Below are 112,832 nucleotides of genomic sequence, written 5' to 3' on the forward strand. Positions count from 1 at the left end.
CAGGCGGCCGTCCAGGGGGAGCTGGTCCATCTTGAAGTCGCCGGTGTGCAGGACCGTGCCCGCACCGGTGGTGATCGCGACCGCGAGCCCGTCCGGGATCGAGTGGTTCACCGCGTAGAACCGGCAGTCGAAAGGCCCGATGGTCTCGGTGCCGCCTTCGCCGACCTCCACGGTCCGCGGGCGCAGGCGGTGCTCGACGAGTTTCGCCTCGATCAGCGCCAGGGTGAGGCGGGAGCCGATGAGGGGGATGTCGGGCCGCTCGCGCAGCAGGTAGGGCACACCGCCGATGTGGTCCTCGTGGCCGTGCGTGAGCACCACGGCGACGACGTCGTCCAGCCGGTCGGTGATGGCGGTGAAGTCCGGCAGGATCAGGTCGACGCCCGGCTGATCCAGATCGGGGAACAGCACTCCGCAGTCGACGATCAGCAGCTTGCCGCCGTATTCGAAGACCGTCATGTTGCGGCCGATCTCACCGAGCCCGCCGAGCGCCACAATGCGCAGTCCGCGGGCCGGCAGCACCGGCGGTGGGCCGAGTTCCGGGTGCGGGCGGCTCATCCGATCATCGGGCTAAGCTCAGCTGACACGGGGGCTCCTCTTGTCCGCGCTGCTTCGGCGCAGCGATCTGGTCCTACTATGTCGTGAAGGAAGATTTGATCGCCGATGGTCACAGCGGCATGCGCCGCACGTGCTCGGTCACCCAGATCCAGGAGCCGTCGGCCTCGTTGAGGCGGCGCTGGACCTGCTCCACCTCGTCGAGGTGGAGTTCGAGCACGGGCCGCCACCGGCCATGCACACGATCTTCGAAGTAGACCTGTTCGTCGTCGGCCCGCAGGCGCAGCGCCCGCACCGTCTGCGGTGCGCCCTCGTGCGGCTGGATTCGGTAGGTCGGCATGATCCCTCTCGTGTCGGTCGGCCCCGCCTGCCGCCGCACGGTGGGGCGGGGCGGCACCGGCCACTCCGAGGGCACTCTACTCTTACGTGAGGAGAGAGTGCGACCGCGGGAGTCGAACGCCGGCGCGGGTGACCGGCATGAGGAGCGAATCTGAGCGAGGCGATCGACGCGCGAAGTCCGGCGCCGCACCGGCAGGCGGAGCCGGGCCGCCGAACCCGGACGCGGATCCTGCTTAGCGCCACCGTCGTCCTCGCCCTGACCGGTCCCGGGCAGACGGCGGGGCTGTCGGTCTTCACCGAGCCGCTGATCGAGGACCTGGACATCTCCCGTACCCAGCTCAGCGGCGCCTACCTGATCGCGACGCTGACCGGGGCCGCGTTCCTGCCGCTGGTAGGACGGGCCCTGGACCGCTACGGGGTGCGTGTCCTGGTCACGGGCGCCGCCGTGCTGTTCGGCGCGGTCCTGGCCGGATCTGCGCTGGTGGGTTCGATCTGGGGACTCACGGCCGGCCTGGCGGGGCTGCGGCTGTCCGGGCAGGGCGCCCTCAGCCTGCTCGCCACCACCACGGTCGCGCTGTGGTTCACCCGCAACCGCGGCACGTCCCTGGGACTGGTGACCTCGGTCGGCGCCGCCGGGATCTCGGTGACGCCCGTCCTCACCGAACGCCTGATCGCAGCGACCGACTGGCGGACGGCCTGGCTGATCCAGGGCCTGGTCATCTGGACCGTCCTCATCCCGGTCGGCGTGTACGGGCTGCGGGGCCGCCCCCCGGCGGCCGTCCGCGACACCTCGCGTCCGGGCCCGGCCGGGGGATGGACGGTGGGCCGGTCGATGCGCACGGCCGCCTTCTGGACGATCATCGCGGCCGTCTGCTGCCAGGGCATGCTGACCACCGCCGTCGCCTTCCACCAGGTGTCCCTGCTCGGCGAGCACGGCCTGTCACCGACCGAAGCCGCCGCGAACTTCCTGCCCCAGACCATGGCCGGTCTCGCCGCGGCGTTCCTCGTCGGCGCGCTGGCCGACCGCTTCCCGCCGCGCCTCGTGCTCGCCGCGAGCCTGGCCGTGCTGGCCGCCGGGCTGCTCTGGACGCCTCTCCTGGCTCCGGGGCTCAGCGGGATCACGTTCGGGCTGCTGCTCGGCGCCGCGGGGAACGGAGTCCGGACCCTGGAAGCCTCGATCGTCCCGGCCTACTTCGGCACCGCCCACATCGGCGCGCTTCGCGGCATCGTCCACGCCGCCACGGTCGCCTCCACCGCGTTCGGCCCGGTCCTGCTGTCGCTGGGACACGACCTGGTGGGCTCGTACACGCCCGCGCTGATGCTCTCGGCCGCCGTCCCCGCCCTGATCGCCGTCATCGTGATCCTCGTGCCGCCGCCGAACCGTCCCACGGCCGACGGCCATGAAGGGAAGAGCGGATGAGGCGGTGAAGCCCCGGGTCACCGCTCGTCCCCGGGCGGCAGCCGTCCTGTTCCGAACCGCACGTTGGGCAGGTATTTCAACCCGGACGCGCTCTCCACGGGCGGGTCCAGCCAGGCATGGCCGCCGCCGGAGACCTCCAGGCGCCGGTGGACGTCCACGATCTCCGACAGGGGCAACCGCAGGACGACCACCCAGGGCGGAGACGCTCCCATGCGGCAGCTCTCGGCATAGACCGAGAACTCGTCCATCCGGAGGCGATGGGCATCCACCAGATGCTCCTCGCCGTCACCCGTCCGGAAGCGATACAGGGGCATCTGACCTCCGCCTACGTGCACCCTACTCTTACGTTAATGTAGAGTGTGATCGTCACAGTACCCCGGGACGCCGGGCTTGGCCAGCCGGGCCGGGGAACAGGCAGAGGAGGGGTCAATGGCGGGCTACCGCATCCACCTCGTCGACGGCGCGCGGCGGGAACTCTCGGCGGACCGGTGCAGGCAGACCGGCTCCCGTTACGTCTTCGAGCGGGAGAGCGCGCCGGGAGACTGGCGGATCGTCCACGAAGTGGCCGTGGCCGATGTCGTCCAGCTCCAGGACGGCGTGGATGTCACGGACCACCGCTCGAACTCATAGCGCCGTCCAGCGCCTTCGCTCTCACCTCACGTAAAGATAGATTGGAAGGCGCTGGGCACCCCGAGTGGAAGAGACGGACACGTGTCGCGAAACATCGCCTGCCCACACTGCGGTGAGGAGGAGAACCTCGCCGGCCGCCCCGGGCCGGACGGCATCCTGATCATCTGCGAGGCATGCGGTGCCTCGTTCCCCCGCGACGCCGCGGTGAGCTGCGCCACCTGCGGCGGCACCGACCTGGTCCAGCGGCCCCGCGCACTCACCCAGTTCTCGCGAGGCACCCAGCTGTCCATCACCAGCTGGAACCAGGCACTGCTCTGCAGCTCCTGCGACGCCGCCATGGTGGCCCGCTCCAGCGAGGGCAAGCCCATCCCGCCGCACTACCAGCCGGCCGCCGCCTTCAAACGCGACCCCGAATCACCGGACGATACCCAGATCATCCCCCGCTGACCCGGGGGCCACTGACACAGAGCCGGCCGCCTGACACAGGGCCGCCTCGCCCCCGCCGCAGAACGAATTTCCCGGCCCGATACGTCGTTCACTGCAACGGCCACCGGCCGCACCGCAGCCCGCAGGCGCGATGGCCTCCCAACGCAGAGCCCTAATCCGCCGTGCGGGCGTGGTCGTGGTGGTGCTCGGTGATCCAGCGGGCGGCGAGCAGGCCGGAGGCGGCGGTGAGGGCGGCGGCGGCGATGACGGTGGCGTTGAGGCCGAGGGTGTCGGCGAGGATGCCGGCGATCAGGGCTCCGGCGGCGTAGCCGATGTCGCGCCAGAACCGGTACGTGCCGAGCGCGTTGGCGCGCCAGGTGGGGTGGGCGTGGTCGGACACCGAGGCGATCAGGGCGGGGTAGACCATGGCGGTGCCGATCCCGAGGGCGATGGCCGACAGGACGCCCGCGAGCAGCGGCCGGTCCAGGAGCGCCAGGGCGAGGACGAACCCGGCGGCCTGGACGAACATGCCGGTCACGATGAGGGGTTTGCGGCCGATGCGGTCGGCGAGATGGCCGGTGGGGATCTGGCCGATGCCCCACAGCAGCGGGTAGAGGCCCTTGATGAGGCCGACGGCGGCGATGCCTAGCCCGTGCTCGGTGAACAGCAGGGGGAACACACCCCAGGTGAGGCCGTCGTTGAGGTTGTTGACCAGCCCGGCCTGGCTGGCGCCGCGCAGGGAGCGGTTCCGCCAGGAGGTGCGGGCGAAGGTCGTGGCCAGGCCGCTCGCCTCGCCGGCCGGTGCGGGCTTGGGGTGCTGGGCGAGTTCGAGGGCGACGTGGGCGGCGGTGTCGCGGACGATCAGCGACAGCATGAGCCCGGCGGCGACGAAGACGACGCCGATGAGTTCGGGGATGGGGCGCAGCCCGTAGGCGGTGGCGAGGTAGCCGGTGGCCAGGGCGGTGGCGCCGACGGCGACGTACCCGGCGGCCTCGTTCAGGCCGGTGGCCAGGCCGCGGCGGGCCGGGCCGACCAGGTCGATCTTCATGTTGACGGTCATGGACCAGGTCAGGCCCTGGTTGACGCCCAGCAGCACGTTGGCCGCGACGATCCAGCCCCAGGAGGGTGCCCAGGCGAGGACGAAGGGGACGGGGGTGCCGGCGAGCCATCCGGCGAGCAGGAGCTGCTTGCGGTGGAAGCGGGCGGTCAGCGCCCCGGCGGCCAGGTTGGTCAGCGCCTTGGTGAGGCCGAAGGCGATGATGAACGAGAAGACGGCCAGGTCGCTGGTGAGGCCGAAGACGTCGGTGCCGATGAGCGGAACCGTGGTGCGCTCCAGACCGACCAGGGCGCCCACGCAGACGTTGACGATGACGAGGAACGTGAACTGCAGCCAGTTCTCGCGCAACCCCAGCCGTACCGGCCGTCCGGCCGGCGCTGCGCCGGTGGGGGTGGTGCTCACCGGGCGTCTCCCGGGATGCCGCGGTCCAGCCGCCGGCCGTGGGCGGCGGCGTAGTCGGCGGGTCCGCCGTTCAGGACGGTGACATCGGTGTGGCCGGCGCGTTCCAGGATGCCGGCCGCGGTCATGGCGCGTTCGCCGTGCCCGCAGGCCACGACCGCGCCGGCCAGGTCGCCGGCCGGGGCGCCGGAGGCGGTGGCGGCCAGGTCGCCGAGTTCGATGTTGAGCGCGCCGGGCACGTGCCCGGCGGCGTACTCGGCCTGCTGGCGCACGTCGAGGTAGGGGCCTGCCGGTGCCTGGCCGGCGGTGACGAACGCGATGGTGGTCTGGGGGTGGCCGTCGGCGAGCCAGGCGGGCATGCCGCCGGCCAGGCGTCCGGCAGGCCGCTCGTAGCCGATCTTGTACGCCTGCCAGATGATCTCGTCCGGATCCTGGTCCTCGCCCATGACGAAGACCAGAGGAGTGGTGTCGGGCAGGAGCCAGCCCAGCCAGGTGGCGAACTGGCCGCGCAGCGGGATGGACAGGGCGCCGGGAATGTGGCCGGCCGCGTAGTCGGCCGCCGGGCGGACGTCGACCACCTCGCCGCCGTCGGCGAGCAGCGCCTCGACCTGCCCCGTGCCGAGCGCGGGCAGCGGCGGTGTGCCGGTCAGGACGGCGGGGCCGCGCCGGTTGCGTTCGGTGAGCCGGTCGAAGTAGGCGGGGTAGGACCCCAGGCTCGCCACCAGCCGGCGCACGAAGGTGTCCTCGTCCGGTGCGGCCAGCAGCGGGTTGGCCTGCTTCTGGGCGCCGATGGTGGTGGTGCGTTCGGTGCCGGGCGGGGCCGAGCAGAACGACCCGGCTCCGTGGGTGGGCCAGACCGCCAGCCGGTCGGGCAGCGTGGCCAGGTATCGCAGAGACCGGTACTGCGCGCGGGCCAGCGCCTCGGTGCGGTCGGCGCCGAGCAGGTCGGTGCGGGCGGCGGAGTTCACGATCAACGAGCCTCCCGTGAACACCCCCAGCTCCCGGCCGCCGTCCAGCAGCAGGAAGGCCAGGTGCTCGTCGGTGTGGCCGGGCGTGGCCAGCGCTCGCAGGGTCAGCCCGCCGAGGTCGACCTCGTCGCCGTCGGCCAGACCCCGATGGGGGAAGGCGCGGTGCCCTGCGGCGGAGGCCAGCACCGTGGCACCGGTGTCGTGGCCGAGCTGGACGGCGCCGGAGAGGAAGTCGGCGTGCAGGTGCGTGTCCGCCGCGAAAGCGACGGTCAGGCCGAGCCGCTGAGCGGCGGTGTGCAGGGCGCGCAGGTCGCGGCCGGCGTCCACGGCCAGGGCGCGGCCGTCGCCCAGGTCGACGAGGTAGGCGCTGTTGCCCAGTCCTTCGTCCACCAGTGGTGTCAGATGGTCGTCGGCGAAGCCCATGACGGTCCCTCCAAGATCGAGTGCACAGGCGGGTGCGCGGACGTGTGGCCTCGGCATCCGTCTTCAACTACAATATTCCATGGATGATTGGAGTATGTCATGGCGGAGACCACCGCAGTGCAGACCAAGGCGGAGCTGTACGCCGCGTTCGCGGCCGGCGGCAAGGCGCTGGCCAGCGGGAAACGCCTGGAGCTGCTCGACCTGCTCGCCCAGGGAGAACGCACCGTCGACGCCCTGGCCGCGGCCGCCGGGCTGAACCTGACGACGGCCTCGGCCCACCTGCAAACACTCAAGCAGGCAGGATTCGTCGCCACCCGCCGCGAGGGAGTGCGCATCCACTACCGGCTCGCGGGCGACGACGTGGCGCGGCTGTTCGCGCTGCTGCGCAAGGTGGCCGAGAACCACCAGGCCGCCGTCCCCCCGGCACGGGACGCCTACCTCGGCGAGGACGGCGCGGTGGAGGTCACCCGCGAGGAGCTGCGCACCCGCGCGGAGACCGGGGACGCGCTGGTACTGGACGTGCGGCCGGTCGAGGAGTACCGGGCCGGCCACATCCCCGGCGCGGTCAGCATCCCGGTGACCGAGCTGGCCGACCGGATCGACGAGCTGCCCGCCGACACCGAGATCGTGGTGTACTGCCGAGGCGAATACTGCGTGCTCGCCTACGACGCGGTACGGCTGCTGACCGGCCGCGGCAGGCGGGCCGTCCGCCTGAACGACGGCATGCTGGAGTGGCGACTGGCCGACCTGCCCGTCCAGCACGGGGAGCCGGCATGACCAGCGGCCTTACACCCGGGCTCCCACCGCATCCGGGCCTGGCCGGCGGACCGGTCTACCTGGACTACAACGCGACCACCCCCGTCGACCCCCGGGTGGCCGAGGCGATGGCGCCCCACCTGACCGGCCTGTTCGGCAACCCGTCCAGCGGCCACCCCTACGGCGCCGGGCCACGCGCCGCCCTGGCGGACGCCCGCGCACAGGTCGCCGCCATGATCGGCGCCCGCCCCCACGACATCGTGTTCACCGCATCCGGCTCCGAGGCCGACCTGCTCGCCCTGCGCGGCGCGGTGCTGGCCTCCGGGCAACCGCACCCGCACGTGATCACGCAGGCCACCGAACATCCGGCCGTCCTGGAAACGTGCCGCGCCCTGGAGCGCCTGCACCGCGTCCGCATGACGGTGCTGCCGGTGGACGGCGAAGGCCTGGTCGACCCGGCCGCGCTGGCCGCCGCGCTGACCGGCGAGACGGTGCTGGTCTCGGTGATGGCCGCCAACAACGAAACCGGCGCCCTCCAGCCGATCGCCGGGCTGGCCGACCTCGCCCACCGGAACGGGGCGCTGTTCCACTGTGACGCGGCGCAGGCCACGGGGAAGATCCCCGTCGATGCCCGTGATATGGGCGCCGACCTGCTCACGGTGGTCGGGCACAAGATGTATGCACCCAGAGGCGCGGCGGCACTGTACGTGCGCGACGGCGTGGACCTGGAACCGGTCGTCTACGGAGGCGGCCAGGAACTCGGACTGCGAGCCGGCACCGAGAACGTCGCCCTCGCCGTCGCGCTCGGCACCGCCGCCCGGCTCGCCGCCGACGAGCTCGCCGACGGCGGCGCCGCCCGGATCGCGGCGCTGCGTGACGACCTCCACCAGAGGCTCGCCACCGCGCTGCCCGGCCGCGTTCATCTCAACGGGCCGGAAGGGCGGCGGCTGCCGAACACGCTGAACATCAGCGTCGACGGCATCTCCGGCCATGACCTTCTCGATGCGGCTCCCCAGATCGCCGCCGCGACCGGCTCGGCCTGCCACAGCGGCACCCACACCCCCTCCCCGGTCCTGACCGCGATGGGCCTCGACACCGATCGCGCACTGGGAGCGCTGCGGCTGTCACTGGGCCGCTGGAGCACCCGAACCGACATTGACGTGGCGGCGACCGCGCTGATCGAGGCGGCGACCGGAAACGGATCGGGGGATCGGCGGGTCTTCTGATCGATTCCACCCGATCGCCGCGGCCGGCGCCTGCCGACACAATGCACTTCATTCATTGTGAAGTGAGTTCACTATGTTGTATGTTCCCTTGACGGTGGCATTCACCGGCCCACCACGAAGGGACCGCAACCATGACGTACACGTCCGGGCCGACAGGCCCGTCCGCCAACACCGGCCGTCCCGCTCCTGCCGCCCCGCAGATCCTCGGTGCCGCCCTTCCACCCGCCCGCCCGCGGACGGGGAGCAACCGATGAACGAGCAACCGATCGAACGGCCCGGCCGGATCGAGGCCCGCAACCTGACCAAGCGCTTCGGCTCCGTCACGGCGGTCGACGACGTGAGCTTCACCGTGGAGGCGGGCTCGATCACCGGCTTCCTGGGCCCCAACGGCGCCGGCAAGACCACCACCCTGCGCGTGCTGCTCGGCCTGGTCGCCCCCGACTCCGGCCGCGTGAGCATCAGCGGCCGGCACTACGCCGACCTTCCCCGCCCCGGCGACGAGGTGGGAGCCGCGCTGGAGGCCACCGGCTTTCACCCGGCCCGCAGCGGCCGCGACCACCTGCGCGTGTACTGCACCGTCAACCGCTACCCGCAGGCCCGAGCCGACCAGGTGCTGGAAGAGGTCGGGCTGACCGGCGCGGCCCGGCGCGCGGTCGGCGGCTACTCCCTGGGGATGCGGCAACGCCTCGCCCTGGCCACCGCCCTGCTGGGGCACCCCAGGGTCCTGATCCTGGACGAGCCCGCCAACGGCCTGGACCCCGAAGGCATCGCCTGGATGCGGCGCTTCCTCAAACGGCAGGCCGCCGACGGCCGGACCGTCCTGGTCTCCAGCCACCTGCTAGCCGAGGTGCAGCAACTGGTCGACCACGTGATCATCATCGACGGGGGACGGCTGGTCCGGCAGGGCCCCTTGACGGAACTGGCCGGGGCGCTGGCCGCCACCATGGTCCGCAGCCCGCAGGCCGGCGCCCTGGCCGACGCGCTGGCCGCGGACGTGAACGGCGCCGGGCCGGGCACCGCGCGCATCGACCGCACCGGGCCCGACGAGCTGACCGTCACCGGGATGCGGCCCGAGGAGATCGGGCGCCTGGCCCACCGCCGCAGCATCGAACTGCACGAGCTCACCAGCACCGGCGGCGACCTGGAACAGATCTTCTTCACCCTGACCGCCGCACACCAGGAGCCGACCTGACATGCGCCACCTGATCGCGGGAGAGTTCCGCAAGCTGCTCACCACCCGCCTCTGGCTGTGGCTGCTGCTGGCGTCCATGGCGCTGACCGCCCTGTACTCCAGCCTGCTCATCGCCTTCTCCGGCGACGGGGACACCTGGACACCGGCCCTGTCCACCGCGGCCGGTCAGCAGACGCTGTTCGGGGTCGCAGCCGGCGGCGCCAACACCCTGGTCGCCGTCCTGGGCGCCATCGCCATCACCGGGGAGTTCCGGCACAAGACGGCCACCGCCACCTTCCTGGCCACCCCGCACCGCGGCCGCGTCGTGGCCGCCAAACTCGTCACCTGCGGCCTCGCCGGCATCGGCTACGCGCTGACCTGCCTGGTCGTCGTCGCCGCCATCGCGGTGCCATGGCTGGCGACCCAGAACATCAGCGTGCCCCTCACCGGCAACGGGCTCCCCGCCACCATGCTCGGCGTCGTCGCCGACATCGCCATCTTCGCCCTCATCGGCGTCGGCGTGGGCGCGCTCGTCCGCAACCAGGTCGCCGCCGTGGTCGGCCTGCTGGTCTACCGGTTCGTCGCCGAGCCGATCCTCACCGGCGTCCCCGCCCTCGCCGACTGGACGCTGTACCTGCCGGGCTCGGCCTCGGCCTCACTCACCCAGATCTCCCTGACCACCCAGCATTTCCTGGAGCCCTGGCAGGGCGGGCTGGTCCTGGCCGGCTACGGCATCGCCTTCGCACTCGCCGGAACACTGACCTCGATCCGCCGCGACATCACCTGAGAGCCCGCTCGCCATCTGGGAGCCGCGCCGCGGAGCGGCCGGCCGCCTCGCGGCTCGCGGTCTCTCCACCACTGAGATCCCGACGGTGTCCATCGCGACGGACACCCCGCGAGACGTGCCCGGCGCGCCGCTCGGCCGTCACAGCGGGACCTCTCACGGTTGTCTCTCGTCTTCATGAAGCCTTCATCCAGGCAACCGCACAAGCCGCATGTGACCGCGCTGGACTGCAGCACGAGCACAGAACGTACCAGCGTCAGGTCCGGCGGATGCGGGAGGAAAGACATGCGACATCAGGTACGGCTTTCGGCGGTGGCGGCCTCAGTCGCTGTAGTGACGTTGGCCGTCGCGGGCTGCGCGGAAGGCGGGGCGGATCCCTCGGCCGGCGCCTCTAGTTCGGCCACCTCCGGCACATCGTTCGCGATCGATGAGGAGAAGTGGTTCCGCGAGGTCCGTCTGGAGGACTGGCCTCATCCGCCGACGGCGAGGTCAAGATCACCGGGGGTCATGGACACTGCCCGCCGGTCAAGGAGCGCGACCGGGTGACCCGGGCCTGGTTGAAACGACACCTGTGACACGGCACGTGTCCGGGGCGATGACGACCACCACGGACCCAGGAGCCCCGTGGACCGGCGGCAGGCAGGCCCGTAACGTCGGAGAGCCCGGTGACGCCGGTGTCGAAGTCGAGCGCGGTGAGTTCGATGACGCGTCCGTCCTCGACAGCGACCGTGCGACGGGCGGGGTCGATCAGCAGCCCGTCGAAGCGCAGGATGGCGTCGTCCGGGCCGGCCGCGCCACCGGACGCGGCGGAACGGCGCAGGATCGCGCGGACGCGCAAGGCGAGCTCGCGGGCACTGAACGGCTTGGTCACGTAGTCGTCGCCACCCGCGTTGAATCCGACGATCCGGTCGAGCTCCTCGTCTCGCGCGGTCAGCAGGATCACCGGGACATCGCTCGTCTTCCGGAGGCGCCTCAGCACCTCGAAGCCGTCCAGTCCGGGCATCATCACGTCGAGGATCACCAGCGACCACATCGAGAACGAGGTCGGACGCATGCGCCTGCTCGTCGAGGACCTCACGCTGCTCGCCCGCCTGGACGCCGGACGCCCCATGGACCAGGGCGACGTCGACCTCACCGCCCTGGCGGCCGGCGTCGTCGAGGACGCCCAGATCATCTATCCCGACCGCGGCATCACCCTGGCCCCGGCCCGGCCGTCACATGTCCGCGGCGACGCCGCCCGGCTGCAGCAAGCCCTGCGCAACCTCGTCGGCAACGCCGTCCAGCACACCCCGGCCCGGACGTCCGTCCGGGTCGAGATCACCGACGTCGGCGGCGCCGTCCAGGTCGACGTCATCGACAACGGACCGGGCATCTCCCGCCAGGACCTCCCTCGCGTCTTCGAACGCTTCTGGCGCGCCGAGGCCAGCCGGAGCCGCGCCTACGGCGGCTCCGGCCTCGGACTCGCCATCGTCGAAGTCATCGTTCACGCTCACCACGGGCAGGTGGCCGTACGGTCCGAAGCCGGCATGGGCACCATCGTCACCGTCTGGCTACCGCACGCCCGAAGGAAGGCCGCGGCCGGTGACCGGTAGACCCACCGTGGCCTCCGGGCGGGCCGCTCAACCTTGATCATTCATGGCGGGCGTGGCGTTCGAGGCCGCCGATGAGGAGTTCCAGGCCAAAGCGGAACTCCTCGGGTAGCGGAACTGAGGTGAGGGTGCGGGTGGTCTGGGTGATGGCCGGGTACACGGCGGGGTCCAGGCGGCGGTAGAAGGCGGCGAGTTCGGGGACTGCATCGGGAGACGCGGCCGCGGGTCCGTGCTGCTGGGCGGTGAAGCCGATGACGTAGTGGCCGATGGCGGTGAACGCGCGTGCCGCGAGGTCGGCGGAGAGACCGCGGTCCAGGAGGGCGCGCAGAACGCGTTCGCGCTGGGCCGGCCCGTTGGGTCCGACGGGGACCTGGGCCATGAGCGGGGCCACGATGTCGGGGTGGCGGCACAGGGTGTCGTAGAGGCGGTGGCCGACGGCGGTGAGGGTCTCCTGCCAGGTGGCGAGGGCGCCGAGGTCGCTCAGGTCGGGTTCCCCGAGGACGCGGTCGACCGTGTGGGCCAGGATCTCGTCCTTGCTCGCGAAGTGGCGGTAGAGGGTGGCGGTGCCGGAGCCCAGGGTGTCAGCGAGCATCCGCAGGGAGAAGGCGTGGACGCCGTGTTCGTCGACGAGCCGCAGGGCGGTCCCGATGATGTGGTCGGTGTCCAGGGCGGGACGGCCACGGCGGGGGGTGGTGCGGGCGACGGGGCGGGCGGCCCACCAGGCCGGGCTGCCCGGCACGTTCGCGCCGTCGGGTGAGTTCGGCGCGGCGGCGGTCATCTGCGAGTGCCTTCCCTGTCGCCCGTGCGTGGTTGCTGAGTCCAGCCCGGACGGTTTCCGATCGTAGCAACGGTAGCGGGCGCGGGGTCGCTCACCGGGGGAGCGCGCGACCGCAGTGCGGCCGTCGCGCTCCCCACAGTCGGGTCAGGCGGGCTGGGGTGCGCGGGCGGCCATTACCGCGTCGCGCAGGTGCCGCTCGTCTTCGGTGGACAGCGATGTGCGGATGAGCCTCCCGCCCAAGGGCGCCATCTCCGGGATCACCTTGTCCGGGTTGCGTTTGTCGACCAGGGTGATGGGGCGGTGATCCCGCGTTGTGCACGCATCGTTTCGATCGGGCAGGGAGTCACCGGATTCGGCGAGGTGCTCGCCGCGTGCGGTGGAACTCCCTCGCCATCCGCGTCAACGGCCCGCGCGCCTGGGACACCCGCCTGACCATCGACTGGAACTTCACCGACCTCAAGGAAGAGATCAGGCTCAGCCTCGCCAACGGCGTCCTCACCCAGACCCACGCCCACGACGGAAACCCGGCCGACCTCACCCTGACCCTGACCAAGCCGCAACTGCTGCACACGGTGACCGCCCAGAGCCTCGACGGCGTCCAGGCCGACGGCGACCGCCGGGCATTCGCCACGCTGATCGGCCTGCTCGACGACGTCGATCGCGACTTCGACATCGTCACCCCCTGACGGAGATGCCGGCGCGGGTACGGGATCGGCTGGTCCCCGCAACGCAGCGGCGAACGCCCGAGGAGCTCACCGCCGACCTGGACCTGCGGTCCGGGAAGGACACGCCGAAGCTCTCGGCCTTCTGGACGATGCTGATCCGGTCCGCGTTGATCACCGCCGCCGGAGTGATGGCCGACTCGACGGCGACGGTCATCGGCGCCATGGTCATCGCGCCGCTGTCCACGCCCATCATGGGCGTCGCACTCGGCCTGGTGAAACGGACCCGCACCGGCGCCGGCCGGTTCGTCCTCGGCGTCGCGGCCGCGGTCGTCGCCGTCGGGCTGCTGGCGTCGCTGGCCGTGCCGCGCTCCTACGACCTGCTGTCCAACACGCAGATCTCCGGCCGCACCTCCCCGGGCCTGGCCGACCTCCTCGCCGCGATGGCGACCGGACTGGTCGGCGCCGTCGCCCTCGCCCGCCGGGACGTCGCCGCGGTCATGCCCGGTGTCGCGATCGCCATCTCACTCGTCCCGCCGCTGGTCGTGGCCGGCGTCTGCCTCGGGGACGGCGCGCCCGTCCTCGCGTGCGGCGCGCTGGTGCTGTTCCTGTCCAACTTCCTGTGCCTCGTCCTGGCCGGGACCTTCGTCTTCGCCGCCCTCGGATACCGCGACACCGCACCGGCCGCCCGCACCCCCACCCGCGCCGCGCTCGCCCTACGGTCGACGCCGGAAAGGTCGGGTCCTGACCCCGGCCGGGACGGGCCGACCCTGACCGTGTTCCTGAGGGCCCGCCAGTTCACAACGCGATCGTGGGAAGGGCCCGGAGCGTTCCTCCTCGCTTTGCGGATCCCGGTGCGCCGGCAGACCGGACGCCTTGAGAGCGTTGAGCGCGGCGATTCGGCATTTCCCCGAGCTGGCGGCCCGGACGGAGTCCGACGCCAGATCTCCCTGCTCGTGGAGGTCCGAACCACCGTCCCTCCGCGGCATGGGCCCGCAGGGCCGTCGGCGCCCAGGTGCTCGGGGCTCGCGTCCGGTGGCCGGGGCGTATTTCCGGCAAGCGCAGTGTTGCCTTCGGCAGGGGTGCGTGGACGGTGAACATTGTGAGGTCACAGAAGAGAAGCGGAACGCTCGCCGTCGAGGCTTCTGAATCGTCCGTGCTGCCCGCCGCCGACCAAGAGGCGCTGTACATCCTGGCTCATGCCCCCGGACCCGCGGCGGTTCTGGCGGCCCGGGGGCTGCTCCGCGCGGCCCTCGTCGAATGGGACCTCAACTCTCGCAATGTCGCCTCCGCCGCGACCGCGGGCCTTGGATGGCTCGTGGACAACGTGGTACGCGACGTGCAGGCCGCGGGACTGCCCGATGCCCTGGAGATCTCCGTCCGTCTCGTCCAGAGGGAAGGGCGGAGGTACGTCCGCATCGAGGTCCTCGACTTCCTGTTGGTGCGGCCGGAGGAACTGGGGTGGCCGCCCCAGCTCACCGGCCTCGACGTGACCGGGGCCAAGTTCGGCTGCCACGTGGAGAAGACCGCACGGCGCACATGGCTGGACATCTCCACCGCCGGCTGACCATTCTCTCCCTCACCCGGACGCCGTCAGGCGGGGGAGCCGGTTCGCGGCGGCCCGCAGCCTTGCGATTTCCGGCTCTCCGAGGTCGCCCAGCACGATGTCGTAGGTCATGGCTCGGATCGCGTCGCCAAGGGAGGAGCGGAGCGCCTTGACGATGGACTCCGTGAGGACCCGCTCATAGGTCTCGAACCGTACTGAGCCGATCAGCGTCGGGTTCCAAGCCAGGCGGTCGCTTCCGCTCAGGCGCACCCGCAGCCCGCCGGTCACCGGATCCACGTGTTCGAGGTCGATCTCCCCGGCCAGCCGGCCCGATGCGGCCTGGGTCCCGTCGCCGGTGCACAGCAGCACCGGGACCGTGAAGGCCACACGACCGGACTCCCCGCGCTGCCGGATCGCGGCGCCTGGACGCGGAGGGACTTCAACATGGTGGAGCCCGGACAGCAACCGGAACGTCGCAAGGCCGAGGAGGCTGTTCAAGGCCAGAGCGGTCGCGCGGACCACCGTCTCCACCTCGCCGGGCCTGCGGGCGAGGTACCCGCCGAATCCGTAGGCGATGACGCGGCCCCGGACCGGGGAGCGCAGGAAGATGCGAAGACGAAGCCCCCGGATCGGCAGGGTGAACTCGCCGTCGGCCGCCACGGTCTCGGACCGGACGTACGCGTCCCCAACTCCGGCCTTGACGATTCTGCCGGCCGGTCTCAATTCGGCCGTGCCGCCCATGCGGGTCAGCGCCAGAACGTGGAGTTCGCCGTCCAGTTCGACGATCACATCGTCACCGATGACGGGCGACAACTCGCGCGCGGCCTCATTGAGGTCCTGCAGGGTCTTGCGGGGCATCCTCGGCCGCAGCACGTTCTGGTAGGTGATCACATGGGCTCCGATGCCGGACTCGAGGTGCTCGACCTCCCGTTCGGTCTGCTGTGCGGTGTAGTGACGAAGGCTGAACGCGACGACCTTGTCGTCCGTCCAGACGGCGCAGGTGGCCTTCAACGCCTTCTTCGCGCTGAGGGGATAAGGGAGTCCCTGCCTGGCATACCTGGTCGCGTCCACGAACACCGGTGCGTCGCCGTCGAACGCGCGCCGGAGATAGAACTCTTCCTTGACCCGTGCGGCGAACGCCACGGTGCACCTCTCCCACGTCCGGTTGCCATTCCCAATCGGGGACCGTCTGGCGGCAGGCCGGATCGGCAACCGCCGGTTGCCGCCGGCGCCGGAGGCCGGACTGTCACCCCAGAAGCGTCACCGAACCTGGAGGGGGACACGCGATGGCTGGGGCGGCGCGCGCACGGATCGGTGGCTGGGTCACGGCCGCGCTGGTCACCCTCGCGCTATCGGCCACCCTGCTGGGCGGCGGCCGGATCGGACACGCCACCGCGGCCACCGACGGCAGCGCGTGGCTGTGGAGCCGGACTGCGGGCGAGGTGGGACGGGTCAACCCCGACAACGGCCGGGTCGAGCGGCGTCGTGAGGTGACCGACGCCCGTGGTCACCGGGTACGGGTGACCCAGAACGATCGGCACCTCCTCGTCCACGACCTGGACACCGGCCGGGTGTCCTCGCTCGACCTGTCCGGTCTCGGGTTCTCGGGACGGCTGGACGTCGGCACCCGCGGTGACCCGCACCTGGTGATGGGCGCCACCTCCGCCGCCGTGATCGAGCGCACCTCCGGCGCGGTACGCGCCCTGGACCCGGCGACGCTGCGTCCGGTGGGTGAGGTTCTCCGGCTGCCGGGCCCGCTGACCGGCGGCGAGTTCGACGGTGCCGGCCGGCTATGGGTGGCTCTGCCCCGGCAGGGCACGGTCGCCGCGGTGCGGGTCACCGCCCAGGGCGCCGCCGTCGCACGGACCTCCGAGGTCGCCGAGCCGGACCGCGACCTCGTCCTGACCGTCCTGGACGAGGGCGCGCTCGTGGTCGACCGCGGCGGCCGCGACCTGGTGCTCGCGACCGGCGACGGCACCCGCCGGATCACGGCACCGGTCCCGCTGGCGGGCGCGATGGTGCCCGACCGCACTCACGGCGCCCTGGCCGCGATCACCGTCCCGGCCGCCGGTTCGGTGGTCACGCTCGGAGACGTGCGCACGGGCGGCCCGGTCCTGACGTTCCCTCTGCGCGAGCCCGTCCAGGAACCCGCCGTCCCGTTCGCGGGCAAGGTGTACGTGCCCGTGCAGGAGACCGGGGATCTTCGGGTGTACGACCCGGCCGGACGGCAGACCGGCCTGGTGTCCATGCCGTCCGGCCGCGGCGATATGGAGTTGACGGTCCGTGAGGGCGACCTGTTCGTCAACGCGCCGGGAAGTGCGGACGCCCAGGTGGTCGGCGCGGACGGCCGGGTCCGCACGATCGGCAAGTATCCGGACGGGCCCGGTCAGGGCGGCGATCGTCCGGTCGCGCCGGGCGGCGGAGGGAACGGCCCGCCCCCGCTCCCCGTATCGCGCCACGACCCGGTCTTCCCGGACCCGCCCGAGACCCCCTCCCCGAGCAAGGAGCCCCCGGCCGAGGTCGTTCGGCCCGCTCCGAGCGTGTCCGAGGAGCCTCGGGCGCGGGGAGGCGCCGCCCCCGTGACGTCCCGGCCGGCGGCCGGGCGTACGACGGCACCGGCTCCGGAACCCTCCCCGGCACCCGCGGTGCCCGGTGCTTCGCCCACGGCGGCCCCGACCACGAGGACGCCCACCGCCTCGCCCACGAAGAGGTCACCGACACCGACACCGACCAAGTCAAAGCCGAAGCCGAAGCCGAAACCCACGCCCACCAAGAACCCGTACACGCCGGCGCAGGTCTGCAACGTCGGCTCGGGCGGCAACTACCAGGTGCAGCGGTCGTCGTCGTTCAGTGGCGGGCGGACCTACCAGCTGTACAGCGCCACGACGCGGAAGAACTGCGCGGTCACGATGAAGACCGCGAACATCGGCACGGGCACCAACGTCTGGGTCCGCCTGGAGGAGCAGACCGGCGGCGAGGTCGCGTCCGCCCGCGGCACGTACAAGTACTACGCCGGTCCGGTGTACGTGCACGCGCCCGGTGTCTGCGTCCGCTATTCGGGCGGCGGGTCCGGCGCGAGCGCCTCGGTCGGCTGGGCCAACTGCAGCTAGGAAGGAACCGAGTGAGCAACACCACGGCCGAGTCCCCCGTCGTCACCGGCGAGGAGGCGATGCTGGCGGCCGGTGTCTTCGAGCGGATGGCGGCGGGTGTGGAGACCGCGGCCCGCTGTGACCCCGCGACCGTGCGGCTGATCCTCACCGCGTTCGCGACGGGCGGGCACGTCCTGCTGGAGGGCCTGCCCGGTATGGGCAAGACCACCCTGGCCCGCGCGGTGGCGGCGGTGACCGGCGGGAAGGCCCGCCGCGTGCAGTGCACCCCGGACCTGCTGCCCTCCGACATCACCGGGGTGACGATCTTCAATGAGCGGACCCGGGAGTTCGAGTTCCATCCCGGCCCCGTGTTCACCGGCGTCCTCATCGTGGACGAGATCAACCGGACCTCGCCCAAGACGCAGTCGGCGCTGCTGGAGGTGATGCAGGAGGGGCAGGTCACCGTGGACGGGACGGCGTATCCGGTGCCGCACCCGTTCCTGGTGGTGGCCACGCAGAACCCGGTCGACCTGGAGGGCACGTTCCCCCTGCCCGAGGCCCAGCTCGACCGGTTCCTGATGCGGCTGTCGCCGGGATATCCGGGTGAGGAGGCGGAGCTGTCGCTGATGCGCGGCTCGGCCCTGACCGATCCCGATGACCTGGTTCCCGTCCTGGACGCCGACGAGATGGCGTGGCTGGCGGCGGCCGCCGAACGGGTCGCGTTCGCCGAGCCCGTGTACGAGTACGTGCTGCGGCTGGTCCAGCGGACCCGCCGGCATCCGCGGCTGCGGGCCGGGGTGTCGATGCGGGCGTCCATCGTGCTGTGCCGGGCGGCGCGCATGTACGCGCTGGCCGACGGCCGCGGGTACGTCACCCCCGACGATGTCACGGCCCTGGCGAGGCCGATCTGGGCGCACCGGCTCGTACCGCTGTCGGGCGCCGCCACCGCGGAGGGGACCGCCGAGCTGCTGGACGGCGTCCTGGCCGAGGTCCCGGTCCCGGCGCCGCACGAGAACCGGCGGTAGGACGTGGCGGGCGGCATGCCGCGTCCCACCGCACGCGGTTGGGGGCTGCTCGCGTCCGGAACCGTGCTGTGCGGCGGCGGCCTCGGCCTGGGCTACCTGGCACCGGGCGCCCTGGGCGCGCTGGCGTTCCCCACTCTCGCGCTGGCCATGGCCCTCGCCGGGCGCCCCCCGGCCGCCCGGGTCCGCCGCCGTGCCGCGTCCTCGCGCGTCGCCGCCGGCGACACCGTCACCGTCGTCCTGGACATCGAGCCGGGCGATGCCGCCGGGCGCGCCGTCGCGACCGACCGCGTCACCGGCCCTGGGGGATCGGCCGTCGTGCCGCTGGGCCCCGCCCGCCCCCGGATCCGGTACGAGTTGTCCTCCCCGCGGCGCGGCGTGGTCGAGGCCGGGCCGGTCACACTGGTCCGGACGGACCCGCTGGGGCTGGTGCGCAGCGTCCGTCCGGCCGATGACGCGCCGGTCCGGGTGCTGATGCATCCGCGCTTCCACGCCCTCGCCGCCGTGCCCGCGGCCGGTGGCGGCGGCCGCGACGCGTCGGCGGCGGCGGTTCTGGCCACCGAGGGCGCCTTCGCGGGCCTGCGCGAGCACGCACCCGGCGACGACGTCCGCCAGATCCACTGGCGCACCTCGGCGCGCCGCGGGCGCCTGATGGTCCGCGAGCACGCCGACACCGCCCGCCCGGGGCTGACCGTGCTGGTCGACGACCGGTACGGTCCGGACGAACTGGACGCCCTCGCCGAGGTCGCGGCCTCGATCGCGCGGTCGGGGACGGACGTCCCGGTGGAGCTGCGGCTGGCCGGCGGCCTGCGCTCGACCGCGACGGCGAGCACGACCGCACACCTCGACCTGCTCGCCGAGGCGGAAGCACGGCCCGACGCGGACCTCCCGGCCGCCTGCGCCGCGCTGAGCTCCGCCCCGTCCGGACGCGCGGTGGTCCTGTTGCCGGGCAGGGCGACGAACGGGGACACGGCCACGGCCATGCGTGCGCTGGCCACATGCCGCGCGATCTCGCTGGTCGGCCTCATCGGCCCCCGAGACGACACCGTGGGAATCCCCACACCGCCCGCCGGCGTAAGGCTTCTGCACGCCCCCGACGCGGCGGCCTTCAGCGCGCGATGGAATGAGAGCCGCTGGTGGACCCGATGACCCGGGCCCCCCGTGCGAACGAGGTGAGCGGGGACGGCGTCCGCGTCGGGCGTGTGCGTGCCGCGCTTTCGTTCGGTGCGGTCGCGCTGGGCGCTGCCGCGTCGGCGCCGTTGGCGGCGGCGGGGTATGACCGGCCGGCACCGGTGATGGCCGTCCTGGCCGTTACCGCGATCGGCGTCGTGGCGGTCACGTCGGTGGCGCATCGGCTGCTGCGGGGGCTGGGGCCCGCCGCGGTTCCGGCGGGAGTGCCCGTGGCGGGGGCCTGGCTGGTCGCGCTGGCCGCCTGGACCCCCGGTCCGGTCGGGGACCCGGTGCCGGCGGCGGTGGACGCGGCGCTGCACTCCGGCGCGCGCATCCTGACCACCGCGCCGCAGGTGCCGGTGACCGTGGACATGCTCGCGTTCCCGGTGCTCGTCGTATGGCTGGCGGGAGCGATCGGGACGGTGCTGCACCGGGACGGCGGCGTCCTGCTCGCGTTGCTGCCGGGTGCGCTGCTGTTGTGCGGGGCCGCCACGCTCAATCCGCAGGCCGCCGGGCACGGCTACTGGTCGGCCGCCCTGCTGGCCGTCGCCGTCACGGTGCTGCTGGCCGCCGCTCCGCCGCCCCCTCCGGACACCGCCCGCGCAGGGATTACCGTCCGGATACCGGGCCCGGGGCCCGCGTCCACCGCGTCCCGTCCGCGTTCCCGCACCGGTGCGGCGGTCGTGGCCGTGGCCTGCGCGGTGATCCTGCCCGGCACCGGCGCCGCGGTCGCCGCGCCCGGCGTGCTGGAGGGCTGGCCGGTACGGGCGGCCGATCCGCGCAGGGCCGCCGACACCCCGGAAGTCCCACGCGACGTACGCAACCCTCTCGCCTACCTGTCGGCATGGGCCGCCGAACCCCAGGTGCCCCTGATGACCGTGTCGGGTCCGAGGACGGGGCTGCGGTGGGTCGCGCTCGCCGAGTTCACCGGGCCGGTCTGGCTGCCCGACAGCACCTACCGTCCCGCCGGACCTGGGCTGCCGCCTCCCGAGGTGGTGCCGCCGCGGACGGTGCGGACCACGGTGCGCCTGTCCGTCGGGAACCTGCCCGGCGACTGGGTACCGGTACCCGGGATCCCCACCCGGGTGGACGGCATCCCGGTCGGCCACGATGAGACCTCCGGCACGCTGCTGTCTTCGGACGGCCCGGTGGCGGGCCGGACGTACAGCGCGACCGGGATCGTCCCCGACTGGAACGGCCGGCAGGACTACCGAGCCCGGGCCTCCACCGCAACCGGGTATGACCGCTACCTCCGGTTGCCGCCGGGCGCACCTCCGCGGTTGCACGAGATCGCGCGTACGGCCGCCGGTGACGGCACCGCGCGCCGGCGCGCGTCACGCCTCGCCGAGTATCTGCGCGACTCCTACACCTTCGAGCCGGGAGCCCCGGGCGGGCATGGTTACGCGGAACTCGCGGAGCTGCTGGTACCCCCTGGACGCAAGGGCGGCGGCGCGACGTCGGAGCAGTTCGCCAGCGCGTTCGCGGTGCTCGCCCGGGCCGCCGGGCTGCCGAGCCGGGTGGTCGTCGGATTCGGGCCGGGCGGCGGCGACCGCGTGATCCGCACCGGCGACGCGGTGGCCTGGGGCGAGGTCCATTTCGAGGGCCTGGGGTGGGTGCCCTTCGATCCCAACCCGCAGAACCGTTCGAAGGCATCCCCGCGTCCGCGCGGGGGCGACCGGGCGGATCGCGAGGGGAGCCACCGCGATGACGACGCTGACGATCTCGCCGGCGGCGGTGCGGGCGACACGGGCACGCCGCCGTCGGACGGAAACCGGATGGGGAGGCTCCTTGTCGTCCCGCCGCTGCTCGTCCTCGCGTTCTTCCTGGCCGGCGTGCCGCTGCTGCGGCTGGTGCGGTCCCGTCGAGCGGGCCGCGGCGATGCGGCCGATCGGATCCTGGCGGCGTGGCGGGAACTGCTGGCGGCGATGCGGCTGGCGGGCCGGCCCGCCGCCGTGTCCGCCACGGTCGCCGACGTGTCGGCGCGTCTCGCGCGGGAACTGCCGGAGGCCGATCCGGCCCTGCTGCGCCGGTTGGACCGGCTGGTGAACGCCGCGGGTTTCGGCGGCCCGGTCACGCCGGACGATGCCGTGTTCGCGGCCGGGCAGGTCCGTTCCCTGGTCGCGGGGGTACGGCGCTCACGGGCCCTCCCGCACCGCCTGGTCTGGTGGTGGGACCCGCGCCCGCTGCTGTGGACGGCTCAGTCGTCCCGCTTCACCCGCCGGGTGCAGACGGGCTCGGCATGGGCGACCCGGTCGACGTCCACCACGGCGACGACGGTCAGGCAGTAGTCGACGCTCGGGTTCAGCGCGGTGACCACGACCTTCGTGGTTCCAGGGGGTGTACTGGCCAGGGTGGACGGTGTGCGCCCCGACGGTCCGCCGACCACGTAGTGGGCGGCCCGGCCGCCGCTGCCGTCCTTCCAGCTGACCTCGATCGAGACCCGGCCGTCGGCGATCCGTACCTGGCCGGGCACGTACTCCTTCACCGGCCGCACCGCCGTCGGTGTGGAGGTGGGTGCCGGCGGGCGCTCCGCCTGCGAGGGCGAACCCTCCGGTCGCGGGGACCGGCCGCCGCTCCCCGAGATCTCCCCGGAGTCCCCGGACCCGCCCAGCCCGATCACACCGCCGAGCGCCCCGGCGAGCACGAGCACCGCCACGAGCGCCGCCACCGGACCGCGGCGGCGCCGAGCCCGCCTCGCGGGAGGTCCCGTCACCTGGCTCGGGATGTCGTGCGGGAGGGCGTCCTGCGGAGGGCCGCCGTGCCAGATCGGTTCATGCCGAGGTCCCGGCGCGGCCGTGTCCTCCCGCGGTTCGTGCGCCCAGGGGGCTGGTAGCGGTTCGTGCGTCGAGGGGGCCGGTGGTGGTTCGTGCGTCCAGGGGGCCGGTGGCGGTTCGTGCGTCCAGGGGTCCGGTGGCGGCTCGGGGTGGAGGTCGGGCTCGACGATGTCAAGGGCGACCACACCGAGCAATGTCAGCAGATCCGACATGTTCCTCGGATCGGCGGCCACGACCACACCCGGATCGAAGACGTCGCCGCGTCCGGTGAAGAAGGGGTGGACGAGCACGGTGAACCCGCTCGCCGCCAGTCCGTTGGCCAGTGGCGCGACCGTCGCCTCGGGGAGGTCCTCGTCGAACTCCGGTGCGAACATGAACGCAGCCGGTGAGCCGACCACACCGCTCTTGGACAGATCCTGAAGCTCCGTCGCGGACGCGACAGAGAACACGGCCGGAAACCGCCCGGTGCTCTCGACCCTCCGCCCGAGGCCCGGGTCTCCTGCCACGATGACGTTCGGCGCAGTGGCCATCACATGTTCCCTCAGTGCTTCTCGCAGGCGGTCGACCGGCGATCGGCCGGTGCTACTAGAAAGACAGTCCGGAGAACGGCCTTGCCGCCAACCTCCCGCTGCCAACCCGGTGAAGAAGCACACTCCACGCGGCCACCGATGGATTCTCTGTTGCCGTTTCCCGCTCGTCCTTGACTGTCTTCAGTGGCCGCTTCGTGCGGAAACGGACCAGGACCGGCAAGCGATGGCACGCGAAGGGCGCATCATGGGGGACGAGCTCGAGATCGAGCTACTGGTGATCGCGACGATCGGTCGCAGGGGCGAGAGCGCCAAAGAAACGTACGAGTTCACCATCTGGCACCGCGATAACGGCCCGGACGCCGTGCAGGCCTCCGTGGAGGAGCTCGAAAGGTTGCATGGCCGGCCCATGGGGGACCGGGAATGGCTGAATTTTCTCAATGTCCATCAAAATCAGGTGGAGAACGTAGAGCACACCATCATGATCTCCATTGGAATCCAGAATGGGGAGACCTACCAGGCGTCCCTGCAACTGGAGGGATACAAGACTCGTCAGGAACTCCTCAGGGCGGCCTTGGAGCGCCTCCCGGCATCCGTGCGAACCGGCGCCGTGGAGTACTTCTGTGTGGATCCCACAGAGATCGACGTTTCTGACTGAGAGGGGTCCGGTGTACGGCGAGCCCCGGGCTCCGAAGCCCGGGCCTCACCGTCCTACCACCAGGGGAAGCGGTCGGCGAAGGCCGGTTCCAGGTCGTCCAGCCACACCGCGTCGGGGTCGTACTTGGCGAAGAAGGGCTTGCCGACCAGGTCGGGGTCGCGGCACTGGATGAGGCGCAGCGCGAAGACCTTCTCACCGAACAGGTCGAGCACGCCGTCGACGCAGACCTTGCCGGGCGTGGCCGACATGGAGGGGCCGCGGACGGTACGGGCGAGCCCGGAGACGTCCCGGTACGCGTCGCGGAAGATCTCGTACGCCCGGGCCAGCGGGACCGCGAAGTAGTCCTGCGGGCCCGTGTCACGCTCCACGAACATGTAGTACGGGATCATGCCCATCCGGGTCTGGGTGCGCCACATCGCGTTCCACGCCGCGGGGTCGTCGTTGATCGTGCGGATCAGCGGGGCCTGGGTGCGTATGACGGCGCCGGTGCCGCGGATGCGGCGGACCGCCTCGGTGACGACCGGCGGCTCCAGTTCGCGCGGGTGGGTGAAGTGGGCCATGAAGGCCAGGTTCTTGCCTGCCGCGACGACCTGCTCGAACAGTCGCAGCATGGCGTCGGCGCCGGGGTCGGTGACGAACTTCTGCGGCCAGTAGGCCAGCGACTTGGTGCCGATCCGGATCGACTCCAGCTGCTCCAGTTCCAGGAGCGGCTCGATGTAGCGGCGCAGGACCGGCTCGCCCATGACCATGGCGTCGCCGCCGGTGAACAGGACGCTGGTCACCTCGGGCTGGGCGACCACGTAGTCGCGCAGCTGGAGGGTGTCGTCCCCGGCCATCTTCAGGTCGGGCTCGCCGATGAACTGGGCCCACCGGAAGCAGTACGTGCAGTACGCGTGGCATGTCTGCCCCTGCTTGGGGAAGTACAGAACGGTCTCGTCGTACTTGTGCTGGAGCCCGGGGATCTTGCCGTCGCCGAAGCTCGGGATGTTGAGCTCCATCTGGCCGCCCGGATGGGGGTTCAGCCTCGCCCGGACGGCGCGCGCGGCGGCTTCGACCTCGGCATTGGGGGCCCCGCGGGCCAGCAGCCCCGACAGGTGCGCGACGTCCTCGGCCGGGAGCATGTCCGCCATCGGGAAGACCAGCCGGTAGATCGGATCGTCGGGCGCCGCCGACCAGTCGATGAGCTCCTCGAGCACGTAGCCGTTGGTCCGGAACGGCAGGACCGTGGCCACCGCGCGGGTGGCGAGCCGCTCCTCGGGGCCCAGCCCGGCCCGGAGCGTCAGTTCGTCGAGGTGCCTCGCCGTGAAGGCGCGGAACCTGCGACCGGAGGATTGCAGAGTCGAAATCACGTCGTGCCGGCCTTCCGGATCAGTCCTTCGATCGCGTGCTTGCTCCTCGCGATCCGCTCGCTGTCCCTGCGCTTCCACCAGGGGGTGAGCCACATCTCGACGGGACGGGCCGTGCCCGCCACAACGGCCGCGCGGCCGAAACGCATGGTCCTGAGTTCCTCGGGATGCAGCACCTGCCTTCCGTGCTCCTTGCCCACGAGGTCAGAGAGATCGCTCAGGTCCTTGGCGGTACCGGCACCACCCGAGATGATCCGGATCGCTGAGTTGTCCCAGAGGCGTGCGGCGCCGTCCGATCCCCACCTGGCTCGCGCTTCCGCCAACGAGGTCAGGTAGACGTGAACCGCTATGGAATAGCCACCGGATTCGCCCATGTACACAGGGAGTCCGCCGATGGGGCAGATATCGGCCACCTGGTTCAACTCGAAGGTCAGGGGCGGGTCGAGGCGACCGGCCGGCTCCTTCATCGCCATACCGCGAGCCGTTCTGAAGAACTGCTCGACCATCGTGGTGACGATCGGCGCGATACCCCCGTAATCGGCCTGCTGCTTGCCGATGAAGTAGAGGGTGTTGCGGCCCTTGACGAACTTCCGGAAGTCGAATTCCTCACCAGGGGGCGGTGAGCAGTCCTCCAGTACGGCCGGGTGCGAGAAACAACTCATGACCTGGATCACAATGCCCCAGGCACGCTGGTTTCCCCGGTTGAGATCGAGTTGCGCCGCATAGCCCGCGGCGACCCGGCCATCAAGTTCGCCCCGGCGCAGGATGTTCAACGGTTCGTCGGAGTCGGCGTGGTACACCCAGCCCATCACGGTCCGAATGCTGACTCCGCCGATCGCGCCCGCGTGCAACAGGCAGCGGATGATGGTGGTGGCCGCGCCGACCCCCTGGGAGCCCTCCGACCCGATATCGAAACCGCTGGACTCGACGAGCGTCCCCGATCTGACGGCGCAGACGTTCGGATCCTCGCACCCCTGCAACGGTGACCAGCGCAGCCGATTCGGCCACGCGGTGAAGTTGAACGGATCGAACACATAAACTTCGCCGAACTGCGCCCGCACCATGGCGGTGTGGACGAAGGTCTCCCGCCGGGTGGAGGTGACGACGCACGCCCCGGGCGCGTCGATGGTGAAAGGCGTGACGAAGTGCACGTCCTTTCCCTGCCTTGGTGGTGCGATGATGATCGCCGCGTCCTCCACCGACGCGTACAGTTTCCGCCTGGACCTGATGTCCCTTCCGATGAAGAAGCCGACCTCCTCCGGCTTCACATCGCGCGCGGCCCGGTTCCCGGTGGACGGCCGGACCTGTTGTGCCTTGCGCAGGACGGTCCGGGCGCTCAGGAGATTGCGGACCTCCCAGCCGGACGCGAAGCCCAGGCGCAACCGCCTGACCGGCCGATGACGCCGCGCGTTCAGGAACAACCGCGCCGCGAAGTAGATCAAGACCGAGGCCAGGGCGAGGAGCACGATCAGTACCCCGAAGAACACCGAGGCCGATCCCATCGCCGCTGCGGCGGCCGGCGGCCAGGCAGCGTGCGGATCACCGGGGTCGCGCACGAAGTTGTAGGCGATGCCCAAGAAGTCCCGCGGACTCGAATCGGGCCAGCCGGCACCCGCGAACAGGCCGGACAATTGACCCGCCAGCCAGATCAAGAAACTGAACGTCGTGCCCAGCAGGGTGCCGACGACCCCGATACCGAAGAAGAATGCGTAAACCTCGTCATCGTCGTTACCGCTCACGAATGCTCCTAATATCTCAACTCTCTCCGGCCTACGCGTTCTCGGTCCGGTTCTAGCCGTCGTCGGCGCGGACATCGGAGATCTTCCAGGGGGCGCGGTCGGACGACCTGGTGAGCGCCATGTAGATAACCGACGTGGCGGCTGTTCCGCGCCAACCGTCCCGTCCGGTGGAGATCGTGGTCATTTCCCATTGCCGGTATGCGGTGGCCGGTCCATCCGGTGGTGCCCCCGCCTCCCGGCGGAGTGCTCGAAGCCGCACCGTGAGATAGGCCCGATGCCTCCGCCATTCATGAGGGACGTACTGCCTGGGCTCTGCCTTGATCTCGGACGTGAAGCCCGGGGTGAGGTAGCGCCCCGCACGTAGCTTCGCGTCCCGCAGCCCCGTATCGATGGTGCTGTCGACGGTGTACATGATGGTCAAGGCCGCCTTCGCCACTGCCGTGGCGTCTTGCTGGTCGATCTCGCCCGGGTCCGGCAGACCGCCGGGTATGTCGGGAGTTCGGGATGGCGAGGGAGCCGGGGTGGCGAAACTGATCGTGGGAATGACTCTCTCCACACCCGGACTGGACGGCGTAACACGAGGCTGCGACTGCTCCCCGCTGCTACAGCCGGCCACGAACGCGGCGGCCGACACCGTGCACAAGGCGGAACGCAGTCCGGCTGCGAGGGCCCCGTTCACATCGGACCCTCGTCGCCGACGTCTCCGGAAGGAGACGGTGTGCGCACCGGATCCGGAGAGGTGCTCTCCATGCCGGGCGGCGGCTTGACTCGGCGGGCTCCCGAAAATCCCTTCCTGGCATCGAAGTCACTGAATATCACGGGCGCGCCGGGCTGCAGGGCCTCGACCATCCAACGCTTTCCATTGAACTCGCCATAATAGACGCCCATATGTGCCCGATCGGAGAAGAAGACCAGATCCCCGGGGGCCAACTGCTCCCGGGATACTTCGACCACCTTGGCGCTTCCCCACATGCCCCAGGTTGTCCGAGGTAGCGTGATCTTTTCGTTCGATGCCTTGTAGACGGCGTGCCGGGCCAGGCCCGAACAGTCGAACCCCCAGATCTCCCTCCCGTCCTGCTTGGCCTCCGGGGAGCAGCAGATTCCATAGCCGGGACCCTCAAGGCGTCCACCACCCCATGAATAGAAGATCTCGGTGCCATTCCGACTTGGTGGCTGCGGTGTGCCCTCGACCTCCTTGGCGTAATAGGCGGCGGCATCGGCGATACGTTGACCGAAAGAGCCGGTACTCCCCAGCGGCGCGCAGCCTCCGCGTCCGTAGTTGTCCGACGCCTCCGCAAGATTGTCGAGATAATGGTTCGCCGCAACCAGCACATCGTCGACATAAGCCCACGAGTGGTTGTACCGAAAGAGCGATTCGCGCAGCTGATCATCCGTCAGGTCCAAGGCTTTGCGTTCGTCATCCTTGTTCCCGCCGGGAAGGATGTGGAGCTTGAGCAGCCTGGCCGCGCTGAAAATGGCGTCAGCCGGGTCGTACCGGCTCGTGACGCCATCATCGTCGCCGTCGACTTTCGCCCAATCGAAGGTCGGCTGAAGGAACTGCATAGGTCCCCCTGCGCCCGCGAAGTTCTCGCCGGAGTGGACCCCTTCGGCGTCATATGTGCCGTGCTTCGATTCTATCCACCCGATGCCGGCAAGCACGTTCCATGCGACGTTCCACTCTTTGCCGGCCTTGCGGTACAAGGTGAGGTAGTTGCTCGGTATGGGACCCGGATCCGGCGTCTCCGCCCCGGTTGCCTGCACTTGCCGGGCCGAGCCACCGGGAGCGCATGTCGGTATGAGCCCGTCCTCTCCGCCCAGATTCAATATCGCGACGAGCAGTATGACGACCAAGAAGGGAAGTGCTATGACGAGGCACCCGACCCCGGCCAGACCCGTCACTGCCAGGCCGGTCGTTTTCACACCACTCCTACCCCTGGTGCCGAGGCGTCATCGAATGACATCGCGTACTTGGCCCCTGATCGCAGAGTCATTCGGTACCCCTCCCTGCCTGGGGAAGACAGTGCGGCGACCGCCCGGATGCGCAAGACCGCCGCCGGTCTTGTCAGCGGCACTGCGAGCTGTGGTGAGCCGCCGGACGACCAGGCGAACTCCGAAGTCGCCGCCGCCTCATGTTGACGCTGTCGGATCGCGGCACACGGTGACAGGCAACCGTGAACCGCGAACGGCCGGGCAATGGGGCCCGTGCTGGGGAGGCACGGCCGGGCGGGCCCATGTCCGGTGCACAGGACATGGGCCCGCCTTCCACATCTCGGATGCCGGCGCTGATAGCGCCCGGCCACCGGCGCGTCGACTGCGCTTGCGGAGGACCCGACCGGCCGACCAGCACAGGGCCCATGGTCCTGCCAGGCTCGGATTCGTCCGCGATGCGGTCTTGTTCGGCGACCCGCGGTCGTGCGGGCTTGGCGTGACGACCAGGTACGTCAGAGCACATGGCGACCGGGGCCATGCGCGGTGGGACGCGCCCTTCCCGTCCCGCGATTTTCTCTGCTCCTGTGCGGTTGACGATCGCAACGGTCTGCCGACTGTCTACGGCATAGAGCCGGAGCCATGCCCGGGAGATGCCCGTCTAGACGGCGCTCCGGCCCTGGCAGGCCACGGATCCTCTCCAAGGGGGGTCGATATGCAAGCGGCGGAAGTCGCTCGATCACAGGGGAAGCCTGGTCCCGAAGGTCCACCGGACGTGTCGGACACGGCGGTGGACCTCTCCCGCCAGGGAGACGTCCCAGGCGGCCGATTCCACGCTCATGCGGTCGTACCGGCCCGGCTGGCGCCACCGCCCACCAGCCCTCTGGGGCTGGCGGGCTACAGCGGCCCTGGCCCCGACTTGTGGTTCGCTTCGTGCCATGGGGGAGCCGGCACCTCTACGCTGGCCGCTCTCATCCCCCACGGCAGGAGCGCCGGACGCTACTGGCCGACACCCGAGCCTCCCGGGCGCTCCCGGGTGCTGCTGGTCGCGCGCAGCCATGTCTCCGGCCTCTCCGCGGCCCAGGCCGCCGCTCGTCAGTGGGCCGCGGGCGTGCTGCCGACCGTACGGCTGCTGGGCCTGGTGGTGGTCGCCGACGCGCCCGGAAAGCGTCCGAAACCACTGAAAGATCTGCTGCTTCTCGTTTCTGGCGGCGTGCCGCACGTATGGGATCTCCCGTGGGTTGAGGCCCTGCGCCTCGGCACGACCCCGGACCAGGCCAGGCTGCCGTCCGCCTATTCACGGCTGGCCGAAGACCTGAACCGCATCATTTCGGAGGACGCACATGCTTGATTCGGCGATGACGTGGATGACCAACCTGCTTTCGGATGCGGTGCTGCTGACCGAGCCCGTCATCCCCGACCCCGGTGAAAGCACGCGGCCGCCGGGCTGGGACCGATTCCAAAAGCTACTCAGCTGGGCGTTGTGGGGTGCCTTCATGCTGTGCGTGGCAGGGTTCATCACGATCGGCGCCAGAATGGCGATCAAGCACCAGAAAGGTGAGGGCGGGGGGCACATGGCGAGTCTGGCCTTGGTCGGTTTCGGCTGCATCGTCATCATGTCGGCACGGGTCTTCGTCACCGAGATCGTCGGAGGCTGAGGTTGATGACGATCCGGCACGTGGCCGGCGGCTGCGGGCATCGCGGCCAAAGCCGAAGGTCTCTTCGACATCGTGGGCTGGGCCTGACGGCTGCCTACTTTGTGTTAGGTGTTGTTCTGGTCGCGATCGGCGCTTCATGTCTTGTCGTCTCGGTCGCGGCGGCTCCCCCTGTTGCGGGTGCAACTCACCCAGAGGAACGGTCCAAGTCGCCTCGTGGGTTCTCTGCTCGCGCCGCACAGCTTGCGGCTGCGGGTGTTCCGGCCGTGCGCACACGCCGGGACCCTGCCTGGTTGGAGCACACCTTGGACACCAAAGACTCCGGCGAGACCGGTGGCACGCTGAGATGGAGCCCCGACGACGGTGCACTGGAATTGTGTGACAAGGATTCTGACGACCTCCATGCCATGGCAATTATCATCAAGGGGTACACGGTCGAAAATTGGGAGGACGAACCCAAGTCCAACAGGCAGCAGCGCCCCTTCATCGTACGCGGCGATGGCAACTGCGCCACGCGGCGTGTACATATTGACTCCAAGACGCCATATCGTTTCGTGGTGTGCCTGCTCAAAGAGGGGGACGACAAGGCGAGAGACTGCAATGGCATCGAGAGTGGGATATGGCTCCTGACGAGAGACGGAGTGGACGGAATTCACAAAAGAATCACCTGGAGTCCGAGCCGGTCGCTGGAGACCACAGACAGTCACGGTGGCGGCGACAGCAGTTGGACGGATTGGACGGACGGCCATGGTGGCCGGCTCCATTGGAGGGCCAGTGACGGGCTTCTGCAAACATGCGATATGGCCGCTGACAACTACTATGCGCAGGCCGACGTCAGCTTGACGGCAAATGACTTCTCGAAAAGCGCGACGATACACACCGTCACCAAGAGAAAGAGAAACCAATGCTTGTACACCCTGATACCCGACTATGGCAACATCAAAGATAAAACAATCTACTTCAGAATTTGCATACGAGAGGAAGGGGGGCCGCTGAAGTACTGCCGGCAGACGACCAGTGTCAAGTGGCTTGCTGCAGGTGCAGGAGTGGTCAAGCCCCCTTCTCCGCGTCCGTCGCTGCCCATCGACGCGCGACCCGACGAGGAGCTGCCCGGCCATGTGGCCGCACCTCCCGGAATCGCGCAACCCCTGAAAATCTTGACGGGTTTCCTGATCTGGTTCGTCTGGGCGGCGTTCATCGGGGGCTTCATCATCGTCGGAGCCAATATGGCGATCAAACACAAGAGGGGCGAGGCCGGCGCACACGCCACGGGCCTGGGCTGGGTGATGGTGGCCTGCGTCATAGGAGCACCCACCGTGGCGATCGGATTCGTCGCCCTTATCTTTTGATCTATTCTGACGGAGCTTTCTGCTCGCTCATTCCAGATGATACGGGGACTTCTTGCTGGTACGCGATATTTTCGAAGATCGAGTACGTGACGCCCTCTCTGAGGCCACCAAATGGCTTGTCGAGGGCATGGTGCGGCTGTCGCTGGATATATTCGAGACGGTACTGGCCTGGTGGCTCGGTGATGCCATCGCCCCGCCGCTGAGCGGGGAGCAGGGTGGAGTGCTCTGGTTTCTGCGTTCGCACACTAATTGGCTGACCGTGGCACTGGCCTTCAGTGGACTTCTCATCGCGGCCGCCAAGGTGGCGCTTCAGCGCAAGGGTGAGCCTTTCCGAAAAGCGCTCTTCCAGTTCATTGAACTTGCCATAGTGGTCTCCATGCTGGCCACCGCGGTGCATCTGGCGACCCGTGCCGGCGACGAGTACTCGACCTGGATCCTGAAAGAGGCACAACCGGTCGGCGACGACTGGATCGACGGCTGGACTTCAGGACTTGACGCGCTCGGGGGAGAAGATGCGAATCTCGGCTACGCCGCCCTCGTGTTCATTTTTGCGTTGTTCGCGATACCCGCATCGGCCATACAGTTCATTTTGTTGCTCTTTCGAAGCGCCATCCTGGTTGTGCTGGTCGGGATTTTTCCCGTACTGGCCGCGGCCAGATTCTCTTCGTACGGAGATCGCGCCTACAGAACCAGTATCGGTTGGCTCATCTCTTTCATCTTCTACAAGCCTGTCGCTGCAACGATCTACGCTGCGGCCATCAAAATGCTCAGCTCTGACTATAAGGCCGACCATGTGCTCGGTCTGGCTCTTATCTGTTGCGCGGTGTTCGCCCTGCCCGCGACCATGCGCGCCGTCATGCCCGGAGTCACGCGGAGCAACGAGGTCGGCTTGTCCGCGATGCGGGAGGCGGCTCGGCAATGGAACATGGTCAGCGAATTCGCCGAAGGGAAGGACAAGACCCCAGAGGGTTCCGGCGAACCTGCGGATGGCGGGTCCCGGGGTGGCTGGCCCTGGGGTTTCCCCCGCCGACCCAGTGGCGGCGGGGCCGATGAGAGCGGTCCCTCCGGGTCTGATGGTTCCGAGGGTAGCGGTGGGCCCATGAGGGATCAGGGTGACGGTTCCAACACGGGAGGCGCGGGGGCCGACCGCGCTGGGAAGGGTGGTGCCGATGGCGACGGGCCCTCAGGGGCAGATGGCTCACCTTCAGGAGATGAGCCGCCGGTCGGTGGCGGCGAAGGCCCGTTCTATCCCCCCGATCACCGCTTTGGCGCTGAAGGACAGCCTGCTGGCAGCGCCATTCATCCTGGCGACTGGTCCATGCCCCTTCAGGACTGGTCTCCGGGCTCTGGTGAACAGTCCAAATAACTTGATTCGATATGGGGTGAGTCACGGTGACGAACGACAACCGGCAACCCACGTACGGAAACTGGCGTAAGCCGGTCACCCCGGGGATCGGGCGGCTGGGGATGCTCGGCACCATGATCCTGATGGTGGGATTGATGATCGTCGCCATGGTGGCGATGATCTCCCCGCTGTCCGGCCTGGTCACCGCCGTGGTGCTCGGGCTGGTCCTGCTGCCGCTGGTGATCCAGGACCAGCACGGCCGGAACGCGCTCCAGTCGATCACGGCGCGGGTGGCGTGGTGGTGGGGGCGTTCCCGGGGCTGGCATCTCTATCGTTCGGGTCCGCTGGGCGTCACCCAGTACGGTTCGTGCCGGCTGCCCGGATTGCTTGCCCCGTCGCGGCTCGTGGAGGCCCGAGACGCCTACGGGCGCCCATTTGCCCTGGTCGTGGTGCCGCGCACTAAGCACTACACCGCGGTGTTCGAATGCAACGCTGATGGGGCGGCACTGGTCGATCAGAAGCAGGTCGACACCTGGGTCGCCCACTGGGGGCACTGGCTGGCCTCGTTGGGTCTGGAACCGGGCGTGGTCGCCGCGAGCGTGACCATCGAGACGGCACCGGACCTCGGGCACCGCCTTGCGGAGGAGGTCGGGGCCAATATCGATCCGGGTGCCCCAGAGTTGGCCCAGGCGGCCCTGCACGAGATCGTCCGGAGCTATCCGGTGGGCAGCGCACGGGTCTCTACGCGCGTCGCGGTCACCTTCGAGTCTCTGCCTCGTCCCGGTGGCAAGCGCCGGGACGACAAGGAGATGGCGCGGGAGATCGGGATGCGCATCCCGGGACTCACCTCTGGGTTGCCGATGACGGGCGCCGGAAGCGCCCGCCCGCTGACCGCCGACCAACTCGCCGGCGCCGTGCGGATGGCCTACGATCCCGACTCGCAGTCGGCCCTGGAGGCGACGCGGGGTCAGGGGGCATGCTGGGAGGACGCCGGACCGGTCGCGGCCCAGGAACAGTGGGACCACTACGTTCACGACAGCGGCCGTTCCATCACCTGGGGCATGTCGGAGGCGCCTCGCGGGGAGGTGCTGTCCAGCGTGATGACCGGGCTGGTCGCCCCGCACCAGGACATCGCCCGCAAACGGGTCACCTTTCTCTACCGGCCGTACGATCCGGCGGCCGCCGTGCACATCGTGGAACGGGACCGCAAGGACGCGCGTTTTCGCCTCAATGGCGCGGCCACCGCGGCCCGGAATCAGCTCGACGTCGCCAAGAGCGATAAGTCGGCCCTGGAGGAGGCCAGGGGAGCGGGAGTGACCCGGTTCACCATCCTCGTCACCGCCACTGTCCGCGCGCCCGAGGATCTGCCGCTCGCAGCGGCCGCCGTCGACACGCTCGCTCCCCCGGCGCGGGTGCGGCTGCGCCGGATGTACGGGGCCCAGGCGGCGGCGTTCGCGGCCGCCTTGCCGCTGGGCATCGTCCTTCCCGATCACCTTCAGGTCCCCGGTGCCGTGAGGGACGCGCTGTGAGCACTCCTGCAGGAAAGGACCCGAAGAAGAACGGAAAGAAGAACAAGACCGGCGAGGATTCGAGTGAGCCCGGATACAGGGGTTTCAGCCGCCGGGGCGGGGGCCGGGCCTCCTACGTGGAGATGCCTCCGGAATGGCGCGGGACCACCGTCCAGGTGTGCGGGCTGTGGCCGTTCGGGGCGGGGTCGGGGACGCCCATGGTGGGCGTGCCGCTCGGCCGGGACCTGACCACCGGAGCGGCGCTGTGCTGCGATCCGATCTCGTGGTTCCAGCGCGCCAACCTCATCCACAACCCGTCGGTCCTGGTGCTGGGCAAGCCGGGGCTGGGCAAATCGACCCTGATCCGCAGGATGGTGGTGGGGCTGGCCGGGTACGGGGTGGTCCCGATGGTGCTCGGCGACCTCAAACCCGACTACGTCGATCTCATCCGGGTGATGGGCGGGCAGATCGTCAAGCTCGGCCGCGGGCTGGGATCGCTGAACGTGCTCGACCCCGGCGCGACGGCCGCCGCCGCGGTCAGGCTGACGGGGGGCGCCCGGGCCAAACTGATCGCCGACGCGCACGGCCGCCGGCTCAACATGGTCGCCGCGCTCATCACGATCCTGCGCGGGGGCCCGATCGCCGACACCGAGCGCACCGTCCTCAACGCCGCCCTGCGCGTGCTGGACGAGCGCCATCCCGGCGTGCCCGTCCTGCCCGACCTCATCAGGGTGATCGATGAGGGGCCGGAGCAGATCCGGTCGGTGACCCTGTCCCGCGGGGACGAGGCGCGCTACCGCGCCGCCGTCGATCCGTTGCACGCCTCGCTGCTGGGGATGCTGGACGGGCCGATGGGGGACACGTTCGCACACCAGACCACCACGCCGATCGAGTTGGACAATCCCGGAGGCGTCTGCATCGACATCAGCGGGATCGACGACGCCGACGCCGAGCTTCAGGCCGCCGTCCTGCTGGCATGCTGGTCGGACGGGTTCGGCGCGGTGGAGACCGCGCACGCGCTGGCCGATGAGGGCATCGCGCCTCAGCGGCACTTCTTCCTGGTCCTCGACGAGTTGTGGCGGGTCCTGCGGTCCGGGCGCGGCCTGGTGGACCGGGTCGACGCCCTCACCCGTCTCAACCGGCAGCGCGGTATCGGCCAGGCGATGGTCACGCACACCATCGCCGACCTGCTGGCGTTGCCCGATCACGCCGACCGTCTCAAGGCCAAGGGCTTCGCCGAACGCGCGGGCATGGTGATCTGCGGCGGGCTGCCGCAGTCGGAGATGCCCATGATGAGCGAAGTGGTGCGGATGTCGTCGGTCGAAGAGCGCATGATCGTCGATTGGTCGACGCCGCCCTCGTGGAACGCCGACGTCGACCGGGACGCCGAACCCCCGGGACGCGGCAGGTTCCTGGTCAAGGTCGGCGGCCGCCCCGGCATCCCGTTCAGGGTGGAGCTCACCTCCGCCGAAAAGGAGGTCAACGACACCAACAAGCGCTGGGTCCACTCGACCACGAGAACTCAGCCGGGATGACCCGGCAGGCCGACGGCGATGAGGGTGTCGACGCCGGCCAGGACGTACAGGGCGTCCCGTCCGGCGATCACGGCGCTGGGCGGGCGGCGCCCGCCGCGCAGGTCGAGCCGCTGGATCACCCGGCCGCTGGCCGGGTCGTGCGAGGTGACCTCCCACCTGCCCGGCACATGCAGCGCTCCGCCCGCCAGGACGGGCTCGCCCGCGGAAGGGTCGGTGGCGTGCTCCCAGCGGATCCGGCCGTCCTCGGCCTGGAGCGCGCGGACGGCGTCGGCACCGCGGACGAAGACCAGGCCGTGCCCGGTCAGAGGGGTGAAGCGGCGGCGGAAGGCCCCGACGGCGGCCGGAGACGCTCCGGTGCCGACGGCCCACCGCTGGCGGCCGTCCTCCTTGTCGAAGGCTCGCACCATCCCGTCCCCCGTGCCCAGGAACACGGTGTTCCCGGCCGCGACGGGGAAGGCCGCCGTCGGGTACGGCTCCGGCCGCGCATCGTCGCCGATCAAGGGCGGGCGGATCCGCCAGCGAGCCGTTCCCGTGCGGGCGTCCAGGGCGTGAACGAGGCGGCCCTCGACGGAAACGTAGACGGTGCCGTCCGCGACGCAGAGCGTCGCGTCGGTGTAGCGGGGCACTGCCGACTGCCGCCGCTTCGCGTCGACGTGACCGGATGTCCAGTTCACGGCCCCCGTGGCGGCGTTCAGCGCATGCACGCGTTCCCACCGTCCTCGCGCTGAGGCGCTGATGACGTAGACCACGTCACCGGCCACGACGATCGAACCCACGGGCCTTCCGTCGATCCGGCGTTGCCAGGCCACGCGGCCGGTGCGGGGCTCCAGCGCGTACACCACACCGGCCTCTTGAGGGGGCGCGGTGGTGACGTCGTACACCAGGGCGTCACCGTGGGCCACGGCCGGGGCCAGCCCCGGGAACGGGCGCCGCAGCGACCAGCGCACAGCGCCGGTACCGGAATCGATGGCGTGCAGCTCCTCGCGGCTGCGGACCCACACGGACTCGAGCCCCGCGACCACCCCGCCTCTCTTCGGCTCGAAGGACGTGAGGGGACGGCGCCATCGGAGACGTCCCGTCGCGGGGTCCAGGGAGCACAGGTCCAGGCGTGCCGCGCCCGAGCGCGTGACGACGGTTCGATCTAGGAAGAGCAGCCCGCCGCCCAGCACGGGCCCGAGTTCGTAGCCGGTCACCAGCATCGCGCGGGCGGTCCACAGTACGGACGCCGCCGCGGGGCGCGGGTTCGCCAGTGCACGGACCACTCCCCAGCCCGCGGCGGCCGCGACGCCCATTCCGGAGAGTTGCAGCAGCACGCGCCGGCGCCCGGGGCCGCCGTCACGCGGACGCGTCCCGGCCGAGCCGGGCACCGGGTCGGCCCGGTCGGTGATGTCGAGGGCCAACGGTGATGACAGCCACCCGGTACCCGTCGGCCCTGGAGACAGCGCGGCGGCCAGCTGCTCGACGCCGGGGCGCCGCGCGGGATCCTCGGCCCTGCACGCTGCGATCACGGCCCGCAGGCTCTCGTCGCCGACGTGGTCCGGCGCGTCTGGGACGGCGGGCCCCCGCATGGCCCGGCCGGCCTTGGCGACCGGTGGCACCCGAGGGGGCGGCGCGCCGGTGCGGCAGAACCACAGGAGCCCGCCGAGGGAGAAGACGTCGGCGGAGAACCCGGCCCGGCCGCCGGTCGACTGCTCGGGTGCCATGTATCCGGGCGTTCCGGTGCCGTCGGCGGTGCCGGTGTCCCGGCCTCCGGCGATGCCGAAGTCCACCACGCGCGGGCCGTCGGGGGTCAGCATGACGTTGCCGGGTTTGAGATCCCGATGGACGACACCCGCCGCGTGTATCGCCGCCAGCGCCTCGGCGAGCGCCGCACCCAGCCGCCGTGTGGCCTCGACGCTCAGCGGGCCGTGCCGGGCGACGGCCTCGTCCAGTGACAGCCCCTGAAGATGGGCCGTGGCCAGCCACGGCCGGGGAACCTCACCGGCGTCCAGCAGGGGGGCGGTGTACGGGCCGCCCACCCGGCGCATCGCCGCGGCCTCCCGCGCGAAGCGTGCGCGGAAGGCCGGGTCCTCGGCCAGGTCGGGATGGATGAGCTTCAGCGCCACCAGCCCGCCGCCGTCCGCGCGGGCGAGGAAGACCTGCCCCATGCCACCGGCCCCGAGACGGCCGATGCATTCGTAACCACCGATCCGTTCCGGATCGCCGGGACGCAGCGGTTCCACCGTCAGCCCTCCAGGGGAAGGGCGAAGAGCCGGGAGGGGGCGAGCACGTAGAGACGCGCACCGTCGGTGATCAGCTCGCGGCTCCCGCCCACGCCCAGGGCCGCGAGATCCAGGCGGCGCCGGACGGTCCCGTCGGCCGGGTCGTGAGCGGTGACGGCCGTCGCGTCCGACAGGTACAGGGCGCCTCCGGCCATGAGAGGGCCGCCGCGGGAACTCTGGGCGGGCCCCTGCCAGCGAGGCCGGCCATCGGCGACGCCGAGAACGTGCATGGTGCTCCTGTGGCGGGTCGCGGCGGTGCCGCGGCTCAGCGCGTACACCAGGTCGCCTTCGACGATCGGACGGGGGCGGTCGGGGACAGATCGCATGGCCGAGGAACCCTCACCCAGGGCGAAGGCCCAGCGCTGCCGGCCATGGCGCACGTCGAAGGCGCGCAGCACACCGTCCGCCCCGCACAGGTAGGCCGTGGCCCCCGCGACCACGGGGACGTCCGCGCCGGTCGGCGCGCGGTCGCCGGACCCGGCCGACCGTTCACTGCGCAACTCGAACTGGGAGCGCCAGCGAACGTCGCCGGTCGCGGCGTCCAGCGCGACCAGGCGGCGGCCGTCCAGGGAGACGAACACGGTGCCCTGGGCGTAGGCCAGTGTCATCATGGGGACCACCTCGTAGTCCGGCTCGACCGGACGCCACCAGCGCTGCCGGCCCGTGGCCGCGTCCAGGGCGTAGACGAAGGCCGTCTTCTCCGAGAGACGCCCCGTCGTGGCGGCTCCCAGCAGGAGACCCGCCGCGTGGATCGGGGCGTACGTCGTCACCACGCGCGGTTGGACGGTCGCCGTCCAGCGCAGCCGCCCGCCGGCGGGCTCGTACGCCACCACGGCATGGGGTTCGGTTCTCTCGGCCGCGTTCTCGTCCTTGCCGCTGTCGAGGACCAGACCGGCATCGGCCGTCACCATCGCCGCCCCCGAGCCGGGAGTGAGCCGGCCGTGACGCCAGAGCGGCCGTCCCGTCCGCAGGTCCAGCGCCTGCAACGCCCCCCGCGTCCGCACCAGCACGACCGAATCGGAGACGGCCACCTTCCGCAGTGTCCCGAACGTCGCCGCGAGCGGTACCGACCACAGCCGGCGGCCGGTCACGGCATCCAGGCAGGACAGCGCGCTGCCGCGCTGCCGCCGCCGCGCGATGAACGGCCGCTCGACCAGCAGCAGCCGTTCCGAGGTGACCGGCCCGAAGAACCGGACGTCCGCGAGCTCCGTCTCGGCCGTCCACTGCAATGGCCCGTTCCCGCCGGGAACGGCCGGCGCCCGGATATCCCTTTCGGCCCAAGGCCATGCGGCCGCCCCGCCGACGATCGCGGCCCCGGTCAGGCCGGCGATCGCCCGGCGCCGGCTCGGCTCGGCGGCTCCGGTGGCCCGGTCACCGGTCGTCATAGCGGGAACGCGTGGAGAAGTGTCAGGTCGGCGCACACCAGGACGCGGTCTCGCCACACCTGCGCGTGCACTCTGGTCTGGCGTCCCAGCGGATGGCTCCAGCGCAGTGCCCCGTCCGCCGTTCCGATCGCGTAGAGACGATCGTGATCCGAACCGGCGTAGACCGTCCCCGCGGCGGCCACCGGTGTGGCGCGCAGGGGGCCGTCGGTGCCGAACCGCCAGCGCTGACGGCCCGTCTGGGCGTCGAGGGCGTGCAGGCGGCCGGAGGCGTCGCCGGCCAGCACCAGCCCGTCGGCGACCGTCACACCGCCGGTGACCCTGCCTCCGATGTCGCGGCTCCAGCGCCGTTTGCCGCTGGCCGCATCCAGGGCGTGCACGTGCCGGCCGCCCGCGGTGTAGACCATGCCGCACCACACGGCCGGGGCGGTGAAGGCCGCGTCGAACTGCCACCTGACGGTCCCCGTGGCGGTGTCGACCGCGAACAGGCCGCCGGGCGCGGCGTAGGCGATGCCGTCGGCGATGACCGGGTCGAGCGCGCCCTCGACACGGGACCGGTCGGCTCCGCCGTCCGTTTCGGGACGTACCAGCCGCACTCTCCAGCGGCACTGGCCCGTGCGGCCGTCGTAGGCGGTCAGATACCCGGTGCTGTCGCACAGGTGGACCTGGTCGCCCTCCACGGCCGGGACACCGGTGACACCGGCGGACGGCTCCCGCCATCTACCGGCCGGCGAGCCGTCGACGGCCCGTACGGCTTGCAGCAGCCCGTCGCTGAACATGACGGTCTCCGATGCCATCACCGCGATGCCCGAATAGACCGGGGACCCCCGGTTGGCCGTCCACAGCAGGGTGCCACCAGAGCAGTCCAGCGCGTGAACTCCTCTGGTGGAGCTGAGGTAGACCGCGTCGCCCGCGACGGTGGGCCGGTTGAACCAGTGCCGGTTCTCGCCGTCAGGGCTGCGGTACGTCCACAGCGGTGACCGGGTGTTCGCGCCCGCCGGTCGCCGGGCCGGGACCGATGCCGTGCTGTGCGCCGACGGCCCCAGGGTCGCCAGGACCGCCGTGGCCACGCCGAGGGACAGGACGGCCCGCCTGCCGCGCTGTGCGCCCGGCGCGGGGCGGACGGCGGGCCGGGCCCTGCCGGCTTGGGTGACGCTCGCGGCGACCTCGCCGGGCAGCCACTGGGTTCCGGCGGCGCCGGGCTCTCCGGCGAACGACCCGACGAGCCCCCCGGCCGTGGGACGCCGTTCGGGAGTGCGCGCGAGACACCTCGTGATGATCTCGGCCAGTTCCGGGTCGCCGTCCAGGGCGGTGCGCAGCGCGTCCAGCCGAGGCTCCTCGAACTGCGTTCGGTACAGCAGCACCTGCGCGGAGCCGCTGCCGAACGGGCCTTCCCCCGTGGCGGCGTACACGAGCAGAGCACCGAGCGCGAAGATGTCGTCGGCACGGTCCGACCGCCGGTCGCGTATCCGCTCGGGCGGGATGTATCCCGGGGTGCCGAGCAGCGACCCGGGCATGGTGATCGTGTCGGCCCCTTCGGGCCGGGCCATGCCGAAGTCCACGACCCGGGGCCCCTCGGGCGTCAGCACGAGATTCGACGGCTTGAGGTCCCTGTGCAGGACACCGGCCCGGTGGACGGCTTCCAGCGCCTTGGCCAGCGCCGCCCCGAGAGCGCGCACCGACGCGGCGGGCAGCGGGCCGTGCACCTCCACCGCCTGCCGCAGGGTGAGGCCGGGCAGGTAGACGGTGGCGAGCCAGGGCTCGGCCGCGTCCGTGTCATGGTCCACCACCGGCGCGACGTACGCGGAGTCGATGCCGCGCGCGGCGGCGACCTCACGGGCGAACCGCTCGCGGCGGTCTCGGCGATGGGCGAAGCGCGCGTGGACGACCTTCACCGCGACGAGGTCTCCCGACAGGCCGCGCCCCAGGAACACGCGGCCCATGCTCCCCGCCCCCAGGCGCGCGACCAGCCGGTATCCGCCGATCCGCGCAGGGTCGTCCGCGCGCAATGGCTGCATGCCGCTCCCCTCGCGAATCAGCCGTGGTGCCTGGAAGTATTAGAGCAGATAGCATTATGGAGCGTTTTAATCGGACACACCGCTCCCCGCAGACGAGTTTCGATGAGGTGACGGCATGTCGGGCGTTCTGGTGTACCTGCCGCCGGATTCGCGTCGGGGCCCGGTACGCCTGGAACTGGCCCCCGGCGAGAGTCTGAGATTCGGACGCGGTGCCCGCAGCCTCCAGATCGACCTGCGCCTGGACAACCCCACGGTGCCCCGCCTGGCGGGTGAGATTCTCGCGGTGGAAGACCACTGGCGGTTGAGCAACTTCAGCGAAGACCACACCTATGTGGTGGAGAACCCGGAGGGGGCGGGGGAGTACCTTCGGATACCGCCGCTTCGTGCCTCCTGCCCGGTGCCCTTCGAGTTCTCCCGTGTCGTGTGCTCCCCTCGGGAGCCGACCGCCTCCTTCCAGGTCTACGCACCACAGCACATGTACCTGGAGTCGTACGACATGGAGCTGAACGAATCGGTCGGCACCGCGACCATCGCGGCCTTCTCCCTGGACCACGACGCGATCTACTTCCTCATCCTGGTGGCTCTCTGCGAGCCGCGCCTGCGAGACGAGTCCTCCACCGCCGTCCCCACCTCACGCCAGGTGGTCGAACGTCTGCGCGCTCTGCCCGGTGGCCCGCCCACCCTGCGCGCGGTCAACTTCCACATCGATTACCTGGCCGAACAGAAACTGCGCGTCAGGCAACCCTTCGAGAACGAAAGACAGGACGGCAAACGAGCTGCGGCAGTGGACACCGCCCTGCGCTTCGGCCTGGTTCAAGCGGAACACCTATCGCTCCTCCCGTCCCGCCGCCCCTCGGTCAGACAACCGGACTGATTCACGACCGGCCCCGGGGGAGCCTCCGGGCCACTGGGGTGCCGGTGCCGGATGCGTCTTGCCGGAGGCATCGCGTTCCAGGGCGCCGCGCAGGTCGGTACCCGCCTTGACGACGTGGACGTAATGTCCGGTGAGCCGCCCGGCGAGCTGGACGTTGAGACCGCCCTCGCCGATCCCGCCGGAGATGTGGTGCTCCTCGACCGCGACGACCGCGTTGTCGCCCCGGATGAGGACCTCGGTGACCTGAACCGGGCTCATGGCATTGGCGAGGAAGCTCTCCGGATCGCTGGAATACTCGATGATCTCCAGTCGCTCATGGCCGAAGCCGCGGTTCAGCAGGCGCCCGGCGCCCTTGAGCCGGGCCGCGCCCCGCCCGATGCAGGCCCCCCTGGCATCGACCCCTTTGACGGTGGGCGCCACCGCGATCTTCGTCTTGGCCCCGGCGACCCGCGCGATGGCCTTGATGACGACCTTGCCGGTGCAGATCTCGCTGACGAAGCCGGACAGGATGCGCCCGGCCAGCTCGGGGGCCGTGGCCGACAGCAGGAGTCGCTCGTCGCCCCGCTGCGGCCCACCGGATACACCGACGACCAGCACGATGACGGTGTCGCCCACCGCCAGTTCGGGGGCGGTGGCCCCGTCCGCGAGATCGTAGGCATCGGTGCGGGGCAGGAGCGCGTCCCGGGGACGCAGAGTGGCGAGATCGTAGACGGCGCAGCCGAACCCGTCGGGACCGACCGACGTGATGTGCGCTGTCACCGCCATGCCGACGAGCGGGGACTCGATACCGAGGTCGCCCAGGATCGTTCCCACCGGTCGCGCCTCCTTTCGTTGCCGTTCTCAGGCTCGGTCGCCGTCAGCCCGCCGCCGGGCCGACGGCCCGGGCCGCCGCGGGATCTGGCCGCCGGTCACCGCGGCCACGGGCCACCGGAGCCGGGACCTGACCCTGCGTCGGGCTCGCTCGGTAGGGACGGTGAAAGCGCGGGGGTGCGGAGCGGGGGCGCCACCGCACCCCCGCGCGGCTCGAAGGAACGGCGGCTTGTCCGTGAGACCGGCGGGATGCCCGACGGGAGGGACCGTCCGGACGCCGGGCGTCTCCGCAACCGAACAGGTTGAGATCGAGTCGACGGTTGACGAGCACGCCGGGCTCCGAACGGTCACCCGTACGAGATCACGGATGCGGCGACGAAGCCGGGCGGACCCGAAGGCTCCGGATGCGAGTTCACAGCCTTCACGCCGGTAGAGGCGCCGTGTCGCGCGAGCATCTGCCGCGCTTCCCAAAGGAGAATTCCATCAATCGCACGCAGATCATGTCGCTGGGCGCACTGGTAATGACCACGACGGGGATGCTCACCGGGTGCCTGCCGTTCGGGGACGACGATCCCGGCCCGGCCTCCTCCCCCGCGGCAGAGGCGCCCCCGCCGGAACCCGCCGGGACGGCGCCGTCCAACGGAGCCGGGAACGGGGCCGGTCAGGTGACCAAACCCGGAACCAGGCTCAAGATCGGTCAGCGCGCCGTCGTCCCGTTCGAGTACGCCTCGAAGACGGGCACCATCGGTATCACCGTCACCGCGATCGAGCAGGGGGATCAGGCCGCGTTCGCGCGGCGGTTCGGCTCGCGCGCCCAGGGCCTGACCCCGTACTTCATCCGCTTCCGGATCGAGAACGTGGGCGGCACCGACCTGTCGAACAGTACCGCGCCGAGGCTCGGGGCGCTGGCCGGCGGCGACCGGAACACGGGCGTCAGCGTTATCGGCGAGATGCCCGGCTGCGAACGCGGACGCGCGGACTCGACCTTCACGACGGCCGGGGCGACGTTCGAGGGATGCCGCCTCCAGGCCTCGCCGGCCGACCGCCCGGTGACCGGCGTCGAGTACGACGAGTCGGAGGGCGGTTACAGTAACGGCCCGATCGTCTGGTCGCGGTGACGCGAGCCTGTGAGTAGCCCGGCGGTCACCGTCCCACCACTTCTCTTCGCCCGTTCCGGAGACCGCCGGACCGGTTTCCGGAACGGGCGAACACATGCGTGAGGGCGGCCCACCTGATGAGACCGACGCCGAAGCCGACCGATTACCTGTTCGCCATCCGTACCCCCGGCTCTCCTCCCGCACCCGAGGGCGTCACGACGGTGACTCTGGCCCGGCCGGGCGGCGACGTGATCTCTTCCGTCCTGGAGGGCCTGCGGGCGAGCGGGCTGGCGGTGGCCGACTTCCGCTCCCGGGTGATCTTCATGGCTGCCGGAGTCCCCGATTGCGTGGTGACGTACGCCGCGCTGTGCGGATTCTCCGGGCGGCGCATCGACGCCTACGCCGACGGTGCCGTCCTGGAACTCTCCCGGATCGATTCCGCCGGCGCGGCCCTTCCCGACGCCGGGCCGCCCTCCGATCTCCTGGCCTTGGCCCAGGTCGGCGGTCCGGCGCCGGACGGGATGCCCACCGTGCGTCTCGGCTCCGCCGGGCGCGGACCGCTCAGCCGGCATGCCGCCACGGTGATCCGGTACGCGGCACGACTGCGCATGGTCCCCCCGGAGTCGCCCAGGGACGCGCTCGCCATGTTCGTCCTCGTCGCGGCACTGCGGAGACGAGGCACCGACCGGTTCCCGTTCCTGTCCACCGGGACCGAACCCGTGGACGACGAGGCCCCGGACCAGGGGATCGACCTGGAGAGAACCCGGCGGGAGGCGGTCCGGCTCCGGCAGGAGCAGCGCACCGCGCGTGGAGGCCACGAGGTCGTGCCGCCCGAACCCGTGTCGCCGCACGACAGGCGGATCGCCCAGGCCGACGCGGTGGACGTCCGGACGGTCCTGTCGCGGCTCGGTTCCTCCGCCGAGGATGGGCAGGGCCTGCGGTGTTGTCCGCGCCCGCGCAGGCACGCGGACGGTGACGGGCGGCCGTCGATGAAGGTGCACGAGGACAACAGGACCCGGTGCGCCCGCTGCGACACCGAGAAGATCGGCCCCGTCCGGCTGGCCGCCGACGCTCTGGGAGTGACACCGGACGAGGCCGCGAGTTTCATCCTGTGGACTCCGATCGCGCGACCGGCCCCCGTGCCGCCCGGGTGAACGCCGTACAGAACCTCATCCCTCCCGGGAAGGCGTCCTGGTGCTCACGGAATCTGGCTGACCCTGCCCGGGGCCATCGACGGCCCGGGGACGGCGAACCTCAGCGCCGCCCGGATCCGCGTCTCGGGATTGGCGATGAGAGCACCGACCTGGCCCTCCTCCGCCATCTCCTCGGCGACCACCCCGGGGCGGACGCCGATCACATAGTCGGCCTCCAGCGGTTCGGCGGCGGCGACGCATCCCGCCGGCAGGGTCGCGTACGAGCCCAGGAAGACCCGGCTGCCCGCCGGAACGAGCGAGGACAGCGCACGCACCAGGATCCGCGCGGCCGGGCCGGTGACCGTCACCGCGCGCAGGTACTGCAGTTCCAGCGTGATCTGCGAGAGCTGCTCCTCGGTGATGATCCCGCCGACGAGGAGCCGGGTCACGTCCGGGCCCGTGCCGGCACGGCGGCTCACGACGACGGCGTCGCCGATCCTGGACACGATGGCCTCCGCCCTGTCCCGCGAGGCCGTGAACGCCTCGACCGCCCGTTCGGCGGCGGCGAGGCTGGGGAAGCCGGCGACCGGGTACACGCCGTCCGTGCCGCAGACCGTCACCTCCGTGCCCTGGATGTGCACCTCGTCGATGTGCTCGTCACGCCACAGCTCGCCGAGCAGGTGGACACCGCTGAGCACGTCGTAGACCCGGCGCGCCATGGCCTCGTCCCCGGCGGTGTAGGCGGTGAGCGCCTCCATCCAGACCTCGGGGATCCGCGACCGGAGCGATTCGGCGATCTCCTCCGCGGCCGGCCACCCGAGGTCCGGCGCGAGCGGAGCCCGCGGTCCGGCCGCGGCCATGGCCTCGCCGTTCTCGGTCCGGCGGGGAGCCCGTACGACGGGGATCACCATCGGCGCCTGAACCGAGGGCCTGTTCTCGCGCTGCTCTGGCGCCCATGCCGGTCGTGACTCGGGCGCCTGCGGCCGGACATGAGCGGACGCAGGTGCAGGGGGCTGCTCGGGATTTCGCTTTGCAGCAGGACCATGCGCCTCCGCCGGCTGCCGCTGAGAAGCCGGAGCGGCGCCCGTCTGGGGCGGAAAGGGCTCGGCGGCGGGCTCGGCGGCGGGCTGCGCGGCGGGTGTGGGCCGCCCGGCGGGAGACGGGGTCTGCTCAGGGCCGGGTCCCGCCACGAGCTTGTCCTGGTCGGTTCCGTCGCTCGGCCCCTCGTGATCCTCCGCGCCTACAGCGGGGATCGGCCAGAAGTTCGTCACCGCTCCGGAAGTCCGCTCTGCTGGCATATCCATGGTCCTTCCGTGAATTCCGCCGGTCCCCGCTCGCGCTTCATCCCGCTCGCCCCCGAAGCCCTCCGGGGGCGTCCGCGGATGTGTCCGCGATGGCCTCGGCGAGTTTCGCCAGCGACTTCTGCTCGATCTGCCGCACTCCCTCGCGCGACAACCGGAGCCGTTCACCGATGACGCGGAGCGACTGTTCGGGCTCGCCGTCCAACCCGAACCGCCGCGTCAGCACGTACAGTTCGCGGGGATCGAGCTTCAGCAGGTCACGGCCCACGGCGCACAGGTCGAAGCTGAGCAGCACCTTCTCCTCGGCGGACGGGGAAGGATCGGCGAGTTGCTCTTCCCACACGCCGTCGTCCTCTCCGTGAGCCGCGACGGGCGGGTGCAGGGCCTCCAGCCGGGGCGGGGTCAGGACCCGGCGCACCTGAGCCTCGGTGACCCCGGCGCGGCGCGCGACATCGGCATGGTCCACCGGCGCGTCCGGCCCGGCGGCCTCCAGATAGGCCCGCTCGGCGGCCAGGATGGCGGGCCGCTTCTCGAAGTCCCCGGGATTGAGATTGGGATGATCGGCGTCCCGTACCGCGCGCAGCACCTCCCGCTGGATGGGTTTGAAGGCCCAGCTGGCGAAAGGCCCGCGATCCGGATCGTAGGACGAGATCGCCCAGAGCAGCCCCACCTTGCCCGCGCTCTCGAAATCCTCGGTATGCGCGCTGGACCTGGAGGTGAACATGGCGACATATTTGCGGACGAGCCCCAGGTTCAGATTTATGATTTCGTTGGTGACGTCGTCCAGTTCACGCTCGGCTCTGCCCAGTGCAGGTTCCCGGCGCGCCGCAGGCCCATCGGAACCCAACGCGATGCGTAGTTCGGTGAGCTTTTCCCGAAGCTCCTTGCGACGCGTGAAGAGCCTCCGATTGCGGGTGCGGAAGTCGTCGGCGCCGGGACGCGCGCCGTCGATCTGCTCCATGATGTCCATCGGTCTCCCTTGCCCAAGAAGACCACTTCATTCGGCGTTCCAAGGAGGGGGCGATCGCGTCAGAAATCAGCCGCTCCGCCTTTGGCGGGCCCGCATCCGTTGATTGCACCGAACGAAGCAATGTCTTGTTGCTGTCTTTTTTGTAATGCCGGCCGCTCTCGTCGGCGACCTGGCGACGAAAAGATGGCATGCGGGCAGTCGAGGCCACATCTGGAAGGTTCCAGGGTTCCTGGAGGATCGTGACTTGCGTGGTGGGCCGTCTCCCGAACGGTCATCGGCAGTGGGCATCCGGTGAACGAGGGGGTCACGTGTATGGGAAGAGTTTTCGGAACGGGGAGCAGCGGCACTGGGAGGAAGGCGACGGCGGGCACGGGTCTGCCCGCCAAGATGGCATCGGCCGTGGTCTGCGCCGCGATCGTCGTGAGCGCGGCCCGCTGCATGGCAGGCGACGGTTCCGAACCAGCGGTGCAGCCCGTCCCGCACTACACGCTGCAGGAGCTGCGGGGGGCTTTCACCCCCGCCGCCGCGATGGGCGAGGGCTTCAAGTCCGAGACCGTCGGCTGGAAATTTCCGCTGTGCTTCGACAAGCTGTCGAAGTTCCCGGGGACCGCCAAGACCGCCGCGCACACCATCAGCGGTGACATAAGGGGCACGACGCCCGATCCGCGTCGGCGAGAATGGGCGGCCGAGTACCCGGATGCCGCGTCGGCCCGCCGCGCATTCGAGACGCTCGATCGCGGTGTCTCGTGCCCTCCGACCCAGAGCGTCCCGCGGATCGAGCGCGACGAGGGCGGCTTCACCCCTCCGAGCGAGCACAGATGGCGGCGCGAAGGCGGCACGGTGTCCGGGTGGACGCAGCTGCGAACGATCACTCGCGTGGACTACGGGCGTGTCGGGAAGGCGGCCATGACGACCTTCCGGGTCCAGGATTTCCTCCTGCGCGGCAACGCCGTGCTCGTCATCGAGATCTCCCACTTCACCACGAAGCCGGGGGACGACTCCGAGACCGTCGTGATCGGCACCGCCACCCGGCAGGTGGAGCGGCTCCTGAGCCGCGTGCCTGAGGACAGGACTCTAGGCCCGGGTTGATCCCGCAGTCGCAAGCCGGAGCCCCGGCTGGACCGACCTTCACGTCCGGGCAGCCGGTGACACGGCTGCCCGGCGGGAACGGGACGCGGTCGGCCATCCGGGCTGTGGCCTCCGGCGTCCGCGCCCACTGGGAGCGGGACCCGAGCCGATGCTTTCTCGTATCGTGAGAAGACCCGTGAGCAACCTGCGGTGCGTCGACCCTCGGGGCGGTCGGTGGGACAAATGCTCACCGGTGACGGGAGGGGTGAAGGAGGCGCCGGTGCGGCGTCAGCTCCGTTCGCGGCCGAGGACTGCCTGCGCGTTGCGGACGTAGCGGCCGTTCGCCTCCTGTATCGCCTTGAACCGCGCGGGGTGCTGTCGGATCATCTCGGTCTGGATGCGCTTCTCCGCAGCGGCTCGTGTAGCGATGAGGTTCGTCTCCTCTTTGCAGCGGACGTCGGCGATCGCCACGGTCCGCTCGCCGCGCGAGATCTCCGGCGAGTTAAGGTTCCATCGCCGATCCTGCACGGCAGCTTGCGGAGTCCGGTAGGTGAAGTTGCTGCGCTTCATGCAGCGGCTCCACGCCGCGGTGGCCGATGCCACGGCGGGATCTTTGGCGGAATTGTCGACCGCCTTGCTTTCCAGGCCGAACAGCAACGAGACGTCCCGCTTGCGGACACCTTTCCACAGGACGGAGTCGGCTTTTTCCACGCATCCACCAGCCCCGAACAATGCGCTGTGCTCTGCCTTGCTCAACTGCTCCGACCACGCCGTCTCGGCCGCTTGGGCGCGCGCCCGCCACGGCTCCTCGAGGACGTGATAGCCGAAGCGCTCGGCGGCTCGGGGGTCGGCCAGGCCGTAGCGGCGGGCGTTGCCGGCCAGCAGTGCAGGCTGTCTCGTGGGGCTCGGCGGCCGAGTCCAACCGTGCCCCTTCGTGGCCATGCATTCCCGCATGAGCACCACCTGGGCGGCCTGGACCACGGCGTCATCGTCAGCGCTGAGCGCATACGAATCGAAGGGCAGGACGATTGCCGGCCGGGACGGTGACGTCGAAGGCGGCGGCTGCGCTTTCGCGCCGCAGCCGGTGACCAGCGCGGCGACGGACAGCACCATCGCCGTCAGCGCGGAAGGGGGCGTCATTTGAACATGATCCATTCTCCGGCCCCTGCGGTTGGCTGTTCACCGGCGGCTGCGGGAGAGACAGCCAACCGCAAATGGTTTGCCTAGCAGGTCATCCGGATCGCGCTCGCTCGATTGTCGCCGACATCGTTGTTCGACAGTTTACCGTCGTCATTTGACGATCCTGAGTGGATCTTGGTCCTCGCGCCTCCAAATCCGACGTGTTGGTAGAGCGTTATGCAGTTGCCCCTCCTGTTTCGGACGGAACTGGTCTCGTTGTCCATGCCGTCGCTGCTGACGGTACCGTCGGCTGTTTTCCAGTTGAAGTCCCTGAGATCGCTATATCCATTCTTGAAGTCACGCCAGTGGTCGCTGGCGTCCTGGTTGAAGTCCTCGTTCTCGTAGAGGCAGACCCACCCCTTACCGCACTTCCCATCGGCCCCCGCATTCGCGGGTACCGCCGATATCGTCATCGCGGTGGCAGCAGCGGCCGTAGTGACCGCGGCCATGCCCAGCATGCGTGTGGTCTTCATCTCGGGATTCCCTTCCGTTGGCTGGAATGATTTTCCACTGCGCCATCATTCGCGGGAGAGTCAACGATCACGCAACCGCCTGTTGCGGGCCGCAAATAGGCGTGAGCGCAGAGTTCACATTTGTTCGATCCTGCGTCTCCTCCATTCGTGCGGTGCCGATGCGCATTGCCGGTCGACCCGTCCAGCGCGTGGCCGATCCTGCGAATGCAGGCCCGACTCGCCGCCGGAGACATCACGGTGATCGGCTAGTCGGGGACGACGATGACAGGCGGCGCGTATAGCTGCCCCTGGAAAGTTCCAGGAGCGGTGTCTGGGAGCGGGGCAGATATGTCGTCGTCCTGGCCGTCGTCGCCCAGGCGTATTCGGAATCGGCCGGGATCGCCGGTCCGCCGCTGCACGGCAATTACCGGTCGCCAGGCTCAAACCCACGTGCGTAATAGTCGGGGACGATGTCCTCGTAGGCGCGCTCGCCGTCCAGCATCCGAGCACGACCCGACTCAGCACACCGGATCGTGCTCGGCCACCGCCAGGTCTCCGTCGGCGGCGGCGAATCCACCTGTTTCGCCGAGCTGCTGGAGCCGCTCAACCTGCACGGCGCCATGGGCCGGGAAGGTCTCCCCTCGATCTTCCGGCGCATCGAGGAGACCGCGATCAGTGCCGGGCCCCGCGGACCCCAGATCTGCGAATGTTGGTACCGGCGACCACGCGCCGGCACAGGCCGCACTGGTGACACGGTATTGGGCACTCACACCCTGGAACTCTCCAGGTGCGGTCATGGGCGCCCGCACGTCATATTCTTTGCGTCAGGGCTTTCGGCATCGACCGGATCGACACGACCGAAATGGGCCGTTGCTTGATTCGCTGAGGATGTCACCCACGAAATCTTGAACCTTGATCCGGGGCCCTGTCCGCAGATATGTCGTTTATGTTCATCTCCAGATAAAGCGAACATCTCGAGGACTCGAGAGCGCTGGGAAAGTGGGACCGCTTTGGGGGATCTCCTTCTGCCATTCGGGTCGCGAGCCCGTCGCGTATTTTCCCATTCGGCGGGCGCCGCCGCGGTCTTGGCCTGTGTCATGGCCCTGACCGGTGCGGCAGGCTGCGGTGGCGGCGTCGGCGACAGGTTCGCACCGAAATCGAAGGCGAGTGAGTCCGGTCCGCGTCCGGCGATCACCGTCCAGCAGGCCGGGGCAGTCGTCGACCGGTATGAGAAGGTCAACAATCAGGCGAACAAGACCCGGGACAGCAGGTTGCTCTCGACGGTCGAGGGCGGTGCGCTGCTCGCGAGCAGCCAGGCCGGGTACGAGCAGTTCTCCGCATTGCCCGCCAAGAAACGGAAGTCGTATGGCTCGCCCTTCTTCTACATTGATCGCCACTTTTACATTCCGGTGGGCACCACATGGTTCGCTGTCGAGGCGACCGTCAAGGGTGAGGCTTCCGAAAAGAACTTCCGCAGATTTCTCGTTTTCGACCGGGGCGCGGAGAACGGAGCTTGGAAGAACGTTGCAGGTGTCTCCGCGGAGGGGAAGATCCCGAAGGTGACCCTGGACGACGACGGGTATGCCACCGCCGTCTCGCCCGACCGCAAGGTGGGGGTCCTGGCTCCGAACGACCTCGCCGGCTCGGTCAACGACCTTGTCGTCACGGGCGGCACAGGAAAGTCCAAGCAGACGCTGGTATCGACGCCGACGGCCCAGAGGGCCCGCGCGGTCCATAGGAATCGGAACAAGAACCTTTCGGCGCGGGTCGTATTCACACCCGTGCGCCCCGAGCACAGCACCGTGTACGCGCTCAAGACCGAGTTGGGCGTCTTGGCAGTCTTCAACGGAGCCTATGACAAAGAGATGACTTCGACCACTCACTACATCAAACCCTCCAAGGACACTGCCATTTATATGGGTAGGAAGCAGCGGACGCACTTCAATCTGCATTACCTCTACCAGGGCCTCGCGCACCTGCCCGCGACAGGTAAGGCCAGTCTCATCGGCAGGAACGCCGATTTCATCGGCGCGGAGGGCTAACCGGGTCTGCGACAAGGGAATCGTCTCGCCATCACTCCTTGGCGGCGGGGACGTGCAGAACCGAGGGGAAAGAACGAGCCATGGAAAAGTACCTGATCACTGGTGGGCGCGGGTACATCGGGTCGGTGCTGACCCGAAGACTAAGCCGGTCCGGATCACATGTCGTGGTTGTCGACAATGGTCTGGTCGGCGGCCCGCAGCTTGATCTGCCCCGCGTCTCCTATATCGACGGCGACGTCCGCGACGCCGGCTCCTGGGAGACAGCCCTCGATGGTGTGGACGCGGTGGTGCACCTGGCGGCGATTGTGGGCGATGCCGCCTGCGAGGTAGATACGAACACCGCCTGGGAGGTCAATTACCTCGGCACCATTCGGGTGGCTGAGGCTTGTCGCCGTGCGGGTGTGCGGACGTTGGTCCACGCTTCCAGTTGCAGCGACTACGGAGTCACGGCGGACGCGGAAGTGGACGTGTGGTCGCCGATGGCGCCCCAGTCGGTCTATGCCGAATCCAAGATGAGATCCGAGCACCATCTGCTCTCTCTGCCCCGTCACGCGCTCACGCCCCGTCTGCTGCGCTTTGCCGCCGTCCACGGTCTTTCACCCCGGATGCGTTTCGATCTCGCCGTCAATGTCATGACGGCCAACGCCGTGGCGCACGGCGGCGTCACTGTGCACGGCGGCACCCAGCGGCATCCATTCCTGCACGTGGAGGACGCGGCTGCGGCCGTGCAACTCATCCTTCAAGATGACCGGGCCGCACCGAGCATCTACAACTGCGGTTCCGGTGAGGAGAACTATCGCATTCATACCATCGGCGAACTGATCGCCGAGGAGATCGCCGGTGTCCGCTTGGACATCCGCAAGGAGCAGCAGGACTCGTTCAACTACCGGGTGAATTTCGACCCCATCGGCTGGGAGCTGGGATTCACGCCAAGTCACCGGGTCGTCGACACGGTGCGGGACATCCGGGACGCCATGCGCAAGGGGCGGTTCACGGATTTCGGCTCGCCTCGGTACAGCAACCACCTGACCGCTGCCGCCCAGCGCGAGGCCCCGGTTTCGGTCTAGTACTCCAGACACAAGGTGCTGCGAACCTGATAGCGGTCGAGACCGCCCTCGTTCTCGGTCGCCTGGAGACACTCCTCGACGCTCCACCTGGATCCCGCGACGCGGGCCGGCCCGGGCAGGCCGGTCGAGCGGGCCGCCCCCAACGGTGGAAACCCGGCTCAGCAGGGTCGAAGGTGGCCACCGCCGATCATTTGGTTCGCCTACATTCACATGATCACAGCGGTGGCCGACCCCACGTCCCAGCCCCGAGCAAACCAGGATCACCAAGTGCGGTTGGTGTACTAGGCGACACCCGGGGGGCTGTACCTGCAGCTGATCGGTTTCCGGTCCGAAGCGCGGAACGTGCAGATCTTGAACGTGACCTCGTACGACTCGGGAATGTTGATGCCCTTGTCCACGCAGCTGCCGTCGGCGGTCGTGTCGTCTACATGTCCAAGGTATACGTTGCTTATGCCGGGCAGGTAGTGCGGCGCGTCACTCCGCCACATGTACATGCGAGCCCGCAGGCCATCCAGCTTGAGATCGCAGACCCGGAAGATGTCGCCGTTGGAAGTGAATCTACCGCCGGCGCCCATGTCCGGGCTGTAGGTGGGAGGGATGTCTGTTCCGGCGTGCGCCGGAGACGCGGAGATGAGGATGGCGGCCAGACTGATGCCGGCTGCTGAGAGGATTCTGCGCAGCAAGAACGTTCCTTTCCTTGTGTGCTGAGGGCTCATGGGGCCTGCCCATGCCGAAATGCGGCAGCGACTCACCGTGCGGGCTCCAGGGGCCTTGTCGCTTGACCGTCCGCACTCGGTGGGCTTCATCAACCTCCTGTGAGGTCAATCACATCGATGTATCCGCTGGAGGCCGCCATGCCGAGCGGAATGAACGACAGACCCGGTGGAATCGCCGGGAGGCGTGGCGCGCACCCGTACTCGCACCACCGCTCTCGGTGCCCTGCCACATGGGTTCGTTCCGCAGCTGCGGTGCGCGGGTCACGGTCACGATTCCGCGGGGAGTGCTAATCCGAAACGGCCTTGGTCCGCACTTCGCCCGCACCGTTCGCGCTGGGCGGCGCCGGATGGAAGGCGGCCTGGCCGGTGATGCGGACGCCCGTACGGTCGCGTGGGCGCAGGTGCACGTGCCCGTCGACGCGGACCTCGACCGGTGTGTCCAGGCCGTCGACATCGATAGTGATCATGGCGTCGTGACCGTAGTAGCGGACGTCGGTCACCGTCCCGGCGGGTGCGGTGCCGCCGGGGTCGGTGAGCCGCAGCTGCTCGGGCCGCAGGATCACGGTGCCCTGGACGGTCGCGTCGCAGGTGTGCAGCTCGACAGGGCCGAGGGGGGTCGTCGCCCTCCCGTTCGCGGCGTCCCCCGGAAGGAGAACGGCGTCACCGACGAACCCTGCCACCCAGGGATCGGCGGGGTGGCTGTAGACGTCATGTGACGAGCCGCACTGCGCCACGCGCCCGTTGTGGACGACGGCCACCAGGTCGGCGGTCGACAACGCCTCCTGCTGGTCATGTGTCACGAGGAGGGCGGTCGCGCCCGTGGCGCGCAGGGCGGCGCGAACGTCGGCCCGCACACCGGCGCGCAGCGCGCTGTCCAGCGCGTTGAACGGTTCGTCGAGGAGCACGAGCGCCGGTTCGGGCGCCAGCGCGCGGGCCAGCGCGATCCGCTGCTGCTGCCCGCCGGACAGTTCGTGCGGCATCCGGTCGCCGTACCCGGCCAGGCCCACCAGCTCGAGCATCTCCCCGGTACGCCGGCGGCGTGCGGCCCGGTCGGCCACGCCGAAGGCGACGTTGCGGGCCACGTTCAGATGCGGGAACAGCGCGCCTTCCTGGGGCACGATGCCGATGCGGCGCCGCTCCGGCGGGACGTGCGCCCCGGGCCCGGTGAGGAGACGTCCGCCCACGGCGACGGTCCCGGCGTCGGCGCGGACGAAGCCCGCGATGATGCGGAGCAGGGTGGTCTTCCCGCAGCCCGAGGGGCCGAGGACGGCGGCCAGCGAGCCGCTGGGGACGGTGAGGTCGAGACCGTCCAGGACGGTGGTGTCCGGGCCGTACGCCTTGGTCAGGCCCTCGATCTGCAGATCGGTCATGTGCGCCTCCCGAGGAGGTACGAGGGGACGGCGGCGAGCAGGATCAGCGCGGCCGCGTACGGCGCGGCGTCGGCGTAGGAGGCGACACCGGTCTCCGTCCACAGCCGGGTGGCGAGGGTGTCCATCCCGGTGGGACGCAGCAGAAGGGTGGCCGGCAGTTCCTTCATGCAGACCACGAACGTGAGGGCCGCGCCCGCGGCGATGCCGGGCGCGGCCAGCGGAACGGTGACCGTCCGCAGGACCCGCAGCGGGCCGTGGCCGAGGGAGCGGGCGACGTCCTCCAGCACCGGCGGGGACTGGAGGACGGCACCGCGGGTCGCGGCGACCGCGAGCGGAAGGAACAGCACCGCGTAAGCGCAGACCAGCAGCGGCAACTCCTGGTACAGCGGGTTGGCGTACCGGACGGCGAAGAACACCATGGCCAGGGCGACGGTGATGCCGGGCAGGGCGTGCCCCGCGTAGGCGGCCTGCTCCAGCAGAGCCGGGAGCCGCCCCCTGTGGCGGGCGGCGATGACGCCGACGGGCAGGGCGAGGACGGTGGTGAGCGCGGCCCCGGCGGCGGCCACGCCGAGGGTGACCCCGGCGGTGTTCACGAGTCCGGCGGGGTCCCAGGTGGAGCGGTTTCCCGTCACCAGCCAGTAGGCGAGCGTGGCCAGCGGGAACACGACGGCCGCGGCGGCGACCGCCGCGCACCAGCCCAGCGACGGGGCCGTCCAGCGGCCGAGGCGCAGCGGCACCGGCGGGCGGGCCGTCCCCGTCCCGGTCCTGGCGTGCCCGCGGCGTCCGCGGGTGCGGCTCTCCAGCGCGACCAGCGCCACCGTCATCACGACCAGCACGACGCTCAGTGCCGCCGCCGGGGTGCGGTCGAAACTGGCCTGGTAGGACGTGTAGATGCCGCGCGTGAACGTGTCGTACCGCATCAGCGACACCGCACCGAAGTCGGACAGGACGTACAGCGCGGCCAGCAGCCCGCCGCCGGCCGCCGCGGGACGCACCTGGGGGAGGGTGACGCGGAAGAACGTTCGGACCACGCCGACACCGAGCGACCGGGACGTCTCCTCCTGCGCCGGGTCGCCGCCGCGCAGCGCGGCGGCGACGGGCAGGTACACGTACGGGTAGCTGACCAGCGTCAGTGACACCGCCGACCCGGCGAACCCGGCGAACTCCGGCACCGCCGACAGCCACGCGAACGCCGCCACGTAGCTGGGCACCGCCAGCGGCAGCGTGACCACGATCGACCAGGCGTGGGCCCCGGGCAGCGCCGTCCGGACGGTCAGCCACGCCAGCGACACACCCAGGACCAGGCACGCGAGCACCACCGCCGCGGCCAGTGCCAGGCTCCGGCCGAGCAGCAGCGCGGTGCCTTCCGCCGTGACGACGCTCCAGGCGAAGCCGAATCCGCGCTCCAGTGCCCGCACGGCGAGGTAGCCGAGCGGCAGTAGTGCCAATGCCCCGGCCACGGAGGCCGGGGCAAGGAGTACCCAGGGTGCGCGGGCCGTGGTCATCAGGTCAGACCATGCCGACTTCCTGGAGCAGTTTCAGGGTCTCCTGGAGCGACTCCAGCTTGCCGAGGTCGATCTCGGGGGCCTTCAGCGAGTCCAGCGGAGGGAGGCCGGGGACGTTGCTGGTGACCCCGGACGCCAGCGGGTACTCCTTCGTCTCGTCGCTGAAGTAGGTCTGCGCCTCCTTGGAGAGCAGGAAGTCGACGGCCTTCTGCGCGGCCGCGGGGTGCGCGGCGCCCTTGAGCACGCCCACGCCCGCCACGTTGATCAGCGCGCCGGGGTCGGCGCCGGGAAGGTAGTGGAGCTTGGCGGTGACACTGTTCTCACCTTTCTCCGCGACCCTCTCGTACCAGTAGTAGTGGTTGATCAGCCCCAGGCCGATCTGCCCGGCGTTCACCGCGTCCAGCACGGCGATGTTGTTGTCGTACGCCTTCACGCCGTTGGCCTTCAGGCCCTGTAGCCACTTGCGGGTGGCATCGTCGCCGTCCAGGACCCGCATGCCGGTGACGAACGCCTGGAAGGACGCGTTGGTCGGCGCGTAGGCGATCTTGCCCTTCCACTCCGGCTTGACGAGGTCGCGGACGCTGTCGGGCGCCTCGGGGATGAGATTCGGGTTGTAGGCGAGCACGCGGACCCGGCCGGAGACGCCGACCCACTCGCCCGCGCTGGAGCGGAACTGCGCCGCGACCTTGTCGAGGGACGGCTGGGGCAGCTTGGCGAGGCGTCCCTCCTTGGCGAGGGCGCCGAGCGCCCCGGCGTCCTGGGAGAGGAACAGGTCGGCCTTGGTGCCGTCGCCCTCCTCGAGGATCTGCGCGGACAGTTCGGCGCTGGCGCCGTACCGGACCTCGACGTCGGTGCCGACCGCGTCCTCCAGCTTGTCCAGCAGCGGCTTGACGAGGCCCTCGTTGCGGCCGGAGTAGATGATGAGGCCGGCGTCGGATCCTAGGCCGCAGGCCGCTCCCATTGGCAGGAGGACGGCCGCGAAGGCGAGTGCGGTGGTGAAACGTCGCAGGGGGAATCGCATGGGCTTCCTCGGGATGCCTTCGGGGGGCGGTGTTGGTAGGTAGGTTAGCCTTACTTAAGATTCGCGTGTGAGCCGCCCCCACCTGAAGTCCCAACCGGTCCCGTTCGCCCGTGACCTGGGAGAGCACGCGGACCGGACGGCCGTCGTCACCGCGGACGGGACGCTGTCCTACCGCGAACTGGCGGCGCTGGCGGCGTCCACCGCCGAGCGGCTCGGCACCGGGCGCCGGCTGGTGCTGCTCGCCGGGGCCAACACGGTGGACGCGCTGGTCGTCTACCTGGCGGCGCTGGCGGCCGGGCATCCCGTCCTGCTGGTTCCGCACGACCGTTCCCTGTCGTCCCTGATCGACGTCTACGACCCGGACGTCGTGGCCCTCCCGGACGGGACGCTCCTCGAACGCCGCCCCTCCTCCGCGCACACGCTGCACCCCGACCTGGCGCTGCTGCTCAGCACCTCCGGTTCGACCGGTGCGCCGAAGCTCGTCCGGCTGTCGCACGAGAACCTGCAGGCCAACGCGGCGTCCATCGCCGAGTACCTGGACATCCGGGACGGCGACCGCGCCGCCACCACCCTGCCGATGTACTACTGCTACGGCCTGTCCGTCATCAACAGCCATCTGCTGCGCGGCGCCGGACTGATCCTCACCGACCTCTCGGTGACCGACGACCGCTTCTGGACTCTCTTCCGCGACGCTCGCGGGACGGCGCTGGCGGGCGTCCCCTACACCTTCGGCCTGCTCGACCGGGTGGGCTTCGCCGACATGCGGCTCCCGCATCTGCGCTACATCACCCAGGCCGGCGGCCGGCTGGCGCCCGACCACGTCGCGCGCTACGCGGACCTCGGGCGGCGACGCGGCTGGGACCTGGTCGTCATGTACGGGCAGACCGAGGCGACGGCCCGGATGGCCTACCTTCCACCCGATCTCGTGGCATCCCACCCCCAGGCCATCGGCGTTCCCGTCCCGGGCGGGTCCATCCGGCTCGAACCCCTGCCCGACTGGCCCGGCGCTGATACGGGCGAACTGGTGTACTCCGGTCCGAACGTCATGCTCGGCTACGCCGAGAACCGCGCCGACCTCGCCCTCGGCCGCACCGTCCACGAACTGCGCACCGGTGACGTCGCTCGGCTCCTCCCCGGCGGCCTGTACGAGGTGGTGGGGCGGCGCAGCCGGTTCCTGAAGCTCTACGGCCTGCGCATCGACCCGCAGGGCATCGAGGCGATGCTCGCCCGGCACGGCATGGCCGCTCTCTGCACGGGCGACGATGAGGGCCTCATCGTGGCCGTGACCGGTGGCGCCGACACCCGGCACGTCGGACGGCTCGTGGCGGCCGAATGCGGCCTGCCCGCCAAGGTGATCGGCGTGCACCCGGTGTCCGAGCTGCCCGTGCTCCCCACCGGCAAGCCCGACTACCGGGCCGTGCTGGGGCTGGGGCGTCCAGAACCCGTGCCGGCCACGGACCTGGTCCGCCTGTACGAGCAGATTCTCGACCAGACCGGCGTCACCGAGGACCACAGCTTCGTCGATCTCGCCGGCGACTCGCTCTCCTACGTCGAGATGTCGCTGAAACTGGAGGATGCGCTCGGGACGCTGCCCCCCGATTGGCACACCCGGCCCATCCGCGACCTGCGGCGCCCGGCCGGGCGTTCCCGGTGGCGGACCCTGGAGACCGGAATCGTGCTGCGCGCCGCCGCGATCGTCCTCATCGCCGGATCGCACATCTCGATCTTCACCGTCCGGGGCGGGGCGCACATCCTGCTCGCGGTGGCGGGCTTCAACTTCGCCCGGTTCCACCTGACCTCGTCCGGACGCGGCGAACGCCGCCGGCACGTGCTCGGCGCCCTCCACCGGATCGCGGTTCCGAGCGTCATCTGGCTCGTCCTCGCGGCACTGCTCACCGCCGACTACCACCTTGTGGACGTCCTGCTGCTGAAGAGCGCCTTCGGGTACAACAGCAACTACTGGTTCATCGAAATCATCGTCTACATCCTGCTCGCGATGGCGGCGTGGCTGAGCGTCCCGGCCCTCGACCGGGCGGAACGCCGCGCACCGTTCGGCTTCCCCCTCGTCCTGCTGCCGGCCGCCCTGGTCGTCCGCTACGACTTCTTCGGCCTTTCCGACCTCCCGGACGCGATCACCGCGCTCTGGATGTTCCCCCTCGGGTGGGCCGCGGCGAAGGCGGCCACCGCCGCGCGACGGTCGCTGGTGACCGCGACCGCGCTCGCCACCGTCCCGGGCTACTTCGGCTCGGGCGAAACGCTGCGGGAGATCATCGTCGTCGGTGGCGTGACCCTGCTGATCTGGATCCCCATGCTCCCGAGCACCGCCCTGATCAACCGCCTCGCCGGACTGCTCGCCGGTGCCTCGCTGTACATCTACCTCGTCCACTGGCAGATCTATCCGCTGCTGGACGGCCACTCCCGGCTCCTGGCCCTGCTCGCCTCCCTGGCGGGCGGCGTGGCCTACGCGTCCGCCGCCGCACGAATCACGCGGGCGGCGTCCAAGACGCCCCTGCGCAACCGCCGTAGCCCCGCCCGCGCGGGCCTCGCGCCCCGGCGATACACGCTGAAGCCCCCGACGACGGACTCCACACCCTCGTAATCGTTGGCGATCAGGGAGAACTGCGCCGGGCCATTGCGGGGGCGAACATCGCGGGCTCCGGTCACGTCTATGGATATGAGGCATAACCACTCACGGTCAGGAGAACTCGGTGCGAACCCCCGGCTATCGAGAAGCGTTCGGATGCCATGGCTGACGGACGCGTTCGGGCGGCGCGGGACGAGCGAAAGGCCTTTCGCGTAGCACGGCGTGAGGGTAAGCGCCGCGCACCGGCACCCGCCTCAGCTCTCGCCCTCGCCGCGGCCATCATCGGGTTGGAGGCGTTCGTCCTGTTCCTCTGGCTGCGGGAATATATCGCGGAAGGCGCCTTCCCACTCTGGGGGTTGGTCGCCATCCCTGCCGCAGCGCTGATCGTCGTCTTCGCGTTGCATTCGGCCATACGCGAAACACCCGTTCTAGTCGGGATACGGCGGGCCTGGCGGCGGGCGAAGCGCGGGGAGGTGGTGCGCGTCGTGCCGGCTGTGGCGCTGTGGCGAGGGCAGTCGGTGGGCGACGTCCCGGTGCGGACGGTCGTCGCTCCCGTGGACGGGCGAGCGCACTTCGTCCGTCTGGCGTTCGCGCGCGTCGAGGACGCCGCGAGGCTGCCCGCGGGCCCGGCCCAGATCGACCTGTTCGACGCCCCGGCGGTACGGGGCCCGGCGCGGCTGCGACCGCTTCACGGGGGTGTGGTCTGGGCGTTCGCGGTGAGGAAAGGCGATGTCGCCGTGCCGGAGTACACGCCATGGACGTTCGAGAACGGCTGGCCGGACGAGTGGTCGGACGGCTGGCCGGACGGCGACGGTGCCTCAGACCGCGGTACGGGCTGGCCCAGCGACTCCGACGGGGATGGCGACGGCGACGGCGACGGCGGGGAGTAGCCCACCATGCGGGGCCCGGTCGGCTCCGTTCTCGGGAACCTGCACGAGCGGGGTCCGATGACTCGGCGGGCGCGGGATTCTCGTTCGCCCGTCGCAACTCACGGTTCTCGCGCTCCAGTTCGGCGATCCTTTGCGCGTCGCTGCTCGTGGTCCCCGGGCGGCGCTTCCGACCGTCGGCCTCGGCCTGCCGGACCCGGGTCCGCAATGCCTCACAATGCACCCGAACTGGTCGGCGACCTGGGCGATCGTCCCGCTCCTCTCCGCCGTAGAAACCGCCTGCCGGGGCGTCTGGAATTTGGCGCGAGGCATCTGAATTCTGTGCCGAACTGGACCCGAATTCCCGCCGTCCCACTGGGATGACCCATGATCACAGTCAGGCGCTGGAAAGGGGGCGGGATGTCCGTTCGGCTGGAGCCGGGGGATCCCGAGCGGATCGGTGAGTTGTGGCTGGCGGGCCGGCTGGGTGCCGGCGGCCGAGGCGTGGTGTACGACGCCTACGGGCCCGATGGAGCCCGGGTGGCGGTCAAGGTGCTGCATGGGGCACAGGAGTCACCTGGGGAACTGGCCCGGATGGCCGCCGAGGCGCGAGCCGCCCAGCGGGTCGCCTCGTTCTGCACCGCCCGGATCCTGCAGGTGCGGCTGGAGCCGCCGCGGCCCTACATCGTGAGCGAGTACATCGACGGGCTGAGCCTGCAGGACACCGTCAACAGCGCGGGCGACCGGCCGGGGCGCCGGTTCGCCGGGGACGACCTGCACCGACTCGGGATGGGCATCGCCACCGCGCTGGCGGCGATCCACCAGGCCAAGGTGGTCCACCGCGACCTCAAGCCCGGCAACATGATGCTGGGCCCCGACGGCCCCCGACTGATCGATTTCGGGATCGCGCGGGTACTGGACACGCACTCGGCCACCGAGGGCGGGTTCGCCGGGACGCTGCGGTACATGGCGCCGGAGGTGTACGCGGGGCAGCGTGCCGGGGCCGAGGCCGACGTGTTCGCCTGGGGGGCGATCATGGTGTTCGCGGCCACCGGCGAGCACGCCTTCAGGGGCGGCACGCTGCCCGAGATCGCCCATCGGATCCGCACCCACGACCCGGACCTGACGACGCTGCCCGGCGCGCTGCACCCCCTCGTGGAGGCGGCGCTGGCCAAGGACCCGCTGGCGCGCCCGTCCGCCCGGGCGATCCTGGCGGCGCTGACCGGGGATCCCCGCGAGGGCGCCGGTGACCTGCAGGACCTGGTCGCCGCCGGGGCCGCGCAGGCGGGGTTGCGGTCCCGGTGGGAGCCGGGCGACCCGGCGCTGGGCAAGGTCGCCGAGGACGCCTACGCCGCCCTGCCCCCGCGTGAGCAGAGCCTCGTCCCCGAGGTGTTCCTGCGCTGCGTGGTGCCCGGCGAGGACGGGAGCCTGGCCACCCGTCCCGTACCGGGCGCGGAGTTGTCGGACAGGGACCATCCCGCCGAGGCGCACGCGCTGGAAGGGGTGGTGCGCGCCTTCCGGCCGCTGCTCGTCGTTGCCGGCGACCGGCCGGACGAGCAGATCGTCCTGGCGCGCCCGGCGGTGCTGCGGGCCTGGCCGCGGCTGCGGAGGTGGGTCGAAGCCGACCGCGAGGGGCTGGGGGCACATCATCGCATCCGCCAGGCCGCCCGAACCTGGGCCGCTCACGGGAGGCGCCGCGGCGACGTGCTGACCGGCGCGCACCTGGACGAGGCCGTGCGCTGGGCCACCCTCGCCGACCGCCGCCAGTCCCTCAACCGGCTGGAGCGCGGCCTGCTGGACGCCAGCACCCGCGCCCAGACCAGCCGCAGCCGCCGCGTCCGCGCCGTCGCCGCCGTGCCGGCGGTGACCACGGTGGTGTCACTGACGGCCACCGGATGGGCGATCCGGGCACAGCGGACCAGCGTCGACCAGCGCGACATCGCGGCCTCGCGCCAACTGGCCGCGCAGAGCCGGCAGTTCGGCGGCACCGCCCCGGACAAGGCGGCCCTGCTGGCCGTCGCCGCCCACGGCATCCGTAAGACCCCCGAGAGCCGCGCCGCGCTGCTGAACATCGTCGCCGACCCGGCCCGCGGCGTCCTGAGCGATTACAAGGGCACGCCCCTCTCGGTCACGGCCGACCGCGACGGACGGTTGCTCGCCATCGGCAACGAAGACGGCACCATCGCGTTGTGGGATGTGCGGAGGCATCGCCAGATCGGCGGGTTCTTGCGCTTGCTCACACCGTCCACCTTTCTGGGGATGTCGGTGGCGCTGAGCCCGGACGGCCGGACGCTGGCCGCCGCCGCGAGCGATGTGAACGACGCCGGCGACGTGGTGGACGCGGCCGTGCGGCTCTGGGACGTGCACACCCGCCGGCCGCTGGGCGACCTGCCCGTAGGGGCCCTACCCCGTTCGGTGGTCTTCACCTCCGATGGGAAGAGCGTCGCCGTCGACAACGGTGAGGAGGTCGGGCTCTGGGACATACGGACCCTGCGCCGACGTGGTCCCGTCGTGGCCCACGAGACGAACGGGGACTCCGACCGCTACACCGTGATCGACCACAGCGCCACGACCGTGGCCACTGGCGAGGAGACGGGCGATGGCCCGTCCGCCGTGCAGTTGTGGGACCTCGCCACCGGCCGGCGCACGACGTCCTTCCCCGTGAAGGGCAAGGTGGTGGCGCTGAGCCCGAACGGGCGGACCGTCCTCACGAAGAAGTACTCGATGTCGTCCGACCGCTTCGACGTGTACCTGTGGGATGCGCGGACCGGCCGGCAACAAGGCGGCGCCATTCCCTTGGCCCTCGGAAGCGATGTGGGACCGTTCAGTCCCGACGGGCGGGTCGTGGTCATCGGCACGCAACTGTGGGAGGCGGGTGGCACGCACGTCGGTTCCATCGCCGCCGACGTCGGTGGCGCACTGAGCGTTGCCGCGTTCGCCGGCGAGGACACCGTGGTCTCCCTGGGCGGGGACGGTCCAACGAAAGCGGTGCGGCTGTGGGACGTCAGCGTCCACCAGCCCGATCACCGTCCCTTCCGCGTCGGACGCTCCGAAGACGACATCCTTCATGGGCTCAGCGCGGACGGACGGACCCTCATCACCGACAACGGCATGTCGGACGGACCTCCCGCCTTCCGGACGTGGGATGTCACCAAAAGGCGGGAAACGCGGCCGGCCGTCCCCATGTCGGCGGACACGGCGCGCGCACCGCTGGCCGCGCCGGCTGACGAGATCGTGGTGGCCCCTGACGGACGGACGTTCGTCACCGGCAACCTGTACGGTCAGCTCAGGCTCTGGGATCCGTCGGCTCAACGCGGGTTCGGCCTGGACGGCGGCCCGGAAGGCCGGATCAGCGCGCTGGCCATCAGCCCGGACGGGCGCATTCTGGCCACCGGCGGAGGCTCACAGAGCCAGATGAGCAACCCGTCCGTCGACGGCAAGGTGCAACTGTGGGACCTCCGAACACGCACTTTGATCACCAAGCGGCCGCTCTTCTCCTCGGGCGTCGAGGTGTCGGCGCTGGCCTTCAGCCCCGACGGCAGAACCCTGGCCGCCGGCATCGGCCGGACGATCCGGCTCTGGAATGTCTCCGACCACAAGCAGCTCACCCCGCCGATCAGCGGGATCAACGCCGAGGCCAACGTGCTCGCCTTCGGCCCCGGCAACCGCACCCTCGCCATCGGCGCCATCAACACGACCGTGCTTCTGGACGTCCGCGACCGGCGCCAGATCGGCCCACCGCTCACTGGCCACTCCGGCCCGGTGACGGCCCTGGCCTTCAACCGCGACGGGACGACGCTGGCCACGGGCGGCGACGACCAGGTCGTCAAGCTCTGGGAGGTCACCGGCCAAAGCCAGGTCGGCGCGCCCCTGGTGGGCCACACCGGGGCGGTGCGGTCCCTGGTCTTCAACCCGGACACAACGACCCTGACCACCAGCGACGACAAGGCGACCGTGCGTCGGTGGAACATCGCTAAGCCCGCTGACCACGCGGCGATCGCCGGCTCCATCGCCGGACGCACGCTCACCCGCGCCGAATGGACCCAGTACGTCGCGCCCGGCATCGACTACCGCGACATCTGCCCGTCCCTGAGCCAAGGCCGTTGACCGGACCTCGCGCACGCCGGCGGCCTTGTCGAACGTGGTCGGCCGACACCGGTGAGACCCTGACGGCAAGTGGCAGCCTTGTGGGGCGCCGCCAAAGTGTCAGGTGGTGTGGCGCCAGGAGTCGCCGGTCTCGCGTTCGAACGCCGTGCGGGTTGTCTCCGTGTCGTAGAAGATGCGGAGTGTCGTGATCAGCCCTTCGTCGTCGAGTTCCAGCATGTCCACGCATTCAAAGCCGGCCGCGGCGCCCGAGGGCAGCGTCCAGTCGAAGCGGAACCAGACGCCGACGAGCCGCTCGCCCTGGGTGACGCCACGGAGGTGGAGTTCGGAGCGGCCGGTGTCGGCGAGCAGTCTCGGGTAGAACTCCGCGGCGTGTGACGGCCCGTACAGCGGTGAGTGGACGATCGCCTCAGGGTGGAAGAGCGCCAGGACGCCCTCCAGGTCGCCGCGCCCAAGGGCGGAGAGGTAGGCCTCGGCCAGCGTGCGGGCGGTCATGATCGCTCCTTGATGAGGGTGGCCAGGCCGTCGAGGAGGCGGTCCAGGCCGAAGGCGCGGGCGTTGTCGTCCAGGGTCGGGGTCGGGCCGCTCAGCGCCTCGCTGAGCTGGGGGAACAAGTCGGCCCGACTGCGGATCAGCTCGGCCGTCTCGCTGCCGCCCGACCAGGCCTGGGTACCTGCCGTGGTCATCGACTGGGTGTTGCGGACGTGCCCGAACAGCAGGAACGCGGCAGCCATGCGCTCGTCGCCGGTGAGTCCGGTTCCGGCCAGCGCGGCCATCGCGCTCTCGGTCCATCCGGCCTCGCGGGGGCCCATGGCGCGGGGGCCCACGGTGACGGTGGGCAGCCAGGGGTGCTGCCGCCAGACCTCGGCGAGCCGCCGGACGAACTCCTCCAGTCCGGCCCGCCAGCCGCCGGGCACCCCGCTGAGGTCGGGCGGTTCGCCCACCGCCGTATCGATCATGATGCTCAGCAGTTCGGACTTGTTCGAGACATGGCGGTAGAGCGACATCTTGGTGAAGCCGAGATCAGCGGCGATGCGCTGCATGGAGACCGCCTCGATGCCGTCCGCGTCGGCGATCGCGATGGCCGCGTCGGCGATCGCGGACACCGAAAGCGGCATGCGCGGTTTCTTCTCCGGCTGGTCGCGGAGATCCCAGAGCGCCTTCATTTCACCAACCTCTTGTCAACCCGGCCTAGATGTGTCTAGCTTACATCAAGTGTCCGGCGGACACAGAGCTTCCATCGGACATCTCCCTCACGCGAAAGGTCAGGTCAGACCATGACGAGCAACGTCACCTCCAGCAGCCTCGGCACCACCCAGACCCCGATGGCCGCCGTCCGCACCGCCCCGATGTGGCGCACCGGCCTGTTCGCCTGCGTCACCGCCGCAGGGGCCACCACCGTCGTCGCCGCCGTCGCCAGGGGCGCGGGGGTGCCCCTGGAGATCGACGGCGAGTCGATCCCGCTGCTCGGCTTCACCCAGCTGACACTGCTGTTCAGTGCGATCGGCGTACTGCTGGCCGTGGCGCTGCGCCGCTGGGCCGCGTCGCCCAGGAGCACGTTCCTCGCGGTCACCGTCGTCCTCACCGCGCTGTCGGTCGTGCCCGACCTGCTCATCTCGGCGACGGTCGCGACGAAGCTCACCCTGATCTCCGCCCACCTCGCGGCCGCGGCGATCGTCATCCCGCTGGTCGCCGGCCGCCTGCCCGTCCGCACCCGATAGCGACCGTCCGACCGACGCCGCCACCTCCTCGCGGACCGCCCGTCGGCGAGGAGGACGGCCTTTCGGCGAACCCTGTCCAGCCGGAGGCAGTGCTCGGTCAGATCGGCGCGCAATCTCGTTCCCCGCGGACCGGGCCACGCGGCGCCCCCGTGTTCGGCGATGATCCAGATCACCTGTGCCACCACCGCGGCGGACAGGGTGCCGTCCGCGTCTCCGGTACTCGAACGGTCGGCACTCGCATACGCCATACCACGGTTTCTTCAGACAATGGATTCTTGCAGCATTCCGGGCGGTCGCCTGCGGCCAAGATGACGCTCGACGCTCTTCGGTCAACGCGGTCAGCAGCGTGTCCAGTTCGGCCTTAATGCACTGCGCCGCAAGAGAAGGTGATCCTCATATGCCCGTCGATGGTGATCGCATCGATGTCGAGCAGGTGCGGGCGCGAGTCCCCGGTGGAACGCGGGCAACGCCGGCACGCTCCCGGAAACCTCACGTCAGTGCACCTGCGCATGGAATGTCTCGTACCGGGCACGTTGTCGCCCGTACGGCGCGGAAAGGAGCGGAACATGGGCGACCGAGGCGAGAATCCATCAGGAGGCAGAGCGCTACCGCCGTGGGGGACGCCGCGCCGACTGAGGCGGCCAATGCGATCAAAGGGGTCCGCCGTACTAGTTGACCCGTACGAGCCGCGGACGGCGGCACCAGATGAAGGGGGCGACCCATGGGTTTGCTCAAGAAGCTGAAGAATAAGACGCAGCGCGCCAAGGGGCGCGCCAAGGAGAACACGGGGCGCGAGTCGCGCGATCCGTACTTGGAGGCGGAGGGGCGCAAGGACCGCGTCGCGGGCGGCGCCAAGCAGGTTGGAGAGAAGGCCAAGGACGCGGCACGTGAGGCCCGGCGTACCGGCGAGCGGTGACGCTCCATCACGCGGAGTCTCACAGAACTGGCGCGGAAGCTGCGTACCCCGTGCGGTCGCATCCGGCAGGGTGTTCTGAACGCGGGATCGCGCTCCTAGATGTGCACGTTTCGTCGCGAAGGTTCCTGTCGGCATGCCGTTGCTTCTCGGTCGTGGAAAGCTCTGGGGATTAGGTGCGCTCTCTGCCCGCGAGCTGCCGGGCCGCCGTGTGGATCGCCTGGACGTATGCGATGTCCTGGGCGCGCGCCTCGGGGGGCAGTTCGTCGAAGCGGACTAGCGCGCCGTGCTGGGGGTTCACGGTGGCCATCCACGCGGACCAGGCGTCGTGGACGTCCTCCGTCGTTGTCGCCTCGCCCTTGGCGCGGGCGAGGAGCGCGTAGATCAGGAACAGTGGCGCTGCGTCCTCGGGTGGTCGGGCCTCCGGCGGGAGGCAACTGCGCACCAGGTCGGCGGCGTCCTCGATATAGGTCACGGAAGGTACTTTTCCATGAGCCGGGCTCCGAGGAGTAGCAGGTTGAGCATCAGGAAGATCAGCGGCACCATGCGTTCACTGAACCCGAGTTCGGCGTAGCGCGACCGCCTTGGGCCTTTCGCGGCTTTTTGGAGTACTGCCCACTCGTCGGTGAATATCTGCGCGGGGAGTTGTTTTTCGATGGCGTTGATGACCGCGAACTTGGCGTTGTTCAACTGGCGGTAGCTGCGGAGTTGGACCCACCAGGCGGCCGTCAGGGTGATGCCCGCGAGCCCGAATACGAGGGACGTCCACAGTGACTTGGCGATGCTGTTCCCAGTGATCCCGGTCGCCGCGACGAAGGAGGTCTGGACGGTCAGGAAGAAGGAGTTGGACAGTCCGCGCCGTGCCGAGACCCGGTCCGCCATCTCGACCGCGAGCTTGTAGAGGTCGAGCAGGGACGGGTGGGGGTCGGAGGGCGTGGTCACTGCTCACCGCCGGTCTTGGGAGGAAGGGTGTCGTCGGTGGCCTTCGCCAAGGCGACCGCGTAGGACCAGTCGGTTCTGCGGTCAGAGTGGTAGGCCGTCCAGCCGTCGGGGCCATGCCGTACCACCAGGAGCCGGCCCGCCTGGCGCTCCAGCTGTTCCGGGATGCCGAAGGCCCCCGCGATGCGGCGGAAACGCCGCCATGCCTGGAACCGTTCGGCCGGTTCGCGCGGAGCGAGCAGCAGGAGCGTGCGGTCGAGGGCACCGGTGTGCACGATGGTGTCGAGCTCGAACTGGAGTCCGTCGGTCGAGTCGATCGGCGTCGCCCCCACGATGACCAGCGCGCTCTCTTCGATGTAGCCCTTCACCTTTTCCTTCCAGCCGTCGTGGGGCAGAACCTCGCGCGCGGCGCCCAGGACCGTGCTGGAGCGGCGCGGATCGCTGACGGCGATCACGGGGCCGTATGGCTGGAGGTAGCGGACGATGACCTCCTCGAACGATTCGCGTTGCCGCAGGCTCAGCTTCTCCAGGAAGCTGAGCCGGGTGAGCGGCGAGGTGCGGATGGTGAGGTCGTCGTCGGCGAAGTTTCGCAGGTACACGATCGGCCGGCTTCCTGCGCGCGGACCTGCGCGAACTGCCGCACACCACGGCGGAGGTCCCGGCATGACCTTCCCGCCGGAGGGCTACTCGCAGGAGGCGGCCACCGACGGCGTGCGGGCGTGGACGCAGGACGGCCGCATCGCGCGCATCGCCATGGCGCGTCCCGAACGGCGCAACGCCCAGGACGCATCGATGCTCTACGGGCTGGACACCGCGCTCGCGGCGGCGATGGCCGCCGACACCGTCCGGGTGGTCGTGCTCTCCGGGGACGGCCCGCACTTCTGCGCCGGGCACGGCCTCGACGACCTCGACGCCGTTCCGCCGGCCGACCGGGCCGTGACCGCGTCCGGCGGCTACCGCGCCCCGGGGGCGGCCGGCCGGATGGCCGTGGAGGAGGAGATGTACCTCGGCCTGCACCGGCGGTGGCGCGACCTGCCCAAACCGCTCATCGCCATGGTGCACGGCCATGCCGTCGCCGGCGGCCTGATGACCGCATGGGTGTGCGACCTGATCGTCGCCAGTGAGGACGCGCGGTTCTCCGACCCTGTGATCGCCATGGGGATGAACGCGCACGAATGGTTCGTCCACCCCTGGGAGTTCGGTGCGCGCAAGGCCAAGGAACTGCTGTTCACGGGAGCGACCTGCACAGCGGCCGAGGCGCTGCGCATGGGAATGGTCAACCATGTCGTCGACAGGGAGCGGCTGGAGTCGTTCACACTGTCGCTCGCCCGGCGGATCGCCGATCAGGACCCGTTCGCGCTGAAGCTCGCCAAGCAGTGCGTCAATCACGCCCTCGATGCTCAAGGCCAGCGGGAGGCCGTCGACCACGCGTTCGCGCTGCACCAGCTGGCGCACGCCCACCACCAGGCGGTCGACGGCACGCCCGTGTCCAGGGCATGGCTGGAGGCGCGACGAGGAGGGGCGGCATGACGGTCGCGAACGGCGCCGACGACCTGCGCACACTCCGCACCGACGACGGTGTCGAACTCGCCTACCGGGACCTGGGGACGGGACCCGACGTGGTGATCCTCGTCCACGGGCAAGGCGCGTCCTACCGCCAGTGGAACGCCAACGCCGAGGTGCTCGCGGCGACCGGACGCCGCGTCCTGGTTCCCGACCTGCGAGGGCACCACTTCTCCGCCACCCCGCCGTCGGCCGCGCTGACCATGCGGCGGCTGGCCGAGGACGTCCGGCAGCTGGCGGACGAGGTCGACGCGCCCGTCGTCCACCTCGCCGGCTGGTCACTGGGCGGGCTGGTCGTCCAGCGGCTCGTCCACGACCATCCGGCCAGGATCGCGTCGCTGTGCCTCGTCAACACCTTCGCCGACTGGCTCGCCGGCGGCTGGTTCCGCCGCCATGTGCGGGTTCCCGTCGAGGTCGCCGTCGGCTTCGGGCTGATGGGGATACTGCCCCGCTCTCTGGTGGCGCGAGGGATGGACCGGACGACCCGCAAGCTCTTCGCCCACGCGACACTGGCGCGGCGCCCCGAACTCGTCGACATCTGCGCCGAGGACTTCGCGCGCAACGCCCCCCGCCGGGAGATCCGCACGATCGCCCAGAAGGAGTCCGCCCGGTTCGACTCGACCGGCTGGCTTCCCGACGTCCGGTGCCCGGCGCTGATCGTGGCGGGCGGGCGCGACCATGTGCCCGAGTACATGCCCCGCGAGATGCACCGCCTCCTACCGGAGGCGGAAATGGCCTGGTGGCCCGAGCTGGGGCACATGATCCCCATCGACGACCCCGCGGGCTTCAACGAGGAATACGTGTCGTTCCTGGACCGCGTCGCCGCGGGTGAGGTCGCCGGGGGCGCCGTGCACACCAGGCCGGTGTCCCCGTGACGGCCACAGAATCGCATCGAGGAGAACCATGTCACGCGCAATGATCGTCTCAGCGGTCCGGACGCCGGTGGGGAAGGCGGGCCGCGGATACCGCGACGTCCACGCCGTCGACCTGCTGGCCACCGCCCTCCGCGGCTGTGTGGACGCCGTCGGGGTCGACCCCGACATCATGATGGAGGGGCCGATCCTCGCGACCGAGCTGATGCTCGAACGTGAGGGCCTGACGCTGGACGACATCGACCTGTTCGAGATCCACGAGGCGTACGCGACCGTCGTCTGCGCCTGGCGGAGCGTCCATCGGGTGGAGCCGGAACGGCTGAACGCCGATGGCGGCGCCATCGCGCTCGGCCACCCCTTCGGCGCGTCCGGCGCCCGCCAGATCGCCCACCTGGTGCACGCGCTGCGGGCGCGCGGCGGCGGGACGGGTCTGCAGGCGATGTGCTGCGGCGGCGGGATCGGGACCGGCACGATCGTCGAGGTCGCGCCGAGATGAACCTGCTGCCCGGCGCGCCCACTGAACCCACGGGGCGTCACCCAACGGTGCAGGCGCCTCCCCCGCAACGCCGAGACCTGGAGATGAAACAAGGACAGGGCACGGGGCCGGCATGCCGGATGCGGAAATTTCGGTCACTCATTTCCCAGTCGATCCTCAATGCTTGCAGAGCGATTCCATGGTGCCCAGCTTGGCGGTGTCGACTTCGAGTTGGGTGACACCGAAGGGTTTGACTATTTCCAGCAGCCGGCTACTGCCCTTGATCTTCTTCAGTTCTGCATCGAACGCGGCCAGCAGATCGGCGTCGGCCTTACGGAAAGCGTATCCGGATGCAGAGTGCTTCTGCTTGCCGTCCGCACCCATCGCAAGGAAGGGCCTGCCGACCTTGATCGAGCTATCGGCAAAATCTTTTTTCATGTGCCAGTTCAGTATCGCCGCATCGTGGGCGACCGCGTCCACCTGGCCGACCATAAGTGCTCGGACGGCGTCCCTGATGTTCGAGAATTTCTTGACCCCTTCAGGATTGTTGCCGACCGATTCCTCTTCAGGGGTATTGTTGACGACCGCCACAATCCTCCCGGAGCCGGGAGCCAGATCGGCGAATGATCTAATATCCGCGGGAGCCCCCTGGCGCATCATAAAAGCCGTGGTAAGGGCAAGGGCGGGGCTGGTGAACGACACTTCGGCGCAACGGTCGGCAAGGATTTCCAGGGGCACTGCCAGCATGTCGAAGCGCTTATTGTTCAGTCCTGGAATGAGGTCATCGTAGGCCTTCTCGCGCACCGGCTCCAAACGGCCTGCGCCGAGTCTATTGAGAATATCGCGGGTGACCTCAGGGCCTATCCCCGTCAGCCTGCCGTCCTCATCCTGGAAGCTGTAGGGGGGCGCGTCTATGAAGCCGACCTTGGTCGTGCCACCCGAGTTCGGCCACGACGCTCCCGCACCGGGGTCGCCTCCCTGAGTTCTCGGCGTGGCGGAGGTGTCCCTGCTCCAGATGTAGGCGCCGGTGGGGAGTCCGACAACGGCGAGGCCTGCGACCAGCATCGCGCGTCGTGGAATGCGCCTTCCGGTTGAGGCCGTCTCCGGGGGTTCGGTGTCGACGGGGGCGGGTGCCGCCGAGGGTTGGCGTTCGGCAGGCATGTGCTCCCGGCGAGCCGGGGCCTCCACAGGCGGCCGGGCGAGGTCCCGTAGCCGCCTCGCGACCTCGGCGGCGTCGGCAGGTCGCTCGCGAGGGTCCTTGGCAAGCATTTCCAGGACGAGGCTTTCCAGAGCCGGCGGGATGTGCGGCCGATAAGTGCGAGGGCTGTCCGGTGTGCCGTCCAGATGCCGGTACATGAGGGTGTGCTGATTGCCGATGAAGGGCGGTCTGCCCGTGAGCATCAGATAAAGGGTGCAGCCGAGCGAGTAAAGGTCGGTCCGGCCGTCAACGGGTTCCCCCCGCCACTGCTCGGGCGCCATGAACGCGGGGGTCCCCAGCCTGGCGCCCTCACGTGTCAGAGGAGTTCCGTCGGCGAGCCGGGCGATCCCGAAGTCACAGATCTTCGCGTGCCCGTCCTCGAGCAGGAGGATATTGGCCGGCTTGATGTCGCGGTGCACCACCTGCCGGGCGTGCGCATGCGCGAGCGCGTCGGCGATCTCGGCCCCCACCTCGGCCACCCGGCCGACAGAAATGGGGCCTTGCTCGAGCATCGTCTTCAGGTCGGTTCCACGCAGCCGTTCCATCACGAAGAACGGCGTGCCCTCATGCTCGCCGACATCATGGACGACACAGATCCCCGAATGTTGCAACGATGCCGCCGCCCGCGCCTCCCGGATCAGCCGTGTCACCACCCGAGGGTTGGAATCCAGCGGCGCCAGTACGACCTTGACCGCGACACGGCGGTCAAGCCGGAAGTCCCTGGCTTCCCAGACCTCGCCCATCCCGCCACGCCCGAGCAGCACATCCAGGCGATATCTACCGCCGAGCTCCCGTCCCTGTTCCACAAGCGCGCACCTCTCGCAGACGATCCGGCTTCCCCTCACTCCATGATGTTGCAAACATCCCCATTCGCGCATGGTCTTGGCGACCTCGGCGTCGAAGATCCACTGCCCCGGCTTCTTGGTCGAGCACCGCGTCGGGGTAGCTGATCGTCGTCTATACGGGCTTGGAGATCGCCGCAATCTCCGCTGAACTTGGGTCCATTTTCGTTGACGGTGACATCCTGGAAGCGCAGGTCGCGCGGGCCGGTGGCCGTAGGACGATGAGCACTCGGCCGCGTGTTGGCGGAGGTGTCCGGTTCTGGACGGGCGCAGGACGCTGCAGGAGATGAGCGTCTGTAGTGGCATTCGCCACTCGACCACTTTGCACGCCGCGTCGATGCGCATGGAGCCGGCACCGTGGCGAACGGCCCAATCGGGTGCGTGGCAGGTGTAGATGAGGACGATGGTGTTGGTTCTTTGAATGCGTGGCGTCGAGCCACAGGTCGTAGTCTGATCGGCGATGGGTACACGCGGTGTGGAGGGCGCATATCAGGGTGCGCTTCGGGCGTTCCAGAACCCGATGCTCGATCTGCTCCACCGGACCTATGCGCCGTTCGTGGTGACGGTGCTGGCGATGATGTTCACGCCGGAGCGGCCGACGGTGGCGGTGGCGGACGCCCACGCAGAGATCGCCGACGCCCTCGACCGGTTGCGGGCCGCGGGCTACGGCCATGAGGGCGACCAGCCGCTGCCTGCGGGGAATGCCCGTGATCTGTGCAGGCAGTGGGTGCACGCGGGCTGGCTGGTGCGGCAGGTCTCCGACGACGTCGAGGTGTACCGGCTGTCCGCACACGGCGTCGGCGCGCTCGAGGTGGCCGGTCGGGTCGGCGGGGTGCGGACCAGGGTGTCGGAGTCCCGGGTCCGGACGCTGCTGGAGGCGGTCGAGCGGCTCGCGCAGGACGCGGACCCGGACGTGATGGCCCGGATGGCGCGTCTCCAGACGGAGATCGATCAGCGTCGGCGAGAACTCGACCGGCTCGAACGGGGCGGCGTCATCGACGCCGTCGACGACGACCAGTTGCTCGAGGCGGCCGAGAACGTGCTGCATCTGGCGCGGGAACTGCCCGCCGACTTCGCCCGCGTCGCCGAGTCGATCAAAGCCATGCAGCGAGACGTCGTAGCGGACCTGCGGCAGGATGTGCGGCCGACCGGGGAAGTGCTGCGCGAATACCTGGAGCGCGGTCGGCAGATCATGGACGCGACACCGGAGGGTCGCGCGTTCGCCGGGGCGTTGCGCCTGATCGGCGACCCGGCACAGATCGAAGACCTGTGGAACCTGCTGCGCACCGTGCTGCGGCACGGGTTCACCGACCTGATGCCGGAACCACAGCGGCGGGAACTCGCCGAGATCGCACGCCGGATCGAGCAGGGCGTCAAGGAGGTGCTGGCCGCGCAACGGCAGGCGTCGCACGTCATCACCACCCAGGTGCGAAACCACGACCCGATGCGGGACCGCCAGGTGGACGAGCTGCTGCGGGACGTGATGGCCGGATTCCACGCATGGGTGCCCGGGTCGCGACGCGGCACCGTCGTCGATCCGCTGCGCCGCCTGCCGGTGGCCGACGTCGGGCAGCTGCGGCAGACCATGAGCGACCCGCGGCCGCCCCAGCCACCCACGCCGCTGCGGGAATGGGACGAGGAGGAGGACATGCCGGCCGCGGACAGCCGGGCGTGGGGTGGTGCGCGGTACGCCGAACTGCGCGCGCATCTGGCGGCGTTCGCGGGCGACGCGGACGTCGTCGACGTAGCGGCCGCGTTCCGCGCGGCGGCCGAGCAGATGAGGCGGCCGGTGGATCTGCTCGGCCTTCTGGAGATCGCGCATGGCTTCGGAATGACCGACACGGCCGAGGTCGCGGTGGTCGACACGGTCCGGCCGGACCGGACCCGGCGACGGCTCGCGTTCGGCGGCGTGCTGGCGGCGAACCCGGCGCCGCCCCGCGCCACTGACGAGAGACCGGGAAACGACGATGAGTGAACCGGACGGCGCGGACGACGACTGGTCGACCGGCGCGGCGGCCGGCTTCATCGAGCCGGTCCCGATGGAGGACGACCCGACCGAACTGTTCGCCGGTGACACGGGCACGCTGGACGTGGACGTGCGGCGGGTGCTGGTACGGCTGCTGCAACGCAGGTTCCTGCTGGCCGAGAGGAACCCGGCGCAGTGGCGCACGCTGCTGGAGAACCAGCAGATCATCGAGTCGCGGTTGCACGACCTGTTCGTCCGGCTCGTGGTCGATCAGGCCCGGGGCATCGCCTACAAACAGCAGGTGCGCTCGGGGGAACTGGACGTCCCGATCCTGCTGAAAGACGATCCCTACAGCCGGGCCGAGACCCTGGTTCTGGTCCACCTGCGGACCGTCTTCCAGCGGGAACGCGGCACCGGCGAGACGTCCGCGCGGGTCGACATCGAAGAGCTCGAACAGACCGTGCTGACCTATTTCGATCCAGACGATCACAACCTCGCCCGCGGCCAGCGCGAGATCCGCAACGCGGTGCAGCGACTGGTCACCGAGGGCCTGCTCGCGGAGGAGTCCGCGGGCCGGTACCGCATCACGCCGCTGGTCGAGGTCGTGCTGAGCACCGAGAAGCTCACCCAGCTGAACCAGTGGCTCCGGGAACGGAACGAGGCCGCGCCATGAGCATGATCGACACCCTGTTCGGGTTGATCCCGGCGGCATCGCGGGGGCAGCAGTGGGTGGCGCGGGATCTGCAGCTGGTCAACTGGGGCGGCTACGACGGGTATCACCGCGTCCGGTTCGCCCCGGGTGCGACCCTGTTCAGTGGCGGTTCAGGGTCGGGCAAGTCGACGCTGATGGACTCCTACATCGCGTTGCTGATGCCGCACACCACGCCGTTCAACGGGGCGTCCAACGGCGGGGTGGTCGGCCGGCCCCGGGGCAAGGACCAGCGCAACATCCTCTCCTACGCGCGCGGGAAACTCGACGAGTCACGGGCGGACGGTGAGACGAGGCTGCGGGTGCTGCGCGGGGACGGCCGCGACACCTGGTCGGCGATCGCGATGACCTGGGCCGACCGGAGCGGTGCGATGTTCACCGCCCTGCGGGCCTGGTACGTGCCGTCGTCCGCGCGCACCCTCGACGACGTCGTCGTGGTCCGCGCCACTCGAGACGACGCCTACGACCTGCGCGAACTGGACGGCCCCGCGGGCAGAAGGTTCGCCCGCGAGGCCGTCAACGCGACGGGCGTGACGTGCTTCGGCACCGACCGGGACTTCACCGCCCGGCTGCACACCGCGCTGGGCATCGGCGCCGCCGGGGACGGGCACAAGGCGGTCGGGCTGCTCGGCAGGATCCAGGCGGGCCAGCAGATCACCACCGTCGACGCGCTGTACAAGACGATGGTCCTGGAGGAGCCGTCCACCCTGGCCACGGCGGACGAGGTGGTGCAGCAGTTCGACGAGCTGTCCGGCACCCGGGACCGGATGATCACCGCGCGCCGGCAGGTGCGGGCGCTGACCCCGATCCGCGACCATCGGGCCGCCATCGACCGCGCGGTGGCACGCCTGCAGGTGATCGACGACGCCGGATCGTTCACCGACCCGGCGTCCCCCGCGGCGCTGTGGCGGCACGAACGCCGGCTCGACCTGCTGCGCGCGGCCGAGGAGGACCTGACCGGACGGCGCCGCCGGGCCGAGCAGCGGGTGCGGGAGACCGCCGCGCTGATCGAGTCGGCGGAGTCCCGGCGGGAGGCGGTGCTCGACACCCTGCGCGCCTCCGGCGGCGACCGGCTGGACACCGCGCGGCGGGAGATCCGCAGCGTGGAACGGCGGCTGGCCGACGTCGAACGCGCACGGGAGCGACTGGACCGAGTTCTCGGCACCATCGGCGCCACCGTGTCGACCGGCGACGACTTCGCCGCGCTGGGCGACACGGCGCGGCGGGCGCTGGCCGACTCCCAAGCCAGGAAGACCGCCCAGAACGAGTTCGCCGAGGCCACCTCGGAAAGCAGGGCCGCCGAACGCGAACTGGCCGAACTGCGCGCCGAGCACAAGGCCGTCAAGGCACGCCGCGGCAACATCCCCACCGACCTGCACACCGCCCGCGACCGGCTGGCCGACGCCGCTGGGCTCACCCCGGACGACCTGCCGTTCGTCGGTGAGCTGATCGAGGTTCGCACGGAGTTCGAACCGTGGCGGGAGGCGTTCAACCTGGCGCTCGGCGGATTCGCCACCCGGATGCTCATCGACATCGGTCGGCTGGACTCGTTCCGCAAGGCGATCAACGCGGTGCGGCTCGCCCGGCGCATCCACTTCGAAGGCGTCCGCACCGGCATGCGCGACGAGATCGGGCTGGACGACAGGAGGCTCCCCGGCCGGCTCGACTACCGGCAGTCGCCGTTCACCGCCTGGCTCAAGAGCGAACTCGTCCGTGGGTTCGACTTCGTCTGCGTCGACACGCCCAAGCTGCTGGGGCAGTACTCCAAGGCGCTCACGATCACCGGCCAGACGTCGCAACGCGGCCGGGGAGCGCACGGCGGTCACGGCCGTGCCAACCTGCTGGGGTTCAGCAACACCAGGCTGCTCGCCGACCTCGACGGCCGGATCGGCCGCGCCCGCGAACGTCATGACGACGCCGTCGCACGGGCGACGAAGGCGGAGCAGGCCCTCAACTCGTTCGAGGAGAGACGCACCGCCTACCGGACCGTGACCGAACTGTCCTGGGACCAGGTGGACGTCGAGTCGGTCGCCGCCGAACGCGACCACTGGGAGAAGGTCATCGCCGACGTCCGCGCGGGCAACCCGGAGATCGACCGGCTGCAGGGGGAGTCGGAGGAGCTCAAGAAAAAGATCACCGGCCTGACGGAGCGCGTCGGCGGACAGAAACAGAGGGTGGAGCAGCTCGGCGAGGAATGGGAATCGATCGTCGACCAGGTGGACGGCGCCCAGCGGGCGCTCGACACCGCCGCGGCGACCGGCACCGAGGTGAGCCCGGAACACCGCGAGTACCTCGCGGGGCTGTTCGGCGACGCCCCGGACGGCGCCGACCCGGCGACGGCGCTGGCGGAGTTCGACGCCGCCCACCGGCGCGGCGTCGAGCGGATGCACGACGACCGGAAGTCGGCGGAGGAGGAGATCGGCCGATCACGGAAGGCGCTGCAGGAGACGTTCTCGACGTTCGTCGAGCGCTGGCCGAACCCGAACCTCGGTGCTGACCCCGACGCCTCCTACCGCGACTTCGACCGCCTGCTCACCGATCTGGAGACCAGCGGCCTGCACGAACTGGAGAGCGAGTGGCGCGACAGCCTCCTCAAACTCTCCGGCAACGACCTGACCAGCCTGGACAGCGAGCTCGCCGCCGCCGTCCGGGAGATCCGCGACCGGATCGACCCGGTCAACCGGATCCTCGCCGAACTGCCCTTCGCCGACGACGGCCACCGGCTGCGCATCGACCCGCAGGAAAGCCACTCCGCGGTGCGCGCCCGGTTCCGCAAGGAGCTGCGCGACGTGCGCGCCGTCATCGACAAGGCGGCCACGGACGCCGACCGGGAACGCGCCTACCACCGGATGGCCAAGGTGATCGACCACATCCGCCGCACCGCGCCCGATTTCGCCGACCTGATCGACGTGCGCAACCACGTCCGGATCAGCGCGGAGAAACGCGACCTCGCCGGCGAGCATGTCGCGGTCTACGACCACATCGGGGAGAAGTCGGGCGGCGAGTCCCAGGAACTGGTCGCGTTCATCGTCGGCGCCGCGCTGCGCTACCAGCTGGGTGACGCGGGCGCCGAACGGCCGCGCTACGCCCCCGTCTTCCTCGACGAGGCGCTGATCAAGGCGGACGCGCACTTCACCGGCCGAGCCATCGGCGCATGGCGCGGGCTGGGCTTCCAACTCGTCATCAGCGCCCCCAACGACAAGCACAGCGCGATCGAACCCCACGTGGACGCCGAATACCTGATCCTCAAGAACACCGAGGGGCGGTCATGGGCGAAACCCATCGTGGCGGTTCCCGACGCATGACCCCCCGGACTGATCACCCCGGCCGACGCGGTCGAGTCGCTCCGCCGCAAGGTCCACCAGAAATGGGCGGCGGCCGTGTGCGCCGACCTCGGCGTCGGGGACCCGGTCACGTTCTCCGTCCCGCTCCGCCCCGGCGTGTCGACCTGGCCGCGCCCGCACCGGGCGACGCACCACCAAAACCGGTCACCTCGATCCTGATGGACGCCACCGACCTGCACCACTACGCCCAGCACGGGGTGAACCATGACAAGGCCGGTCGCCCCCTCAAGCCATGGGCGAGCGGAGCCGGCGGGGCTTTGTGCTCCTAAAGCAGCTTGGACGCGCTTGTGAGGGCGTCGCGCAGGATCTGTTCCATCTCGTCGAACTCCGCCTGGCCGCAGATCAGTGGCGGCGCGAGTTGCACGACCGGCTCCGCGCGGTCGTCGGCGCGGCAGTACAGTCCGGACTCGAACAGCTTCGTGGACACGTGGTTCCGCAGGATCCGCTCCGACTCCTGCGCCGTGAACGTCTCCCGGGTGGCCTTGTCGATCGCGGCCACGGTGTCGGGGCCCTCGAACTCGATGGCCTGCTCGATCTGGTCGGCGGCCCACCGGCCGAAGGCCTCGTGGTCGCCGGCGTGCTCGGGAGCCCGGTAGAGGTTGGTGTTCGGGACCCGGATCGTGCTGGGCACGAGCGGCTCGAAGTCCTGTTTGGCGCCGGGGATCCCGGTGATGGACAGGGCGCCATGCGAGGTGCCGTGGTAGGCCAGCGCTCAGCTGATCACCTTGTGCTTGCGGGGCTTACCGGTCAGCTTGAAGTACTGCTTGGCCAGCTTCCACGCCGTCTCCACCGACTCCCCGCCGCTGACGGTGAAGAACACGCGGTTCAGGTCGCCGGGCGCGTCGGCGGTGAGCCGCTCGGCCAGCTCGATCGCGCTCGGATGGGCGTGGGACCAGAGCGGGAAGTAGGCGAGCCGCCGCGTCTGCTCGGCCGCGGCTAGGGCCAGCTCCTCCCTGCCGTGTCCCACCTGGACGGCGAACAGGCCGGCCAGGCCGTCGAGGTAGCGCTTGCCCCGGGCATCCCACACGTAGGCGCCCTCACCGCGCACGATCACCGGCACGGCAGGGTCGTCGGCGGCGGAGTGACGGGTGAAGTGCAGCCACAGATGCTCGATCGAGGGTGCCGAGGCGTCGTCGAGGAGCTGTGCCGGCGCGCCGGCGGCCTGGAACACGTTGTCGGACATGCCTCCGTTATCGCACAGTGTTCCGCTGTCTGCAAGTGGATTAGTGGCGATACCGGCGTATCGCGATTATATACGTTGTGATCCTCGTTAGTTGATGCGGAATTCGTGCACTGCGGGGTCGGCATGTGCCGTCAGCTGTCGAAGCCGAGGCCGAGGGTGTCCATGGTCCGCAGCCACAGGTTGCGCTTCCCGCCGTCGCGGTCGGCGCGGGCCATCGATCGGCGGGTCAGTTCGACACCGAGCCAGCGGAAGGGCTCCGGCGGGAACGGGACAGGCTTGCCGCGCACCATGTCGAGCCTGGTCCGTGGGGTGTTCAAGCCGTCGAGCCGGTCGAGCATCACCTGCGCCGCGAACCGAGTCGCGGCCACACCGAGCCCGGTGAAGCCGAGCGCGTAGGCGACCCTGCCCCGGGCGGCGGTGCCGAAGAACGCGGAGAACCGGCTGCAAGTGTCGATCGCGCCGCCCCAGGTGTGGGTGAACCGGACCCCTTCCAGCTGCGGGAAAGTGCGGAAGAAGTTCTCGGCCAGCACCCGGAAGGTGAGCGGCCGCTGGTCGAGTTCGGCCGACAACCTGGACCCGTAGTGGTAGACGGCGTGATAGCCGCCCCACAAGATCCGGTCGTCGCCCGTCAACCGGTAGTAGTGGAACTGGCTCGCCGTGTCGGACATCCCGTAGCGGTTCGGCCAGCCGATGGAGGCCAGCCGCCCCTCGGTCAGCGGCTCGGTGACCACCGCGTAGTCGTACACCGGGATCACGAACGGACGCACCCTGTGCACCAGTGACGGGAACACGTTGGTGGCCAGTGCGACTCGGCGGGCCACCACCCGGCCGTATCCGGTTGTGACCACCATGCTCGCGCCGCGCGTGTCCAGCCCTGTCGCGCGGGTGCGTTCGAAGATGCGCACACCGAGCCAGACGCACGCCTCCCGCAGCCCCCAGGCGAGCCTGGCCGGATTGACCAGCGCGGTCCCGCGCCGGTCGAGCAGCCCGGCCAGGTAGGTGGGCGAGGACACCTCCGCCCTGACCTCCTCGGTCCCGAGGAACTCGGAGGAGACGCCGAAATGCCTCGCCGTCTCGGCCTGCTCGCGCAGTTCGCTGACCTGGTGGGGCAAGGTGGCGACGTCGATCGAGCCGGTGCGTTCCCAGTCGCAGTCGATTCCGTACCGCCGCAGCGTGTCCTCGATCTCGTTCAGGTTCTCCAGACCGAGCCGTTCCAGCTCCGCCAGCTCGTCCGGCCACCGGGCCAGGCCGTTGCCGAAACCGTGCGTCAGGCTGGCTGCGCAGAAACCGCCGTTGCGTCCGGAGGCCGCCCAGCCCACTTCATGAGCCTCGACGAGGATGACGTCGCGATCCGGGTTCCTCTCCTTGGCGAGCAGGGCGGTCCACAACCCGCAGTACCCGCCACCCACCACCACGAGGTCGCAGTGCTCCTCGCCGGCCAGCGCCGGGAAGGGCGTCGGCTTCGCCGGGTCGTCGAGCCAGAACGGTGCCGGCTCGGCGTCGACGAGCGAACGTACCGGATCAGTGGCAGTGACACGCGACATGGCACTAATATAGTGGTCTATCAAGCGATGTCCACTGATACAGTTGTCCTACGTGGAGGCGTGACCGAATCCGCGGTCAGCGCGCCCGCCACCGATAGCTCTCCTTGCGGAGCTGGAGGTAGACGAAGGTGTCCGTGCTCGCCACGCCCCGTATCGACCTGATGCGGGTCGACAGCACCTCGGCAAGATGCGCGTCGTCGTCGCACACGACCTCGCACAGGATGTCGTAGGTGCCGGCGCAGAGCACCACGTAGACCGACTCGGGCATCTCCGAAAGGGCGGTGGCGACCGGTTCCAGCGGCCCCTCCACCTTCACTCCGACCATCGCCTGCCGATGACCGCCGACCCGCATCGGATCGGTGACGGCGACGATCTGCATCACGCCCGCTTCGGTCATGCGCTGCACCCGCTGGCGTACGGCCGCCTCCGAAAGCCCGACCACCTTGGCGATGGCTCCATAGGACCGCCGCCCGTCCTCCTGCAACTGCTCGATGATCTGCCAGGACATCTCGTCGAGATCCGGCATGGCCGTGCTCTTCCTGCTCATGACCGCATCATCGCAGGGCCCGTCCGCCATGGGCGTCGCTCGGCATCGACGCACGATGTGGTGACGATATTAGTCGCCGTTGACATCCATCAGGACTCATCTCATAGTTTGTAGCTCACTCAAACGACGGAAACCGCACATCGCGGCGTGGGTCGCCCCCGGACCGCGTCGCTGATCATGAAGAGGAACCGGTGACGACCTTCACCAACTTCGTGGACGGCGAGCAGCAGGCCGCCGCTGACGGACGGACGCTCGACATCATCGACCCGGTGACCGAGGAGCCCTACGCGACGTCGCCGCTGTCCGGTCAGGCCGACGTCGACGCCGCCATGGACGCCGCGTCGCGGGCCTTCGAGTCCTGGCGCCGGACGACGCCCGCCGAGCGGCAGCGCGCCCTGCTCAAGATCGCGGACGGCATCGACGAGCGGCTCGACGAGCTGATCGACGTCGAGTGCGCCGACACCGGCAAGCCCCGGGCCCTCACCGCGACGGAGGAGGTCCCGCTGTGCGCCGACCAGTTCCGGTTCTTCGCCGGTGCGGCCCGCATCCTTGAGGGCCGCTCGGCCGGCGAGTACATGGAGGGGCACACCTCCTTCGTACGCCGCGAGCCGGTCGGCGTGTGCGCCCAGGTCACCCCGTGGAACTACCCGTTGATGATGGCCGTGTGGAAGATCGCGCCCGCACTGGCCGCCGGCAACACGGTCGTGCTCAAGCCGTCCGATACGACCCCGGCGTCGACCACGCTTCTGGCCGAGATCTGCGGGGAGGCCCTGCCGCCCGGGGTGCTGAACGTGATCTGCGGTGACCGGGACACCGGCCGCCGGCTCGTCGCCCACCCGAGACCGGACATGGTGTCGATCACCGGCTCGGTCCGGGCGGGGATGGAGGTCGCCGGCGCGGCCGCCGCCGACCTCAAGCGCACCCATCTCGAACTCGGCGACAAGGCGCCGGTCGTCGTGTTCGCCGACGCCGACATCGCCGCCGCGGCCGAGGGCATCGCGGGCGCCGCGTTCTTCAACGCGGGACAGGACTGCACCGCTGCCAGCCGCGTCCTGGTCGCCGCCGACGTGCACGACGAACTCGTCGCCGCGCTGACCGAACAGGCGCGCGCGACCCGCACCGCCGGACCGTCCGACCCCGAAGCCGCCTACGGCCCGCTGAACAACGCCGACCAGCTGGCGCGCGTGGCGGGAATGATCGACGGGCTCCCCGCTCACGCGACCGTCCACCACGGCGGGACCCGGGTCGGTGACCGCGGCTATTTCTACGCGCCGACCGTGGTGTCGGGCCTGCGTCAGCGCGACGAGGCCAGCCAGACGGAGATCTTCGGCCCGGTCATCACGGTCCAGACCTTCACGGGTGAGGACGAGGCCGTCCGGTTCGCCAACGACGTCAAGTACGGCCTCGCGTCCTCGGTGTGGACCCGGGACCACGCGACGGCGATGCGCATGTCGGGCATGCTCGACTTCGGCTGCGTGTGGATCAACACCCACATCCCGTTCGTCGCCGAAATGCCGCACGGCGGGTTCAAGCACTCCGGCCACGGCAAGGACCTCTCGCTGTACAGCTTCGAGGACTACACACGGATCAAGCACGTGATGAGCGCCATCGACGCTTAACGAATCGACCGGCGCGCTCGCCTGCCCGGTGGCCCGGCTCCGTCGAGCCGGGCCACCGCGTCATCCGGCGCGTCAGGGGGAGACGACCGGGGTGAGCCGGGGTGCCCGGTCCTCGATCGCCTGGGCGGCGTCGAGGATGAGGTCCTCGGTGAACCGCCCGCCGACGAGCTGGACGCCGATCGGGAGCCCGTCCGCCACCATCGCCGGCACGGACACGCCGGGGAAGCCCAGCACCGGCAGCGAAGTCATCGGCCACTGGGCGGCGACGAGGTTCCGCCCGCGCTCCGGGCCGGCGATGTCGGCGTCCTGCTCGAAGGGCGGTTCGGCCGAGACCGGGGTCAGCAGGATCATGCCGGTGCCGAGCATCTCCTGCAGGCGGGTGATCAACGTCGCCCGGCGGGCCCAGCCCTGAATGTAGGCCGTGATGCCGGGCTTGTCGCCCCACAGCCCGGCCGCGAACTCGTAGGCGTACTTGAGGTGGACGCCCAGTGCCTCGTCCGCCATTTCCAGCATGCCGGGCAGCATCGGCCGCAGGTCCTCGAACAGCAGCAGCGACCACAGCCGCGCCGCCTCGGCCAGCAGCGGCAGCTCCAGTTCCTCCACCTCGTAGCCCGCGTCGGCCAGCCACCGTGCCGCGGTGTCCAGCCCCTGGTCAACGGACGGGTGTGACGTGACGATGCCGACGTCGCGGACGACGCCGACGCGGACCGGTCCCGTCCGTGGTGCAGCCTGAGGCAAGGCGGGGACACCGAACGGGTCACGAAGGTCAGGGCCGGCCATTGCCTGTAGCGCTGTGCGCGCGTCGGCGACGGTCCTGGCGATCGGGCCCTGCACGGCCCACGCCTGGAAGGTGAGGGGACCCTCCGGGCCCGCGTCCTCAGGGGCCGTCCAGTTGGAGACGCGGCCGACCGTCGGCCGGACGCCGACCACGCCGCAGCAGCCGGCGGGGTAGCGGAGCGAGCCGCCGATGTCGTTGCCCTGCGCCAACGGGGTCATACCGGCGGCGACGGAACTGGCGGCGCCGCCGCTGGAGCCACCGGGTGTGTGGGCGCCGTTCCACGGGTTGAGTGTGCGTCCGTGCGGATCGTTCGTGGAGAACCAGCGCACCGAGAAGGCGGGTGCGTTGCTGCGGCCGAGAAAGACCGAGCCCGCGCGGCGGAGGGCCGCGACGCTCGCATCGTCCTGGCCGGCCGTCACGTTCGCCAAAGCCGACACGCCTTGGGTGAGGAGCTGGGACCGCTGCGGCGTGTTGATCTTGGTGGAGACCGGGATGCCGTGCAGAGGACCGAGGGCCTCGCGGGCGGCCACCGCCGCGTCCGCCCGGCGCGCGTCGGCCAGGGTCTCCTCGGGACGGACGTCCACGAAGGCGTTCAGCTTCGGGTTGACGTCCTCGACCCTGCCCAGGCAGGACTCGGCGATCTCGACCGCCGAGATCTCCCGTGCGCGGATTCCCGTCGCGAGCTGGGTCGCGGACATCTGCCAGAGTTCCATGCCTGCTCCTAGACGTCATGAGGCGCTGTTCGGCACGCCGTGGTAGCGCGCCCGCGCGCCCGCGCGGGCGGCGGGTGTGCATTCACCTGGGGTGATGCGGAGGAGCGTACGTGATGCAACGTCGGTGTACAACGGTGTTGTATATCCGGCCTCATGTCGTTAACCTGCCCTCATGCCAGTAGAGATCGACGTCGCCCAACGTCTCGCGACCATCGCCGACGCCACGCTCGAGATCGTGGCGGCAGAAGGCATCGACGGGGTGTCCATCAGAGCCGTGGCCAAGCGGATCGGCGGCTCCACGACCCTGATCACGAACTACTTGCCCACGCGGGAGTCCTTGCTGCGCAACGCCATCGACCATGCGATCCGGGCGTGGGAGGGGGAGATGGAACAGGCCGTCGAGAGGGTCGGCGACAGGGAGCGGCTGGCCGTCGCCGCCCGCTGGGCGTGCTCGACCACCGGCAACGACGAGGTTCTGCGCAGGCTGTTCATGGAGATCCTCGGTCGCAGCGAACCGGATTCGGAGGCGCTGCGGGCCCTCAGGGACGACTCCCGGCGGACCCGTGAGCAGTTGGTCGACGCCGCGCGCGACGCGGGCGCGGACGATGCCGCGTTCACCGCCGAGATCCTTTACCTCGTGTTCCGCGGCTTCTACGTGTCCAGCCTGGAAGACCCCGAGTACTGGAACAGCGAGCACATGATCCCGTTCATCGAGCGGCTCATCAGGCTCCTGACCTCCATTCCGCAGAGAGGAGCCGTGGATGGATCCGAGCGAGTACGCGTCCCGTGACGCCGTGGCCCTGGCCGGCCTCCTCAGGAGGGGCGACGTCGCCCCGGCCGAGCTCGCCGCCGTGGCCCGGCAGGCCGTCGAACGCGTCAACTCGAGTTTGAACGCCCTCTCGCAGCCCCTGTTCGACCGGCCGCTGGATTATGACGAACGGGGGCCGTTCGCCGGGGTGCCGTTCCTGCTCAAGGACAGCCACCCTGTCGCGGCGGGCGTGCGGTTCTCCGCCGGCTCCCGCTATTTCGCGGATGCGGTCGCCGAACGCGATGCCGAGATCAACGAGCGGTTCCGGGCGGCCGGCTTCGCCTCGATCGGGGTGACGACCGTCCCTGAGATGGCGATCAGCTTCGCCACCGAGTCGGTCCGCCACGGCGCGACCCGCAATCCTTGGGATCCGTCCCGTGGTGTCGGGGGTTCCAGTGGGGGAGCGGCCGCGCTGGTGGCGGCCGGCGCCGTCCCGGTCGCGCACGGCAACGACGGCGCCGGGTCGATCCGCGTCCCGGCGGCGTGCTGCGGGGTCGTCGGTCTCAAGCCGACCCGCGGCCGCACCCCGGTGGGGCCGGACGAATCGGAGGCCATGTTCGGGCTCGCGATCGAGTTCGTGGTGGCCAGGACACTTCGGGACGTCGCGCACACACTGGACGCGGTTCAGGGGGCGGGCCGTCACGACAAGCATCGCCTCCCGCCCGGTCCCGTCCCGTACCGGGACCTGATGCCGCTTACGGCTCCACGCCTCCGCGTCGCCGTCACCACCCGGCCGTGGACGGACGTGCCCGTGGACGCGGAGGTGGCGGCCGTGACCCAGGAGGTCGCGCGGGCCCTTGACGAGATGGGCCATGACGTCGGCGGGCAGCCGCCCGCCATTGACGCCGAAGCGGTCCTGGACGCCTACACCGTGTTCACCGTCCTGGGCATCGCGGGCCTGTTCGACGAACACGAGAAGGTCGGCGACGACCGTCTGGAGCGGGTCACGCTGGCGATTCTGGACGAGGCGCGCCGCCTGAACGCCTACCAGACCGCCCGGGGATTCCAGGCGGCGGACGCCGTCACGGCGAAGCTGCGCACCTACTTCGACGGGGTGGACCTGCTGGTGACGCCGACGCTCGCGCAGCCACCGGCCCCGCATGGCGCGCTCGACTACGACCGGCCGGGCCGCACCGCCCGTTCCTGGCTGCGATCGATCTTCGAGTACGGCCCGTTCACGGAGGCGTTCAATCTCGGGGGGCAGCCCGCCATCAGCCTGCCGATCGGGCAGACCGCGTCGGGCCTGCCGATCGGTGTCCAGCTCGTGGCTCCCGAAGGGCGCGAGGATCGTCTGCTTCAAGTGGCGTCGGCGCTCGAAGAGCGTTTTCCGTGGTCGTCGCGCAGACCCCCCGTGCACGTGGCCGGGGCGGTGTGATGAGGCCGCCCGAACGCTCACCCGGCCGCGGAGCCGCGGGGAACAGCCCCATGGTCGGCTTCGAGCGCCGCGAGCATCTGCACGGCGATGGCCTTCATGCCCGCTTGGCGAGAACCGGGGAACGGCAGCGGCGCCAGGGTGGAGTGGCCGAACGCCATGCAGATGAAGGCGTAGGCGTGCTGCAGGCTCTCGGCCGAGCCGCAGCCGGGGATCGCGGCGCGGATCGTCTCCGCGATCTCGCGTTCCAGCCGGCTGTAGCTCTCGTAGATCCGCCCGCGGAGCCGGACGTCGTGCATCGCCCCGGTGATGAGCGACTCGATGACGAGATCGTCCTCGTTGCGCGCCATCTGGGGCCCGAAGAGGTAGTCCACGAGCGCGGGCAGCCGCGCGTCCGGCGCGCGGTCGGCCAGGGCGGCGTGCATCGAGTCGAAGTACGGGGTGATGACGTGGTCCCACAGAGCGTCGATGAGCTGGTCCCGGTTGCCGACGTAGTGCCGGATGTGCGAGCGGCTCATCCCGGCCGCGGTCGCGATGCGCTCCTGAGTGCTCCCGGCCAGGCCGTATCTGGCCACTGACTGAGCGGCCGCCTTCAGGACCTGCTTGCGCCGTTCCGCGGCGAGACTCGGCCTGCCCACCCGTCCCCCTCTGCCTCATAGTTTTCCAATACTGACTATCAACGGCGTTCCCAGCGTAGCGCCATGGTCCGTTCGAAGGAGTTCGAGGATGTCGCCGGTCTCGATAACGCCGCAACCCGTCCCCGACTGGGCCGACTCGCACATGGTCCCCATGCGCGACGGCGTCAGGCTGGCCACGGACGTCTACCGGCCCGGCGGCGCCGCCGCCCGGCCCGCCGTCCTGGTCCGCCTGCCCTACGACAAGAACAGCAGGTATGTGTTCATGGAGGCGGTCGCCCGCCGCCTCGTGGCTCGCGGTTACGCCCTGGTGGTCCAGGACGTCCGCGGCAAGTTCCGGTCCGAGGGCGAGGCGCTGGGCCTGGTCGGCGAGGCGTGGGACGGCTACGACACCATCGAGTGGATCACCCGGCAGCCGTGGTCGGACGGCCGCGTCGGCATGTTCGGCGACTCCTACTACGGCTTCACGCAGTGGGCCGCCGCCAGCACCTCCCATCCCGCGCTGCGCGCCATCGTCCCGCGCGTCACCGCCGTGGAGATCCCCGTGCACACCCCGGCGACCCCAGGCTCCGTCGCCGACCCGCCCTGGTGCGGTTTCGCCGCCTACCTCGCCGAATGCTGGAGCGGACCCCGGCTCCACGAACCGGAGTTCGACTGGCATCGCACGCCGCTGACGGAGGTCTTCGAGGACGCGTTCAAGGCACTGGGACGGCGTGCCGCCTGGTACGACCGGCTGATCCCCGAGGCGAAGCCGGTCACGGTCTTCCCCGACGGGCATCCGTTCGACGCCCGCCCGGTCCCGACACTGCACGTCATCGGCTGGCACGACAACGCGCTCCTGCATTCGATGCGCGACTACCAGGCGCTCATGAGCCGCCCCGATCACGCCTCCACGCAGTACCTCTACGCGGACTCCATCGACCACGAGAACTACCACCTGTCGCTCGTCCCGATCCAGGAGCACGACGACCATGACGTCGATGACACCGCGTTGAGCCGCATGCTCGACCGCTACCTCGATCCGGCCATGGAGTTCTTCGACGTCTTCCTCGCGCGGACCGCCCCGGCCGAGACCGTCCCGCGAGTGCGATGGCATCTCGGTCACGCCGGGTGGCGAGAGTCCGGATGCTGGCCACCTGAGGAGTCGGTCCCGCACCCGCTGTACTTGGTCGATCTCACCGCCGCCGAGGGGGCGGGGACGGGCCGGCTCGCGCCCGATCCACCGGCGCGCGAGCAGTCGGTCAGCTGGATCCACGACCCCCGGGACCTGGTTCCCTCGGCGGTGGAGAACTCCTTCGCCTTCCTGCTCGCCTACCCCGACGAGCGGCACGCGGCGGACCGGGACGACGTGCTCAGATTCGACACGGCCGCGTCCCGGGACGACCTGGACATCGCCGGCCCCGTTGATCTCTTCCTGCGGATGGAGTCGACGGCCCCCACGACGGATGTCTACGCCAAGCTCTTCGACGTCGCGCCCGACGGCGGCTGTCACATGATCAGCCGTGGCCAGGGCGTGCTCACCGAGCCGGACGCGAAGGAGCCGGTGCGCGTCGAGATGACGCACACGGGCTATCGCCTGCGGCGCGGCCATCGGCTCCGACTGCACATCGCAAGCAGCGACTATCCCGAGTTCGCCCCCAACCCGGGCACCGGGGAGAACCCGTGGACGGCTGAGCGGCGCCGTGACAGCCGCCAGACGCTGCGGACCGGCCCGGCCCCGGCCTGCCGGCTGGAGCTGCGGGTGCTCCCAGGACCGGGCTGAGGTTCGCCGCAGATCCTCACCCCTCCCCTTTGTTTTGCAGTATTGACAATCAATTACCGAGCGACGACCCTGGTGGACACCACCTGGACACCAGGTCGGCTCACCCGCAGCGCGGGCGGCAGGTAGACCACCTCACGCCCGATCGCGCCGCCCGGCGGATCCGCATCTTCGAGATCCGGCGGCGCAGACCACCCCGGCTCGCCCCAGCCCTCGAAGGGTCCGCTCATGACACGTCCTCGTCTGGCCGCACTCGCCGCGGCCATCGCCGGTTCCTGCACACTCACCGCCTGCGGCGGTGGAGACTCCGCCACGAACGCGGACGCCCCGGAGATCACCACGTCCGTCCCGGCCGCGGCCACGGGAGTCGGCACCGTCACCTGGAACCTCGCCACCGGCGAGCCGCCCACGCTGGACCCGGCCCAGTCCGCCCTCGAGTCCATCAGCACGGTCGTCGCCAACATGTGCGAAAGCCTGTTCGCCTTCGGCCCGGGCTACCAGCGCGAACCCGCACTGGCCACCTCCCTCGACCACCCGGATCCGCTCACGTACGTGATCCGTCTACGGGAGGGCGCCAGGTTCTGGAACGGTGATCCGGTCACACCCGAGGACGTCATGTACAGCGTCAACCGCATCCTCGACCCCAAGCTGGGCTCGTCGTGGCTCGGCTGGGCGCAGAACCTGGACGGCATGAAGGCCACCGGTGACCACGAGATCACCATCAAGCTGAAGAAGCCCGACGTCCTCGTCCCCAACTTCTTCGCCACACCCGCCTTCGCCGTCGTGCAGAAGGAGTTCGCCGAAAAGGCCGGCAAGAGCTTCGGGACCGCCGGGGGCGGCGTGATGTGCACCGGCCCCTACAAGTTCGCCGGCTGGTCCCAGGGGCAGAACATCACCCTGACGCGCAACGACGCCTGGTGGAACGCCTCGGTCAAGCCCAAGGTGAAGAACCTGCGTTTCACGTTCATCACCGACCCGTCCGCGCAGACCGCGGCCATGGCGAGCGGCGACGTGGACGGCCAGTACATCGTCCCGCGCTCCGCCCACAAGCAGCTCGTCGACAAGGGGAACCTGCTGTACGGGGAGAGCCTGGCCACCACGTTCATCTCGGTGATCGACCAGAAGGGCGCGCTGTCCGACCCGGCCACCCGGCAGGCGCTCAAGGCGCTGACCCCCTACGAGGGCATCACCAAATCGGTCTACCAGGGCACGGCAGAGCCGCTGCGGGCCCTGACCCCGCCGGCGACATGGGGTTACGCCGGGAAGGTCTACAAGCAGGAGTACCAGAAGCTGCCCGAGCCGGTCCAGGACCTGGAGAAGGCCAAGAAGCTCGTCAGCGGATCCGCCAAGGCCAAAGAGAAGATCGTCCTGGCCTACACGACGGCGATCGAAGAGGAGACCAGGATCGCCACCGCGGTCGCCGACACCGCCAACCAGATCGGCATGCAGATCGAACTGAAGCCGCTCACCGGCGAGCAGTACGGCGCGATGTTCGCGTCGGCGGAGGCGCGCAAGGGCGTGGACCTGTTCCTGTCGACCGGTTACCTCGACTTCCCCGAGCCGCTCGAGTACTACCAGTACTTCACGACCGGCCACTTCTACAACTTCGCCGGATACGACAACGAGGCGTACGACACCGCCGCCGCCACCGCACTGGGCACCGAGGACCCCGCTGAGCGCGCCCGCCAGGTGACCAAGGCACAGGCCATCATGGCGAAGGAACTGCCGAACATCCCCCTTGTCTCGCAGTACGTCAGCGTCTACTACGGGCCGAAGCTGACCGGTCTGGTCCCGCGCCAGTACTACCTCTACACGCCATGGGCCATCACCCTCGGCGGCAAGTGATCCGGCGGCGAGTTCGATGACCCGCACGCTCGCGATCTGGATCGGCAAACGCGCCGCCGGCGCGCTCCTGACCGTTCTGCTCGCATCGATCGTCATCTACGGCGCCCTGCGGCTGGTCCCCGGGGACCCGGTCCTGGCCGTGACCGCAGGGCGCCGACTCACCCCCGAGCAGATCGAGGCGCTGCGCCACAGCTACGGGCTGGACCGGAGCTTCGTGAAGGGCTACCTCGCGTGGATCGGCGACGCGCTCCGCCTCGACCTCGGGACGTCGCTGAACTACCAGACCGGCGTCACCTCGCTCATCACGAGCCGGCTCGGTGTGTCCGGTCTGCTGATCCTTTATTCGGCGGTCCTGACGATCGTGGTCGGGACGGCGGTGGCGCTGGTGTCGGCGATCAAGGGCGGCCTGGTCAACCGGGTCGCGACCGTCTCGGCGGCCCTCACCACCGCGACGCCCCCGTTCGTGGCGGCCATCGTGCTGCTGTCGGTGTTCTCGGTCGGCCTCGGCTGGTTCCCCGCCACGGGGGCGGGCTCCGGCTTCGCCGACCGGCTGTACCACCTGACACTGCCCGCGATCGCGATGGCGACCGCCGCCTACGGGATCCTGGCCCGCGTCGGCAACGCGGCGTTCGTCGAGGAGCTGCGCCGCGAGCACGTGGAGGTGGCGCGCAGCCGCGGGGTCTCCGGCGCCGCGGTGATCCGCCGGCACGTGGTGCGCAACGCGGCCGGGCCGATACTCACCCTCATCGGCCTGCTGTGCGCGAGCCTGTTCGTCGGCACCGCCATCGTCGAGACCGCGTTCGGCCTGGACGGCGTCGGATCCCTGCTGGTCAGCTCCGTGTCGCGGCGGGACTTCCCCGTCGTGCAGGGCATCGCCCTCATCGCGGTCGTCCTGTTCGTCGTCGTCAACACGCTGGTGGACCTCGCGATGCCGTTCATCGACCCACGGGTGACGATCGGAGGGCTCGGCCGATGACCCTGACCATCCCCGCGCTCCGGGCGAAGAGCGTTCGGAGGCGGCGGCGCAGACCGCTCGGCCTCTCCCTCGCGATCGGGTTCCTGTTCGTCGTCATCGCCACGGCCGTGCTGGCCCCGGTGCTGGCCCCGCACTCGCCGGCCGCCACCAGCCTGCTGGACTCGCTCGCGCCCCCCGGCTCGGAGGGCCACCTGCTCGGGACCGACTCCGCCGGACGGGACGTGCTGTCGCGGCTCATGTACGGCGCCCGGCTCTCGCTGCTCGCACCTCTCGGCGTGGTGCTGCTGTCCGGGCTGTTCGGGACCGCGCTCGGTCTCCTCGCCGCCCGCGCGGGCGGCTGGGTCGACGCGGTCATCTCGCGCGCCATGGACATCGTGTTCTCCTTCCCCAGCCTGCTGCTGGCGATGCTCGTCGTGGCGGTCTTCGGGCCGGGGCTCACCGCCCCCATCTGCGCTCTGGCCGTCGCCTACACACCCTTCATCGGGCGTGTCGTCCGCAGCATGGCTTTGCAGGAGGGCACACGCCCGTACATCGACGGCTACCGCGTCATGGGATTCGGCGAGCTCTGGGTGACGGTCCGCCATCTCCTGCCCAATGTGCTGCCGGCCCTCATCGCGCAGGGCGCGCTCTCCTTCGCATACGCGCTGGTGGACCTGGCGTCCCTGTCCTACCTGGGGCTGGGCGTACGGCCGCCCGACGCGGACTGGGGATCGATGCTCAGCCAGGCGCAGAGCGCCATCCTCCAGGGATCTCCATGGAGCGCGCTGATCCCCGGCATCGCGATTCTCCTGACCGTCGTGAGCGTCAACGTGCTGGGGGAGCACATCGGGCATTCCATCGGCAAGAAGCAGAGTGAGGGGACATGACGGTGCTCGCGAAGAAGGAGGCCACCGCCCGGCGGAGCGCCCTCGGCGTCTCCCGGCTGAGCCTCACCATCGGCAGGGACGAGAACGCGATCCCCCTCCTCGCCGACGTCACCGTCCGGGTCGAACGAGGGGAGACCGTCGGCCTGGTCGGCGAATCCGGCTCGGGCAAGACGCTGACGGCCCGGGCCGCCCTGGGCATGCTGCCCCGCGGCGCGCACACCACCGGTCAGGTCACGGTCTCGGACCTCGACGTGCTCGCCGCCGGACGCAAGCGGCTGCGCGACCTGCGGCGCACCCGGGCATCGATGATCTTCCAGGATCCGTGGGCGTCGCTCAATCCGGTGCGCCGCATCGGCGACTACCTCACCGAAGGACTGCGGGCCCGCGGTGTTCCCGCGCGCGTCGCCACCGGCCAGGCGCTGGACCTGCTCGACCAGGTCGGCATCCGGAACCCCGAGGGTGCGCTGCGGCGTTACCCGCACGAATTCTCCGGCGGCATGCTGCAGCGGGTCGTGATCGCCGGAGCGCTGTCCACGGAACCGGAGCTGCTGCTGGCCGACGAGCCCACCACCGCCCTCGACGTCACCACCCAGGCCGAGGTGATCGGCCTGCTGAAGACCATGCAGCAGGCCCACCGCACCGGAATCCTCTTCGTGACACACGACCTCGACCTCGCCGCCGCGATCTGCGACCGCGTCTACGTCATGTACGCCGGCCGCATCGTGGAGCAAGCCCCCGGTTCCGCGCTGTTCACCGCGCCCGCCCACCCGTACACGAAGGCGCTGCTGGAGGCCGGCCCGTCCGTGCACGGCGACAAGGTCGCGATCAAGGCCATCGAGGGCCGCCCGAAGTCGCTCGCCGAGGCGCCGAGCGGCTGCTCGTTCCGCGACCGGTGCCCGCTGGCCGACGAGGAATGCGCCGCCGGCGTACCGCCTCTCCGCACGCACGGGGCCTCGCTCGTCACGTGCATCCGTCCGGAACAGGTGACGCCATGACGGGTGACGCCATGCCCGAAGAACCGGTTCTGCGCGTGTCGTCGCTGGTGAAGAGGTTCGCAAACGTCACCGCCGTCGACGATGTGAGCTTTGACCTGATGCCCGGTGCATCGCTCGGGATCGTCGGTGAGTCGGGATCCGGCAAGACCACCGCGGCCCGCATCCTCGCCGGGCTCGATGAGCCGACATCCGGGACCATCACGCTCGACGGCGAGATCGTGGACGGGCGTTCGCGCCGCGCGCGGCGCCGGCAGGCCCGCCGGCTTCAGATGATCTTCCAGGATCCCTATGGCTCCTTCGACCCTCGCCAGACCATCTCCCAGTCCATCGCCGAGCCGCTGAAGCTGCACGCGCCGGGCTCCGCCAAGGAGCACCGGGCCCGCGTCGAGGAACTCCTGGACCAGGTCGGGCTGAGCGGCCGCGCCGGACGGGCACTGCCGCGCGACCTGTCGGGCGGGCAGCGGCAGCGAGCCGCGATCGCCCGCGCGCTCGGCATCCAGCCGCGCGTCCTGGTGCTGGACGAGGCGGTCGCCGCGCTGGACGTTTCCATCCAGGCCCAGATCCTCGTCCTGCTCGACGAACTGCGCCGGGACACCGGCATCTCCTACGTGTTCGTCAGCCACGACCTGGCGGTCGTCCGTCACATCACCGAGACGGCGATCGTGATGCGGTACGGCCGCATCGTCGAGCGCGGCGAGACCGAGCAGATCCTGCGCAACCCCGCACACCCCTACACCCAGCTGCTGCTCGACTCGATCCCTTCACCCGGCTGGGACCTTGACCGGGTGGCCCGGGACCGGCGCGCGCTCGACCGGTCCTAAGCCGCTCACCAGCAATCCCTCGTATCCCGGAGACACCACGTGCTGAACATCAAGCGGGTAGGGCCTGCCGCCGTGCCCGAGGACGCCGAACAGGTCATGATCTCGATGCGGGACGGTGTCCGGCTGGCGGCCGACCTCTATCTCACCGACCCGCCGCGGCCAGCGGCCGTCGTATTGGTACGCCTTCCATACGATAAGGACGGCGTCTACTGCTTCATGCCCCAGATCGGCCGTTACTTCTTGGCCAGGGGATACAACGTCGTCGTCCAGGACGTCCGGGGTAAGTACCGGTCGGAGGGAGCCACCGAGTTCGCCGTCCACGAGGTCGACGACGGATACGACACCATCCAGTGGATCACCGAGCAGCCGTGGTGCGACGGCGTCGTCATGTGGGGCGATTCCTATTACGGCTACACCGCCATCGCCGCGGCGATCGGCGGCCACCCCGCCCTCAGGGCGATTGCGCCGCGCGTCACCGGCTCCCAGCTGTCGACGGTGCTGGAGTACGGCGACGGCACACGGGACGTCGAGCAGACGAGCCGCAAGGCCTACTTCGCCTCCCACTACGTCGACGCGGACCGGTACGAATGGGAGCCCGACTGGAACCGCCGTCCGCTGCGGGCGACGTTCGAGGACTTCTTCGAGCAGATCGGGAAACGCTCTGCCAACTTCGACGACGAGTTCGACGGCGAGGCCCGATTCGTCCCGCCCCCGTTGAAGGCACTGCTGGAAAGTCCTCCCATCCCGGCCCTGTACACGATCGGGTGGTTCGACAACTGCGCCGTCTGGTCTTGGCACGACGTCCGCGCCCTGTCGCGTGCCCCGGGCTGGGCGGCCTGCCTCTACCTCCGACTGGAGGCCATCGACCACGAGAACTACCGGCTGGTCGACGCCCCCATCGCCTCGCACAACGATCACGCCGCCGATCGGGCCGCCCTGGAGCGGATGCTGCCCGGATACCTCGACCCGGCGATCGAGTTCTTCGACGCCGTCCTCGGCCGATCGGGCGACCTGACGGCGCTGCCCCGCGTCCGCTACGAGGTCTGCCATGGCGAATGGCGCGAGAGCGAGGTCTGGCCGCCCCGCCAGGCGTCCGACGTGGAGTACCACCTGTCCCCGGCGCCTTCCGCCGGCCTGACGCGCGACACGGTACCGGAGACCGGCGTGGTGCAGTGGGTCCACAACCCGTCCGATCCGGTCCCCTCACCGGGCGCGAACCCGTTCGCCGCGCTTTTCGACCGGTCGGACCTCGGCCCCATCGGGCGGCGCCCGGACGTGCTCCGCTTCACCGGACCCGCCACCGACGCCGGCCTCGAACTCCTCGGAGCGGTGACGCTGCTGCTGCGCCTGTCGGCACCCGCGGGCGCGAACGTGCACGCCCGCCTGTTGGACGTGGCGCCCGACGGCGGCGCCTTCCTCATCGCCAGGGGACAGATACGGCTCGACGTGCCGCTGGCCGACGACGAGGCCGTCGTGGACCTGCAGAACATCGCCTACCGGCTGCGCGCCGGGCACCGTCTCGCGCTCGACGTCACGAGCAGCGACTTCCCCGAGTTCGTCATCGACACCCCCGCCGGGGCCGACCCGTGGAGCGCCACACCCGGCGAGCCGGCCACCCGGCGCATCACGCTGGGCGGCTCCCAGCCCTCCTGCCTGCGCATCGGCCGGTGGCAGCCCGACCAGCTCCGGCGGGCGCGCAACAAAGACGGAAACGCAAGCGGCACTGCCGCCCGTGCCCACGAGAAGGGATAGAACCATGCACAACCATGGCATCGGCTCCTGGACGGCCCGTCGCGCTCGCAGGATCTAGTGTGCCGGTGCTGTTCCACACCGGCCAGACCGGTGTTGGAGCGGGCGTCCCAGGCGGCGGCAGCCGCAGGGTGCTCTCATGGCCGCCGTGCATGCGGATGACACGGCGGACGGACCGGTAGCCGGGGAGGGAAAGGTGACCGGGCCGTTGCGGGCCCGATCACCCTGGTCCGCCTAGGCCCGTCCGTCGGGGCTCATCTTGGTGCCGTAGTACTTGTCCTCGGAGACGTTGTACGTGGAGATCTTGAAGAACACGTAGCGTCCCTCGGTGATGTCGACGGTCTTCGTCACGCACTTGCCGTTGGCGGTCGTGTCCTCCAGCCATCCATGGGAGCGCACATCGCCGCCCTGGTTCGGCTTACTCGCGGACCAGAGGGACATCTTGGCCCGCCTGCCGTCCAGCCTGAGATCGCAGATCTCGAACACATCACCCTTGTGGGTGAACTTGCCGCCCGCGCCCAGGTTGTCCGTGCTGTAGGTCGGGGGGACGTTCGTCCCGGCCAACGCCGGAGATGCGGAGAGGAGAACAGCTGCCGCGCCGATGACGCCCACCGACAAGATCCTGCGAAGCAATGGCGTTCCTTCCTTCGTTCTCGGGCCGATTCCCAGTTCCTTCGTGTTCCAACGAAGCGGACCGTCCTGAGAACCCTCGCATCGGCAACAGGGGTCGGCGATGATTCCGGCGAGCAGGGCGCCGCCGGCGAAGCCGCCGTCGCGGCAGAGGGCCCAGGAGCACGTCGGGCCGCCGCGATCCAGTTCCAGGACAGGGCCCAGGTGAGCATGAGCGGGATGGGCAGGCCGATGAGTCCACCGCGGTGACCACGGGGGTCGAGTTGGCCGAGGCGGGAGTGGAGCTCATCGAGCTGTGCGGGGGCTTCGCGATGCAGGACGCCACGTGGGTGGTGGAGGCCGTCGACCTGCCTATAGTGAGTCGTGGGTGGCAGGCGTGGCCACGGCGGTCGCCTCACGCCGGCGCGGTGCGACGGCGGCCCAGCCGGAATCAGCGCTGAGCCCGGAGCGGGGGACACGTGGTGATACTGCAACCGCGGTTCGCCGGGCTGGTCGCGTCCGGAGTCGTCTTCCTGCTGTTCGCGACCCGGACTCTCTATCACCTGCAAGCGCTTGATTTTCACGCGAAATGGTCTGCCGGCCTGGCCGCGTTCTGTGTCGCGACGATCGTCGTTCTGGCCACCACCCTGGTGCTGGTCATCATGCGGCGCGGGAACGTGGCGTTGCTGCTGGGCATCCAGGCGGCGGCGGTGTTCACGCCCTACCTGGTGGTCGGCCAGGGCTGGGCCCTGGCCGGCACGGTGCTGTGTGCGAGCATCCTGCTGACAGCGCCACGGCGCGCCTCCTGGGTGCCGTTCGCGATAGTCGCCGTCGCTGACGCCGCACTCGCCGGGTACTTCCACCCGTCACCCCTGATATTTGCGTATGTCATGTTCGTCAACGTGGCCAACGGATTCGCGATCTTCGCGGTCGTCCGGCTGGCTCATCTTGTGCAGCAGACGCATGAGGACGGGCAGCGCCTGGCCGACATCGAGGTCGAGGCAGAGCGGTTGCGTGCGGCCGACCGTCTCCGCGCCGACGTCGGCGCCCGGCTGTCGACCCTCATCAGACAGACCCGCGAAGCGCTCGCGTCGCCCACGCTCGACCATCGCCGCCTGACCCTCCTGGGTGGGCTCGCCCACCAGGCGGCCACCGATGCCCGGGCGATCGCCGACATCCACCGCAAACTGGGCCTGGTCGGCTCGACGCCCACGCGACAGCCACCCGTCGGCGTCGAGCTTCGGTTCGCCAGGTGGGCGCATCTGCTGATCGTGGCCAACTTCCTCGCCACCTCCCTCGTCAACCTGTTCTGGAATTGGCGCGTTCCCGAACACGCGGCCGTGGGGATCGCCGTCGTCCTCGCGGCGGTGGTACTGCAGCTCTATCTGTGCTTCCCCCGGGTGGGCGGCGGGGTGCCTCGCTGGTGGCCGATCGCCCTGGCGGCCCAGGTCGGCCTGCTCGTCGGCGCCGCGCTGCTAACCTCCTTCACCGGGCGCGCAATCTCGATCTTCCTGCTACTCGCCAGCGGAACCGTGCTCATCCGGGTGCGGGCACCGTGGTCGTGGGCGGCGCTCGCGGTGACCGCCGTCGCCTGCTTCGCATACGACCAGCAGGAAGAAGGGGTCTGGGGCGGGGCTTACATGGCGATGGGCGTTCCGTACTGGGCCGCCATCATCTACGCGCTGCACAACCTGCCCGAGATCACCCGTCGTCTCCACGCCACACGCGACGAACTGACTCGAGTCGCCGTCATCACCGAGCGGCTCCGGCTCGCTCGTGACATCCACGACCTGCTCGGCTTCCATCTGTCCGTCATCAAGCTCAAGATCGAGCTCGCCCTCCGGACCGGGGAGGCCGCTCCGGCCGAGGCTCGCGACCACCTCACCCAGGTGCAGCGCAGCGCCGACCAAGCGCTCGCCGAACTCCGCACATTCACCACCGCACTGGACAACGTCACCTGCCGCGACGAACTCTCCGCCGCACGCGCCATCCTCGAAGCCGGTGGTGCCTCCGTCACCGTCAGGTACGACGCCGACCGGCTCCCTCGCGACGTGGACAACCTGACGGGGATCATCGTCCGCGAAGCGGCGACCAACATCATCCGGCACGCCAGGCCAGAGATCTGCACGTTCGAGATCACGGCTGCCGAGGGGGAAGTACGGGTCCGGATCACCAATGACGGCGCGGACCGCCCGCACCCGCAGACAGACCACCGCCCGCGCGCCGGCCTGGCCAACCTCCGCGCGCGGACCGAAGCCCTCGGTGGACGTCTCACAGCCGTCACCGATCACGACACGTTCACCCTCATCGCGTCGCTCACCATCGATGCCGCCCCGGTGCCGCCGACGGCACCACGTGGAAGTGCAAACTGCACGGCCAACGATGCAGCGGTCACTGTGCGCGCAGCTGGTCGACTGCCAACGTAGGGAATGAGTAGTCACCAGCCCATGCGGGCTGACTCAGCGAAAGCAGGGGGCACCACCATGGTCTTCGAACCCACCGCGATCCAGAAACTCAGCGTCCAAGACGTGCCCGATTGGATTCAGGTCGGCGACCATCAGGCGTATGTCGGCTACATCGCGGATGAAGAGGAGGGTTCCAACCTCGGGTTGGCCTATATCCGCTTCCGCAAAGGAGTGCGGTTCGACTTCCTGTGGGCGTACGACGAGATCGCCGTCGTGACCAGGGGAAGTCTGACGGTACGCGTGGGAGGCGAAGTCAAGACGGCGGGAGTCGGAGAGTCGCTCTATATGCCGGCCGGTGTGCGCGGTGTCTTCGACATCCGCGAGGACGTGGAGGCGTTCTGCGTGCACTATCCGACCGACGGCAGAGCCGGTCGTGAGTGGCGGGGGCCGGAACGTCTGCCCGCGGAGGAAGAGATCCGCGCGGTCTCGATCGACGAAGTCTGGATCTGATGGCCAGGGCTTCGTCGACCGTTGCGTCATCGAGGCACGACAGCATGAAAGGGCAGCCGAGATGAGCCCAGCGATGACTCCGGGTCCACTGAGGCGAGCAGTGGGTCGCGTCCGCAACGCCATCCATCCGAATGTCACGGTGACGCCGCCGCCGGAAGGAGTGAACGTCGAATACGACGTTCCCGTACCGGTCCGTGACGGCACCATCTTGCGGGTCAACGTCTACCGGCCGCCCGGCAACCGCGCATCTCCCGTCATCATGTCCGCACATCCGTACGGGAAGCACTACCGGCCCAAGCCGACCCGCCGAGGGTACCGGGCATTCCCCAACCTGCGGATCCTGCCGCAGTCACAGCCGATCTCCTTCTCGGCGTGGACCGGCTGGGAGGCGCCGGACCCGGGCTACTGGGTGCCGCGCGGCTACGCCGTGGTCAACGCCGACCTGCGCGGATGGGGAACATCAGAGGGCACCGGAACGCTGCTCGGCGCCGACGAGGGCGAGGACTACCACGACCTGATCGAGTGGGTCGCCGCCCAGCCCTGGTCCACCGGGCGGGTCGGCCTCAACGGCGTTTCCTACCTGGCGCTCTCCCAGTGGGCCGCAGCCGCGACGCGCCCACCGCATCTGGCCGCGATCTGCCCCTGGGAGGGCTTCACCGACTTCTACCGGGATCTCGCCAGACCGGGCGGGGTCCGCGAGAACGGCATGATGATCGTGTGGACCAAGGGCACCGCCCGCAATCGGCCCGACAGCTCCGTCGACCTGAGGCAGCAGCAGATCGCCAGGCCGCTGTACGACGACTGGTGGGCGGAGCGTGACCGCGAGATCGAGAAGATCGACGTCCCGGCCCTGGTCTGCGCCAGCTTCTCCGACCACGGCCTGCACACCCGCGGCTCGTTCGAGGGGTTCCGGCGGATCGCCTCACGCCAGAAGTGGCTGTACACCCACCGTGCTCCGAAGTGGTCGGCCTTCTACGGCGACGACGCTCTCGCCGAACAGAGCCGGTTCTTCGATCATTTCCTCAAGGGCGAGGAGAACGGCCAGGATGCGTTGCCTCCGGTCCGGCTGGAGGTGCGCGAGGACGCCGACACGGTGACATCGGTCCGGCGCGAGCAGCACTGGCCACCGGACGGCACCACGTGGCAGCGATGGCATCTGCAGCGGGACGGCGGCTTCAGCGAGCAGCCCGGCTCGTCCCCCGCCACGTCGTCCTTCCGCACCCGCCGCGGAAGTCTCGTCCACCGCCACCGGTTCCAGACGGACACCGAGATCATCGGTCCGATGCGGCTCCGGCTCGCCGTCGAGGTCGAGGGCGGCGGCGACGTCAATGTCTTCGCCGGCGTCCGCAAGCTCCACGGCGGCCGGCCTGTCGCCTTCGAGTCCGCCTACGGTTTCCGCGGCTCCCTGGTGACAAGCGGGATGCGCAAGGCGTCCCACCACATTCTCGACGCCGACGGACGACCGCGCGACGACGTCGCAGAACCGCTCCAGCCCGGCCAGATCGTTCAGCTGGAGATCGAGCTGTTGCCTTCCGCGACCCTGTTCAAGGCCGGTGAAGACCTCGAACTGGAGATTCAGGGCCGGTGGTTCCACGCCCGGAACCCGTTCACCGGGCAATTTCCCGCCTACTACGAGAAGAGCCCGCGCGGGACATGCACCGTGCACCTCGGGGCGGGCCACGACACCTACCTCGAAGTTCCCGTACAGGCCGAGTAGCCGGACATGCTCGAGGCATCGATCGCCGCCGGGCCTCGGACGACCGGTTACGCCGATCATGCCCGGCGGTATATGAACCCGTTGCTGGGCCATCTGCTGGTGGCGGAGCTGTCGGTGGCGCACGTGGAAGAGGTGTTCGCGGTCATTGAGCGCGAGCACCGGCAGGCAGGGCGGCGGCCCTGAACCGGATCCGCGCGGCGTTGCGAATCGGGTTGATCGAAGAGAATGGGGACTGGTGGGCCGGTGGCGCGGCCGAACGGGCACGCTATTGCGAATCTGTGGTAGCGATCAGGCGTAGTGGGTGTCGGATCGGATGCTCTTGGCCGCCGGCGCGCTGCGAGGCGTTCGCGTGGGACCCACCCGCAACAGCTTGACCTCGAGAGCGCTTGATGTTGCAGAGTGACGTTCATGAACACAACGGATATTGATGTACAAACACGCGAGGTGGAGATCGAGGCGATCAAGCAGGTGGTCGCCACGGCCGAACACGCCCAGAACAACGAGCTTCCCGACGAGTTCCTCAGCCTGTTCCGGGCCGACGCGATCTGGACAACGGGCGCCGGCAAGCGCCTCTTCGGCCTCGATGAGATCTCGACCTTCACGCACCAGGTGCTCCCTGGTGGGATGCATGGGCTGACGATCACGTTTGAGCTGGAACACGTGCTGTTCATTCGCCCTGACGTCGCTGCCGTCAAGCTGCGCCAGGTATACCAGACACCCGACGGGCCGGACGTGGGCTCTCCACTGTGGGTCATGGCGAAGGAAGACGGACGGTGGCTCCTGACCGCCAGCCAGAACATCGGCGTACCCGACGACGAGGTGTGATTCATCGTGAGCGGGGCGGGGCGGCGTCCGTCCGGAAGGTCGAAGCGTTTCGCCGGTCTGCCCGACGAACGTCAGCGGAGCCGTCAGGACGACCGCATCGTGCGGCGACAACCGCGATGTACGCGGCGGCACAGTTGGCAGGAAAACCATGAAATCTGTCGCCCCGCTCCCTCATCGATCTTTCGCCGACAATGGCAGACTGCAATGGATACCGTCCTACGAGGATCGAAGGGGATCGATGCGACGTTTCATTGTGGCATTCATGGCGGCAGTGATGATCAGCAGTGGAATCGCGGCGCTCGCCGCCGCGCCGGCCGCGGCGGATGACTCCGCCAACGTCAGGATCACAAACCGCGATATGTAGCGAATCGGTTTGGAATGTGCGGACGCCGGCCCGGAGTGGGCGTCCGCACAAGTCGCCGGCCGTTCTTCGCGATTTCGGCGGCCGCTGCCCGCCACCTGTCCGGCGCCAGTCCTGGAGGACGACTTCACCCGCCACCTCCGCCACGGCACGCCGCTCTCAGATGGCCGACGTCATGAAGTAGACCGACCCCTTCGTGCCGGGCTGGACATGGCCGGTGTGGACGCTTGGCCAACTGAACAAGCCGATGCATCTGATGCGATGTGCGCGTATCGGGATCACTGGAAGGCTTGGTGTAAGTGCGGCGCGAGCTGTTGGAGCAAGGACGGGCTGATCTGCCTCGCATCGCACGACCTGCGTCACACTGTCGGCCAGCCGCATGGCACGTGATTTCTGCCTCTCGCTGGTCGACGTGCAGACCGTCATGCGCCATGCCGACCTCGCGACAACGAGTCGATACACGCCGCCGCGGCTGGACGAGGTCATCGATCGGCTGGCCGAGCACTATGCCCTGCCGCGCCAGAGGGCGGTCTACGCCACCGGCTACAGCCCGGAGGACATCCAGGCAGTGTTCGGAGGCGGACAATGACGTCCTCGGCGCGCCGGATTCTTCCGCCTGCCGCCGCGCCGCGGGCGGGCGGGTCCCGTTATCGTGCCGGCGCCCGCCCAGCGAGCGTCCGGACCACCACAGCCGCAGGGAGATCTCAGCCGGGCCGGCATCGAGGAGATCGCGCAGCTCGATCGAAGCGCTGACCGCTCACCGCTTCACCGAGTACGGCCGCTGGTTCGCTGCTGCGCGGCGCGATCCTGCCCTGGACAAGCTTCTCGATCAGATCGCCGGGAACCCCATGGTGATCATGACGGCTCGCGACCGCGCAGCATCCGACATCGCCTCCACGCCGACCATCCAGGGGATTGCGCTCGCCGACCTCACCCCTGAGGCCTGCCTCACCGACCGCGCCCATGATGTGACCAGCACGCCTCAAACCACTGCTGAAAAGGTTCAGTACGCCCACGTCACCGCCACCGTGAGATCTCGAGCCATCACCGCGAACAAGGGCACAGGTTAAACGACAAGCTCAACGCATGTTCCTATTGATTAGCGTGGAGTCCGCAACGTTTAGCCTGGCGAATACGAGATCTGCGTCAAACACCACGCCGATTGTGGGCCGCCGCCGAGACTGGCAGGAATCCAGCGAAACTTGGCAGTCGCCCGACAGGTATCACTACTCGCCACATGCAAGGATCGGCTTCGGCGCCAAAAAGACTCCTCTGACCTCTCTACAGAAGTTTAGCCGGCCGCACGTTCGGCCGGACGATATGCCGACCGGATTAGCCGCCAAACTGTGCGGCCAAAGTGAGCCACGTTCCTGAACCGAACCAGGGAAGGTTTTCCCGTGAAAACATCCATTCGCAATTCCATCACCACGATCCTCGGGCTGGCCGCGCTGTCATCGACCGTCTTGGGATCCACAAGCGCCAGCGCAGAAACGGCACCTGCCAAGATGAACGCCGGTCCGGCCACCGAATACTGCCGCATTGTGGTCGATCGAGCAAAGCCGGGTGAGGAATTCTCCCGGGTGGTCACCCGCAAGTGCTCGGACAATCGGGCCGACCTCGAAATCAACGCACAAACCCTTCTCATGACTTGGTACGAGCACACCGCCTATGGAGGAAGGTCAACCGTCCTGGAAGGGTCCTACGGCCCGTGCGACAGCGAGGGATACAGGGTCCGCAGCACCGGCCAAGCGGATTATGACTGGCTGTTCATCATTTCTTCGTTCAAGGTCTGGAACAAGTGCGTCATCGTCCACGCCTGGGCCGAACAAGACTTCCAGGGCGACAATATTTGGTTCTACGGGAATCGGGAGAACGTGGGCGACACCATGAACGACAGGATCCGGTCCCTCACGATCCAGTCGTGGTAGTCAGCACCGGGTCGTCTGCGGCACACTCGCTGGCTCTCCATATCGATTACGGGAGGTTTTGTGAAAACGTCCATGCGTAACTCCATCAGCCTGGCCTCCGGGGTGGTCGCGCTGTCGGCGACCGCACTCACCGCCACGGCGGCCAGCGCGAACACAACGTCGCCGACGCCAGCCCCCACCGCTACGAGCAACACCCAGACACCCGGCGATCCGGGCACGAGACACTGCCGGATCGTGCTCGACAGACTACAACCCGGCGAAAAATTCTCTCGAGTGATCTCCCGTACCTGCTCCGATAATCAGGCCGACCTGGGCATCAATGCCCGCGTCGATCTTATGACCTGGTACGAACACGCGGACTACGGTGGGAGCTCGACCACGGTCAAAGGGGATTACGGCCCATGTGACCAAGAGGGGTATGGGATCCGTGATACCGGCATCGGCGGCTTTGAGTGGCGCCTAATCATATCTTCGTTCAAGGTCTATAACAACTGCAACTGGTCGCAGGCGTACACCAATACCAACTACGGTGGCACTGTGAACATCTTCTACCAGAACGTGCGGAATGTGGGTAGTGACATGAATGACAAGATCCGGTCTTTCATCATCCACGCGTAGAGCTCTCCGCAGACCCGCCCCCGGCTCTCCGCCCTTCGAAGGACGTGAGACATGCATTCAGCGGCGCGATACGCGGCATGTCGATACTCGTTGAGGATTCCGCCGAGGCGTTGAGCAGCTTGATCTTGTTGACGACGCCCTCGGCGGGGCGGTTGCTGTAGGGCAGGGCGAGACCGGCGGCGTCGTGGTCGATGAGCAGGCCTTCGGCGAACGAGCGCAGGGTGGGGACCGCCGGGGCATCGCGGACCTGGGCGATCCAGGAGTCTAGGCGTGCGGTGTTTTCGGGCAGGTTCGCGTCGTTGTCGGTGATGAGCAGCGCGGCGAAGGACCTCACATGGTCGGCGGCGGCCTGCAGTCCAGGGCAGTGTTTGAGGGCGTGTTCCAGGCGCATTCTGCGTGGTCGCAGTGAGATTGGCCGGGCCGGTGGTGATCCAGCCGGTCAGGCGGCGGGGCGAGGGGGGCGGGTATTCGCCGTCGGCGCGGCCTTGGTCCAGGTAGCGGTAGAGCAGCGTGGATCCGCCCTGGTACCCCATCGCTTTGATCTCGTTCAGCAGGGGCCCACGTGGTGACGGCGGGCTCCTGCGCGCGGCGGCCGCGTAGGTAGTCGCGGAACGGGTCGACCAGCGTGGTGGATTACTTCGCCGGGCACACGAGAACCGCGGACGGGTGATCATGGACGGCAAGCTGTTCCCCGCGGGCCAGCGCGACCCGGTCACCGGCAAAGACGTCTGGTACAGCGGACGCAAACGCCGCCACGGCGGCAACGCGAAGTTCCTGGCCGACGCCACCGGCGAACCTTTATGGACCTCGCCGGTGGAACCGGGATCGGTCGCCGGCATCACCGCCCGCCGCCACGTCCTGCCGCAATGACGCCCGGCCACCGGTGAGGACGTGGTGGCGTCGGCCGGGGTGCGTGCGGATCTCACCGGGGATCAAACCCCGGCATACATTCGACTACTCTCGTGTGCGCAGGTCAGAGGAATGGTCTTGCCCATTTCCGGGTTGGATCTGGTTCAGACCCGTGCGGGGAGTGTGCAGCTGACGTCGAAAGGTGCTGCGGTAGGTGCGGGGCGGTATACCGCGGCGTTTGACGAATTGTTCGCGTAAGACGGTGGCGTTGGTGTAGCCGACCTGCTGGGCGATCTCTTCGATGCCCAGGGTGGTGGTCTCCAGGAGTTCTTCGGCGCGGTTGAGGCGTTGGGTGAGAAGCCAGGCGTGCGGGGTGGTGCCGGTGGTGGTTTTGAAGCGGCGGGCGAAGGTGCGGGGGCTCATCACGGCGCGGGCGGCCAGTTCGTTGACTGTCAGTGGTCGCCGCAGGTTCTGTTCGGCCCAGGTGATGACGGTTGCGATGCGTTCGTCATCGGTGTGTACCGGAACGGGGGCGGGGATGTACTGGGCCTGGCCACCGACGCGGTGCGCTGATGCGACCACGGCGCGGGCGATGGCGTTGGCGACGGTGGAGCCGTGTTCGCGGCGTATCAGGTGCAGGGTCATGTCGATGCCGGAGATGCCGCCGGCGCCGGTCACCAGCTGGCCTTCGTCGATGTACAGGTGCTGGGGGTCGACTTTGATCTCGGGGTGGCGGGTGGCGAGGTCGGCTGCCAGGCTCCAGTGGGTGGTGGCTTGCCGGCCGTCGAGCAGGCCGGTGGCGGCCAGCAGGTAGGTGCCGGCGCAGAAGGCGGCGATGATCGCGCCGCGGTGGTGGGCGTCGCGGAGTGCTGCGATGACCGCTGGTGAGGGGTGAGCCGGGCGTTCGTCGCCGGCCAGCAGCACGACCAGTTCGGCTTGAAGCAGGCGGTCCAGGCCGAAGTCGATGTGCTGGGTCAGTCCCAGATCGGTGCGTACCGGGCCTGGTGTCTCGGTGACCGCGGTCAGTTCGAAGGGCGGCAGTCCCTGGTCGGTGCGGTCGGCGAACACCCTGCCGAGCATGCCCAGCCCCCAGGTATTCATGTTCTCTGGCGTGTAGGCCACGACGGTACGAAAGCCCACGGTCCCACCCTCACTGATAATGGCCCTGAACACGGCCTAGATGATCCAAACAGGACGGGATCCCGCGACGCGCGCCGTACCCAGGACCACATGGCTGGTCGGAGATGAGAGTCCGGCATCGAATCGGAGAGTCAATGGCGTTGTTCCGGGGCGCTGCCCGGCTTGGCATGTGTTCGTGAGCGTGGCTGTTTCCACGCAACGTGATCAGCGCCTATGGCATTGGGGCCGCTCTTTGCGAGTGCGGACACCGTTGCCGTGTGGTGACAGGCATAGCGCCCATTCTACGCGCTCGTCGGAGAAGTCGTGCTAGTCGAATTCGTGAAAGCTCAATGAGCCCTTTTCAGCGTGATGGGGTCTCGCGGAGTTGAACGACGTGGATGGCCTTGGCGATCCGTCCGGCCCTGAAAGGACAGCACCGCAGCTTGCGGAGGATCCGCCATGTCTTGAGCGTTCGCGCGTTCGCCTGACCCGCGCAGGCGGGCGTGAGCCGGTTGGCCTCCATCTGTGACTCGGGCTTGTCGCGTCCCTTTGAGCCGACCGAGGCGGTCACGCCCAGGTCGGCCAGCCGGGTGGTGTAGCGGGAACTGGCGTATTGGCAGCCCCGATCGGAATGATGAATCAAGGTGCCCGGCTGCACCGGCCGCTGGCGGCCGCGCTGCCACAGCGCCATCTCCAGCGCGTCCAAGGGCAGGTCGGTGCGCAGGTGGTCGGCCAGCTGCCAGCCCACGATCCGGCGGGAGAAGGCATCCAGCACGAACGCCGCGTACAGCCACCCGCGCACCTGGCCTGAGGAGAGGCGGCGGGTGGCTCCGCTGGCGCGGCAGCCGGTGAACTCCTGGACGAAGACGACGGCGACGCCGTGCTGGGCGCAGATCTCGCGGATCTTGGGTAGGTGCTCATCTGGTGACTGGCGGCTCAGGGCCCGCAGTTCCGGGAGCGCCTGGCGGAGACCTTCTGCGTTGGACTTCTGGCAGACGACCTCGCGTGCCGCGAGCTCTCCGAGACGGAGCCAGGCGGCGATCGCGCCAGGTTCGGACTTGAGGGTTTCCGACTTGTGGAAGGCGACGGGCCGCCAGAGACCTCGCGGAATGCCTCCACGCCGGCCGCTGCGAAGAAAGCGAGGAGTTGCTGCACGCCCTGTGACCCCCGGGTGGAGCAGGGGTCCCTTGGGCTTGAACCCTGAGCTTCGCACCCCATCGTTACCAGCAGCGCACGTCAGAGCGGGGACAGGTCTCGAACACTGACCCGGGGCTACATCACCGACATGATCGGCTTTCCAAACAACGGACCCACTCGCCACCAGCGACTTCGTGTCGCACCACCTGAAAGATGCCTTCTGGACTGGTGCGGACAGGACCTTCAGCAAGCCTATCCTCCCAGTTCAGGGGCACTTTTCTCATGTCAACGACCAGTCGGCACCAACTCGCCATGAAAGCGGGAGGCTAGCTAGAGGCGGGGGCGATTCCGCGGGTTCCTTGGATCGACCGGCGTCGGCGGCCCGGCCGGGCGGCTCACCGCACGCGGAGCCGATCGAGGGCGCCCTCGTCCCAGCGCATGCCGTGTCCCGGCCGGTCCGGTGGGGTCGCCGCCCCATCGCCGATGGCCAGGCTCTCCTCGAGCACGTCATCGATCAGCGGGAAGTGCTCGATGTAGGCGCAGTTGGGCACCGCCGCGGCGAGGTGGACGTGCAGCTCCGGCAGGAAATGAGGGGCCAGCACGGCACCGAACACCTCCGCGGCGGCGCTGATCCGCAGCCACTCGGTGACGCCTCCGGTAAGGGGGACGTCCGGCTGCAGGATCGCGGCGGCCCTGGACCGCAGGTAGCCGGCGAACTCGAACCGGCCGTGCAGATGCTCGCCGACCGCGATCGGCACGCCGGTGCGCTCGGCGAGCTGCGCGTGCCCCGCGACGTCGTCGGAGACCAGTGGTTCCTCCATCCAGTACACGCCCAGTTCGTCGAGCCTGCGGCCCAGCCACAGCACGGTGGGAAGGTCCAGCCGCTCGTTGCAGTCGACCATCAGCCGCGTGCCGTCGCCGATCGCACAGCGCACGGCGGCGACCCGTTCCACGTCCTCCTCCGCCGGGCGTGCCCCTACCCGGATCTTGACCGCGCCGTACCCTTCTTCGATGTAACCGATCTGCCCGGCGACGAGCTCGTCGACGTTCATCTGGTGGGTCGACCGGCCGCTGCCGTACACCGGCACGCTGTCCCGGTGGGCGCCGAGGAAGCGGAAGAGGGGCGCACCGGCGCGGCGGGCTCGCAGATCCCAGACGGCGATGTCCACGGCCGACAGTGCGGGGAGGGCGATTCCGCGGCCAAGCCGGTGCGTCCGCTGCCAGACCCGCTCCCACGTGCGCGGCCACTCGTCGGTGTCGGTGCCGAGGACGAGCTGTGGCAGCGTTTCGCCCAGGAGGGCGTGCAGTGCCTCCGCGCCTCCGGTGAGCGCGTAGGTGAAGCCGGTGCCGTGCTCGCCCTCGTCGCACGTCACGCCGACGCGGAGCAGGTCCACTCCGGTCGCGCCGGAGCCGCCGCGGCCGGCCCCGAGCGGGATCCTCGACCAGGTCGTGCCGGTCGACGGTGGGCCGGTACCGATGGGCATGCACGGCGGGGTCGCCGAGCACTACCGCGTTCCACTCGATTCGATCGAGCCGCACGCGACCACGCTCGACTACATCGTCGGCGCGACCACGGGCTGCCTCACCGGCACCTTCGGCGGCATGCTCGCCGCGCTGGGCCAACCCACCGAGGATGGTGCCCTCACCAGCGAAGCGGAAGGCGACATCGTCGTCGAGGACGGAGTACTGCGGATCGCCCGCATCCGGGTCACCTTCCGGCTCCGGCCGGCCAAGGGGATCTCCCCGGAGAAGATCCGTCGGGCACACGAACGGCACCACAGGTTCTGCCTGGTCGCCCGTTTCATCGGCGGAT

The 112,832-nt window shown here is 69.8% G+C and carries 101 protein-coding genes and 3 pseudogenes (1 of these 104 running past the window's edge); 62 read left to right on the forward strand and 42 right to left on the reverse strand.

Features of this window, described 5'->3' with window-relative positions; all coding sequences use genetic code 11:
• Both ACTWPP_RS29110 and ACTWPP_RS29115 read right to left on the reverse strand, forming a co-directional pair.
• Positions 1-555, reverse strand: a 555-nt coding sequence (locus ACTWPP_RS29110) for an MBL fold metallo-hydrolase (RefSeq protein ID WP_443107556.1), incomplete at its 3' end; no start/stop codon positions are given.
• A gap of 109 nt (positions 556-664) precedes the next feature.
• A complete protein-coding gene (locus ACTWPP_RS29115) occupies positions 665-892 on the reverse strand; it encodes a hypothetical protein (RefSeq protein ID WP_443107557.1) in 228 nt (75 codons plus the stop codon).
• A gap of 282 nt (positions 893-1,174) precedes the next feature.
• Between ACTWPP_RS29115 and ACTWPP_RS29120 the strand changes: the two genes are divergently transcribed.
• Positions 1,175-2,311, forward strand: coding sequence for an MFS transporter (locus ACTWPP_RS29120; protein ID WP_443107780.1), 1,137 nt, complete (start codon positions 1,175-1,177; stop codon positions 2,309-2,311).
• A 17-nt stretch (positions 2,312-2,328) separates the two neighbouring features.
• Here ACTWPP_RS29120 and ACTWPP_RS29125 read toward each other — a convergent pair whose 3' ends face one another.
• On the reverse strand, positions 2,329-2,625 hold the full coding sequence (locus ACTWPP_RS29125; RefSeq protein ID WP_443107558.1) for a hypothetical protein: 297 nt from the start codon (positions 2,623-2,625) through the stop codon (positions 2,329-2,331).
• A 115-nt stretch (positions 2,626-2,740) separates the two neighbouring features.
• Between ACTWPP_RS29125 and ACTWPP_RS29130 the strand changes: the two genes are divergently transcribed.
• Both ACTWPP_RS29130 and ACTWPP_RS29135 read left to right on the forward strand, forming a co-directional pair.
• Positions 2,741-2,941, forward strand: coding sequence for a hypothetical protein (locus tag ACTWPP_RS29130; protein WP_443107559.1), 201 nt, complete (start codon positions 2,741-2,743; stop codon positions 2,939-2,941).
• A gap of 81 nt (positions 2,942-3,022) precedes the next feature.
• A complete protein-coding gene (locus ACTWPP_RS29135) occupies positions 3,023-3,388 on the forward strand; it encodes a hypothetical protein (RefSeq protein WP_443107560.1) in 366 nt (121 codons plus the stop codon).
• Between the two features lie 151 nt (positions 3,389-3,539).
• Here ACTWPP_RS29135 and ACTWPP_RS29140 read toward each other — a convergent pair whose 3' ends face one another.
• Together ACTWPP_RS29140 and ACTWPP_RS29145 are read right to left on the reverse strand one after the other, a co-directional pair.
• The gene (locus ACTWPP_RS29140; protein WP_443107562.1) at positions 3,540-4,826 is read right to left on the reverse strand and encodes an MFS transporter; all 1,287 of its coding nucleotides are present in this window, start codon (positions 4,824-4,826) and stop codon (positions 3,540-3,542) included.
• Positions 4,823-6,214, reverse strand: coding sequence for an MBL fold metallo-hydrolase (locus ACTWPP_RS29145; RefSeq protein WP_443107563.1), 1,392 nt, complete (start codon positions 6,212-6,214; stop codon positions 4,823-4,825). The genes ACTWPP_RS29140 and ACTWPP_RS29145 overlap by 4 nt, the downstream gene beginning before the upstream one ends.
• A 99-nt stretch (positions 6,215-6,313) precedes the next feature.
• Between ACTWPP_RS29145 and ACTWPP_RS29150 the strand changes: the two genes are divergently transcribed.
• The 4 genes from ACTWPP_RS29150 to ACTWPP_RS29165 all read left to right on the forward strand — a co-directional run bounded on the left by ACTWPP_RS29150 (position 6,314) and on the right by ACTWPP_RS29165 (position 10,154).
• The gene (locus ACTWPP_RS29150; protein WP_443107564.1) at positions 6,314-6,991 is read left to right on the forward strand and encodes an ArsR/SmtB family transcription factor; all 678 of its coding nucleotides are present in this window, start codon (positions 6,314-6,316) and stop codon (positions 6,989-6,991) included.
• Positions 6,988-8,196: a cysteine desulfurase family protein gene (locus ACTWPP_RS29155; protein ID WP_443107565.1), complete on the forward strand. Its 1,209-nt coding sequence runs from the start codon at positions 6,988-6,990 to the stop codon at positions 8,194-8,196. The genes ACTWPP_RS29150 and ACTWPP_RS29155 overlap by 4 nt, the downstream gene beginning before the upstream one ends.
• 250 nt (positions 8,197-8,446) lie before the next feature.
• The gene (locus ACTWPP_RS29160) at positions 8,447-9,388 is read left to right on the forward strand and encodes an ABC transporter ATP-binding protein (RefSeq protein WP_443107566.1); all 942 of its coding nucleotides are present in this window, start codon (positions 8,447-8,449) and stop codon (positions 9,386-9,388) included.
• 1 nt (position 9,389) lies between these two features.
• A complete protein-coding gene (locus ACTWPP_RS29165; protein ID WP_443107567.1) occupies positions 9,390-10,154 on the forward strand; it encodes a hypothetical protein in 765 nt (254 codons plus the stop codon).
• A 502-nt stretch (positions 10,155-10,656) separates the two neighbouring features.
• Here the strand turns inward: ACTWPP_RS29165 and ACTWPP_RS29170 are convergent.
• Positions 10,657-11,172: a response regulator transcription factor gene (locus ACTWPP_RS29170; protein ID WP_443107568.1), complete on the reverse strand. Its 516-nt coding sequence runs from the start codon at positions 11,170-11,172 to the stop codon at positions 10,657-10,659.
• Positions 11,173-11,203: 31 nt separating this feature from the next.
• Here ACTWPP_RS29170 and ACTWPP_RS29175 point away from each other — a divergent pair, with 31 nt between their 5' ends.
• Positions 11,204-11,743 (forward strand): sensor histidine kinase, encoded by a 540-nt coding sequence (locus ACTWPP_RS29175; protein ID WP_443107569.1) that lies wholly within the window; start codon positions 11,204-11,206, stop codon positions 11,741-11,743.
• A 37-nt stretch (positions 11,744-11,780) separates the two neighbouring features.
• On the opposite strand, the gene ACTWPP_RS29180 is transcribed toward ACTWPP_RS29175, so the two are convergent.
• Complete coding sequence (locus ACTWPP_RS29180) at positions 11,781-12,518, reverse strand: TetR/AcrR family transcriptional regulator (protein WP_443107570.1); 738 nt, start codon at positions 12,516-12,518, stop codon at positions 11,781-11,783.
• A gap of 371 nt (positions 12,519-12,889) precedes the next feature.
• On the opposite strand from ACTWPP_RS29180, the gene ACTWPP_RS29185 reads away from it, so the two are divergent.
• From ACTWPP_RS29185 to ACTWPP_RS29195, 3 genes are read left to right on the forward strand one after another with little or no spacing between them, the layout of a single operon-like run.
• On the forward strand, positions 12,890-13,204 hold the full coding sequence (locus ACTWPP_RS29185) for an alkyl sulfatase C-terminal domain-containing protein (RefSeq protein WP_443107571.1): 315 nt from the start codon (positions 12,890-12,892) through the stop codon (positions 13,202-13,204).
• A 5-nt stretch (positions 13,205-13,209) separates the two neighbouring features.
• Positions 13,210-14,277, forward strand: a complete 1,068-nt coding sequence (locus tag ACTWPP_RS29190) for a DUF389 domain-containing protein (RefSeq protein WP_443107572.1) — start codon at positions 13,210-13,212, stop codon at positions 14,275-14,277.
• A gap of 5 nt (positions 14,278-14,282) precedes the next feature.
• Entirely contained in the window at positions 14,283-14,747 is a 465-nt protein-coding gene (locus ACTWPP_RS29195; RefSeq protein ID WP_443107573.1) for a hypothetical protein, read from the forward strand.
• A gap of 12 nt (positions 14,748-14,759) precedes the next feature.
• Here ACTWPP_RS29195 and ACTWPP_RS29200 read toward each other — a convergent pair whose 3' ends face one another.
• A complete protein-coding gene (locus ACTWPP_RS29200) occupies positions 14,760-15,869 on the reverse strand; it encodes a hypothetical protein (RefSeq protein ID WP_443107574.1) in 1,110 nt (369 codons plus the stop codon).
• Positions 15,870-16,012: 143 nt separating this feature from the next.
• On the opposite strand from ACTWPP_RS29200, the gene ACTWPP_RS29205 reads away from it, so the two are divergent.
• The 4 genes from ACTWPP_RS29205 to ACTWPP_RS29220 are packed head-to-tail and all read left to right on the forward strand — an operon-like array spanning position 16,013 to position 22,295.
• Positions 16,013-17,836 (forward strand): hypothetical protein, encoded by a 1,824-nt coding sequence (locus ACTWPP_RS29205; RefSeq protein ID WP_443107575.1) that lies wholly within the window; start codon positions 16,013-16,015, stop codon positions 17,834-17,836.
• Positions 17,837-17,847: 11 nt separating this feature from the next.
• Entirely contained in the window at positions 17,848-18,840 is a 993-nt protein-coding gene (locus ACTWPP_RS29210; RefSeq protein WP_443107576.1) for an AAA family ATPase, read from the forward strand.
• Positions 18,841-18,855: 15 nt separating this feature from the next.
• Entirely contained in the window at positions 18,856-19,986 is a 1,131-nt protein-coding gene (locus tag ACTWPP_RS29215; protein WP_443107577.1) for a DUF58 domain-containing protein, read from the forward strand.
• Complete coding sequence (locus ACTWPP_RS29220; protein ID WP_443107781.1) at positions 19,983-22,295, forward strand: transglutaminase-like domain-containing protein; 2,313 nt, start codon at positions 19,983-19,985, stop codon at positions 22,293-22,295. Before ACTWPP_RS29215 ends, ACTWPP_RS29220 begins: the two co-directional genes overlap by 4 nt.
• Here the strand turns inward: ACTWPP_RS29220 and ACTWPP_RS29225 are convergent.
• Positions 22,205-23,311 (reverse strand): hypothetical protein, encoded by a 1,107-nt coding sequence (locus tag ACTWPP_RS29225; protein ID WP_443107578.1) that lies wholly within the window; start codon positions 23,309-23,311, stop codon positions 22,205-22,207. The two genes, ACTWPP_RS29220 and ACTWPP_RS29225, sit on opposite strands and share 91 nt — an antisense overlap.
• Before the next feature lie 223 nt (positions 23,312-23,534).
• Here ACTWPP_RS29225 and ACTWPP_RS29230 point away from each other — a divergent pair, with 223 nt between their 5' ends.
• On the forward strand, positions 23,535-23,966 hold the full coding sequence (locus ACTWPP_RS29230; protein WP_443107579.1) for a hypothetical protein: 432 nt from the start codon (positions 23,535-23,537) through the stop codon (positions 23,964-23,966).
• Between the two features lie 53 nt (positions 23,967-24,019).
• Here ACTWPP_RS29230 and ACTWPP_RS29235 read toward each other — a convergent pair whose 3' ends face one another.
• The 4 genes from ACTWPP_RS29235 to ACTWPP_RS29250 all read right to left on the reverse strand — a co-directional run bounded on the left by ACTWPP_RS29235 (position 24,020) and on the right by ACTWPP_RS29250 (position 28,971).
• Positions 24,020-25,312 (reverse strand): KamA family radical SAM protein, encoded by a 1,293-nt coding sequence (locus ACTWPP_RS29235; RefSeq protein ID WP_443107782.1) that lies wholly within the window; start codon positions 25,310-25,312, stop codon positions 24,020-24,022.
• A complete protein-coding gene (locus ACTWPP_RS29240; protein WP_443107580.1) occupies positions 25,312-27,051 on the reverse strand; it encodes a type IV secretory system conjugative DNA transfer family protein in 1,740 nt (579 codons plus the stop codon). The genes ACTWPP_RS29235 and ACTWPP_RS29240 overlap by 1 nt, the downstream gene beginning before the upstream one ends.
• 52 nt (positions 27,052-27,103) lie before the next feature.
• A complete protein-coding gene (locus tag ACTWPP_RS29245) occupies positions 27,104-27,472 on the reverse strand; it encodes a hypothetical protein (protein WP_443107581.1) in 369 nt (122 codons plus the stop codon).
• Between the two features lie 254 nt (positions 27,473-27,726).
• Positions 27,727-28,971, reverse strand: coding sequence for a C40 family peptidase (locus ACTWPP_RS29250; RefSeq protein ID WP_443107582.1), 1,245 nt, complete (start codon positions 28,969-28,971; stop codon positions 27,727-27,729).
• A gap of 721 nt (positions 28,972-29,692) precedes the next feature.
• Here ACTWPP_RS29250 and ACTWPP_RS29255 point away from each other — a divergent pair.
• The 6 genes from ACTWPP_RS29255 (at position 29,693) to ACTWPP_RS29280 (ending at position 36,369) form a co-directional block, all read left to right on the forward strand.
• Positions 29,693-30,328, forward strand: coding sequence for a DUF6668 family protein (locus ACTWPP_RS29255; protein ID WP_443107583.1), 636 nt, complete (start codon positions 29,693-29,695; stop codon positions 30,326-30,328).
• Complete coding sequence (locus ACTWPP_RS29260; RefSeq protein WP_443107584.1) at positions 30,321-30,635, forward strand: hypothetical protein; 315 nt, start codon at positions 30,321-30,323, stop codon at positions 30,633-30,635. Before ACTWPP_RS29255 ends, ACTWPP_RS29260 begins: the two co-directional genes overlap by 8 nt.
• Positions 30,636-30,937: 302 nt before the next feature.
• Positions 30,938-31,981, forward strand: a complete 1,044-nt coding sequence (locus tag ACTWPP_RS29265; protein ID WP_443107585.1) for a hypothetical protein — start codon at positions 30,938-30,940, stop codon at positions 31,979-31,981.
• Between the two features lie 52 nt (positions 31,982-32,033).
• Positions 32,034-33,347 (forward strand): hypothetical protein, encoded by a 1,314-nt coding sequence (locus ACTWPP_RS29270; RefSeq protein ID WP_443107586.1) that lies wholly within the window; start codon positions 32,034-32,036, stop codon positions 33,345-33,347.
• A gap of 26 nt (positions 33,348-33,373) precedes the next feature.
• Entirely contained in the window at positions 33,374-34,855 is a 1,482-nt protein-coding gene (locus ACTWPP_RS29275; protein WP_443107587.1) for an SCO6880 family protein, read from the forward strand.
• Positions 34,852-36,369, forward strand: coding sequence for an ATP/GTP-binding protein (locus ACTWPP_RS29280; RefSeq protein WP_443107588.1), 1,518 nt, complete (start codon positions 34,852-34,854; stop codon positions 36,367-36,369). Before ACTWPP_RS29275 ends, ACTWPP_RS29280 begins: the two co-directional genes overlap by 4 nt.
• Here the strand turns inward: ACTWPP_RS29280 and ACTWPP_RS29285 are convergent.
• Genes ACTWPP_RS29285 through ACTWPP_RS29295 form a run of 3 tightly spaced genes read right to left on the reverse strand, consistent with a single transcriptional unit; the run spans position 36,357 to position 42,030 of the window.
• Complete coding sequence (locus ACTWPP_RS29285; protein ID WP_443107589.1) at positions 36,357-38,591, reverse strand: serine/threonine-protein kinase; 2,235 nt, start codon at positions 38,589-38,591, stop codon at positions 36,357-36,359. The two genes, ACTWPP_RS29280 and ACTWPP_RS29285, sit on opposite strands and share 13 nt — an antisense overlap.
• Before the next feature lie 2 nt (positions 38,592-38,593).
• Positions 38,594-40,015 (reverse strand): outer membrane protein assembly factor BamB family protein, encoded by a 1,422-nt coding sequence (locus tag ACTWPP_RS29290; protein WP_443107590.1) that lies wholly within the window; start codon positions 40,013-40,015, stop codon positions 38,594-38,596.
• Complete coding sequence (locus ACTWPP_RS29295) at positions 40,012-42,030, reverse strand: protein kinase domain-containing protein (RefSeq protein ID WP_443107591.1); 2,019 nt, start codon at positions 42,028-42,030, stop codon at positions 40,012-40,014. The genes ACTWPP_RS29290 and ACTWPP_RS29295 overlap by 4 nt, the downstream gene beginning before the upstream one ends.
• A 115-nt stretch (positions 42,031-42,145) precedes the next feature.
• On the opposite strand from ACTWPP_RS29295, the gene ACTWPP_RS29300 reads away from it, so the two are divergent.
• A complete protein-coding gene (locus ACTWPP_RS29300) occupies positions 42,146-42,904 on the forward strand; it encodes a hypothetical protein (protein WP_443107592.1) in 759 nt (252 codons plus the stop codon).
• Here ACTWPP_RS29300 and ACTWPP_RS29305 read toward each other — a convergent pair.
• Positions 42,857-43,717, reverse strand: a complete 861-nt coding sequence (locus ACTWPP_RS29305; protein WP_443107593.1) for a hypothetical protein — start codon at positions 43,715-43,717, stop codon at positions 42,857-42,859. The genes ACTWPP_RS29300 and ACTWPP_RS29305 overlap by 48 nt on opposite strands.
• Before the next feature lie 497 nt (positions 43,718-44,214).
• Here ACTWPP_RS29305 and ACTWPP_RS29310 point away from each other — a divergent pair, with 497 nt between their 5' ends.
• Positions 44,215-44,832: a hypothetical protein gene (locus ACTWPP_RS29310; protein WP_443107594.1), complete on the forward strand. Its 618-nt coding sequence runs from the start codon at positions 44,215-44,217 to the stop codon at positions 44,830-44,832.
• Between the two features lie 116 nt (positions 44,833-44,948).
• Positions 44,949-45,965: a hypothetical protein gene (locus tag ACTWPP_RS29315; RefSeq protein ID WP_443107595.1), complete on the forward strand. Its 1,017-nt coding sequence runs from the start codon at positions 44,949-44,951 to the stop codon at positions 45,963-45,965.
• A gap of 44 nt (positions 45,966-46,009) precedes the next feature.
• On the opposite strand, the gene ACTWPP_RS29320 is transcribed toward ACTWPP_RS29315, so the two are convergent.
• Both ACTWPP_RS29320 and ACTWPP_RS29325 read right to left on the reverse strand, forming a co-directional pair.
• Positions 46,010-46,855 (reverse strand): hypothetical protein, encoded by an 846-nt coding sequence (locus ACTWPP_RS29320; protein ID WP_443107596.1) that lies wholly within the window; start codon positions 46,853-46,855, stop codon positions 46,010-46,012.
• A gap of 430 nt (positions 46,856-47,285) precedes the next feature.
• Positions 47,286-48,215 carry a sigma-70 family RNA polymerase sigma factor gene (locus ACTWPP_RS29325; RefSeq protein ID WP_443107597.1) on the reverse strand — a complete coding sequence of 310 codons (930 nt, stop codon included), beginning with the start codon at positions 48,213-48,215 and terminating at the stop codon, positions 47,286-47,288.
• A 387-nt stretch (positions 48,216-48,602) separates the two neighbouring features.
• On the opposite strand from ACTWPP_RS29325, the gene ACTWPP_RS29330 reads away from it, so the two are divergent.
• Positions 48,603-49,304, forward strand: coding sequence for a hypothetical protein (locus tag ACTWPP_RS29330; protein ID WP_443107598.1), 702 nt, complete (start codon positions 48,603-48,605; stop codon positions 49,302-49,304).
• Positions 49,305-49,571: 267 nt separating this feature from the next.
• Here the strand turns inward: ACTWPP_RS29330 and ACTWPP_RS29335 are convergent, their stop codons facing one another.
• Both ACTWPP_RS29335 and ACTWPP_RS29340 read right to left on the reverse strand, forming a co-directional pair.
• A complete protein-coding gene (locus ACTWPP_RS29335) occupies positions 49,572-50,423 on the reverse strand; it encodes a hypothetical protein (protein WP_443107599.1) in 852 nt (283 codons plus the stop codon).
• A gap of 83 nt (positions 50,424-50,506) precedes the next feature.
• Complete coding sequence (locus ACTWPP_RS29340) at positions 50,507-50,935, reverse strand: peptidase inhibitor family I36 protein (RefSeq protein ID WP_443107600.1); 429 nt, start codon at positions 50,933-50,935, stop codon at positions 50,507-50,509.
• A gap of 1,076 nt (positions 50,936-52,011) precedes the next feature.
• Here ACTWPP_RS29340 and ACTWPP_RS29345 point away from each other — a divergent pair.
• Together ACTWPP_RS29345 and ACTWPP_RS29350 are read left to right on the forward strand one after the other, a co-directional pair.
• The gene (locus ACTWPP_RS29345) at positions 52,012-52,956 is read left to right on the forward strand and encodes a hypothetical protein (RefSeq protein ID WP_443107601.1); all 945 of its coding nucleotides are present in this window, start codon (positions 52,012-52,014) and stop codon (positions 52,954-52,956) included.
• Positions 52,957-53,036: 80 nt separating this feature from the next.
• A complete protein-coding gene (locus ACTWPP_RS29350; RefSeq protein WP_443107602.1) occupies positions 53,037-54,023 on the forward strand; it encodes an NAD-dependent epimerase/dehydratase family protein in 987 nt (328 codons plus the stop codon).
• Between the two features lie 281 nt (positions 54,024-54,304).
• Here the strand turns inward: ACTWPP_RS29350 and ACTWPP_RS29355 are convergent, their stop codons facing one another.
• The 4 genes from ACTWPP_RS29355 to ACTWPP_RS29370 all read right to left on the reverse strand — a co-directional run bounded on the left by ACTWPP_RS29355 (position 54,305) and on the right by ACTWPP_RS29370 (position 58,635).
• Complete coding sequence (locus ACTWPP_RS29355; RefSeq protein WP_443107603.1) at positions 54,305-54,706, reverse strand: hypothetical protein; 402 nt, start codon at positions 54,704-54,706, stop codon at positions 54,305-54,307.
• A gap of 320 nt (positions 54,707-55,026) precedes the next feature.
• Positions 55,027-56,109: an ABC transporter ATP-binding protein gene (locus ACTWPP_RS29360; RefSeq protein ID WP_443107604.1), complete on the reverse strand. Its 1,083-nt coding sequence runs from the start codon at positions 56,107-56,109 to the stop codon at positions 55,027-55,029.
• Positions 56,106-57,614 (reverse strand): ABC transporter permease, encoded by a 1,509-nt coding sequence (locus ACTWPP_RS29365; RefSeq protein ID WP_443107605.1) that lies wholly within the window; start codon positions 57,612-57,614, stop codon positions 56,106-56,108. The genes ACTWPP_RS29360 and ACTWPP_RS29365 overlap by 4 nt, the downstream gene beginning before the upstream one ends.
• Positions 57,615-57,618: 4 nt before the next feature.
• Positions 57,619-58,635, reverse strand: coding sequence for an iron ABC transporter substrate-binding protein (locus ACTWPP_RS29370; protein WP_443107606.1), 1,017 nt, complete (start codon positions 58,633-58,635; stop codon positions 57,619-57,621).
• A 67-nt stretch (positions 58,636-58,702) separates the two neighbouring features.
• On the opposite strand from ACTWPP_RS29370, the gene ACTWPP_RS29375 reads away from it, so the two are divergent.
• The 3 genes from ACTWPP_RS29375 to ACTWPP_RS29385 all read left to right on the forward strand — a co-directional run bounded on the left by ACTWPP_RS29375 (position 58,703) and on the right by ACTWPP_RS29385 (position 66,192).
• Positions 58,703-61,234, forward strand: a complete 2,532-nt coding sequence (locus ACTWPP_RS29375; RefSeq protein WP_443107607.1) for an AMP-binding protein — start codon at positions 58,703-58,705, stop codon at positions 61,232-61,234.
• A gap of 341 nt (positions 61,235-61,575) precedes the next feature.
• Positions 61,576-62,109 (forward strand): hypothetical protein, encoded by a 534-nt coding sequence (locus tag ACTWPP_RS29380; RefSeq protein WP_443107608.1) that lies wholly within the window; start codon positions 61,576-61,578, stop codon positions 62,107-62,109.
• Between the two features lie 396 nt (positions 62,110-62,505).
• A complete protein-coding gene (locus ACTWPP_RS29385) occupies positions 62,506-66,192 on the forward strand; it encodes a protein kinase domain-containing protein (protein ID WP_443107609.1) in 3,687 nt (1,228 codons plus the stop codon).
• 99 nt (positions 66,193-66,291) lie between these two features.
• Here ACTWPP_RS29385 and ACTWPP_RS29390 read toward each other — a convergent pair whose 3' ends face one another.
• Both ACTWPP_RS29390 and ACTWPP_RS29395 read right to left on the reverse strand, forming a co-directional pair.
• A complete protein-coding gene (locus ACTWPP_RS29390; RefSeq protein ID WP_443107610.1) occupies positions 66,292-66,684 on the reverse strand; it encodes a nuclear transport factor 2 family protein in 393 nt (130 codons plus the stop codon).
• Complete coding sequence (locus ACTWPP_RS29395) at positions 66,681-67,355, reverse strand: TetR/AcrR family transcriptional regulator (protein WP_443107611.1); 675 nt, start codon at positions 67,353-67,355, stop codon at positions 66,681-66,683. Before ACTWPP_RS29395 ends, ACTWPP_RS29390 begins: the two co-directional genes overlap by 4 nt.
• 111 nt (positions 67,356-67,466) lie before the next feature.
• Between ACTWPP_RS29395 and ACTWPP_RS29400 the strand changes: the two genes are divergently transcribed.
• Both ACTWPP_RS29400 and ACTWPP_RS29405 read left to right on the forward strand, forming a co-directional pair.
• Entirely contained in the window at positions 67,467-67,910 is a 444-nt protein-coding gene (locus ACTWPP_RS29400) for a DUF6069 family protein (RefSeq protein ID WP_443107612.1), read from the forward strand.
• Positions 67,911-68,631: 721 nt separating this feature from the next.
• Positions 68,632-68,826, forward strand: a complete 195-nt coding sequence (locus tag ACTWPP_RS29405; protein WP_443107613.1) for a CsbD family protein — start codon at positions 68,632-68,634, stop codon at positions 68,824-68,826.
• A gap of 169 nt (positions 68,827-68,995) precedes the next feature.
• Here ACTWPP_RS29405 and ACTWPP_RS29410 read toward each other — a convergent pair whose 3' ends face one another.
• The 3 genes from ACTWPP_RS29410 to ACTWPP_RS29420 are packed head-to-tail and all read right to left on the reverse strand — an operon-like array spanning position 68,996 to position 70,361.
• Positions 68,996-69,298 carry a DUF7701 domain-containing protein gene (locus ACTWPP_RS29410; protein ID WP_443107614.1) on the reverse strand — a complete coding sequence of 101 codons (303 nt, stop codon included), beginning with the start codon at positions 69,296-69,298 and terminating at the stop codon, positions 68,996-68,998.
• On the reverse strand, positions 69,295-69,765 hold the full coding sequence (locus tag ACTWPP_RS29415) for a RipA family octameric membrane protein (protein WP_443107615.1): 471 nt from the start codon (positions 69,763-69,765) through the stop codon (positions 69,295-69,297). The genes ACTWPP_RS29410 and ACTWPP_RS29415 overlap by 4 nt, the downstream gene beginning before the upstream one ends.
• Positions 69,762-70,361 carry a hypothetical protein gene (locus ACTWPP_RS29420; protein WP_443107616.1) on the reverse strand — a complete coding sequence of 200 codons (600 nt, stop codon included), beginning with the start codon at positions 70,359-70,361 and terminating at the stop codon, positions 69,762-69,764. Before ACTWPP_RS29420 ends, ACTWPP_RS29415 begins: the two co-directional genes overlap by 4 nt.
• A gap of 64 nt (positions 70,362-70,425) precedes the next feature.
• Between ACTWPP_RS29420 and ACTWPP_RS29425 the strand changes: the two genes are divergently transcribed.
• The 3 genes from ACTWPP_RS29425 to ACTWPP_RS29435 are packed head-to-tail and all read left to right on the forward strand — an operon-like array spanning position 70,426 to position 72,693.
• The gene (locus ACTWPP_RS29425; protein ID WP_443107617.1) at positions 70,426-71,292 is read left to right on the forward strand and encodes an enoyl-CoA hydratase; all 867 of its coding nucleotides are present in this window, start codon (positions 70,426-70,428) and stop codon (positions 71,290-71,292) included.
• Positions 71,289-72,200: an alpha/beta fold hydrolase gene (locus ACTWPP_RS29430; RefSeq protein ID WP_443107618.1), complete on the forward strand. Its 912-nt coding sequence runs from the start codon at positions 71,289-71,291 to the stop codon at positions 72,198-72,200. The genes ACTWPP_RS29425 and ACTWPP_RS29430 overlap by 4 nt, the downstream gene beginning before the upstream one ends.
• 28 nt (positions 72,201-72,228) lie before the next feature.
• Positions 72,229-72,693, forward strand: a complete 465-nt coding sequence (locus tag ACTWPP_RS29435; RefSeq protein ID WP_443107619.1) for a hypothetical protein — start codon at positions 72,229-72,231, stop codon at positions 72,691-72,693.
• Between the two features lie 156 nt (positions 72,694-72,849).
• On the opposite strand, the gene ACTWPP_RS29440 is transcribed toward ACTWPP_RS29435, so the two are convergent.
• Positions 72,850-74,676 (reverse strand): serine/threonine-protein kinase, encoded by a 1,827-nt coding sequence (locus ACTWPP_RS29440; RefSeq protein ID WP_443107620.1) that lies wholly within the window; start codon positions 74,674-74,676, stop codon positions 72,850-72,852.
• A gap of 496 nt (positions 74,677-75,172) precedes the next feature.
• Here ACTWPP_RS29440 and ACTWPP_RS29445 point away from each other — a divergent pair, with 496 nt between their 5' ends.
• The 3 genes from ACTWPP_RS29445 to ACTWPP_RS29455 are packed head-to-tail and all read left to right on the forward strand — an operon-like array spanning position 75,173 to position 80,692.
• Entirely contained in the window at positions 75,173-76,687 is a 1,515-nt protein-coding gene (locus tag ACTWPP_RS29445) for a DUF3375 domain-containing protein (protein ID WP_443107621.1), read from the forward strand.
• Complete coding sequence (locus tag ACTWPP_RS29450) at positions 76,680-77,351, forward strand: DUF4194 domain-containing protein (RefSeq protein WP_443107622.1); 672 nt, start codon at positions 76,680-76,682, stop codon at positions 77,349-77,351. The genes ACTWPP_RS29445 and ACTWPP_RS29450 overlap by 8 nt, the downstream gene beginning before the upstream one ends.
• Positions 77,348-80,692, forward strand: a complete 3,345-nt coding sequence (locus ACTWPP_RS29455) for an ATP-binding protein (RefSeq protein ID WP_443107623.1) — start codon at positions 77,348-77,350, stop codon at positions 80,690-80,692. Before ACTWPP_RS29450 ends, ACTWPP_RS29455 begins: the two co-directional genes overlap by 4 nt.
• Positions 80,693-81,218: 526 nt before the next feature.
• Here the strand turns inward: ACTWPP_RS29455 and ACTWPP_RS29460 are convergent.
• From ACTWPP_RS29460 to ACTWPP_RS29470, 3 genes and pseudogenes are all read right to left on the reverse strand, one after another.
• Positions 81,219-81,914: pseudogene (locus tag ACTWPP_RS29460) on the reverse strand (aminotransferase class III-fold pyridoxal phosphate-dependent enzyme); the annotation flags it as partial.
• A 131-nt stretch (positions 81,915-82,045) separates the two neighbouring features.
• Positions 82,046-83,458, reverse strand: a complete 1,413-nt coding sequence (locus ACTWPP_RS29465) for an NAD(P)/FAD-dependent oxidoreductase (protein ID WP_443107624.1) — start codon at positions 83,456-83,458, stop codon at positions 82,046-82,048.
• 76 nt (positions 83,459-83,534) lie between these two features.
• The gene (locus ACTWPP_RS29470; protein ID WP_443107625.1) at positions 83,535-84,005 is read right to left on the reverse strand and encodes an Lrp/AsnC family transcriptional regulator; all 471 of its coding nucleotides are present in this window, start codon (positions 84,003-84,005) and stop codon (positions 83,535-83,537) included.
• 191 nt (positions 84,006-84,196) lie between these two features.
• On the opposite strand from ACTWPP_RS29470, the gene ACTWPP_RS29475 reads away from it, so the two are divergent.
• Positions 84,197-85,624, forward strand: a complete 1,428-nt coding sequence (locus ACTWPP_RS29475) for a gamma-aminobutyraldehyde dehydrogenase (RefSeq protein WP_443107626.1) — start codon at positions 84,197-84,199, stop codon at positions 85,622-85,624.
• Between the two features lie 72 nt (positions 85,625-85,696).
• On the opposite strand, the gene ACTWPP_RS29480 is transcribed toward ACTWPP_RS29475, so the two are convergent.
• The gene (locus ACTWPP_RS29480; RefSeq protein WP_443107627.1) at positions 85,697-87,115 is read right to left on the reverse strand and encodes an amidase; all 1,419 of its coding nucleotides are present in this window, start codon (positions 87,113-87,115) and stop codon (positions 85,697-85,699) included.
• Positions 87,116-87,287: 172 nt separating this feature from the next.
• On the opposite strand from ACTWPP_RS29480, the gene ACTWPP_RS29485 reads away from it, so the two are divergent.
• Positions 87,288-87,905 (forward strand): TetR/AcrR family transcriptional regulator, encoded by a 618-nt coding sequence (locus ACTWPP_RS29485; protein ID WP_443107628.1) that lies wholly within the window; start codon positions 87,288-87,290, stop codon positions 87,903-87,905.
• Positions 87,877-89,298: an amidase gene (locus tag ACTWPP_RS29490; protein WP_443107629.1), complete on the forward strand. Its 1,422-nt coding sequence runs from the start codon at positions 87,877-87,879 to the stop codon at positions 89,296-89,298. Before ACTWPP_RS29485 ends, ACTWPP_RS29490 begins: the two co-directional genes overlap by 29 nt.
• A 17-nt stretch (positions 89,299-89,315) precedes the next feature.
• Here ACTWPP_RS29490 and ACTWPP_RS29495 read toward each other — a convergent pair whose 3' ends face one another.
• Complete coding sequence (locus ACTWPP_RS29495; RefSeq protein ID WP_443107630.1) at positions 89,316-89,933, reverse strand: TetR/AcrR family transcriptional regulator; 618 nt, start codon at positions 89,931-89,933, stop codon at positions 89,316-89,318.
• 88 nt (positions 89,934-90,021) lie between these two features.
• Between ACTWPP_RS29495 and ACTWPP_RS29500 the strand changes: the two genes are divergently transcribed.
• Positions 90,022-91,692, forward strand: a complete 1,671-nt coding sequence (locus ACTWPP_RS29500; protein WP_443107631.1) for a CocE/NonD family hydrolase — start codon at positions 90,022-90,024, stop codon at positions 91,690-91,692.
• 53 nt (positions 91,693-91,745) lie between these two features.
• Here the strand turns inward: ACTWPP_RS29500 and ACTWPP_RS29505 are convergent, their stop codons facing one another.
• Positions 91,746-91,919, reverse strand: coding sequence for a hypothetical protein (locus tag ACTWPP_RS29505; RefSeq protein WP_443107632.1), 174 nt, complete (start codon positions 91,917-91,919; stop codon positions 91,746-91,748).
• Between ACTWPP_RS29505 and ACTWPP_RS29510 the strand changes: the two genes are divergently transcribed.
• The 6 genes from ACTWPP_RS29510 to ACTWPP_RS29535 are packed head-to-tail and all read left to right on the forward strand — an operon-like array spanning position 91,918 to position 98,944.
• On the forward strand, positions 91,918-93,534 hold the full coding sequence (locus ACTWPP_RS29510) for an ABC transporter substrate-binding protein (RefSeq protein WP_443107633.1): 1,617 nt from the start codon (positions 91,918-91,920) through the stop codon (positions 93,532-93,534). The genes ACTWPP_RS29505 and ACTWPP_RS29510 overlap by 2 nt on opposite strands.
• Positions 93,535-93,550: 16 nt before the next feature.
• Positions 93,551-94,510 (forward strand): ABC transporter permease, encoded by a 960-nt coding sequence (locus ACTWPP_RS29515; RefSeq protein WP_443107634.1) that lies wholly within the window; start codon positions 93,551-93,553, stop codon positions 94,508-94,510.
• Positions 94,507-95,376 carry an ABC transporter permease gene (locus tag ACTWPP_RS29520; protein WP_443107635.1) on the forward strand — a complete coding sequence of 290 codons (870 nt, stop codon included), beginning with the start codon at positions 94,507-94,509 and terminating at the stop codon, positions 95,374-95,376. Before ACTWPP_RS29515 ends, ACTWPP_RS29520 begins: the two co-directional genes overlap by 4 nt.
• On the forward strand, positions 95,373-96,371 hold the full coding sequence (locus ACTWPP_RS29525) for an ABC transporter ATP-binding protein (protein WP_443107636.1): 999 nt from the start codon (positions 95,373-95,375) through the stop codon (positions 96,369-96,371). Before ACTWPP_RS29520 ends, ACTWPP_RS29525 begins: the two co-directional genes overlap by 4 nt.
• A complete protein-coding gene (locus ACTWPP_RS29530; RefSeq protein WP_443107637.1) occupies positions 96,368-97,192 on the forward strand; it encodes an ATP-binding cassette domain-containing protein in 825 nt (274 codons plus the stop codon). The genes ACTWPP_RS29525 and ACTWPP_RS29530 overlap by 4 nt, the downstream gene beginning before the upstream one ends.
• Positions 97,193-97,231: 39 nt before the next feature.
• Complete coding sequence (locus ACTWPP_RS29535) at positions 97,232-98,944, forward strand: CocE/NonD family hydrolase (RefSeq protein WP_443107638.1); 1,713 nt, start codon at positions 97,232-97,234, stop codon at positions 98,942-98,944.
• 231 nt (positions 98,945-99,175) lie between these two features.
• On the opposite strand, the gene ACTWPP_RS29540 is transcribed toward ACTWPP_RS29535, so the two are convergent.
• Positions 99,176-99,574: a hypothetical protein gene (locus ACTWPP_RS29540; protein WP_443107639.1), complete on the reverse strand. Its 399-nt coding sequence runs from the start codon at positions 99,572-99,574 to the stop codon at positions 99,176-99,178.
• A 239-nt stretch (positions 99,575-99,813) separates the two neighbouring features.
• On the opposite strand from ACTWPP_RS29540, the pseudogene ACTWPP_RS29545 reads away from it, so the two are divergent.
• From ACTWPP_RS29545 to ACTWPP_RS29595, 11 genes and pseudogenes are all read left to right on the forward strand, one after another.
• Positions 99,814-100,011: pseudogene (locus ACTWPP_RS29545) on the forward strand (DUF6506 family protein); the annotation flags it as partial.
• Between the two features lie 222 nt (positions 100,012-100,233).
• Entirely contained in the window at positions 100,234-101,976 is a 1,743-nt protein-coding gene (locus tag ACTWPP_RS29550) for a sensor histidine kinase (protein WP_443107640.1), read from the forward strand.
• A gap of 57 nt (positions 101,977-102,033) precedes the next feature.
• Complete coding sequence (locus tag ACTWPP_RS29555; protein WP_443107641.1) at positions 102,034-102,465, forward strand: cupin domain-containing protein; 432 nt, start codon at positions 102,034-102,036, stop codon at positions 102,463-102,465.
• Positions 102,466-102,604: 139 nt separating this feature from the next.
• A complete protein-coding gene (locus ACTWPP_RS29560; RefSeq protein WP_443107642.1) occupies positions 102,605-104,182 on the forward strand; it encodes a CocE/NonD family hydrolase in 1,578 nt (525 codons plus the stop codon).
• 6 nt (positions 104,183-104,188) lie between these two features.
• Positions 104,189-104,365 carry a hypothetical protein gene (locus ACTWPP_RS29565; protein ID WP_443107644.1) on the forward strand — a complete coding sequence of 59 codons (177 nt, stop codon included), beginning with the start codon at positions 104,189-104,191 and terminating at the stop codon, positions 104,363-104,365.
• A gap of 225 nt (positions 104,366-104,590) precedes the next feature.
• Entirely contained in the window at positions 104,591-105,007 is a 417-nt protein-coding gene (locus tag ACTWPP_RS29570) for an SgcJ/EcaC family oxidoreductase (RefSeq protein ID WP_443107645.1), read from the forward strand.
• Between the two features lie 148 nt (positions 105,008-105,155).
• Positions 105,156-105,371 carry a hypothetical protein gene (locus ACTWPP_RS29575; protein ID WP_443107646.1) on the forward strand — a complete coding sequence of 72 codons (216 nt, stop codon included), beginning with the start codon at positions 105,156-105,158 and terminating at the stop codon, positions 105,369-105,371.
• 376 nt (positions 105,372-105,747) lie between these two features.
• Positions 105,748-105,957, forward strand: a complete 210-nt coding sequence (locus ACTWPP_RS29580) for a hypothetical protein (protein ID WP_443107647.1) — start codon at positions 105,748-105,750, stop codon at positions 105,955-105,957.
• A 259-nt stretch (positions 105,958-106,216) separates the two neighbouring features.
• Complete coding sequence (locus ACTWPP_RS29585; protein ID WP_443107648.1) at positions 106,217-106,438, forward strand: hypothetical protein; 222 nt, start codon at positions 106,217-106,219, stop codon at positions 106,436-106,438.
• A 327-nt stretch (positions 106,439-106,765) separates the two neighbouring features.
• Positions 106,766-107,296, forward strand: a complete 531-nt coding sequence (locus ACTWPP_RS29590) for a hypothetical protein (protein WP_443107649.1) — start codon at positions 106,766-106,768, stop codon at positions 107,294-107,296.
• Between the two features lie 72 nt (positions 107,297-107,368).
• Positions 107,369-107,914 (forward strand): hypothetical protein, encoded by a 546-nt coding sequence (locus ACTWPP_RS29595; protein ID WP_443107650.1) that lies wholly within the window; start codon positions 107,369-107,371, stop codon positions 107,912-107,914.
• On the opposite strand, the gene ACTWPP_RS29600 is transcribed toward ACTWPP_RS29595, so the two are convergent.
• Positions 107,901-108,305: a hypothetical protein gene (locus ACTWPP_RS29600; RefSeq protein ID WP_443107651.1), complete on the reverse strand. Its 405-nt coding sequence runs from the start codon at positions 108,303-108,305 to the stop codon at positions 107,901-107,903. The two genes, ACTWPP_RS29595 and ACTWPP_RS29600, sit on opposite strands and share 14 nt — an antisense overlap.
• Before the next feature lie 281 nt (positions 108,306-108,586).
• Here ACTWPP_RS29600 and ACTWPP_RS29605 point away from each other — a divergent pair, with 281 nt between their 5' ends.
• Positions 108,587-108,784: a hypothetical protein gene (locus ACTWPP_RS29605; RefSeq protein WP_443107652.1), complete on the forward strand. Its 198-nt coding sequence runs from the start codon at positions 108,587-108,589 to the stop codon at positions 108,782-108,784.
• Between the two features lie 84 nt (positions 108,785-108,868).
• On the opposite strand, the gene ACTWPP_RS29610 is transcribed toward ACTWPP_RS29605, so the two are convergent.
• The 3 genes and pseudogenes from ACTWPP_RS29610 to ACTWPP_RS29620 form a co-directional block, all read right to left on the reverse strand.
• Positions 108,869-109,936, reverse strand: a complete 1,068-nt coding sequence (locus ACTWPP_RS29610) for a GlxA family transcriptional regulator (protein ID WP_443107653.1) — start codon at positions 109,934-109,936, stop codon at positions 108,869-108,871.
• 490 nt (positions 109,937-110,426) lie between these two features.
• Positions 110,427-110,681 (reverse strand): annotated as a pseudogene (locus tag ACTWPP_RS29615) (transposase); the annotation flags it as partial.
• Positions 110,682-111,414: 733 nt separating this feature from the next.
• Complete coding sequence (locus ACTWPP_RS29620) at positions 111,415-112,503, reverse strand: mandelate racemase/muconate lactonizing enzyme family protein (protein WP_443107654.1); 1,089 nt, start codon at positions 112,501-112,503, stop codon at positions 111,415-111,417.
• Here ACTWPP_RS29620 and ACTWPP_RS29625 point away from each other — a divergent pair.
• Positions 112,496-112,832 carry the 5' portion of an OsmC family protein gene (locus tag ACTWPP_RS29625; protein ID WP_443107655.1) on the forward strand. 35 nt of this gene lie beyond the right edge of the window, so the window shows 337 of its 372 coding nt (coding positions 1-337); the start codon lies at positions 112,496-112,498; the stop codon falls past the right edge of the window. The two genes, ACTWPP_RS29620 and ACTWPP_RS29625, sit on opposite strands and share 8 nt — an antisense overlap.

Source organism: Actinomadura sp. 3N407, assembly GCF_052245875.1.
GTDB lineage: Bacteria > Actinomycetota > Actinomycetes > Streptosporangiales > Streptosporangiaceae > Spirillospora.

Excerpts from the sequence above, each read along its gene's own strand:
- ACTWPP_RS29290 (WP_443107590.1), bottom strand. The coding sequence starts at position 40,015 with ATGACGACCGGTGACCGGGCCACCGGAGCCGCCGAGCCGAGCCGGCGC.
- ACTWPP_RS29125 (WP_443107558.1), bottom strand. The coding sequence starts at position 2,625 with ATGCCCCTGTATCGCTTCCGGACGGGTGACGGCGAGGAGCATCTGGTG.
- ACTWPP_RS29480 (WP_443107627.1), bottom strand. The coding sequence starts at position 87,115 with ATGGAACTCTGGCAGATGTCCGCGACCCAGCTCGCGACGGGAATCCGC.
- ACTWPP_RS29255 (WP_443107583.1), top strand. The coding sequence starts at position 29,693 with ATGCAAGCGGCGGAAGTCGCTCGATCACAGGGGAAGCCTGGTCCCGAA.
- ACTWPP_RS29500 (WP_443107631.1), top strand. The coding sequence starts at position 90,022 with ATGTCGCCGGTCTCGATAACGCCGCAACCCGTCCCCGACTGGGCCGAC.
- ACTWPP_RS29470 (WP_443107625.1), bottom strand. The coding sequence starts at position 84,005 with ATGAGCAGGAAGAGCACGGCCATGCCGGATCTCGACGAGATGTCCTGG.
- ACTWPP_RS29220 (WP_443107781.1), top strand. The coding sequence starts at position 19,983 with ATGACCCGGGCCCCCCGTGCGAACGAGGTGAGCGGGGACGGCGTCCGC.
- ACTWPP_RS29620 (WP_443107654.1), bottom strand. The coding sequence starts at position 112,503 with ATGCCCATCGGTACCGGCCCACCGTCGACCGGCACGACCTGGTCGAGG.
- ACTWPP_RS29150 (WP_443107564.1), top strand. The coding sequence starts at position 6,314 with ATGGCGGAGACCACCGCAGTGCAGACCAAGGCGGAGCTGTACGCCGCG.
- ACTWPP_RS29405 (WP_443107613.1), top strand. The coding sequence starts at position 68,632 with ATGGGTTTGCTCAAGAAGCTGAAGAATAAGACGCAGCGCGCCAAGGGG.
- ACTWPP_RS29595 (WP_443107650.1), top strand. The coding sequence starts at position 107,369 with ATGCGTAACTCCATCAGCCTGGCCTCCGGGGTGGTCGCGCTGTCGGCG.
- ACTWPP_RS29385 (WP_443107609.1), top strand. The coding sequence starts at position 62,506 with ATGTCCGTTCGGCTGGAGCCGGGGGATCCCGAGCGGATCGGTGAGTTG.
- ACTWPP_RS29295 (WP_443107591.1), bottom strand. The coding sequence starts at position 42,030 with ATGCAGCCATTGCGCGCGGACGACCCTGCGCGGATCGGCGGATACCGG.
- ACTWPP_RS29585 (WP_443107648.1), top strand. The coding sequence starts at position 106,217 with ATGGTGATCATGACGGCTCGCGACCGCGCAGCATCCGACATCGCCTCC.
- ACTWPP_RS29575 (WP_443107646.1), top strand. The coding sequence starts at position 105,156 with ATGAAATCTGTCGCCCCGCTCCCTCATCGATCTTTCGCCGACAATGGC.
- ACTWPP_RS29180 (WP_443107570.1), bottom strand. The coding sequence starts at position 12,518 with ATGACCGCCGCCGCGCCGAACTCACCCGACGGCGCGAACGTGCCGGGC.
- ACTWPP_RS29225 (WP_443107578.1), bottom strand. The coding sequence starts at position 23,311 with ATGGCCACTGCGCCGAACGTCATCGTGGCAGGAGACCCGGGCCTCGGG.
- ACTWPP_RS29570 (WP_443107645.1), top strand. The coding sequence starts at position 104,591 with ATGAACACAACGGATATTGATGTACAAACACGCGAGGTGGAGATCGAG.
- ACTWPP_RS29330 (WP_443107598.1), top strand. The coding sequence starts at position 48,603 with ATGGCATCGGCCGTGGTCTGCGCCGCGATCGTCGTGAGCGCGGCCCGC.
- ACTWPP_RS29600 (WP_443107651.1), bottom strand. The coding sequence starts at position 108,305 with ATGCGCCTGGAACACGCCCTCAAACACTGCCCTGGACTGCAGGCCGCC.
- ACTWPP_RS29165 (WP_443107567.1), top strand. The coding sequence starts at position 9,390 with ATGCGCCACCTGATCGCGGGAGAGTTCCGCAAGCTGCTCACCACCCGC.
- ACTWPP_RS29115 (WP_443107557.1), bottom strand. The coding sequence starts at position 892 with ATGCCGACCTACCGAATCCAGCCGCACGAGGGCGCACCGCAGACGGTG.
- ACTWPP_RS29395 (WP_443107611.1), bottom strand. The coding sequence starts at position 67,355 with ATGAAGGCGCTCTGGGATCTCCGCGACCAGCCGGAGAAGAAACCGCGC.
- ACTWPP_RS29230 (WP_443107579.1), top strand. The coding sequence starts at position 23,535 with ATGGCACGCGAAGGGCGCATCATGGGGGACGAGCTCGAGATCGAGCTA.
- ACTWPP_RS29205 (WP_443107575.1), top strand. The coding sequence starts at position 16,013 with ATGGCTGGGGCGGCGCGCGCACGGATCGGTGGCTGGGTCACGGCCGCG.
- ACTWPP_RS29350 (WP_443107602.1), top strand. The coding sequence starts at position 53,037 with ATGGAAAAGTACCTGATCACTGGTGGGCGCGGGTACATCGGGTCGGTG.
- ACTWPP_RS29345 (WP_443107601.1), top strand. The coding sequence starts at position 52,012 with ATGGCCCTGACCGGTGCGGCAGGCTGCGGTGGCGGCGTCGGCGACAGG.
- ACTWPP_RS29515 (WP_443107634.1), top strand. The coding sequence starts at position 93,551 with ATGACCCGCACGCTCGCGATCTGGATCGGCAAACGCGCCGCCGGCGCG.
- ACTWPP_RS29580 (WP_443107647.1), top strand. The coding sequence starts at position 105,748 with ATGGCACGTGATTTCTGCCTCTCGCTGGTCGACGTGCAGACCGTCATG.
- ACTWPP_RS29605 (WP_443107652.1), top strand. The coding sequence starts at position 108,587 with ATGGACGGCAAGCTGTTCCCCGCGGGCCAGCGCGACCCGGTCACCGGC.
- ACTWPP_RS29455 (WP_443107623.1), top strand. The coding sequence starts at position 77,348 with ATGAGCATGATCGACACCCTGTTCGGGTTGATCCCGGCGGCATCGCGG.
- ACTWPP_RS29465 (WP_443107624.1), bottom strand. The coding sequence starts at position 83,458 with ATGTCGCGTGTCACTGCCACTGATCCGGTACGTTCGCTCGTCGACGCC.
- ACTWPP_RS29130 (WP_443107559.1), top strand. The coding sequence starts at position 2,741 with ATGGCGGGCTACCGCATCCACCTCGTCGACGGCGCGCGGCGGGAACTC.
- ACTWPP_RS29450 (WP_443107622.1), top strand. The coding sequence starts at position 76,680 with ATGAGTGAACCGGACGGCGCGGACGACGACTGGTCGACCGGCGCGGCG.
- ACTWPP_RS29310 (WP_443107594.1), top strand. The coding sequence starts at position 44,215 with ATGTCGCTGGGCGCACTGGTAATGACCACGACGGGGATGCTCACCGGG.
- ACTWPP_RS29425 (WP_443107617.1), top strand. The coding sequence starts at position 70,426 with ATGACCTTCCCGCCGGAGGGCTACTCGCAGGAGGCGGCCACCGACGGC.
- ACTWPP_RS29160 (WP_443107566.1), top strand. The coding sequence starts at position 8,447 with ATGAACGAGCAACCGATCGAACGGCCCGGCCGGATCGAGGCCCGCAAC.
- ACTWPP_RS29360 (WP_443107604.1), bottom strand. The coding sequence starts at position 56,109 with ATGACCGATCTGCAGATCGAGGGCCTGACCAAGGCGTACGGCCCGGAC.
- ACTWPP_RS29335 (WP_443107599.1), bottom strand. The coding sequence starts at position 50,423 with ATGACGCCCCCTTCCGCGCTGACGGCGATGGTGCTGTCCGTCGCCGCG.
- ACTWPP_RS29155 (WP_443107565.1), top strand. The coding sequence starts at position 6,988 with ATGACCAGCGGCCTTACACCCGGGCTCCCACCGCATCCGGGCCTGGCC.
- ACTWPP_RS29485 (WP_443107628.1), top strand. The coding sequence starts at position 87,288 with ATGCCAGTAGAGATCGACGTCGCCCAACGTCTCGCGACCATCGCCGAC.
- ACTWPP_RS29505 (WP_443107632.1), bottom strand. The coding sequence starts at position 91,919 with ATGAGCGGACCCTTCGAGGGCTGGGGCGAGCCGGGGTGGTCTGCGCCG.
- ACTWPP_RS29325 (WP_443107597.1), bottom strand. The coding sequence starts at position 48,215 with ATGGACATCATGGAGCAGATCGACGGCGCGCGTCCCGGCGCCGACGAC.
- ACTWPP_RS29300 (WP_443107592.1), top strand. The coding sequence starts at position 42,146 with ATGTCGGGCGTTCTGGTGTACCTGCCGCCGGATTCGCGTCGGGGCCCG.
- ACTWPP_RS29365 (WP_443107605.1), bottom strand. The coding sequence starts at position 57,614 with ATGACCACGGCCCGCGCACCCTGGGTACTCCTTGCCCCGGCCTCCGTG.
- ACTWPP_RS29490 (WP_443107629.1), top strand. The coding sequence starts at position 87,877 with ATGGATCCGAGCGAGTACGCGTCCCGTGACGCCGTGGCCCTGGCCGGC.
- ACTWPP_RS29190 (WP_443107572.1), top strand. The coding sequence starts at position 13,210 with ATGCCGGCGCGGGTACGGGATCGGCTGGTCCCCGCAACGCAGCGGCGA.
- ACTWPP_RS29430 (WP_443107618.1), top strand. The coding sequence starts at position 71,289 with ATGACGGTCGCGAACGGCGCCGACGACCTGCGCACACTCCGCACCGAC.
- ACTWPP_RS29520 (WP_443107635.1), top strand. The coding sequence starts at position 94,507 with ATGACCCTGACCATCCCCGCGCTCCGGGCGAAGAGCGTTCGGAGGCGG.
- ACTWPP_RS29400 (WP_443107612.1), top strand. The coding sequence starts at position 67,467 with ATGACGAGCAACGTCACCTCCAGCAGCCTCGGCACCACCCAGACCCCG.
- ACTWPP_RS29340 (WP_443107600.1), bottom strand. The coding sequence starts at position 50,935 with ATGAAGACCACACGCATGCTGGGCATGGCCGCGGTCACTACGGCCGCT.
- ACTWPP_RS29445 (WP_443107621.1), top strand. The coding sequence starts at position 75,173 with ATGGGTACACGCGGTGTGGAGGGCGCATATCAGGGTGCGCTTCGGGCG.
- ACTWPP_RS29510 (WP_443107633.1), top strand. The coding sequence starts at position 91,918 with ATGACACGTCCTCGTCTGGCCGCACTCGCCGCGGCCATCGCCGGTTCC.
- ACTWPP_RS29555 (WP_443107641.1), top strand. The coding sequence starts at position 102,034 with ATGGTCTTCGAACCCACCGCGATCCAGAAACTCAGCGTCCAAGACGTG.
- ACTWPP_RS29320 (WP_443107596.1), bottom strand. The coding sequence starts at position 46,855 with ATGGTGATCCCCGTCGTACGGGCTCCCCGCCGGACCGAGAACGGCGAG.
- ACTWPP_RS29175 (WP_443107569.1), top strand. The coding sequence starts at position 11,204 with ATGCGCCTGCTCGTCGAGGACCTCACGCTGCTCGCCCGCCTGGACGCC.
- ACTWPP_RS29530 (WP_443107637.1), top strand. The coding sequence starts at position 96,368 with ATGACGGGTGACGCCATGCCCGAAGAACCGGTTCTGCGCGTGTCGTCG.
- ACTWPP_RS29145 (WP_443107563.1), bottom strand. The coding sequence starts at position 6,214 with ATGGGCTTCGCCGACGACCATCTGACACCACTGGTGGACGAAGGACTG.
- ACTWPP_RS29260 (WP_443107584.1), top strand. The coding sequence starts at position 30,321 with ATGCTTGATTCGGCGATGACGTGGATGACCAACCTGCTTTCGGATGCG.
- ACTWPP_RS29315 (WP_443107595.1), top strand. The coding sequence starts at position 44,949 with ATGAGACCGACGCCGAAGCCGACCGATTACCTGTTCGCCATCCGTACC.
- ACTWPP_RS29565 (WP_443107644.1), top strand. The coding sequence starts at position 104,189 with ATGCTCGAGGCATCGATCGCCGCCGGGCCTCGGACGACCGGTTACGCC.
- ACTWPP_RS29390 (WP_443107610.1), bottom strand. The coding sequence starts at position 66,684 with ATGACCGCCCGCACGCTGGCCGAGGCCTACCTCTCCGCCCTTGGGCGC.
- ACTWPP_RS29525 (WP_443107636.1), top strand. The coding sequence starts at position 95,373 with ATGACGGTGCTCGCGAAGAAGGAGGCCACCGCCCGGCGGAGCGCCCTC.
- ACTWPP_RS29215 (WP_443107577.1), top strand. The coding sequence starts at position 18,856 with ATGCCGCGTCCCACCGCACGCGGTTGGGGGCTGCTCGCGTCCGGAACC.
- ACTWPP_RS29435 (WP_443107619.1), top strand. The coding sequence starts at position 72,229 with ATGTCACGCGCAATGATCGTCTCAGCGGTCCGGACGCCGGTGGGGAAG.
- ACTWPP_RS29370 (WP_443107606.1), bottom strand. The coding sequence starts at position 58,635 with ATGCGATTCCCCCTGCGACGTTTCACCACCGCACTCGCCTTCGCGGCC.